Here is a 113,846-nt window from a genome sequence, read left to right as displayed (position 1 = left end):
ACGGCTCGGACTCGTACGGTCTGATGGTCGAACAGCTCCTGCCGCACGGGCTGCTGGGCCTGGTCGTGGTCGGCTTCTTCTCGCACACCATGGCCATGTGCTCCTCCGACGCGAACGCCATCGCCGCCGTCGTCACCCGCGACATCGCCCCGGCCTTCTCGAAGACCGCCCGCGAATGGTCGGCCCATGTCGGCCTGATCGCGGCCCGGTTGACCACGCTGACCTTCCTCGGCCTGTCCATGGCCGTGGCCACCCAGGTCAACTCCCCCACCTTCAAGGACATCATCACCGTCGTCATCAAGTGGGTGGCCGGTCTGATGGGGCCGATCGCGATCCCGTTCATGCTCGGACTGCTGCCGCGCTTCCGCACGTCCGGCCCGACCGCCGCCCTCACGAGCTGGGCACTCGGCCTGTTCGCCTTCTACCTGCTCAACTACCCCGTCAACGACGCCGTCTCGGGCGGCGTCAACCTCGAATACCAGATCTCGCTCCCGCTGGCCGTCTCGCTCGTCCTCTACATCGTCATCGGCTGGATCAAGCCGGAGGACACGCCGGAGCGGGACGCGCTCCTCGCGAAGATCAACTCCGATGACGGGGGCGGCCCCGGACCGGCCTCCGTCTCCCTCCCCGAGCCCTCCTCCGAACCGACCTCCACCAAGGTCTCGGACTAGGTCCTGTCCGGCGGCTCCCCTTCCCGGGGGGAGCCCCGGCGGGGGCGGTGGTGATCCGCCGGACAGGCCCTAGGCGGCCGGGTAGCGGTCGAGCCACGCCGGGCTGGCGCCCGAAGGCCCGTGCAGGGCCGGCGCCTGCGTCATCTCCATGGCGAAGTCGTCGGCGAGCTGGAGCAGCGTGGCGCGCCCTTCCACCTCGGCGATCCACGCGGGCGGCAGCGCCGTCTCCCCGTGCTGGACGCCGAGCAGATTGCCGCAGACGGAGCCGGTGGAGTCGCTGTCGCCCGAGTGGTTGACGGCGAGCAGCAGCCCGTGGCGCACGTCCTCGGCGACCAGGGCGCAGTAGACGCCGATCGCCAGCGCCTCCTCGGCCGTCCAGCCCTCCCCCAGCGCCTCCACGCGCTGCGGCGACGGCATCCCCTGCCGTACGGCGCCCAGGGCGCCCTGGAGCGCGTCGGTCGTCTCCTGGTGGCCGGGGCGGGCGCCGAGCAGGGCGAGGGCGTGCTGGACGGAGCCGTCGAGGGCCTCGCCGCGCGCCAGGCCGTGCACGATGACGGCGAAGGCTCCGGCGGCGAGCTGCCCGGTGGGGTGGCCGTGGGTCTGGGCGGCGCACTCCACGGCGAGCTGGAAGACGAGCTGCGGCTCCCAGCCGACCAGCAGCCCGAAGGGCGCGGAGCGCATCACGGTGCCGCACCCCTTGGAGCCGGGGTTCTTCGGCTCCTCCAAGGTGCCCATCCGGTCGTCGGACAGGCCGCTCAGGCACGCCTCGCCCGGCGCTCGCCGCGCGTAGAGCCACTCCTCGCGGGCCAGCCAGCCGGTGTCCTTGCGGCGCTCGTCGGGCCCCCACTCGGTCTGGGTGGCCGACCAGCGGCGGTAGGCGCGGTGGATGTCGGTGGGCGGGTGCCAGGCGCCGGTGTCCCGGCGCACCTGGGCTCTGATCAGGCCCTCGACCGTGAACATCGTCATCTGCGTGTCGTCGGTGACCGCGCCGCGTCTGCCGTACGCCGGAACGTAGTCGGTGACGCCGTCCGTGCCGTGATTGCGCTGGATCGCCTCGAACGACTCGAACTCGACGCCCGCGCCCAGCGCGTCCCCGATCGCCCCGCCCAGCAGGCAGCCCCGCACGCGGCTGCGGAAGTCCTGCTGCTGCGCGCGACCCCAGACAGCGGTCAAAGCGGTCCCCTTCGATCAACCCCGATCCGAACCCGTTCTGCGCCAGCACGATAGCCGACGTCACCAGGAGCGGAAGGGGGCCCTGGGGTTGGTGACGCCTGTCCGCGAACGGTGCCGGTCCGATCGGATACGACCGGACGCCGGAAATGCTCTGACGCGCGACTCAGGGTGTCGGACTCGGGCGCGGGAGCCGGGTCCGCGCGTCGGGCCGCGCGACTCGGGCGTTAGGCGCACATACGCGGCTCACGTGCGCGAGAAGACGCCGATGGCGTTGGCGACCGGGCGCTCGACGCCGCCCGACGGGTGGTTGCGTACGGTCACCGCCGCCGCGCCGGGGTCGCGGGCGACCAGCGTCGTGGAACCGCCGCCGTCGAGGTTCACCGCCGAATCTGCACCCAATTCCCTCATGACGGACGCAAGTTCCGCGATGGTCAGGCCCGCACCGGACTCGGCGGAGCCGTCCAGCGCCAGCAGGTACAGAGTGCTGCCCGACGCGTCGAAACCGGCGGCCGTACGCGTGGCCGCCGTCGTGGTGTCCAGGCCCGCGAGCGGCTGTCCGCCGCGCAGGACGGGGAAGCCGCCGACCGCGAAGACGTACGGCACGCGCGAGAGCGTCGGGGTGAGGCGGCTGTCGACCTCCGCGCGGTCGCCCACGCGCAGGGCGCGCAGTGTGTCGGCGCCCGCGTCCCGGCCGAGCAGTACGGTGCTGCCCGCGGGAATGGCTCCCGCGCCGGGCGCCTGCGCGACAGCCGCGACCCGCCCCTGACGTACCGTCACCTCGTAGGTGTCCGTGCTGCATCCGGCGCCGCGCGAGGTGTCCGTGCCGCAGACCGCCCGCTGCCGGGAGACCGTCCCCCAGTCCGCCGTGTACGCGCCGACGCCGCCGACGGGCAGCGCGTACTGGTTGTAGCCGCCCAGCGGGATGCTCCCCCGCGGGGTGCGCACCGACCCGCGCAGGTCCAGCCGGTCGAGCCGCAGCTTGCGGTCCTTGCCCATGCCGAGCACGTCGTGCGTGGTCTCCCCCGGCGGCATCGCGGGCCCGAAGCGCTGGCCGTCGGGCACGGCGGCCTTGAGATCCCGGCCGGAACCGATCTCCGGGCCCACCGAGGAGCCGGTCGGCGCCACGCCGGGGTGCTGGTCCTCGGTGATGTTGAAGAAGTCGCCGTTCACCGCGCCCACCGCCTGCCGGTCGTCGGCGAGCCCCGACACCGCCTGCCGCGCCGCCACCGCCCCCGGCGTCAACAGGTCGAGCCGCGTACGCGATTCGCGCAGATCCACCGCCAGCACATGCCCGTGCACGGTCCCCCGCGAGGCCGCCACCGAGAACTCCCGGTACTCCACGCCCGGCCCGAGCCGCTCCACCCGCTCGTACGGCAGCCCGCCGCCGGTGCCGCTGTCCGCCGCGACGGCCGACGCCCCCGCCAGTCCCCCGGCGAGCACCCCCGCCGCGACCGCCAGGGCCACGCCCGCCCGCCCGCTCCACGCCACTGCTCCCCCAAGGGTGTCTCAGGTCCCGTGTATCCCACAGGACTCCACCACCCCCGCACTCCCCGCACCGGAACACGGTGAAACGCGGCCATGACGGTGGTGCGAATTCACCCCTTAGGTGCGCGGCGGGCGTCAGTCGCCCAGGACCGGGAGGAGATCGGGGAGGTGGCCGTCGGAGGCGAGACCGGTGGTGATGCGCTCTTCGGGGACCTGACCGTAGAGGGTGGTGCGCTGGCGGGAGGGGCGGCCCGCGGCCTCGGCGATGGCGACGAGGTCGCGGATGGAGCGGTAGGAGCCGTAACTGGAGCCCGCCATACGGGAGATGGTCTCCTCCATCAGCGTGCCGCCGAGGTCGTTGGCACCGGAGCGGAGCATTTCGGCGGCGCCGTCCGCGCCGAGCTTGACCCAACTGGTCTGGATGTTGGTGATGTGCGGGTGGAGCAGCAGGCGGGCCATGGCGGTGACGGCCCGGTTGTCGCGGGCGGTCGGGCCGGGGCGGGCGATGCCCGCGAGGTAGACCGGGGCGTTGGTGTGGATGAAGGGGAGGGTGACGAATTCGGTGAAGCCGCCGGTCTCCTTCTGGATCTCCGCGAGCAGTCGGAGGTGGCCGAGCCAGTGGTGGGGCTGGTCGACGTGGCCGTACATCATGGTGGACGAGGACCGTATGCCCAGCGCGTGGGCGGCCTTGACGACCTCGATCCAGGTGGCGGTGGGCAGCTTGCCCTTGGTGAGGACCCAGCGGACCTCGTCGTCCAGGATCTCGGCGGCGGTGCCGGGGATGGAGTCCAGGCCCGCTTCCTTGGCGGCGGCCAGCCAGTCGCTGATCGACAGGCCGGTGCGCGTCGCGCCGTTGACGACCTCCATCGGCGAGAAGGCGTGCATGTGCATGCCGGGGACGCGGGCCTTGACCGCGCGCGCGATGTCGAAATAGGCGGTGCCGGGCAGGTCGGGGTGGATGCCGCCCTGCATGCACACCTCGGTGGCGCCGACCTGCCAGGCCTGCTCGGCGCGGTCGGCGACCTGGTCGAGGGAGAGGGTGTACGCGTCGGCGTCGGTGCGGCGCTGCGCGAAGGCGCAGAAACGGCAGCCGGTGTAGCAGACGTTGGTGAAGTTGATGTTGCGGGTGACGATGTACGTCACCTCGTCGCCGACGACCGCGCGCCGCAGGTCGTCCGCGATCCGGCACAGCGCGTCCAGGGCGGGGCCGTCCGCGTGCAGCAGGGCCAGCGCCTCGGCGTCGGTGAGCCGGGTCGGGTCGTCGGCGGCCACCGACAGGGCCTGCTTGACGTCGGCGTCCACCCGGTCGGGGACCATGCCGGGCGCGGCCTGCTCGCGCAGTTCGGCCCAGTCGCCGTACACCTCGTCGAAGTCGTCGCGGCGGTCGGCCGTACGTCCTTCGGTGTCGATCGTGCGGTGCAGGTCGGTACGGCCCGTGGCGGCCGAGGTGAAGCCCTCGTCCGGCTCCTGCCACGGGCGGCCCACGACCGGCGCGTCCTCGTCCGCCAGACCGGTGGCGGGGTCGGCGAGCGCCGTGACGTGCGGGATCAGGCGCGGGTCCAGCCAGGGCTCGCCGCGCTGGACGAACTCCGGGTAGATGGTGAGGCGTTCGCGCAGCGCGAAGCCCGACTCGGCCGTACGGGCGGCCAGTTCGTCGATCTGCGGCCACGGCCGCTCGGGGTTGACGTGGTCCGGGGTGAGCGGGGAGACGCCGCCCCAGTCGTCGATGCCGGCCTCGATGAAGCGCGCGTACTCGCCGTCCACCAGATTCGGCGGCGCCTGGATGCGGGCGGACGGGCCGAGCACGATCCTGGCCACCGCGATGGCCGCCGCCAGCTCCTCCAGCTCCGCGTCCGGCATGCCGCGCATGGCGGTGTCCGGCTTGGCGCGGAAGTTCTGGATGATCACTTCCTGGATGCCGTGGTAGCGGCGGGCGGTCCTGCGGATCGCGAAGAGCGACTCGGCGCGCTCCTCGTACGTCTCGCCGATGCCGATGAGGATGCCGGTGGTGAACGGCACGTTGGACCGGCCCGCGTCCTCCAGGACCCGCAGCCGTACGGCGGGCTCCTTGTCCGGCGAGCCGTAGTGCGGGGCGCCCGGCTCCGACCACAGGCGGGTGGCGGTCGTCTCCAGCATCATGCCCATGGACGGCGCGACCGGCTTGAGCCGCTGGAGGTCGGTCCAGCTCAGCACGCCCGGGTTGAGGTGCGGCAGCAGGCCCGTCTCCTCCAGCACCCGCACCGACATGGCCCGTACGTACGCCAGCGTGTCGTCGTAGCCGTGCGCGTCCAGCCACTCGCGCGCCTCGGGCCAGCGCTCCTCGGGGCGGTCGCCGAGGGTGAACAGCGCTTCTTTGCAGCCCATTTCGGCGCCGCGCCTGGCGATGTCCAGCACCTCGTCGGGCGACAAGTACATGCCGTGCCCTTCACGGCGCAGCTTGCCGGGCACGGTCACGAATGTGCAGTAATGACATTTGTCCCGGCACAGCCGGGTCAGCGGAATGAAGACCTTCCGCGAATACGTGATGACGCCCGGCCGTCCCACCGCTTCGAGGCCGGCGTCCCGCAGCCGGGCCGCGGTGCCCGCGAGTCCGGCCAGGTCCTGGCCACGGGCTTGCAGCAGGACGGCGGCCTCGCCCGTGTCCAGGGCGACACCTTCGTCCGCGCGGTGCAGGGCGCGGCGCATGGCATTGGCGGTGGGCGTCGGCGAAGTCATTCTCCGAGGATAGGCGGCCCCGCCGACAATTCGCTGGGGGCTCAGGCCGTCTTCGGCCCGATCCCCCTGTCGGCAATATCACCCGGAGATCGGACCGTCCGAGGAATACTCCGGCTACAAATACTGCGCGTAGTCGTCGAGCGCCCGCAGCACCTCGTCCGTCCCGGCCGGCGGGAGCTGGACGACGATCTCCTCGATGCCGAGGTCGCGGTAGTACGCGAGCTTGCCCGCGTCCGGGCGTACGGCCGTCGGCACCACCTCCGGGCCCTTCTCCCCGCGGCCCGCTTCCCGCCACGCTGCCCGGAGTCCGGGCAGCGACTCACCCAGACCGCCGCCTCCGATCGGCATCCACCCGTCCGCGTAATCCGTCACATGGCTGAAGAGCTTCGGGCCCGCCGCGCCGCCCACCAGGGTGCGCACCCGGCCGCCCGCCGGTTTCGGATACGCCTGGCTGGCCTGCACGGACGCGAATTCGCCCGCATAGGCGACGGGTTCGGCCGCCCACAGCGCGCGCATCGCCGCCATCCGGTCCCGTACCAGCTCGCGGCGGCGCCGCCAGTCCACCCCGTGGTCGGCGGCCTCCTCCACATTCCACCCGAAGCCCACCCCCAGCGTGAACCGCCCGCCCGACAGGTGGTCGAGCGTCGCGATCTCCTTCGCCAGCACCACCGGGTCGCGCTGCGCCACCAGCGTGATCGCCGTCCCCACCTCCAGCCGCTCGGTGACCGCCGCGACCGCGCTGAGCGCCACGAACGGGTCCAGCGTCCGCCCGTACTCCTCCGGCAGCGGCTCCCCCGCCGGATACGGCGTCGCCCGCGACACCGGAATGTGCGTGTGCTCCGGCAGATAGAGCCCGGCGAACCCGCGCTGCTCCAACTCCCGCGCGAGCCGCACCGGCCCGATGGTCTGATCGGTCAGGAAGATCGTGACGGCAATCCGCACGGGCACCTCCGGTGGATTGTCGACGGATACCGGGTGTGAACGTACATCTCAGCCGTCCGAGGTGGCGGCCCTGAGACCGCGCCGGTCGGTGAGGACTTTCTCCCAGGCCGCGAGTGACCGGTCCCGGTCCGTCCAGAACTCCCGCCGGGGAACGGCGGCGTCGAGGCCGCGTACCTCCAGCCAGCGCTGGGCGATCTCCCCGAGGCCGGGGTGACAGTCCTGTTCCTCCACATGGCTGATCAGCTCCTGCCCCGCGGCGAGGACCTCGGCGTCCGTGCCTTCGACGGCGGCGAGGAACAGCTTCACGGTCAGCACCATCCACCGGTCGGCGCCGCCACCGCTGCGCGCCAGCATCTCCTCACCGTTCGTCAGAAGTGTCAATACCTCCGCGGCCGGTTCGCGCCCGGTGCGTGCCGCCGCCCGCCAGATCAGCGTCTGCGCCACACCGACCGGCGTTCCGACGTCCTGGTTGACCTCATGGGCGTGCTCCAGCACCGTCTCGGCGTCCAGCGGACGGGCCAGCGACAGCACCATGCCCAGGTGGCGGTAGCTGGTGTCGCGGGACATGCCCGCGGCGGCCAGTTCGGCGTCGTCAGCCACCTTGCGGAGATATCTCTCGGCCGCCGCGAAGTCCCCCTGCAGAAAACTGAACTGGCCCAGGAGATCCTGGGACTGCGCGCGGCGGAAGCCCAGGGGGCTGTCGCAGTGGGGCAGCGCCCAGGTCTGGAGCCGCCGTCCGTCCCCCCGGAGCCATTGGATCCAGGCCAGGTCCTTCTCCGCGTTCTCCCGCAGGGGTCCGGGCTCGGCGGCGACCTCGGCGGTCAGCCGTTCCGCCTCGGCGTACCGGCCGAACTCCTCCAGGGTCTTGGCCAACCGGTGCGAGATGAAGAGGCGTGGGTACGGTCCGAGGCCCGGATGGGCCAGGGCCGCCTCGGTCAGCGACAGGGCGGCTGTGCGGTCGCCCGCGCTGCGCGCGGCCATCCCCTGGCAGGTGAGCGCCAACGCTCCGGCGGGGTGACTGCCGGACTGCACAGGCCAGTTCCGGGTCCCGGTGAGCACCGCCCCGAGGCCGCACAGGTCGACACCGTAGGCAAGGTCGTACAACCAGTCGGGGACACGGCTCGTGTTCAGTGTGAGGAGCCCGGCGGTGGTGAAGCCCTCGCCCAGTTCGCTCCTGTCGGTCGACGTCGGATTTCTGACCCCGCCGCGCAGCCGATCCCGGAGGTGTTCCAGGACTCGTTCGGCCGCGCCGCGCCACTCCTCCTCCGACCAGGCGTCGTCCGTGTTCCCGTCGTGGAGACGGACGGCGTTGCGGACGTACTCGTCCACGGTGTGTGTCAGCCATCTCGACGAATCGCTCTGTACCAGGGGGCGTTCGAGGAATCGCCGTACGACGGCGTCCGCCACGCTCGGGACCGCCGCCCTCAGCACGTCGGCGTCGAAGCGCTCGGCGAGAGAGGCGGCCCGCAGAAGCGCGCGCTCTTGCGCGGACAGATCACGCATCACACGGATCACCATCTCGGCGAAAGTCCCTCCGAATTGTTCCACCGCGGGGACGCGGCCTTCCGCGCTCAGTTGGTCGAAATACTCGGCCGACAACTCCAGATACAGCGGTACCCCGCCTGCCGCGTCGACAATCCGACGCCGCAACGGTGCCGGAATGGCGGGCTCCCCGTCCCTCGTCAGGCGAAGCCGGAGGTAGGTGTCGGCGTAGTCCTCCTCGAGCCCCGACAACCGGTGCTGCATGGCCGGAAGCGTGCCGGGGTCGGTGACCAGACTCGGCCAGTAGTTGGGCCCCGAGTAGTGGATGGCCGGGTGATGACCGTCGCCCCAGGTCAGCCGGTTCCGCCCCGTGATGAGGAACAGTACGTTCGGCATCAGGTAGACCAGCCGGGCCAACCGGTCCTCGAGCCCACCCGCTTCCCGGCGCCTCCCGTCGACCCGCTCGAACGTGTCGAAGAAGATGACGACGTCCAGGGATTTCCTACGGCGGTACTCGGCCAGATCCCAGGACAGGAGAGCCGGCAGGAACGGCAGCATGTCCGCAGGCGACTCGACATCCAGCAGTTCGGCGAATCCGGGACATTCCGCGAGCAGCCGGTCTTTGCGCAGATGCTCGCGGATCCTGCCCACCAGAATTCCCGCGGCCCGCCGGGCCACACCCGCGAGCGGTATCGGGCCGAGCAGCGCATCCAGTGTGCCGTCCAACTGTTCGGCCAGCGACAGGGATTCACCGAGCCTGCCGAGCGAGGAATTCCGCGCTATCGCGGCCTCAAGAGGGACACCCGGATGGCAGCGCCGCCAGTACACGGCGAAGGCCAAGTCGAATGCGGGGCAGGAACGCATCACCTCACCGAGCGTGCCCCGCACGGCGATCACCGCGGTCTCCAGATCGGCCAGGGAGCTGTCCTCCAGGTCGATCCGGCAGGTCACGCGCCGTTCAGGACCGTCCGCCGACGCCCCGTCCAATTCCCCTTCGCGTAATCGCCGTTCCAACTGCCGGGACAGCGTCGACTTCCCGATTCCGCCCAACCCGTAGAGGACGAGGACATTGTGCCGGGGCGGCGCCGACGAACCGGCAGCGGCGGGATGGTCTCGCAGCCCCCGCAACGCCTCCTCGAACGCCGTCACATAACGGACACGATCGACGAATACGTCACCCACGGTAACGGGTGATGTTCTCCGCTGATCGAAGATCCGGTCGAGTTCCATCGCGTCGGCCCGTCCCTCCCCGGCCGAGCACTGCCCGGCCAAACGGTCGCAGTTCCCCCTCCCGGCAGCCTAGCTTCAGTGAACGGCTCAAATCCAGAGCGTTATCGGCGCATCACTGAGCGCGTCCGGTACGCGGTACGCCCTTACTGGCCGTCGGCCTCCCGAAGCCCCACCGGCACCGTCACGTTCGGAGGACTACCAGGCGCCGTGGTGGGCGAGGCCCAGGGTCAGGGCGGCTGCCGCGGTGGCGAGGAAGACGATGCCGCCGAGGATGTCGCGGGAGCCGACGCGGAGGTGGGCGGTGACGGCGCCGATGAAGTAGAGGATGAGGCCGCAGGCGGCGAGGGTGCCGAGGACGGGGACGGCGAGCCCGGCCAGCAGGCCGACCGTGCCGGCGGCGAGCAACGCGCCGAGGACGGGCACCCACTTGCGGGGCAGGCCCTTCATGTCGGCCTGGGTCTTGGGGTATTCGTGGCCGATGAGGTAGGTGACGGCGGCGGCGCCGTTGAAGAGGGCGCCGAGGATGGTGACCGTCAGATAGGCGGCGAACACGGCAGCTCCGCTTCTGTGCGTGACACGTCGGGGTGACACCTCGTACGGGAAGGCTAAGGCGCCCCCGCCGAGCGGGAGTTGACCGTGAGTCGCACGCGCTTGGCACGGCGTGAACCGCGCGGGCGGCTACGCGGCGTTGACCGTCAGCACGATCTTGCCCCGTACGTGGCCCTCCTCGCTGAGGCGGTGCGCCTGTGCGATGTCGGCGAGGGGGAACGTCCGGGCGACGGGCAGCGAGAAGCGGCCCGCCTCGATCAGCGGGCCGATCTCGGTGAGGACGTAGAGGGCCCGGCCGCTGTCACCGCGGCTGAAGGTGACGCCGTGCTCGCGGGCGCCGAGGAAGTCCGCGAGGGTGACGACGTGGCCGGGGCCGCCCGCGAGGGCGATGAGCTCGGGGAGGGCGCCGCTCCCGGCGACGTCGAGGGCGGTGTCCACGCCGTCGGGGGCGAGCGCGCGGACGCGGTCGGAGAGACCGTCGCCGTACGAGACGGGTTCGGCGCCGAGCGAGCGGAGGAAGTCGTGGTTGGCCGGGCTCGCGGTGCCGATGACGCGGGCGCCGCGCGCCACGGCGAGCTGCACGGCGGCGGCGCCGACGCTCCCGGAGGCGCCGTTGATCAGGACGGTGCCGCCGCGGACGCCGAGCTGGTCCAGGCCGCGCGCCGCCGTCTCGACGGCGGACGGCAGCGCGGCGGCCCCGGCGAAGTCGAGCGACGCCGGGATCGGCGCGTAGAAGGAGAGCACCGCCAGCTCGGCCTGCGCGGCGCCCTCGGCGCAGAGGCCGAACACGCGGTCGCCGACGGCCACATCGGTCACCCCTTCGCCGACCTCGTCGACGACGCCCGCCGCCTCGTACCCCAGGGTCTGCGGAAGCTCCTCGTCCATGAGGCCCTTCCGCTTCTTCCAGTCGCTCGCGTTGAGTCCCGCCGCGCGTACCGCGATACGGATCCGGCCGGGGCCCGGGTGCGGATCGGGAAGGTCCACGACCTCCAGGACCTCGGGTCCCCCGAACCGGCTGAAACGGGCCGCCTTCATCACTTCGCTCCGATCTCGGCGCACGGGGGCAGGAGGGCGGGAGCCAGGGGTGCCGCGAATGCCGCGCGTACGCGCCAGTCTGTCAGTCCCGCCGGGCCCGGGGCCCAGAACCGGAGTCCGACGCGAAGACGGATGCGGCGGCCGACGCGAAGACCGATGGGACGACCAACGCGACGACCGACGCGGACCGGCAGCCGTACCTCATCGTCCGCCTCCAGCGGGGTGAGCGCGACGCCCCGCCCGCGCACCGCCCAGCACGGCAGCGCCCAGCACGGCACCGGCCCCGCGGCCCTCCGCCGCTCAGGGGGTGGTTCGGACGGTTGCCGTGTCGCGGCCGGATCTCAGGACGGTGCCGGGGATGGCACCGGTGACGGTGTCGTCGCGGATCGTCTCGACGCCGTTGACGCGGACGCTGAGGATGCCGGTGGCGCGGGAGTCGAGGCGGGGGCTGTCGCCGGGGAGGTCGTGGAGGAGGGTGGCGGGGCCCGCGTCGATGCGTTCGGGGTCGAAGAGGACGAGGTCGGCGGCGTTGCCCGGGGCGATCACGCCTCGGCCGCGCAGGCCGAAGAGGCGGGCGGGGTCGGCGGTGAGCATGCGGACGGCGCGTTCCAGCGGCAGGAGTTGGCGTCCGCGCAGGCAGTCGCCGAGGAAGCGGGTGGTGTACGGGGCGCCGCACATCCGGTCGAGGTGGGCGCCCGCGTCGGAGCCGCCGAGCATGACGTCCTCGTGGTCCCAGGTGCGGCGGCGCAGCGCCCAGGAGTCGGGGTCGTTGTCGGTGGGCATCGGCCAGAGCACCGTGCGCATGCGGTCGTTGGCGCAGATCTCGACGATCGTCTCGAAGGGTTCCTGCCCGCGTTCGGCCGCGATGTCGCGGACGACCCGCCCCGAGACCCCCTGATTCGCGTCGCTGTACGTGTCGCCGATCACGTAGCGGCCGAAGTCGGCGAGGCGGCGGAAGACCCCGGCCTCGGGGCTGGCGGCGCGGCGCAGCATCTCGGCGCGTACGGCGGGCTGCCGCAGCCGCGCGATGCGTTCGGGGACGGGCAGGGCGAGGATGTCGCCCCAGCCGGGGATGAGGTTGAGGGCGCAGAAGGTGCCGAGCGACATGTTCATGGGGGTGAGGATCGGCATGGTGAGGGCGACGATCCGGCCGCCCGCCTTGCGGGCCCGCTCCGAGGCGAGGAGTTGGCGCGGGACGCGTTCGGGGACGGCGGCGTCGATGGTGAGGACGTTCCAGTTGAGCGGGCGCCCGGCGACGGCGCTCATCTCCACGAGCAGGTCGATCTCCTCGTCCGCGAACTGGTCGAGGCAGCCCGCCACGATGGCCTCGATCTGGGTGCCCTCGTGTTCGCCCACCGCCCGTGACAGGGCCAGGAGTTCGTCCGGCCGGGCGTGCCGGGACGCGACCGGCCGTCCGTCGCCGTCGGAGTGCGTACTGGACTGCGTGGTGGAAAGGCCCCAGCCGCCGGCTTCCATGGATTCGTGGAAGAGCCGCAGCATGGCGTCGAGTTGGTCCCGCGTGGGCTGTCCGCCGACCGCGTCGGCGCCCATCACGTGGCGGCGCAGGGCGCAGTGGCCCACCATGAAACCGGCGTTGACGGCGATCCGCCCCTCCAGGGCGTCGAGGTAGTCGCCGAAGGACGACCACGTCCAGTCGACGCCCTCTTCGAGCGCCGCCAGCGACATGCCCTCGACCTTGGACATCATCCGCCGGGTGTAGTCGGCGTCTTCGGGCCGGTCGGGGTGGAGCGGCGCGAGCGTGAAGCCGCAGTTGCCGCCCGCGACGGTGGTCACGCCGTGGCTCATCGAGGGCGTGGCGAAGGGGTCCCAGAAGAGCTGGGCGTCGTAGTGGGTGTGCGGGTCGACGAAGCCGGGGGTCAGGACGAGGCCGGTGGCGTCCTCCTGGGAGCGCCCGCTCTCGCCGAGGCCGCCGGGTTCGGCGACGGCCGCGATCCGGCCGCCGCGCAGCGCCACGTCGGCGGTACGGGAGGGCGCGCCCGTGCCGTCCACCACGGTGGCGCCCTTGATCACATGGTCGAACACGGGTGTGCTCCTCTCGTACGTCGCGCTGGCGCGTGCCGCCCGGTCGCGTTACGCCGCCGCCTGCCGGAACCGGGTCGTGCGGTGCACCGGATCGGTGTCGATGACGGGTATGACGTGCTCGCCGATCAGCTTGATCGTGTTCATCGTGTCCTCGTAGCCGATGCCGATCGGCAGCCCGAAGGTCAACTGGTCGGCGCCCGCCTGCTCCCAGCGCTTGCACTGCGCCAGCACCTCGTCGGGGTTGCCGCAGATCATCAGCTCCTCGGAGATGAGCAGATCGATCAACTCCTCGGTGTAGTCCGGCAGAAGCTCGGGCCAGACCGGGATGCCGTCGGGGCGCGGGAAGGTGTCGTGGTAGCGGAAGAGCAGCGACTGGAGGTAGTTGAGGCCGCCGCCCACGGCGATCTGCCGCGCCTTCTCGGTGGTCTCTGCGCAGATCGCGGTCGAGGTCACCATCACGTTGTCGTTGACGAAGTCGCCGACCGGCTCGGCCTGCCCGATCGCCGACTTGTACGACTCGACGACCCACTCCATGTCGGAGACCTTCTGCACGCTGAAGCCGAGCACGCCCAGGCCCTTGCGGGCGGCCATCGCGTACGAGGGCGGCGAGCCGGCCGCGTACCACATCGCCGGGTGGGAGCGGCCGTACGGCTTGGGCAGGATCTTGCGCGGCGGCAGCGACCAGTGCTTGCCGCTGAAGCCGGGGTACTCGTCCTGGAGCCACATCTTGGGGAACTCCGCGATGGTCTCCTCCCAGATCTCCTTCGTGTGGTTCATGTCGGTGATGCCCGGCATGAACCCGAGGATCTCGTGGCTGCCCGCGCCGCGCCCCGAGCCGAACTCAAAGCGTCCGCCGGAGAGATGGTCGAGCATGGCGACCTTCTCGGCGACCTTCACCGGGTGGTTGACCGGCGCGAGCGGGTTGAAGATGCCGGAGCCGAGGTGGATGCGCTCGGTGGCGTGGGCGAGATAGCCGAGGAAGACGTCGTTGGCCGACAGGTGCGAGTACTCCTCCAGGAAGTGGTGCTCGGAGGCCCAGGCGTACTTGAAGCCGGAGCGGTCCGCCTGGATGACGTACTCGGTCTCCTCGATCAGCGCGTGGTGCTCGGCCTCGGGGTCGGCCTTGGCCCGCGCGGCGGGCACATATCCCTGTACAAAGAGCCCGAATTCCAAGGGGTCACCATCCTCCGGTTTCTGACGCTCCGTCAGATCTGATCCGACTCTTCCACCGGCACGGTGGGGCGTCAATAGCTGATGGACCGTCAGATACGCTCGACGGCGGACTCAGAGCGCCGCGACTCCCGCCAGCCAGCCGCCGTCGATGACGAACGGCTGCCCGGTGACGTACGAGGAGTCCTCACTGGTCAAGAAGAGCGCGAGCCTGGCGATCTCGTCGGCCCGGCCCATCCGGCCCAGCGGCAGCAGCTTGCGGTAGAAGCGGGCGGTGGCCGCCGCCATCGCCTCCTGGTCGGCGGCCGGGTCGAGCACCGCGGGATTGGCCATCGGGGTGTCGACTGCGCCGGGGCACATTGCGTTCACCCTGATCCCGTGCGGCGCCAGCTCCAGCGCCGCCACCCGCGTCATGGCGACGATCGCCGCCTTCGTCGCCGCGTACGAGGTGAGCAGCGCCATGCCGCTGAGCGCCGTGTACGAGGCGGTGTTGACGATCGTGCCGCCGCCCGCGACGGTCAGCGCGGGCGCGCAGGCCCGCATGCCGAGGAAGGCGCCCACCTGGTTGACCCGGACGACTTGGAGGTACTCCTCCAGCGGGGTGTCCGCCAACGCGTTGAAGCGCAGGATCCCGGCGTTGTTGACCAGTCCGTCGAGGCCGCCGAACTGCTCGTCGGCGTACGCCAGCGCCGCCGTCCAGTCGTCCTCGCTGCCGACGTCGAGCCGGGTGTAGCGGGCCGCGTCGCCGATCTCCTCGGCCAGCGCCGCGCCCTGGTCGTCCAGCACGTCCGCGAGCAGCACGCGCGCGCCCTCCGCGGCGAAGAGCCGGGCCTCCTGCTCGCCCTGGCCGCGCGCGGCGCCGGTGATCAGGACGGTACGGCCGTCGAGCTTGCCCATCCGGGCCTCCGGGGGTGGTGGGACAACGGGGGGGTCAACGGGGGGGTCAACGGGACTCACGTGTCGAGGTGCGGTGCCACATCGGCGGCGAACGCCGCCATCTGGTCGAGGAGTTCGGCCACGCCCCGGCTGCGTAAGCGCACCTGGATCTGGTCGACGCCCATGGCCCGGTAGGCGCGCAGGCTCTCCGCGAGCGCGTCCGGCTTGCCGTGCAGGGTGTACCGGCCGACGTGCCAGCCGGGCTCGCCGACGTAGAGCGGTTCCGTGATCGCGCCGATCTCGATCGGGTCGGCGATCCCGGCCTCGGCGCGCAGCCGCCGGACGCGGTCGATCTGGCCCGGCAGCCGGTCGCGCGGGTCGCCCTGCGGCAGCCAGCCGTCACCCCTGAGGGCGGCCCTGCGGACGGCGGCCGGTGACGAACCGCCGACCCAGACCGGCGGCCGGGGCGTCTGCACCGGGCGTGGCCGCTGCCCGAGACCGGCGAAGTCGTAGCGCTCGCCGTGGTGTTCGGGGAACTCGTCCTCGCCGAGCGCCGCCTTCAGCGCGTCGATGGTCTCGTCGAGTACACCGCCGCGCCCGGCGAAGTCCGCGCCGACCGCGTCGAATTCCTCGACCACGTGCCCGGCCCCGACACCGAGGATCAGCCGCCCGCCGGAGAGCCGGTCGAGCGTCGCGTACTGCTTGGCGGTGGCCAGCGGGTGCCGCAGTCCGACGACCGCGACATGGCTGAGCAGCCGTACGCGTTCGGTGACGGCGGCGAGATAGCCGAGGGTGGCCACCGGGTCGTACCAGGTGGTGGACATCGCGGCGGCCAGCCTGCGCGGCACCGCGATGTGGTCGCAGACGGCCACGTACGCGAAGCCGTGCCGGTCGGCGGCGCGGGCGACGGCGGCGAGTTCGGCCGGGCCCGCGTCGGCCTCCCAGCCCTCGGCGTACATCGTGCTCTGCGACTGGACGGGGAGTTGCATGCCGTAGGAGAGCCGCCCTGGCGGCAGCACGCGCGGGACGCCCATGGCCTACGCCCCCGCGCCGGGTCCCGGGACCGGCCCGGCGCTCGAACCGGGCCCGGGCCACAGGCCGTCGGGGGTCAGGCCGAGCAGGTCGATGGCGTTGCCGCGCACGATCCGCTCCACTACGTCCTGGGAGAGGTGGCCCATCTGCGCCTCGCCGACCTCGCGCGACGTGGGCCACGTGGAGTCGGAGTGCGGGTAGTCCGTCTCGTAGAGGACGTTGCTGACGCCGACCGCGTCGAGATTGCGCAGGCCGACCGCGTCGTCGAAGAAGCAGCCGTAGACGTGCGAGGCGAAGGTCTCGGACGGCGGGCGCCGCACCTTGTCGGCGACCCCGCCCCAGCCGCGGTTCTCCTCCCAGACGACGTCGGCGCGCTCCAGGATGTACGGGATCCAGCCGATCTGCCCCTCGGCGTACATGATCTTGAGGTTCGGGAAGCGTTCGAGGGCGCCGGACATCAGCCAGTCGACCATCGAGAAGCAGCAGTTGGCGAAGGTGATGGTGGAGCCGACCGCGGGCGGCGCGTCGGCGGAGGTGGACGGCATCCGGCTGGAGGAGCCGATGTGCATGGCGATGACGGTGCCGGTCTCGTCGCAGGCACGGAAGAAGGGGTCCCAGTAGTCGGTGTGCACCGACGGCAGTCCGAGGTGCGGCGGGATCTCGGAGAAGCAGACAGCGCGTACGCCGCGCGCCGCGTTGCGCCGTACCTCGGCGGCGGCCAACTCGGCGTCCCACAGCGGTATCAGGGTCAGCGGTATCAGCCGCCCGCCCGCCTGCGGGCCGCACCACTCCTCGACCATCCAGTCGTTGTACGCGCGCACGCACAGCAGCCCGAGGTCGTGGTCCTCGGCCTCGGTGAAGGTCTGGCCGCAAAAGCGCGGGAAGGTGGGGAAGCAGAGCGCGGACTGCACATGGTTGACGTCCATGTCGGCCAGCCGCTCGGGCACCGAGTACGAGCCCGGCCGCATCTGCTCGTACGTGATCGCTTCGAGCCTGATCTCGTCGCGCGAGTAGCCGACGGCGGTGTCGAGCCGGGTCAGCGGGCGGCGCAGGCCCTCGTACAGCCACCAGTCGGCGAGCGGTCCCTCGTCCCCCGGCTCGCCCATCGTGGGCGCGAACCGGCCGCCGAGGAAGGTCATTTCCTTCAGGGGCGCGCGCACGATGCGCGGCGCGGTGTCGTGGTGTTTCGACGGGAGCCGGTCCCGCCAGACGTTGCCGGGCTCCACGGTGTGGTCATCCACCGAGATGATCTTCGGGAAGGTCTCCATGGGCACAACGGTAGCGCCGATCTGACGATCCGTCAGCTAACGTGTCGTCACATCGTCGGCACTACGGGCCTCCGGGGCTCCCCGGCTGCGGCGGCCGTCAGTCGGTCACCCGCACCGGCAGCAGAATCCGCCACACCGCGTCCTCCACGCCGTGCACGGCCGCGATCCAGCCGACGTTCTCCTCGTCGGTGCCCAGCCGTACCGCCTGCGCCAGCTCCCCCATCACCTCGGTGAGATCGGCGTGCGCCATCGCGGGCTCCAGCCGCCCGCCGACCACGCCGTCGTCGTAGTAGCGGTGGTACGCGGGCGCGCTGCGCAGGACGCCGACCGGCCGCCAGTTCTGCGCCAGCCGCCACACGGGCTCGCCCGCGACGCGGACGCCGTCCGCCTCCATCACCTGGGTACGGGTGCGGTCGACGGCCAGCGCGGACCAGCCGTCGGAGCCGGTCAGCACCAGGTCGGGGTCGCAGCGGCGGACCGCGCGGGAGACCGCGTCGTTGGCGCCCGGTCCCGGCAGCACCAGCGGCACCGCGGCCATCCCCGCGTACAGGCAGCCGAAGAAGGCGCCCGCGAGGTCCGGGCCCTGCGGATAGGCGAGCAGCACGCGCGCGCCGGGAGCCAGCAGGCTGCCGAGCCGGGCGGCCACCGCGCGGGCCCGCCGGTCGAGTTCGGCGAAGCTGCACCCCGCGGTGCCGCTGACGGTCGTCCGCGGATACGGCAGCGCGGGCACGGCCTGCGGGGCGCGCTCGGCGCGGCGGCGCAGCAGTTCGCCGGGCAGCCGTCCGGCGTCCCCGAGCCGCCGCGTGCCGCCGTTGCCGCCGCCCCCGCCGCCGGGCCGCTCCCGGCCCTCGCCGCTCATCGCGGGCCCCGCGGCCGGGGCCGGCATCCGTCGTACGGATCCGGCCGGGCGCACCGGGCGCACCTCGCGTACCGGAGCCCGGAACAGCTCGGACCCGGCGGCCGACGGCAGGTGCCTCGGCCTGACAGGCAGTGACCCGATCGGCCCGTCCGGCTCACCGGCACCTGCCGCATGACTCGTGCACTCAGCACACATGAAACGCCCGCTACCTGTTCTTTCGCAGGACACACACCGGCATGGACCAGTCCCACACAGCACAACCTCCGCGCACGCACAGACGGAACCTCAAATTCCAGCCCAACTTTTGCTGCAAGTCCGGTTCGGGTCCTTGCACGGGGTGACCCCGGCGGCCCGACACGGCAAACTGGCACGGACGGTGCCGAACCCTCGGTCCCGTGCGCCATGCGGACAACTGTTCCGTCCGGCGATGAACGATTGATATACGTGCGGGCGACGGGCCGCGGGGGCGCCCGGCTTCGCGAATAATCGGGTCACGCACCATTCAGCGCCCGGCGGCCGACCACCGCCGGAGGCTGGCACAAGCAGTGCGCCGCTCCAGGCGCGGGTACACAATGAGCAGGTCCACGTTCAGGGGGCAGAGATGGAAAGCAGGACGGAACCGGGCAACAGCCTGCGGTTCGCGGTCCTCGGTCCGGTGCGCGCCTGGCGAGACGACGAGCCGATCGTCACCGGCGCACCACAGCAGCGCGCCTTGCTGGCCGCGCTGCTGCTGCGCGGCGGGCGCACGGCGACCGCGTCGGAACTGCTCGACGCCGTCTGGGGAGAGTCACCGCCCAACACCGCGCTCGCCGCGCTGCGTTCGTACGCCTTCCGGCTGCGCAAGGCGCTCGGCCCCGAGGCCCTGGTCACCGACTCCGGCGGCTACTCGTTGCGGGTCGCCGACGACGCGCTGGACTGCGCCGTCGTGGAGCGGCTGGCCGCCGAGGCCGACAAGCAGCGCGCCGTCGACCCGGTCCGCGCCCGCGAACTGCTGGGCACCGCGCTGGAGATGTGGCACGGCGAGCCGCTGGCCGGCCTTCCGGGGCCGCACGCCGAGACGCAGCGCAACCGGCTCGCCGAATGGCACCTCGGCCTGATCGAGACCCGTCTCGAACTGGACCTGGAGCTGGGCGCGCACGCCGAGGCCGTCTCCGAACTCACCGCGGTCTCGGCCGAACACCCGCTGCGCGAGCGGCTGCGCGCCCTGCTGATGCTGGCCCTCTACCGCAGCGGCCGGCAGGCCGAGGCGCTCGGCGTCTACGCCGACACCCGCCGCCTGCTCGCCGAAGAGCTGGGCATCGACCCGTCGGCCGAGCTGAAGGACCTGCACCAGAAGATCCTGGAGGCCGACCCCTCGCTCGCCGCCCCGGCCGGTTCCGCCGCCGGACCGGCCGAGATCGTACGGCCCGCGCAACTGCCCGCGACCGTCGCGGACTTCACCGGCCGCCGCAATGTGGTCAGGGAACTGAGCGAGCAACTGGCCCAGGCGTCGCAGGGCAGCGGGGTGATGGCGGTCTCCGCCGTCGCGGGCATCGGCGGCGTCGGCAAGACCACGCTCGCCGTCCATGTCGCCCACGCGGCCCGCGACTCCTTCCCCGACGGGCAGTTGTACGTCGACCTCCAGGGCACCGACCCACGCCCGGCCGAACCCGAGGCCGTACTCGGCTCGTTCCTGCGCGCGCTCGGCACCCCGGACTCCGCGATCCCCGAGTCGCTGGCCGACCGCGCCGCGCTCTACCGCTCCACCCTCGACGGCCGCCGCGTGCTCGCGCTGCTCGACAACGCCTACGACGCCGCGCAGATCCGCCAGTTGCTGCCGGGCACCCCCGGCTGCGCCGCCCTGGTCACCAGCCGGGTGCGGATGGTCGACCTGGCGGGCGCGCATCTGGTCGACCTCGACGTGATGTCGCCGGAGGAGGCGCTCCAGCTCTTCACCCGGATCGTCGGCGAGGAGCGCGTCACCAGCGAACGCCAGGCCGCCCTCGACGTCGTGGCGGCCTGCGGCTTCCTGCCGCTGGCCATCCGGATCGCCGCGTCCCGGCTGGCCGCCCGCCGCACCTGGACCGTCTCCGTACTCGCCCACAAACTGGCCGACCAGCGGCGCAGGCTGGACGAACTGCGGGCCGGGGACCTCGCGGTGAAGGCCACCTTCGCCCTCGGCTACGGCCACCTGTCGGCGCCGCAGGCCCGCGCCTTCCGGCTGCTCTCGCTCGCCGACGGCCCGGACATCTCGCTGCACGCGGCGGCGGCCACCCTCGACCTGGACCCGTACGAGGCCGAGGAGTTGCTGGAGGCACTGGTCGACATCAGCCTCATCGAGTCCGCCGCGCCCGCCCGTTACCGCTTCCACGACCTGCTGCGCCTGTACGCCCGCGAGTGCGCGGAGCGCGACGAGACACCGCGGGAGCGCTGCGCGGCGCTGTCGCGGGTGCTGGACTTCTACCTCGCCTCGGCCTCCTGCGCCTACGAGTTGGAGAACCCCGGCGACCGCGTCCTGGACCACCTCGCCCTCACCGCGCACTCCGGCCTGACCTTCGGCGCCCCGGACGAGGCCCTGGAATGGCTCTTCTCCGAGGCGCAGAATCTGCTGGCGGCCGTCCAGCAGGCCGCGGACGGCGGCTGCGAGGGCCCGATGCGCCGCGCCGTCGACCTGCTGCTGGTCGCCCAGGACCTGATGGAGTCCGGTGTCTACGCGCGGCAATACGAGCAGGCGACGCGGACACTGGTGACGACGGCGCACGACTGCGGGGACACGCTGGTGGAGGGGCGCGGGCGGATCTGGCTCGGCCAACTCCTGCGGATGTCGGGCCGGTTCGAGGAGGCCGAGACCGAGGCCAAGCGCGCCCTGGTGCTCGGCCTGGCCGCCGAGGACCCGATGACGTCGAGCTACGCGCCCAATCTGCGCGGCAGCATCGCCCATCAGGGCCAGCGCTTCGAGGCGTGCGCGGAGTACCACACCACCGCCCTTGAGGCTTTCCGCGCCGACGGCAACAAGCACGGCGAGGCGGCGGCGCTCAGCAATCTCTCCCGCGCGCAGATCGAACTGGGCGACATCGCCGCCGCGGTGGCGGCGACCGAACGGGTCGTCGCGATCTACCGCGAACTGGGCGCCGGCTTCCGGCTCGGCAACGGCCTGTACGCGATGGGCATCGCGCTCACCGCGGAGGGCCGCCTCGACGACGCGTTGAGCTGCCTCACCGAGGCACTGGGCATCTTCCGGGAGGCGCGGCAGCAGTTCTGGGAGGGCATGACGCTCTTCCGGCTCTCCAAGGTTCACCTCGCGGGCGGCAGTTGGCGGCAGGCCGCCGCCCACACCGAGCAGTCGCTCGTCATCCTCCGCGAGGTCGGCGGCGAGTGGCGCACCGCCAACGCCCTGACCGTACTCGGCAGCGCGCTCGACGGCATGGGCCAGCCGGTCCGTGCCCACGCCTGCTGGCACGACGCCCTGGCCGTCTTCACCGCGCTCGGTTCACCCGAAGCGGCCGATGTACGGCGCCTGTTGGGGGACGAATCATCCCCCTCTGTCGCGGTATAAGCCCAGGTCGATTCGCTCAACGCGCCCGTTTATCAGTTGATTATCGGTGGATGCCACGATTCCATCACTGCACGAGCTGCCCGCTCGGTGGTGTACGGGGGTCGCCACCGGGCGGGCTTTCACGACAGCACGTCCCCAAGCACACAGGGAGAGCACCATGAGCACCGAAGTTCCGAAGCTTCCGAAGACGGACCCGCCGGTCGACCCGGACAACTTCCACACCGACGGCACCGAGCAGACGGCTCCGGACGGGCTCCTCACGCCGAAGAAGCCCGTCGTCAAGCCGGACAACTTCCACACGGACGGCACCACCAAGTAGCTTCCGTACCCCGCTCTGGGGAGGGCGGGGCCGCGGAGGACCCCAAGGGGACCGCAGGGGGACCCACGGGGTTGATCAGGGGAAAACAGCACGGGGCAACAGGGGAACACGGGGGATCGGGGGACCGGGGAACCTCGGTGGGGGCCGAGGGGGACCGGTGAAAGCCGCCCAAGGGGGGGCCGGGTGACTGCGGGGGGTTCCACAGCACGCACCCGGGGGCGCACCAAAGACTGACCGCGGCGCGGAGGGGGCGCCGCGGTCAGTCCGCGTCCGGGTCCGGTGCCGGGCGCGGGTCAGTCCGCTTCCGCGGGCCGGGGCCGCTCGCAAATCAAGCCTCGTCAGGGGCCGGGCCGGGCGCGGGTCAGTCCGCGGCCGTACGCAGCTCGTTCTTCTTGACCTTCCCGCCCGCGTTGCGCGGGAGTTCGGGGACGAAGCGGACGCCGCGCGGGACCTTGTAGTTGGCCATTTCGCGGCGCGACCACGCGATGAGGTCGTCGGCGGTGAGGGTGGAGCCGGGGCGGCGGACAACATAGGCGCGGCCGACCTCGCCGAGGCGGGGGTCGGGGACACCGATGACGGCGGCGTCGCGGATGTCGGGGTGGCGCAGCAGCAGTCGCTCGATCTCCGCCGGGTAGGCGTTGAAGCCGCCGACGATGTACATGTCCTTGAGGCGGTCGGTGATCCGCAGATTCCCCTCGGGGTCCAGGACGCCGATGTCGCCGGTGTGCAGCCAGCCGTCGGGGTCGACGGCGCGGGCGGTGCCCTCGGGGTCCTCGAAGTAGCAGGACATGACGTGGTAGCCGCGGACCAGGACTTCGCCGGGCGCGCCGGGCGCGGCGTCGACCCGTACCTCCGTGTCGGGGATGGCGCGCCCCGAGGTGACGGCGACGGTCGCGGCCGGGTCGCCCCTGCGGCACATGGTGACGGTGCCGGACGCCTCGGTGAGTCCGTACGCGGTCAGAACGGTGGCGATCCGCAGTTCGGCGCGCAGCCGTTCGACGAGTTCCAGCGGGATGACGGCGGCCCCGGTGACGACGAGCCGCAGCGCGGACAGGTCGTGGGCGGCGCGCGCCGGATGGTCGAGCAGCGACTGGTGCAGGGTGGGCGGGCCCGGCAGTACGGAGATCCGCTCGGCGGCGATGTTGGCGAGGACGGTGTCCACGTCGAAGACGGGCTGCGGCACGATCACGGCGCCGCGCATCAGGCAGGCGATGACGCCCGCCTTGTAGCCGAAGGTGTGGAAGAAGGGGTTGACCACCAAGTAGCGGTCCCCCGCGGTCAGTCCGGCCAGCGCGCTCCAGACGCCGTATACGCGCAGCGTCTGGGCGTGCGTGATGACGGCGCCCTTGGGGTGTCCGGTCGTGCCCGAGGTGAAGATGATGTCGGAGGGGTCGCCGGGCGCCACGGCGTCGGCGCGGGCGCGTACGGTCGCGGCGGGTACGTCGGCGCCGGCCGCCACGTAGCCGTGCCAGGACAGGAATCCGGTGGGCGGCGCGTCGTCCCCGAGGACGACGACGTCACGCAGGTGCGGCAGGCCGGGCAACGGTCCCTCGCCGTCGCCCTCTCCCGCGGCGCGGCGCAGCGCGGCCACGTACGACGTGCCGAGGAAGGTGCCGGTGACGAACAGCAGCCTGGCGCGGGTGCGTTGGAGTATCCAGGCCGCTTCGGCGCCTTTGAAGCGGGTGTTGAGCGGGACGAGGACGCCGCCCGCGCTGACCGCGCCGAGCGCGGCGACGATCCAGTTCAGCGAGTTGGGCGCCCAGATCGCGACCCGGTCGCCGGGGCGCAGTCCCGAGGCGACGGCCGCGGCGGCGGCACTTTCGACGCGGGCGCCGAGTTCGGCGTAGCTGACGCGGGTGCGGCCGTCCACGACGGCCTCGTGCTCGCCGTGGGCGCGGGCGGCGGCGCGCACCAGGCGGGGCAGGGTGCCCCAGCGGAGATCGGCGCGGGGGTCGTCGGCGGGTGAACCGGCCGTGGATGAACCGTCGTTGAAGGCACCGCCCTCGGATGAGGCGTCGCCGTACGAGGTGTCGCCGTGCGAGGTGTCGCCGTACGAGGTGTCGCCGTACGAGGTGTCGCCGTACGAGGTGTCGCGCGGATCGTCGTCCCGCAGGTCCACATCCATGACGTCCTCTCCCGTAGCTGACTACCCGTCAGATTAACGGTAGCCTGACGACCTGTCAGCAGTTCGTCAGTGCATCCGGGGACCCGCGGAGGTGTGTGCCCATGGGCGGCGCTGCCCTGAAAGACGCGACGGCCATCGTCGGGATAGGCCAGACACCGTTCGCCAAGTCGCTCCCGGAGTCGGAGAAGACGCTCGCGTGCCGGGCGGTGCTCGCCGCGCTCGACGACGCGGGCATCGACCCCGGCGAGGTCGACGGCTTCGCCTCGTACACGATGGAGGACACCGACGAGGTCGAGCTGGCCAAGGCGATCGGCGCGGGTGATGTGACCTTCTTCGCCAAGTCCGGTTACGGCGGCGGCGGTTCGTGCGCGACCGTCGCGCACCTCGCGGCGGCCGTCGCCACCGGTCAGGCGTCGGTCGGCGTCGCCTGGCGGTCGCGCAAACGCGGCTCGGGACCGCGCCCGTGGAGCAGCACCACCGTCCAGCTCCCCATCCCGGCGCAGTGGTCCCGGCCGTACGGTCTGCTCCGCCCGGCCGACGAGATCGGCATGCTCGCCCGCCGCTACATGCACGAATACGGCGCCACCCGCGACCACTTGTTCAATGTGGCGCTCGCCTGCCGCAACCGCGCCAACCAGAATCCGGCCGCCCTGATGTACGAGCGCCCGCTGACCCGCGAGATGTACATGACCGCGCGCTGGATCAGCGAACCGCTCTGCCTGTTCGACAACTGCATGGAGACCGACGGGGCCCTGGCCTGCGTCGTGGTCTCCGCCGAACGCGCCCGCGACTGCCGCCGCAAGCCCGTCTACGTGCACTCCGCCGCGCAGGGCCTGCCCGCCCAGCACCACGGCATGGTCAACTACTGGACCGACGACCCGCTCACCGGACCGTCCTGGACCGCCGCCCGACACCTGTGGAAACAGGCCGACTTCGGGCCGCAGGACGTCGATGTCGCCCAGATATACGACGCCTTCACCCCGCTGATCCCGCTCTCCCTCGAGGGCTACGGCTTCTGCGGACGCGGCGAGGGCGCCGCCTTCACCGAGGGCGGCGCCCTGGAGACCGGCGGACGGCTGCCGATCAACACCGGTGGCGGCGGCCTGTCCGAGGCGTACGTCCACGGCTTCAACCTCATCACCGAGGGCGTCAGGCAACTGCGCGGCACCTCCACCGCCCAAGTCCCCGACGCCGCCACCTGCCTGGTCACGGCGGGCGAGTGCGTCCCCACATCCGCTCTGCTGCTGAGGAGTTGACAGCCGCGATGCTGCTGCCGGTCATCGACGAGGACGGCGCGCCCTTCTGGGAGTACGCGCGCCAGGGCGAGTTGCGCGTCCAGGCGTGCGCCGACTGCGGACGGCTCCGCTTCCCGCCGCGCCCCTGCTGCCCGTACTGCCGGTCCTTCGGGTCCCGCTGGGAGCGGATGAGCGGACGCGGCCGGATCTGGTCCTACATCGTCGCCCACCCCCCGCTGCTGCCCGACTACGCCGAGCAGGCCCCGTACAACGTGATCGTGGTGGAACTGGCCGAAGAGGCCACCCCCGAGGGCGGCCGGATCCGGCTGGTCGGCAACCTCGTCGCCCGCGCCGACGCGCGCCTTGACTCCGTGGACCCGGCGCGACTGCGGATCGGCGCCGCCGTGAAGGTGGCCTTCCCCGACCCGGCCGCCACGGACGGCGTCGTCGTACCGCGCTGGCTGCTGGAGCGGCCATGAGCGTCCGGCGCACGGAGGCCGGTGACGGGGTCGCGCTCGTCACCCTCGACCGGCCCGAGCGGCACAACGCCCTGGACGGCGCGACCGTGGACGGGCTGCGCGAGGTGTGGCGCGACCTGCGCTTCGACGACGCGGTACGGGCGGTGGTCCTCACCGGCGCGGGCGACCGGGCATTCTGCACCGGCGTCGACCGCGGCCTCGACGTGCCGCAGCCGTCGTCCCCGTACTGCGTCGACGACCCCCTGCTCACCGCGGGCCCCAAGGCCAACGACCTGTGGAAGCCGGTCGTCGCCGCCGTCAACGGCATGGCCTGCGGCGGCGCCTTCTACCTCCTGGGCGAGGCCGAATTTCTCATCGCCGCGGAAGACGCCACCTTCTTCGACCCGCACACCGCATACGGCATGGTCAGCGCCTACGAGTCCGTCCTCATGGCGCAGCGCATGCCCTACGGCGAGGCCATGCGCATGTCCCTCATGGGCACCGCCGAACGGGTGAGCGCGCGACGGGCCTACGAGACCGGTCTCGTCTCCGAGGTCGTACCAGGCCCCGACCTCCTCGCCACCGCTCTGCGCGCCGCCGCCGTCCTCTCCTCCTACCCGACCGAGGCCGTCCAGGGCACCGTGCGCGCCGTGTGGTCGGCCCGGGAGGCGGCCCGCGCGCACGCCACCGCGCTCGCGCCGCACCTCATCGCCCTCGGCAATCTGCCGCCGGAGCGGCAGGCGGAGCTGTTCACCGGGCGCGCCCGGGGGCCCGCCGCCTTCCGGTTGAGGTGAGCGCGGCTCACGTGGCGGGTGCGACGGTCGCGGCGTAGCGTCGGCCCCGAGGGGGCTGAGCGAGCGAAGCGAGGCGACCACGAGATGTTCCGCACCGTCGTCGGGTCGCTTCTCGCCCTCATCGGAGCGGCGGGCGCCGTCTGGAGCCCCTTCCGTGCCTGGTACGGCGGCCGCCACGGCTCCGGGATCCGGGTCGACGACCTCTTCACCGGGGTCGGCGTGACGCCTGACAAGGCGGCCCTCCTCGGCTCCCTCTTCCTCCCCATGGCCTTCGCCGCCCTCCTCACCCTCCTGGGCGTCCTCCTCCGCTCCCGCCTCACCCTCGCCCTCGCCGCCCTCCTCGTTCTCGGCATCACCATCCTCTGGATGGTCCGCCAGGGCCAAGCCTCCGGCTCCCTCACCGCCGGCGGCAACGGCCTCGACTACGGCGTCGCCACCGCCTTCGCCTCCGGCCTCCTGCTCCTCCTCGCCGCCGCCGTCCTCCCCGGCCGCCACCGGCCGCGCCGCGCCACGCCGGTTTTCGAGGAGCCGCGGTACGACGAGCCGACGTACGACACGTCGGCGGACGGCCGGTATGACGAACCGCCGTATGACGAACCGCCGTATGACGAACCCCGCTACGAGGAGGAGGAGGAGACGGGGCGGGGTGCCCCAACAGAAACCAGCGGGCCACTCCCACCCATCAGCCCGCCCGGCGTTTGAGGGCAAAGAGGCGGGCGGGCGGGCGGGGAAGAACCCACTACGCCCGACGCGAAGTCGCCCCGGTCCCCTTCGTCGCGTCGAGCGCGTACACGCACCGGTCCTTCGAGCACGCGTACACCACCCCCTCCGACGTCACCGGCGACCCGGTGATCTCCCCGCCGGTCTCAAGCCGCCACCGCAACTGCCCCCCGGCCGCGTCGACCGTGTACAGACAGTGGTCCTTGGACCCGAAGTGCACCCGCCCGGCCGCCACGGCGGGCGAGCCGACAATCTCGTTCTGCGCCGCGAAGCGCCACCGCGGCGCGCCACTGACGGCGTCCAGCGTGTAGAGCGCGCTCCCCGCGCCGAGGTGCAGCGCACCATTGGCGACGATGACGGGCTCCAGCGACTGCCGCGGCTCGGTGGCGACGCGCCAGCGCGCGTGCCCGTCGGCGGGATCGAGGGCGTAGACGGTGCCGAGGTGGTCGGCGACGTACACGCCGCCGCCCGAGACGCCGGGCCCCGGCACGTGCGCGGGCGGCGAGAACATGACGGCGGGGGCGTCGAAATGCCAGCGCTCGGCGCCACTGCGGGCGTCGAGCGCGACGACCCGCGTCCCGGCGGTGAGGTGCACGATGCCGTCCGCGACGACCGGCCGGGTGGGCACGGAGCCCGCGACGCCGGGTTCGCCGACCGGGTACGACCACATCTCGGCACCGGTGAGGGAGTCAACGGCGTGCAGGTGGCCGCCGCCCTGGTAGTAGACGGCGCGGCCGAGGACGGTGGGCCCGGAGTCCGGGGACTCGAATTCGGTCTGGGCGCCCGACCGCTCCCAGCGCAGTCCGCGGCGCGCCGCGTCCCACGCCTGGATGCCGCCGCCGCGGGTGGCGGTCACGACCGTGCCGGAGTCAGCGCGCAGCGCGTACACCCAGCCGTCGATCGCCGTACGCCAGCGCTCGCCGCCGTCGACCGCGTCGAGCGCGAAGAGGCTGGGGCCGTCGGAGGCGTGGATACGGCCGCCGTCGACGGCCATCGTCCAGGCGACGTCGCGGGTCTTGAACTGGCGGCGCCCGCTGGCCACATCGAGCGCGTGCACCTCGAAGGAGGTGACGTAGAGGAGTCCGCCGGAGACGACGGGGGTGCCCCACACGTCGTTCGACATGCGGAAACGCCACGGCCGCCACTCGCCGGGAGCGGCGGCCTGGGACTGGAGGCCCGACTGGGCGCCGTGCTGGGCCTGCTGCGACTGCGGCTGTGATTGCTGCTGCTGTGACTGCTGCTGTGACTGCGGAGCCTGCTGCGCTTGCTGGCCCTGCTGCGCCGGGAGGGCGGCGGGGGCCTGGGCCGCGCCGCCGTTCGCCACGGCACCCGCGTTGGCGCCCGCGTTGGCGTTCGCACGGTGCGCGCCCGCGCGGCGGCGTACCCAGTCCGTACCGGGCGCGGCCCCCGCCTTGTGGTCCGCCGCGTCCGCGACCCGCATCCCGGGACCGATCGGCGCGGAACCGGCGAGCTGGACCGGAACGGCGGAGGCGGGACCCGAGGTGGGACCGGAGCCGGGGCCCGCCGCGGGTCCCGCCGCGGGGCCGGATACGGGTACGGGCGCGCGGTGGTTGCCGCGGCCGTCGGGCGCGCCCGCGTGCGCCGGTGCGTTGTTCGGCGGCTGCTGCGGCCGGGGCGGGGAGTTCGGCGGGAGCGGCGGCGCGTTGCCGGGCAGTTGCGGGCCCGCGGCGTGCGCGCCCCGGCTGCCGCCCGCGGCGACGGCGGGCCGTCCGCTGCGGCGCTGCTCTATCAACGCGACCGCGCCGGGCGGCAGCCAGGCCGACGCCGTACCCGTGTCGTCGCCGCCGGTGGAGTACAGATGCGGTGCGAGCTGCGCCTGGAGGTCGGCGGGGGTGGGCCGCCGGTCCGCCTCCATCCGCATGCAGGACTCGATGAGCGGGCGCAGCTCGGGCGGCAGGCCGTGGAGATTGGGGCCCTCGCGCAGCAGCATGAAGACGGTCTCGACGGGGTTGGCGCCGTGGAAGGGCGCGTGGCCGGTCGCGGCGAAGACCAGGGTGGAGCCGAGCGAGAAGATGTCGCTCGCGCCGCGCACGCTGCGGGAGTCGCGGGCCTGCTCGGGCGACATGTAGGCGGGCGTGCCGACGGCCACGTTCGTCATGGTCAGGCGGGTGTTGGAGACGCCGGACGCGATGCCGAAGTCGATGACGCGCGGCCCGTCCTCCACGACGAGAACGTTCGACGGCTTCATGTCGCGGTGCACGAGACCGGCGGCGTGGATCGACTGCAACGCCTCCGCGATTCCGGCGGCCAGCCACCGTACGGCCTGCGCGGGCATCGGGCCCGCCTCGTTGACGATCTCCTCCAGCGACGGGGCCGGGACGTAGGCGGTGGCGAGCCACGGGACGGCGGCGCGGGGGTCGGCGTCGACGACGGCCGCGGTGTAGAAGCCGGAGACCGCGCGGGCGGCCTCCACCTCACGCGTGAAGCGGACCCGGAAGAGCTGGTCCTCGGCCAGTTCGGCGCGCACGGTTTTGATCGCCACGCGGCGGCCGGAAGCCGAGCGGGCGAGATAGACCAGCCCCATGCCGCCGGCGCCGAGCCGCGCCAGCACCTCGAAAGGGCCGATCCGTCTCGGGTCGTGCTGCGTAAGCTGCTCCACCACTGCCCTGCCACCTCCCCGTGCCCGCGTTGCCCGCGCTGTCGCGGCCTTACCCCGTGCTGCGCGCCGTACCGTCGTTCCGTTGTCGCTCTGCCGTCGTGCTCTGGTGCTGTGGTGCTGTGGTGCTGTCGTGCTGTGGTCGCTCTGCCGTTGTCGCCGTGCTCGTGCCGTGCTGTCGTGATCGAGCGCTTGCGCCCGCCTGTACTGCTTTGCCCGCTCTGCGCGCTCCGTACCCCGTTCGACCGGCCCAAGCGCCAGGGTACGGGCCTGATTCTTCCTGGGATGGGCGCCGGTTGCGAACCCGGGGCCGCCGCGACACGCCCGGAGAGCGAACTCGTTATCATCCGCCATTCGCACCGTCTCCGGCGCGCGGCGCGCCGAACGAGGCGTCCGGGAGGGAGGCATGGGACGCACGTGGCGCACCGGCGGCGTCCAAGTGCCTTACGGGGCGGGCGAGTCGGGACCGGCCCCCGTGGACGGGGGGCCGCGCGGGTCGGTCGCGGGGCGGTGGGGTTCAGCGCGGCGGGGAGGACGGGGACGGGCCGCCCGGCGCGAAGAGGTCGGCCGCCACGGCGGCGCGATGCCGGGTGGAATCGCCCCACGCGGCGGAGAGCGCCCACACCCGGCGCAGCCAGAGCGAGAGGTCGTACTCGTCGGTATAACCGATCGCGCCGTGCACCTGGAGGCACCCGCGCGCCGCTTTCCCCGCCGCCTCGTTAGCGAAGACCTTCGCCATGGCTGCGTCCCGCGCCGCACTGGGCAGCCCGTGGTCGTACGCGTACGCCGCCCGCGCCACCACAGGCCGCGCGAATTCCACGGCCAGCAGGACGTCCGCCAGCCGGTGCTTCACCGCCTGCCGCTCGCCGATCGGCGACCCGAACTGCACGCGGCCCTTGGCGTAATCCACCGTCCGCTCCAGCATCGCCGCCGCCGCGCCCACCAGGTCGGCCGCCGCCCCGATCGCCCCGATCCGCGCCGCCATCCCGGCCGCCTCCCCCCACTCCCGCGCGAGCACCCGCCCGCCACCTTCCGCCACACGCGCCAGCCCCCGATTCGGGTCGACCCCGGCAACGGGCGTACGCGGCCCGGCCCCCGCCTCCCGCAGCTCACCGTCTTCCGTGACCACCAGCACGTGATCAGCGTGGGCGGCGTGCGCGACAACGGGCTGACCTGCTGGTTCGGATACGGATACGGATGCGGACGTGCGTACGGATGCGGACGCGGGTACGGGTCCCGGCGCCGGAACCCGGGCGGGAAGGGACACGGCGACGGTCACCGCGCCCTCCGCCAGCCCGCGCAGCAGATCCGCCCCTTCCGGCAGCCCCCCGAGCAGTTCCGCCGCGACCGCCGCCTCCAGCAAAGGCTCGGGCAGGCACGCGCGGCCCGCCTCCTCGGTGAGCGCGACGAGCGCCTGCGCGCCCAGGGGCGGCTCGTCGAGGTGCTGCCCTCCGAGGTGCTGCCTGCCGGAACCGCGGCCGCCGGGACCGTAGCTGCCGGAACCGCGGCCGCCGGAACCGTGGCCGCCGGAACCGTAGCTGTCGGGACCGTAGTCGTCGGCACCGGGACCGGAACCGAGACCGAGGCCGCCGTACTCCTCCGGGACCAGCAGCCCGGTCGCCCCGACCTCGGCGAGCGCCCGCCAGCGGTCCCGCGAGAACCCGGCGCGCACGTCGGCCGGTGTGCAGCGCGCCGCCAGCAGCTCGCGGGCGGTGCGGGCGAAGAGCTGTTCGTCGGGCGTGGGCGCGAGTCTCATCGGCGGGGCTCCCGGGGGAGGCCGAGCAGCCGCTCGGCGATCACATTGCGCTGGATCTCGTTGGTGCCCGCGTAGATGGGTCCGGCGAGCGCGAAGAGGTAGCCGTCCAGCCACGGCCCGCACCGCTCCGCCTCCGCGCCGAGGACGCGCAGCGCGATGTCGTGCAGGTCGAGGTCCAGTTCCGACCAGAAGACCTTGTTCAGCGAGGACTCCGGCCCGCTCTCCTTGCCCTCCCGCATCCGCGTCACCGTCCGGTAGGTGTACAGCCGGTACGCCTCCGCCCGCATCCACACGTCCGCCACCGCGTCCCGGTGCGGCGCCGCCTGTTCCGGGCGCAGACGGCACAGGTCGAGCAACCGGTCGGCCGCCGCCAGGAACCGTCCGGGGCTCCGCAGACTCAGCCCCCGCTCGCTCCCGGTGGTGGACATCGCGATGCGCCACCCCTCCCCCGCCTCCCCCAGGACGTCCCGGTCGGCCACGAACACGTCGTCCAGGAACACCTCAGCGAATCCGGCCTCCCCGTCGAGCTGCCGGATCGGCCGTACCGTCACGCCCGGCGCCGCCAGGTCGACCATGAAGTACGTCAGGCCGTGGTGCCGCCGCGAGTCGGGGTCGCTCCGGAAGAGGCCGAAGAGCCGGTGCGCGTAGGCCGCCCGCGAACTCCACGTCTTCTGCCCGCTCAGCCGCCACCCGCCGCGCGCCTCGTCCCGTACCGCCCGCGCCCGCAGATTCGCCAGGTCTGAACCCGCCTCCGGCTCCGACCAGCCCTGCGCCCACACCTCCTCCCCGCTGGCCATCGGCGGCAGCACCCGCGCCCGCTGCTCCTCCGTACCGAAGGCGAAGACGGTGGGCGCGAACAGGAAGATGCCGTTCTGCCCGACGCGCCCCGGCGCGCCCGCCCGCCAGTACTCCTCCTCGAAGATCAGCCACTCGTCCAGGCCGAGGCCCCTTCCCCCGTACTCCTCCGGCCATCCGACGACCGCCCACCCGGCCTCGTACAGCGTCCGCTCCCACTCCTGGTGCGCGCGGAAACCGTCCGCCGTGTCCATCGACGGCAGCGGCTCACGCGGCACCCGACGGGCGAGCCAGTCCCGTATCTCCCGCCGGAACGCGTCCTGTTGAGCACTGAAGGAAAGGTCCGTCACCGCGCTAGGATAACCGACTATCTGACGGATCGTCAGATCCCGGTACGGCCAGGACGCACCTCATCGCACGCCACCGCGCCCTCACCTCAAGGCACGTCACCTCACATCGCCTCACCTCTCTCATCACCCTCTCGTCACCTCTCGTCACCTCCCAGTCCTGCGAGAACGGAGCCCCCGATGCCCGAGGCCTACATCGTCGAAGCGGTACGCACCCCCGTCGGCCGCAAGAACGGCGCGCTCGCCCCCGTCCACCCCGCCGACCTCGGCGCCCATGTGCTGACCGCCCTGGTCGAACGCGGCGGCTTCGACCCCGGCGCCGTCGAGGACGTCGTCTTCGGCTGCGTGGACGCCATCGGCGGCCAGGCCGGTGACATCGCCCGCACCTGCTGGCTGGCGGCCGGACTGCCCGAGCACGTACCGGGCGTGACCGTCGACCGGCAGTGCGGCTCCTCCCAGCAGGCCGTGCACTTCGCGGCGCAGGCCGTGCTGTCCGGCACCAGCGACCTGGTCGTGGCGGGCGGCGTCCAGAGCATGTCCCGGATACCGATCGGCGCGGCCATGGTGGTGGGCCGCGAGTACGGCTTCACCGATCCGTTCTCCGGGTCCACCGGCTGGCGCGCCCGCTACGGCGACCAGCCCGTCAGCCAGTTCGGCGGGGCCGAACTCATCGCCCGCGACTGGGACATCAGCCGCGAGGACATGGAGCGCTTCGCCCTGGAGAGCCACCGTCGCGCCCTGCACGCGCTCGACAGCGGCTGGTTCGCCCGCGAAACGGCCGCCCTCCCCGAACTCGCCACCGACGAGGGCCCCCGCCGCGACACCTCGGCGGAGCGGATGGCCGCCCTGCCGTCGATCGTGCCCGGCGGCCGGCTCACCGCGGCCCTGTCCTCGCAGATCTCCGACGGCGCCGCCGCGCTGCTCGTCGCGAGCGAACAGGCGGTGCGCGACCACGGCCTGACCCCCCGCGCGCGGATCCACCATCTGTCCGCCCGCGGCTCCGACCCGATCCGCATGCTGACCGGGCCGATCCCCGCCACCGAACACGCCCTGGCCAGGACGGGCATGTCCATCGGCGACTTCGACGCGGTGGAGATCAACGAGGCGTTCGCGTCCGTGGTGCTGGCCTGGCTGAAGGAGACCGGCGCCGACCCCGACGTGGTCAACCCGTGCGGCGGCGCCATCGCCCTCGGCCACCCGCTGGGCGCGACCGGCGCCCGGCTGATGACCACCCTGCTGCACCACCTGGAGCGCACCGGTGGCCGCTACGGCCTCCAGACCATGTGCGAGGGCGGCGGCCAGGCCAACGTCACCGTCATCGAACGGCTCTGATCCGGCTCACGCGCCGGGTATCGAGCCGCTCCTGCGCGTCACGTCGATGATCGCGAACCTCGCGCCCTGGTCGTCGGCGACGACGGCCATCCGTCCGAACGGCGAGTCCTCCGGTCCCATGACGACCCGTCCGCCGAGCCGTCCCACGGTGTCGGCGGCGGCGTCGCAGTCCGCGACCACGAAGTAGACCTGGAAGGCGGGCGGCTCGTCCCCGCCGCCGGACGCGCTGTTCATCCGGCCGGCGAGCTGGCCCTCGGGGTCGCCGGGGCGGGACCACACCTTGTAGTCGAAGTGGACGCCGTCACCGACCTGCACGCCGTCGTAGCCGAACACCGTCTCGTAGAAGGCGTCGACCGCCGCCGCGTCCCGCGTGTGGTTCTCGGTCCAGCAGTAGGCACCGGGCACGTTGACCACGTCGAAGCCGGGGTGGCCGCGGAGCTGGAAGGCGCCGAAGAAGGAGCCGCCCGGGTCGACGGCGCCGACCAGCACACCGGTGTCGCCGATCTCGTCGGGGCCGAAGACGACGTGCCCGCCCGCCTCGGTGATCTTGGCCGCGGTCTTCGCGGCGTCCGCGGTGGCCAGGTGTATGCCCCAGGCCGTGGGCATCGACTCGTCCATCTTGCCCATCAGGGCCGCCGCGTTCTTCCCGTCGAGCTTGGCCAGCGTGTAGTGCCCGAACTGCTCGCCCTGGTCCTCGAACGTCCAGCCGAACAGCTCGCCGTAGAAACGCCGCCCGGCCGCGAGGTCGGGAAGCGAGACGTCGGCCCAACAGGGAGCGCCTTCACCGAATGCGGACATGAGCTGGTTCCTCTCGCGAATGTCTGGAATGCCACCGTAACCAGTGATCTTCCCGCCCGCACGAGAGAGAATTCGAACATATGGTCAATTCTTGAGACGGCCCAGGACTCCCTCGGTTTCGGCCATGATCCGGTCCACCAGCTCCGCGCACGAGGGCAGGTCGGCGATCACTCCCGCCACCTGCCCCGAGGCCATGACGCCCAGGTCAGCGCGCCCTTCGACCATCGCGGCGCGGAGCAGCACCGGGGTGTTCGCGGCCATCAGGACCTGCGGCCAGCTCAGCTCGCGGGCGCCGCGCATCGCCCGTCCCTCCCGGAGCATCGCGCGCAGCGGCGTCCCGGACAGCCGGGAGAAGCGGACGGCGTTGCGCAGCGCGCGCGGGTAGCGGACGAGGGGGCCGCCGCGTTCCAGCGAGCGGACGAAGTCGGTGGCGAGGACCCGGTGCGGCACCCCGTCGACCTCGGTGGTGACGAGGGTGCCGGTGACGTCGGCGGCCAGGTAGCGGTCCTGGACGGCGCGCGGCACGGGCGCGTCGGAGGTCAGCAGGAAGCGGGTGCCCATCGCGATGCCGTCCGCGCCGTAGGCGAGGGCCGCGACGAGGCCGCGCCCGTCGAAGAAGCCGCCCGCGCCGACCACGGCCACCCCGCTGCCCCGCAGCGCGTCCACCACCTGCGGCAGTAGCAGCGTGGTCGGCACCCGGCCGGTGTGCCCGCCGCCCTCGCCGCCCTGCACGATCACCGCGTCCGCGCCCCACTCGGCGACCTTCTCCGCGTGCCGCCGCGCCCCGACCGACGGCACCGCGACCATCCCCTCGTCGTGTGCGGCGCGGATCAGCTCCCTGGTCGGCGCCTGGGCGAAGGACGCCACCCGTACGCCCTCGCGGCCCATCAGCGCGATCCGCCGTGCCGCGTCCGGCGCGTCGGCCCTGAGGTTGACCCCGAAGGGCCGTCCGGGGGCCGCCGCCTTGACCTCGGCGACGGCCGCGGTCAGTTCGTCGTACGACAAGGTGGCGGCGGCCAGTACGCCGAGGGCCCCGGCGTTGGCCGCGGCGGCGACGAGGCGGGGGCGGGCGACGTATCCCATACCGGTCTGCACGATGGGGTGGCGGATGCCGGTGAGGTCGGTGAGGCGGGTGCTCAGCGGACCGTCGGCGGTCATGCGGGGACCTCGCGGTCGCGGGCGGAGCGCGGGTCGAGGACGTCGCGCAGGACGCGCAGTTCGGCGTCGGTGGGCTGTCGGGTGGTGGGGACGCGGGCCGGGACGGTGAGGCGGAAGCCGGTCGCCGCTACGACCTGCTCCAGGGTGACGCCGGGGTGCAGCGAGGCGAGCCGCATGTGGTGGCCGGGTCCGCCGAAGTCCAGGACGCACAGATTGGTGACGACCGTGCGCAGACCGTGGAAGCGCGCGGCGCGGCCGACGGCGGCGGCGCGGCCGTAGCCGATGCCGCAGACGACGTCGACGCGCTCGACGAAGGCGCGCGGGGCGTGCCGGGGCACCCAGTAGCTGGTGGTGTGGTTGACGGTGTTGCCGGGGGCGCCGCGCGCGCCGAGGAGCTGCCGGGTGGGGCGGGCCCAGGGGCCGATGCAGGAGATGTTGGCGTTGCCGTACGCGTCGATCTGGCTGGGGCCCATCATGACGTGGCGCCGCCCGCGCGCGGCCAGGTCGAGGACCGCGCGGTAGGGCAGCCAGCCCTCGACGGTGAGCGCGTCGGGTGCCGCCCCGAGGGGGATGTCACCGGCCAGCAGATAGGCCAGACCGTCGCTGAGCACCAGGTCGGGGGCGAAGGTGGCGCGGGCGAGGCGGGCGCCGAGGGTGGGCACGACGCCCATGGGGCTGGCCAGGATCTCGCCGTCGCCGCGCCAGGCGTCGGCGCAGGCGGTGACGCAGATCTCGGCCCTGGTGGCGGGGCCGGTCGCCGCGGCGGTCGAGTCGTTCGGGGGCGCGGTCGGGCCGTTCGGGGGCGCGGTCGGGCCGTTCGGGGGCGCGGTCATCGGGCCGCCTCCTCGTGGAAGTTATCCACAGCCTGTTGATAAGACGATTCATCCATATGGCTGAGGAAGCGTTCGGCGAAGGCGGCCCAGGCCGCCGGGTCGGCCGCGGCGGTCGCGTAGGCGCGCTGGAACGGCTCGTCGCGGCCGTATTCGGGTGGGCACTCGGTGAAGTGCGCGCCGCGCGGTGCCTCGATCACGCCATGGGTGAGGTAGCGGTGCAGGACGAGGGCGTGCACGCACCCCGCCTCCTTGAGCAGGTCCGCGGTGGGCACGACGCGTTCGGCCGACACATAGGCGGCGTCCGCGGCCTGGCAGAACAGGTCGTCGAAGAACTGGTCGGGCCCGGTGAGTGCGGCGCTGCCCGCGGGGTCGGCGAGGTTGGCGTGCACCAGGGCGGCGTCCAGCCGCAGCGGCGGTACGGCGACCACCTCGTCCCCGGTGCCGTAGGGGTCGGGGAGCACCCGCAGCTCGGGCGCGTACCGCAGCACGTCGGCGCCGAGCCCGGCGCGTACCGGCATGAAGGGCAGCCGGAGGGCGGCGGCGCGCAGCCCGGCCAGGAACATGCCCTCGTCCATTTCGAGCGCCTTGACGGTGCCGTTCTCGCGGGCGGCGCGGAAATGCGGCTCCAGGGGGACGGAATCGAGGGTGACGAAGCCGTAGACGACCTTGCGGACCTTGCCCGCCGCGCACAGCAGGCCGACATCGGGGCCGCCGTAGGAGACCAGGGTGAGGTCGGTGAGCGGGGAGCGGAGGATCGCGCGCACCAGGGCCATCGGTTTGCGGCGCGAGCCCCAGCCGCCGATGCCGACGGTCATGCCGTCGGCGAGGTGCGCTATCGCCTCGTCGGCGGTCATGCGCTTGTCCGTCATCCGGCGCCTCCCTCGGTGAAGGCGTCGCGCAGCCGGTCGCCGACGCCCGCCAGGTTGAGTTCGAAGGTGAAGCCCTGTTCGTAGCGGTAGGAGCGCTTGACGTCGACCGGGTCGATGCCGTTGAGCGACTGTTTCGCGGCCCTGACCACCTGCGGGTCCTTGGCGGCGACCGCGGTGGCGATCTCGACGGCTGCGTCGCGCAGACGATCCCTGGGGGTGAGCGCGAGGACCGTGCCGTAGCCGTGCAGCTCGGCGGCCGTGGCGTTCTGCGACGTGTAGACCATGTGCCGCATGCGCTGCTGCGGTACGAGCCTGGCCAGGTGCGTGGCGGCGCCGAGCGCGCCCCTGTCGACCTCGGGCAGGCCGAAGTACGCGTCATGGGAGGCGATGACCAGATCGGCGTTCCCGGCCAGGCCGACGCCGCCGCCGAGGCAGAAGCCGTGCACGGCGGCGATCACGGGGACCGGACAGTCGTAGACGGCGGAGAAGGCGGCGGCGCATCCGGCGTTGGCGCCGAGCAACGCGTCGAATCCGGCGGTGCTCTGCATCTCCTTGAGGTCGACCCCCGCGCAGAATCCGCGGCCCTCCGCGCGCAGGACCACCGCCCGCACCTCGGGGTCCGCGCCCTGCGCGGTGAGCGCGTCGGCGAGTGCGAACCAGCCCTTCACGTCGATCGCGTTGACCGGCGGCGCGTCGATCACCACTTCCGCGACGCCGGTCCCGGGGCGTGCCACCTGTATCGCCATGCGCCGTCCTCCGCCCGCTCGTTGGCCTTTTACGGATGTACGGATCGGGATCCCGACCGATGTCCGGCACAGATCTGACGGATCGTCAGTTCCTCTGGCACGATAGCCCACGTGACGGACGACCTGGAAGGGCGAGTGGCGGTCGTGACCGGCGGCACCCGCGGCATCGGCCGGGGCATCGCCGAGGCGCTGGCGGCGGCCGGCGCCCGGGTGCTGGTGTGCGGGCGCACACCGCCCGCGGACCTGCCGCCCGGTGTCGCCTTCCGGGCCGTGGACGTCCGCGACCCCGAGGCGGTGCGGGCGCTCTTCGCGCACGTCGCCGAGGCGTACGGGCGGCTCGACCTGCTGGTGAACAACGCGGGCGGCTCCCCCGCCGCCGACGCCGCCACCGCCTCGCCGCGCTTCTCGCGGGCGGTCGTCGAGCTGAATCTGCTGGCGCCGCTGTACTGCGCACAGGCCGCGTACGCCCTGATGGCCCGCCAGCCGGACGGCGGCTCCATCGTCAACATCGGCAGCGTCAGCGGCAGCCGCCCCTCGCCGGGAACCGCCGCATATGGCGCCGCCAAAGCGGGCCTGGCCTCTCTCACCCGCTCGCTGGCCGCCGAGTGGGGCCCCGCGATCCGGGTGAACTGCCTGGTCGTGGGCCTGGTGCTGACGGACCGCTCGGCGGCGCACTACGGGGAGGGCGACCCCGCCGTACAGCGCGCGGTGGCCGCCGCCATACCGCTGGGGAGATTCGCGGAACCGGCCGACATCGCCGGTCCCGTCCTCTTTCTGGCCTCCCCGTCAGCACGCTATGTAACCGGCGCTGAGCTGCATGTTCATGGTGGCGGTGAGCTGCCTCCCCATTTGCAGGCGGCCGAATCGCGCGCTGATCACCCGTCGGTAAACTGACGGCATGACAGGACAAGTTCGCACCGTCGACGGCCGTGTTGCCGGTCGCCGCGGGCAGGCGACGCGGCAGAAGCTGCTCGACTGCCTGGGCGAGATGCTCAGCACGTCGCCGTACCGGGACGTCAAGGTCATCGACGTCGCCCGGATGGCGGGCACCTCCCCCGCAACGTTCTACCAGTACTTCCCCGACGTCGAAGGCGCCGTTCTCGAACTCGCCGACGAGATGGCCAAGGAGGGGGCGGGCCTGACCGAATTGGTCGCGGGCCGCTCCTGGGTCGGCAAATCAGGCGCCCAGGCGGCCGAGGAACTCGTCGACGGTTTCCTCTCCTTCTGGCGGAAGCACGACGCCATTTTGCGCGTCGTCGACCTCGGAGCAGCGGAAGGGGACAAGCGGTTCTACAAGATCCGCATGAAGATCCTCAACGCCGTCACCAATTCCCTGACCGACTCCATCAAGGACCTTCAGAGCAAGGGCAAGGTCGACAAGGAGGTCAGCCCGGCGGCCGTCGCCGGATCGCTGGTCGCCATGCTGGCCGCTGTCGCCGCTCACCAGAAGGGCTTCACGAGCTGGGGCGTCAAGCAGGCCGAGCTGAAGCCGAATCTCGCGCTGCTGGTCCACCTCGGTGTGACCGGAAAGAAGCCCGCCAAGTAGCGGACGCGGCACGCACCGCTTTTCGCGTTGACGTTTCGCCGTCCTGCCAGAAAGTCACGCCCTGACGCGGGCGCCGCACAGTCCTCGGGGGAGGTACGCGGCGCCCGCGTCTTCGTGTGGGTGACGGCACGGATCCCCGGCTTCGTGTGGGTGACCCTTCACCCCCGCCTCACTCGCGCGGCGTCAGCCGGAACACCCGGATCTCGCGCGTCACGCGGGAGGCGTAGACCGCGTAGGGCGGCCAGAAGGCGACCAGCGCCTTCCAGGCGGCGGCGCGGTCGTCGCCGGTCAGCAGGTTCGCGGTGACCTGGAGGTCGCGGCCCCGGCCGCTGACCACGGCGTCGGGATGCGCCAGCAGATTGGCCGACCAGGCCGGATGCCCCGGACGGCCGAAGTTGCTGCCCACGAGAACGAGGGTGCCGCCGTCCTCGGGCATGCACGCCAGCGGCGTACGCCGCGGCAGTCCGCTGCGTGCGCCGGTCGCGGTGAGGACGACGCCGGGCAGCAAGCTCGCGCTGACCAGGAACCTTCCGCCGGTCAGCCGGTGGACCGCGCTGTCCATGACCGGCACGACATGCGGCGCGACCTTGGCGAAGGCCCGGGTGGCCGACACCTTCTGCACGGACCTGCCCAGAACGCCGGTCCTGCTGACCACACCGCGCCCGCTGACGGCGCCCTTCACGGCGGCGTCGGCCGCGCCGCTCACGCCGCGCTCCTGACCAGCGCGGGCGCGAAGAGCCCCGCCCGGTCCGCGGCGTGCGCGCGCAGGGCGTCGACCGGTCCGAAGAGCAGTTCGTCGGCGGTGGCCCGCTTGAAGTACAGATGCGCGTGGTGCTCCCAGGTGAAGCCGAGGCCGCCGTGCAACTGGATCGCCGCGCCCGCCACCATGCGCAGCGTTTCCAGCGCCTGGGCGAGGGCTACGGGCGCGGCCAGCTCGAATTCGGCGCTCGCCTCGGTGTCGTCCGCCCCGGAGGAGCCCCCGGCCGCCCAGGCAGCGTAATAGGCGGCGGACCGCGCCGCCTGAAGCTGTACGTACAGGTCGGCGAGCCGGTGCTTGACCGCCTGGAAGGAGCCGATCGGGCGCCCGAACTGCTCCCTGACCTTCACGTACTCCACCGTCGAGGTGAGCGCGTGATCGGCGGCGCCCACGGCTTCCGCGGCCAGCGCGGCGGCGGCGAGGCGGCCGGCGTCGGCCAGGGCGGCGGCGGGGGCGCCGCCGAGCGCTTCGGCGGGAGTGTCGCGCAGCTCGACGCGGGCCAGGGGCCGGGTCTCGTCGAGCGCGGTCAGGCGGGTGCGTACGAGCCCCGGTGCGGTGGATTCGACGAGGAAGAGGCGGGTACGGGTGGCCGCGTATCCGCCGGTGTGGGCCGCCACGATCAGCAGGTCCGCGCTGTGCGCGCCGAGCGCGCGGTCCGCCTGCCCGTAGAGCAGGTGCCGTCCTGGCGGCCCGTCGGCCGCCGCGCGGGCCTGGACGCCGCCCGCCCGGCCGCCACCCGCCCAGTCGCCGTCATTGGGCCCGGTGAGGGCCAGCGCGGTGGCCGGCGGGCCAGCGGTGACCAGCGCGGCGGTCAGGGTGCCGTCGGCGATCCGCGGCAGCAGGCGAGCCCGCTGCTCCTGATTGCCGAGGGCCGCGATCAGGGGCGCGGCCAGGACGGAGGTGCCGAGCAGTGGGGACGGCAGCAGCGCCCGGCCGGTCTCCTCGCAGGCGAGGACCAGTTCGGTGGGGCCGCAGCCGACGCCGCCGACCGCTGCGGGCAGCGCGAGCCCCGGCAGGCCGAGCGTCTGCGCGAGATGGCGCCACAGCGCCTCGTCGTGCCCCGCCGCCGTGGCGACGGCGGCCCGCACATCGTCGGGACCACAGCGTTTGTGCAGCAGGTCCCGCAAAGTGCGCCGGATTTCGGCCTGCTCGTCGGTGAACGCGGCGTCCATCGGCCGCTCCTCCCTGCCGCGACTGCGATCTGACGGGCCGTCATCTTAGGTGCCCCCCGCCACGATGCCCAGGCCCGTGCACCGCCGATACGCGAGCCAGCGCCAAGGCCGCACCTGGTGGCGGGCGCCACACCAGCGCCCGGGCGGATACGCCAACCCGCGGCACACCACGGCCGCCACCCGTGCGCGGCCCCACAAGAGCGCCCGCCTGGGACCGTAAAGCCGACCCACCCCGGACCCCGCGCACCGACGCACACGCCCCGGCGGGGCATCATGTCCCGCATGACCAGCAGCAGCCAGCCGCCGGGGGCGCCGCGGCGCAGCGCCCTCCGCCGCTTCCTCTCCCCCGGCCCCGACTCCTCGACGACCCAGCTCAGGGCATACGCGTGGACGTGGGCGATCTTGCTGGTGGTGTGGATCAGCGCGCAGTTCTGGGCGCATCCGGACGGGCTGCGCAGGGCGCTGTACATCCTGCTGTCGCTGGTCTCGATCACGCAGGCGCTGAGCGCGCTCGCACTGCTGAGCAAGCGGTCGGACAGGCGGCGCTGAACCCGTACCGGGACCGTATCGCCGCCACCCGAATCTGATGTACCGTCAGATTCATGGCTCAACGCCCCCGTGGACAACGTGCTGTGGCGGTCGTCGGTGTCGCCCTGTCGGACTGCGGACGGGTGGACGACGCCACCGCGTACGCGCTGCACGCGCAGGCGGCCAGGCGCGCGCTCGCCGACTCCGGGCTCGACCGGGCCGTGGTGGACGGCCTGGCCTCCGCCGGGCTCGGCACGCTGGCGCCGGTCGAGGTGGCCGAGTATCTGGGGCTGCGGCCGACCTGGGTGGACTCCACGGCCGTGGGCGGCTCGACGTGGGAGGTGATGGCCGCGCACGCGGCGGACGCCATAGCCGCGGGCCACGCCAACGCCGTGCTGCTCGTCTACGGCTCCACCGCCCGCGCCGATCTCAAGGCGGGCCGCCGTACCGCCAATCTGTCCTTCGGCGCGGGCGGCCCGCTCCAGTTCGAGGTCCCGTACGGCCACACGCTGATCTCCAAGTACGCGATGGCCGCGCGGCGCCACATGCACGAGTACGGCACCACCTTGGAGCAGCTCGCCGAAGTCGCCGTCCAGGCGCGGTCGAACGCGGCCCGCAATCCCGACGCCATGTACCGCGCGCCCATCACCGTGGACGAGGTGCTGTCGGGGCCGATGATCGCGGACCCGTTCACCAAGCTGCACTGCTGCCTGCGCTCCGACGGCGGCGGCGCCGTATTGCTGGCGGCCGAGGAATATGTGCCGGATTGCGCCAAGCCGCCGGTATGGGTGCTGGGCAGCGGCACGTCGGTGTCGCACACGTCGATGGCCCAGTGGCCGGACTTCACCGTCTCCCCCGCCGCGACCTCGGGACGGCTGGCCTTCGAGCGCGCGGGGGTGACGCCCGCGGAGATCGACCTGGCGGAGATCTACGACGCCTTCACCTATATGACGCTGGTAACGCTGGAGGATCTGGGTTTCTGCGCCAAGGGCGAGGGCGGCGCCTTTGTGGCGGACGGGCGGCTGACGGTGGACGGCGCGCTGCCGGTGAACACCGACGGCGGCGGCCTGTCCGCCTGCCACCCCGGTATGCGCGGTCTCTTCCTGCTCGTCGAGGCCGTACGGCAGTTGCGCGGCGAGGCGGGTGAGCGGCAGGTGCGCAAGGCGGGCGGGCGGCTGCCGGAGCTGGCCGTCGCCTCGGGGACGGGCGGCTGGTTCTGCTCCTCCGGCACGATGGTGCTCGGCCGGGGCTGAGGCCGGGCAATCCGCACCGGTCAGCGCCGGTGTCCCGGCCGTACACGGCCGGGTGCGCCCGATACCCTTCCCGCGTGCTGCGACGTCTCCTGCTGCCCGCCGCGTGCACCGCCGCGCTGGTCCTGGTGTCGGTGCTGCTGCCCGGTGCCGGACGCCCGCGTACGGCGCCGCACTGGACGAACAGGGCCGCCGCGCGCTTCTGGACCCCCGAGCGGATGGCCGACTCCATGCCGTCGTCGGTCCGGCAGCTCGGCCCGGCAGCGGAACCGGGCACCGTGCCGGGACCGTTCACCCGCTCCGAGACCGCGACGCACTTCGGGGGCGTCCCGACCGTCGGCATGCTCTTCTCGGTCGACAGCGACATGACCGCGCACTTCTGCACCGCGAGCGTCGTGCACAGCCCCGGCCGCGACCTGATCCTGACCGCCGCGCACTGCCGACCGGGCGCGAACATCGGCTTCGTACCGCAGTTCCGCGCGGGTGCGGCCCGGCAGCCGTACGGGATCTGGGCCGTCTCGCAGGTCTTCACCGACGCGCGCTGGGCACCCGCGGACGACGCCGAGTCCGCCTACGACTTCGCCTTCGCCCGGGTCGCGCCGGACGCGGACGGGCGGCGGATCGAGGAGGTGACGGGCGGCAACCGCCTGATCCGTACGCCCGGCTTCCACAACCGCGTCACCGTCATCGGCTACCCGCGCACCTCCGACGACCCGTCCGACGAGGCGATCACCTGCACGACGACCACCTCGCGGCTCGAAGGGCTGCGCCAATTGCAGCTGGTGTGCGCGGGGTACTTCGCCGGCACCTCCGGCAGCCCGTGGCTGCTCGACTACAACACCCGCACCAAGAGCGGCAGCGTCATCGGTCTGATCGGCGGCGAGGACGAGGGTGGGCTGTCCGACCGGATCTCGTACAGCCCGTTCTTCGACGACGCGATCCAGGCGCTGTACCGGAAGGCGGTACGGGCCCGGTCGCGTACGCCGCACATGGTGACGGCCAAGCGCTGACGCCCGCCTCACGCGGGCGGCAGGGGTTCAGGCCGGGCGGAAGACGGGGATCGCGGGCTCGTCCTCGGGCGGGGTTCCCGCGTCCGCGCCACGGCGGAAATCCACCCTCAGCGGCATCCCGATCCGTAATCCCTGCGCCGCGCAGCCGATGACTTCCGTCATCATGCGCGGCCCTTCGGCGAGATCGACGACGGCCGCCGCGTAGGGGAGCCGGTCGCGGAACGGCGGCAGGTCGTTGAGGTGGACGACCGACCAGGTGTAGAGGGTGGCGAGGCCGGAGGCGGTCTCCCAGACCACGTCCTCGCTCCAGCAGTGCGGGCAGAATTCGCGCGGGTAGTGGTGCGCGGCGCCGCATCCGTCGGCCCGGCAGCGCCGGATGAGCAGCCGCCCCTCGGCCGCCGCGTCCCAATAGGTGCGGGTGAAGGCGTCGGTTCGCGGCAGGTCGAACCGCGCCGCGCCGCTCACCGGAACAGCCCGAAGGCGTCGTCCAGCGACCATGTCTGCCAGCTCACGGCGAAGAACGCCACGACCGAGATCAGCGCCATCATCGTGTTCTGTCCCTGCTCGGCCCAGTCGTGGATCATCAGGACGAGGTAGAGCAGGTTCAGCAGCAGGCCGCCGACGAGGGCGACGGGGGTGAGCAGGCCGGTGATCAGCCCGAGCCCGAGGGCGAGTTCGGCGTAGACGACGACGTACGCCATCAGGCGAGGGCGCGGGGCGACGACCGCCGCGAAGCCGGTGCGCACGAAGGGCCAGCGGTGCCGCTCGGCCACGTCGGCGGCCCAGGCGATGCCCGTACCGCGCGCGAACCACGCCTTTTTGTCCTTGTGCCGCCAACTCTCCAGCCACCACAGCCCCAGCCCTATGCGCAGTACGGCCAGCCATTCCGGGCCGCTGAGCCAGATCGCGCGCATGCCGGACCTCCTCCAAATCTGACGGTACGTCAGTTCAGCGGACGGCGGGCGGTATGCGCAAGAGGCCGGACCGAACCTCGCCGACCGATCCGTTCCGGGCTACGCTCACACGCGCGCGAGCAGTTACCTTCCGGTACCGCCGCAACTCGTTTCTCGTACGACTTTCAGGCCCCGGGAGTTCTCCATGTCCCACCCCAGCAACGCCGGTTCGGGCACGCCCGCGAGCAGCGCGACCGCCGAGCCGGACGCCATCGTCATCGGCGCGGGACCCGGCGGCCTGGCCGCCGCTGCCGCGCTCAGAGCGCGAGGGGTGCGCCCCCTGGTACTGGAGCGCTCGGAGCACCTCGGCGCCTCCTGGCGCGCCCACTACGACCGGCTGCGCCTGCACACCACGCGCCGGCTGTCCGCGCTGCCCGGCCTGCAGATCCCGCGCGCGTACGGCCGTTGGGTCGCCCGCGACGACGTGGTGCGCTACCTGGAGCAGTACGCCGAGCACCACGACCTGGACATCACCACCGGCATAGCGGTGGAGCGCGTCGACCGCGCGGCGTCGGGCGCGGGCTGGGAACTGCCCGCCAACGGCGGCCGGGTACTCACCTCCCCCGTGGTCGTCGTCGCCACCGGCCACAACCACGCGCCGCACATACCGGACTGGGAGGGCCGCGACACCTTCCCCGGCGAACTCCTGCACTCCGCCGCCTACCGCAACGCCGCCCCCTACGCCGGGCGCGACGTGCTCGTCGTCGGCGTCGGCAACAGCGGCGCCGAGATCGCCGTCGACCTCGTCGAAGGCGGCGCCGCCCGGGTACGGCTCGCCGTCCGCACCCCGCCGCACATCATGCGCCGGTCCACGGCGGGCTGGCCCGCGCAGGCCAGCGGCATCCTGTGCCGACGGCTGCCGACCCGCGTCGTCGACCGCGTCGCCCCGTACATCGAGCGGGCCAGCGTGCCCGACCTGTCGGCGTACGGCCTGCCCCGCCCGGAGACCGGCCTGTACGCGCGCGTGCTCGACGGCTCCATCCCCGTCCAGGACGTGGGCCTGATCGACGCCGTACGCGCCCGGCGGGTCGAACCCGTCGCCGCCGTCGAGCGCTTCGACGGGGACAAGGTGCACCTGGCCGACGGCTCGCAGATCAGCCCCGAGGTCGTCATCGCCGCCACCGGGTACCGGCGCGGCCTCGAACCGCTCGTCGGCCACCTCGGCGTACTCGACGGGCGCGGGCGCCCGGTCGTGCACGGCGCCCGCTCGCCCAAGGGCGCCCCCGGTCTGTACTTCACCGGCTTCACCAACCCCATCAGCGGCATGTTCCGCGAAATGGCCATCGACGCCCGCCGGATCGCCCGGAAGGTGTCCCACACCCGCTGACCCGTACGCGCCCGCTTCGTACGTACCGCCGCGGCACCCGGCCGTGCGCGCGCTGACGCACGCCCGCTCCCACACCCCCGCTCCCACATCCCTCTCTCTCCATACGCAGGCCGCCGACCCGCTCGGGACGCCGGAACCCCGCGTCCCCGCGTCCCCGCGAGCGAACCGGACGCCGCGCGTCCGCACCCCGCACAGGGCCGCACATTTCTTTTCCGTGACCCGACTGTTCCTGACAGGTCGTCAGTTCAGTAATCTGACTATGCGTCAGTTCTGTAGACCCAGCAGCAGGAGGGGGCGAGACCGATGCTCGGATCCACGTTCAGCACCCGCAGTCCCGGCCCGGGGCCCGTCGCGCGCGGCGGGTCGGACACCGATGTCGGCGGCCGTCCGCTGCACGCCCCCGTACCCGACCTCGACAGGTTCTTCCGGCCCCGGACGGTGGCGGTGGTCGGCGCGTCCGACACCGAGGGGCGGCCCAACACCGGCATCACGCGACAGCTCCTGACCTGGTCGCAGCGGGTCGGCGCCCAGTTGCTGCCGGTCAACCCCGGCCGGGAGACCGTCTTCGGCCTGCCCTGCCACGCCTCGGTTGCCGATCTCCCGGAGGACGTGGACCTGGCGGTGCTGCTGGTCGCCGACCCACTGCCCGTGATCGAGCAACTGGGCGAGGCGAAGGTCTCCTTCGCCGTGGCCTTCGCCTCCGGCTTCGCCGAGACCGGCGCCGAGGGCGCGGCGGCCCAGACCCGGCTGGCCGAGGTCGTCGCCCGCTCCGGCCTGCGGCTGCTCGGGCCGAACACCAACCTCAACGCCTTCGAGGAGTTCCGCGAGGACCTCACGGGACCCGCCATCGCGCTGATCACCCAGTCCGGCCACCAGGGCCGCCCCCTGCACTCCCTCCAGCAACTCGGCATCCGGCTCAGCCACTGGGCGCCCACCGGCAACGAAGCGGACCTGGAGACCGCCGACTTCATCTCCTACTTCGCCGGGCAGCCCGAGGTCGGCGCCATCGCCGCATATGTGGAAGGGCTCAAGGACGGCAGGTCGTTCTGCCTCGCCGCCGACCGCGCGGCCCGGCGCAAGGTGCCGGTGGTAATGGTCAAGGTGGGCCGCACCGACGCCGGGGCCAGGACCGCCGCCTCGCACACCGGCAAGCTCACCGGCACCGATTCCGTGATCGACGCCGCCCTGCGGCAGTTCGGCGTGATCCGCGTCGACGGGCTCGACGAACTCCAGGACACCGCGGCCCTGCTGGCCCGCGCCCGGCCGCCCGCCGCGGACGGGGTCGTCGTCTACTCCATATCCGGCGGCACCGGCGCGCACTTCGCCGACCTGGCCACCTCGGCCGGGCTGCGGCTGCCCGCGCTGTCGGAGGCCAAGCGCACCGAACTCCACCAGTGGATCCCGGACTACCTGAACGTCGCCAACCCGGTCGACAACGGCGGCCACCCGGTGGGCGACTGGCGCGGCCGGAAGATCATCGACGCGATCCTGGCCGATCCGGCCGTCGGCGTACTGATCTGTCCCATCACCGGCCCCTTCCCGCCGATGAGCGACAAGCTGGCGCGCGACCTGGCGGACGCGGCGGAGGAGACGGACAAGCTGATCTGCGTGGTGTGGGGCTCCCCGGTCGGCACCGAGGACGCCTACCGCACCACCCTGCTCGGCTCCTCCCGGCTGGCGACCTTCCGCACCTTCGGCAACTGCGTCACCGCCGTGAAGTCCTACCTCGACCACCACCGTTTCACCGCCGCCTACCGCTCGCCCTTCGACGAGGCGCCGCGCACACCGTCGTCCTCGGCGCGCAAGGCACGTGGCCTGCTGCGCGCGGGCCACCAGCTCAGCGAGCACGCGGCCAAGCAACTGCTGCGGGCGTACGGGATCCGGGTGCCCCGCGAGCAGTTGGTGACCAGCGCGGCGGGCGCCGTCCGGGCCGCGGGCCTGGTCGGCTACCCGGTGGTGATGAAGGCTTCCGCGGCGCAGCTCGGGCACAAGACGGAGCTGGGCCTGGTCAGGCTCGGCCTCACCTCGGCCAGCCAGGTCAGGGACGCCTACCGCGAACTCACCGACACCGCCCGCGCCGCCGACATCGACCTGGACGGCATCCTGGTCTGCCAGCTGGTCGAGCGCGGCGTGGAGATGGTGGTCGGCATCTCGCCCGACCCGCTCTTCGGCCCGACTGTCACCGTGGGACTCGGCGGAATCCTGGTCGAGGTCCTCGCCGACACCGCCGTACGCGTGCCGCCCTTCGGGCCGGACACCGCGCGCGGCATGCTGGACGACCTGCGGGGCCGCAGAATCCTCGACGGGGTCAGGGGGGCGCCGCCCGCCGATACCGACGCGCTCATCGACGTGGTCATGCGCGTGCAGCGTATGGCGATGGAACTGGGCGACTCGCTCGCCGAACTCGACATCAACCCGCTGATGGTGCTGCCGCGCGGGCAGGGCGCGGTCGCGCTCGACGCACTGGCCGTCTGCTACTGACCGCGCCGACCCGTACGCCGACGATTCGCCCCCCACCGGTCCGTGCCGGAACGGTCCGCGCCGGAAGAGCGCACGCCGACACGTCCCGCGCCCGGACGCCGCGCACCCCCATGCCCAGCCCTCGAACACCCCGTGCCCGCGTGCCCCGTGCCCGCATACCCCGTTCCCGCTCTTCCCGCTCCGACCGAGGATTCCCATGGCCGACTCCCCCTCCACCGACTCCGACAACACCGCCGCCGACTCCGTTGAGTCACCGGACGATTCCGCTGAGTCAGTTGTACGTCACGCCACTGACAACGGGGTCTCGTGGATCACGCTCGACCGCCCGCACGCCATGAACGCCCTGACCTGGGACCAGCGCGAACGCCTGATCGGCCTGCTCGAAGCGGCCTCGGCGGAACCGGACGTGCGGGCCGTCGTACTGACCGCGACCGGCCGGGCGTTCTGCGCGGGCGCGGATCTGAGCGGAGGCGCGAGCGCACCGGCCGAGCGGGTGCCGGGCGATGTGGCGCGGACGATCAGGCGCGGCGCGCAGCGGCTGATCGCGGCCGTGCTCGACTGCGAGAAGCCGGTCGTCGCGGCGGTCAACGGCACCGCCGCCGGGATCGGCGCCCACCTCGCCCTCGCCTGCGACCTCGTCCTCGCCTCGGAACGGGCCACGTTCATCGAGGTGTTCGTCCGGCGCGGCCTGGCCCCCGACGGCGGGGGCGCGTATCTGCTGCCGCGGCTGATCGGCCCGCAGCGCGCGAAGGAACTGCTCTTCTTCGGCGACGCGCTGCCCGCCGCCGAGGCGGAACGCCTCGGACTGGTCAACCGCGTCGTACCGGCCGCCGAGTTGGACAAGACCGCGCGCGCCTGGGCGGACCGCCTGGCCGCCGGGCCCACGCGCGCGACGGCGCTGGCCAAACAGCTCGTCAACGCCTCCCTCGACACCGACCGCGCCACCGCGTTCGCCGCCGAGGCGGCGGCGCAGGAGATCGTCATGACCACCGCCGACGCGCTGGAGGGCGTCCGCAGCTTCACCGAGCGGCGGCAGCCGCACTTCCGGGGCCGGTGACCCGATTCCCGCCGTCCGCCACTCGCCGCCCGCCACCGGCCACCGGCCACCGGCCGACGAGCACGCCCCCGCCGAGAAACCCGGTTCCCGCCGATCGACAGCGCCCCGACCTCACCCCGACCTCACCCCGGCCTCACCTCACCCTTCCTATCTGACGGTCCGTCAGATTCAATGGAGGGGTGATGGGACACGCGGGAATGGCGGAGACCGCCGTGCGGTATCTGAGGTCGGTCGGGGCGGCGACGGCCACGGCGCCGGGCGCCGGAGGTCCGACGACGGCGCCCACGGCGCTGCCGGGCGCCGCACCACTGGCCGGGGCGCGCGCCGCGCTGCGGGCGGTGGGCCCGGACGAGCGGGCACCGGTGGACCAGGGTGAATTCCGCGGGGTGCTCGGCCGTTTCGCGACCGGCGTGACACTGGTGACGGCGGCCTGCCCCGACGGGCCGGCCGGCTTCGCCTGCCAGTCGTTCGTGTCGCTGTCGCTGGATCCGCCGCTGGTGGCGTTCATGGTCGGGCGTACGTCAACGACCTGGCCGCGCATCGCCCGTGCGGGCGTTTTCTGCGCCAACGTACTGACGGCGGGGCAGGCTTCGCTGTGCAGGCAGTTCGCGGTGAGTGGCTCGGACAAGTTCGCGGGCGTGGACTGGACGCCCGCGCCCGTTTCGGGGTCGCCCCGGATCGGCGGCGCGTCCGCGTGGATCGACTGCGCGATCCACGCGGTGCACACCGGGGGCGACCACCTCGTGGTGGTGGGCCGGGTGGTCGCGCTGGGCGCGACGGACGGCGCCAACGGCCCGGACGCCCCGGCCGGCCCCGAGGACCCTTCCGGACCTTTGCTGTTCTACCGGGGCGGATTCGGAACTTTCGCTCCTTTTGGCCCGTTCACCCCGTAACCGCCAACGCCGGTACCGCGGCGACCGGTCGGCGGCGGATGACGAGGGACATCAGCGCGGCCACCGCGCACAGGGCACCGGAGGAGTACCAGACGACGTCGTACGAGCCGAACGCGTCACGCGCGACACCTCCCAGATAGGCGACGAGGGCGGCTCCGATCTGGTGGGAGGCGAGGACCCAGCCGAAGACGATCGCGCTGTTCTCGCCGTAGTGCTCGCGGCACAGGGCGATGGTCGGCGGGACCGTGGCGACCCAGTCGAGGCCGTAGAAGACGATGAACAGCACCATCGGCGGATGGACGCTGTCCGCGAGCAGGATGGGGAGGAACATCAGGGAGAGTCCGCGCAGGCCGTAGTAGATCGCGAGCAGGCGGCGCGGTGATACGCGGTCGGTGAACCAGCCGGAGGCCACCGTGCCCGCGATGTCGAAGACGCCGATCACGGCCAGCAGGGAGGCGGCGGCGGTGACGGGCATGCCGTGGTCGTGGGCGGCGGGCACGAAGTGGGTCTTGACCAGGCCGTTGGTGGACGCGCCGCAGATCGCGAAGGTGCCCGCGAGCAGCCAGAACGGTCCGGTACGCGCCGCGTCGCGCAGGGCCCGCAGCGCCCGGCCCGCGGCGCCCGCGACCGGTGCGGGCTTGGGGGTGAACTCGGCGGCGCCGTAGGCCGCGAGGCCCACGTCGGCGGGGTGATCGCGCAGCAGGAACCAGACGAAGGGGACGACGGCGAGCGCGGCGCAGGCCACCACCGCGGCGGCCGGGCGCCAGCCGTGGTGTTCGGTGATCCAGGACAGCACGGGCAGGAAGACCAGTTGTCCGGCCGCGCCGCCCGCGGTGAGGATGCCGGTGACCAGGCCGCGGCGGGCGACGAACCACCGGTTGGTGACGGTGGCGGCGAAGGCCAGCGCCATCGAGCCGCTGCCGAGGCCGACGAGCACGCCCCAGCACAGCACGAGTTGCCACACCTGCGTCATGTAGACGGTCAGTCCCGCGCCGAGCGCGATGGTGACCAGCGCGCACGCCACCACGCGCCGGATGCCGAAGCGGTCCATCAGCGCGGCGGCGAAGGGCGCGGTGAGCCCGTACAGCGCGAGGTTCACCGAGACCGCGAAGCCGATCATGCCGCGCGACCAGCCGAATTCGGTGTGCAGCGGGTCGATCAGCAGTCCGGGGAGCGAGGCGAAGGCGGCGGCGCCGACGAGGGTCACGAAGGTGACGACGGCGACGGCCCAGGCGCGGTGCGGTCGCACGCGGGCGCCGGGGCGGGGACCGAGGTCAGGAGCAACGCCGGATACGGCACCAGTGTCAGGGACCTGACCGGCGGAGTGCGATGTCTGCGTCACTCGAACAGTCTCCGGAGATCGGTACCACCGGAAGAGTGGCCCGATGGCCATGATGTGAAAGGATCGGGCCATGGCCGTTTTCCAGCACCCCGACCGGCACAAGGTCGCCGTCTTCGCGCTCGACGGCGTGATCCCGTTCGAACTGGGCATCCCGCTGCGGATCTTCGGCGCCGCACAGGGCGTCGAGGACGGCAGGAAGCTGTACGAGGTCGTGACGTGCAGCGTCGCCCCCGGCAGCGTCCGTACCGACGCCGATTTCAGCGTCGTCGTCGAGCACGGGCTCGAAGCGCTGGCCGAGGCGGACACGGTGGTCGTGCCCGCCTCGCACGAGTTGGGGACCGTCTACACCGAGGGGGTGCTGACGCCCGCGCTGGCCGCCGCCTTCCGCCGGATGCGGACCGGCACGCGTACGGTCTCGATCTGCACCGGCTCCTTCCTGCTCGCCGCCGCGGGCCTGCTCGACGGCCGCCCCGCGACCACCCACTGGAGCAGCGCGGACCACTTCCAGTGGCTCTTCCCGCAGGTCAAGGTGGACCCCGACGTCCTCTACGTGGACGACGGCGACGTCCTGACCTCGGCCGGGGTCGCCGCAGGCATCGACTTGTGCCTGCACATCGTGCGCCGCGACTTCGGTACGGCGGTGGCGAACGGGGTCGCGCGCCGCACCGTCGTCCCGCCGCACCGGGAGGGCGGCCAGGCGCAGTACATCCGCAGGCCGCTGCCGGAGCCGCAGTTGGCCAGTACGGAGCGGGCGCGCTCCTGGGCGCTGGACCGGCTGCACGCGCCGCTCACACTGCGGCAGCTCGCCGAGCGCGAGTCGATGAGCGTACGCACCTTCACCCGGCGGTTCCGCGAGGAGGTGGGGATGAGCCCGGGACAGTGGCTGACGCAGCAGCGCGTCGAACACGCCCGCCACCTGCTGGAGTCCACCGATCTCGGGGTCGACCAGATCGCCGGGCAGGCGGGTTTCGGCACGTCGGCGTCGATGCGTCAGCACCTCCAGGCCGCGCTCGGGGTGTCACCGACGGCGTACCGCCGCACGTTCCACAGCGCGGCCGGACGGTAGGCCCCGAGGGTCCGGAAGGCGCGGAGGGCCCGTAGGACTCGGGCGGCCGGGAGAGAGGGCTCAGAAGGTGAGCACGCCGCGCGCCACCCGCCCGTGCGCGGCGTCGTCCACCGCCTTGGCGAAGTCCTCCACCGGGTAGGTCTCTGTGACGAGTTCGTCCAGCAGCAGCCGCCCCTGCCGGTAGAGGTCGGCGTAGAGCGCTATGTCGCGCTGCGGGCGCGAGGAACCGTATCGGCAGCCGAGGATCGCCTTGTCCAGGAACATCGAGGAGACGCGGAACGACGCCTCTGCGTCGGCCGGCGGCACTCCGAGCAGCAGCGCCTGGCCGTGCCGGTCGAGCAGGTCGATCGCCTGCCGGATCAGGGCGGTGCGGCCCACGCACTCGAAGACGTGGTCGGCGCCGTGCGGCAGCAGGTCGCGTACGGAAGCGGCGTCGGCGACGAAGTCCGTGGCGCCGAACCGCCGGGCCGGCGCTTCCTTGGCCGGGTTGTTGTCGACGGCGACGATGCGGGAGGCGCCCGCGATCCGCGCGCCCTGGAGGACGTTGAGGCCGATGCCGCCGGTGCCGATGACGACGACGCTCTCACCGAGGCCGACGCGCGCCCGGTTCAGGACGGCGCCGACGCCGGTCAGCACACCGCAGCCGATCAGGGCGGCCGAGGTGAGCGGGATCTCCGGTGCGATTTTCACCGCCTGGACGGCCTTGACCACGGTCAGCTCCGCGAAGGCGGAATTCGAGGCGAAGTTGAAGAGCGGCTTCCCCTGCCGCGTGAAGGGCTTTCCCGGGCGGCCGATGGCCTGACGGCACATCGTGGGGCGGCCGCGGTCGCACTCGGGGCAGGTCCCGCAGTTGGCGAGCGTCGAGAGCGACACATGGTCGCCGACCACCACGTGGGTCACCCCCGCGCCGACCGCCTCGACCACTCCCGCGCCCTCGTGGCCGAGCACGACCGGCACCGGGAACGGGATCGTCCCGTCGATCACCGACAGGTCGCTGTGGCACAGCCCGGCCGCCGCGATCCGTACCCGCACCTCACCGGGCCCCGGCGCGCGGACCTCCAGGTCGTCCACGACCTGTGCCTGCTTGCCGTCGAAGACGACGCCCCGCACACGTACCCGGACGTCACCATAAGTGCTGTCCAGCGCGGCGCCCCCCTTGGTGCCGTCCGCGTGCGCGTCACCATTAGTGCTGCCTACCGTGCCGCCGTGCCCGCTCATGTGCGCCCCCTCAAGGGTGTCAAGGGTGTTGGGACGAGACGGAGACCACCTCGCCCGTCAGATAGGAGCTGTAGCCGCTGGCCAGGAAGACGATCGCGTTGGCGACCTCCCAGGGCCGCGCGGCCCGCCCGAACGCCTCGCGCGCGGTCAGTTCCGCCAGCAATTCGTCACTGGTGACCTTCGCGAGGTTGGCGTGCATCGCCAGCGACGGCGCGACCGCGTTGACCCGTACGCCGAACTCGGCCGCCTCCACCGCCGCGCACCTGGTCAGCGCCATCACGCCCGCCTTGGCCGCCGCGTAGTGCGCCTGTCCGGCCTGGGCGCGCCAGCCCAGCACGGACGCGTTGTTGACGATCACCCCTGTGCCGCGTTCCTGCATGTGGCGCAGGGCGGCGCGGGTGCAGCGGAAGGTGCCGTTCAAGGTGACGTCGAGGACGGTCGACCACTGCGCGTCCGTCATGTCGACGAGCGCGGCGGTACCGCCGAGGCCCGCGTTGTTGACCAGGACGTCCAGGCCGCCGAACCGCTCGGTGACGTCCGCGAAGAGCCGCCGCACATCGTCCTCGACCGTCACGTCGCACGGCACGGCAAGCGGCGCCTGGCCGGTCAGCTTCTCCAACTCCGCGGCCGCGTCGGCCAGCCGCCGCTCGTGCCGGTCGCTGATCGCCACGACCGCGCCCTCCTCGGCGCAGCGCCGCGCGGTCGCGAAGCCGATGCCGCTGCCCGCGGCGGCCGTGACCAGGACCGTACGGCCGCGCAGGAGGCCGTGCGCGGGCTCGTAGGGCGGCTCGCGCCCAGGGCCGTGCGGCGGGTGCGAAGTGTGCTTGGGATGCGGGGCGTGCTGGGGAGACGCGCTCACCCTGATGGCCTCTTCCTCCTCGGACGCGCTCACCCTTTCGGCTCCCTCGGCAGCCCCAGCGCCCGCTCCGCGATGATCGTGCGCTGCACCTCGTCCGAGCCGCCGTAGATGGTGTCCGCGCGGGAGAAGAGGAACAGGTGCTGGGCGGCGTCGAGTTCGTACGGCGCGGCCGGTGTCCAGTCGCGCGGGCCGGTGGCGGCAGACGGGCCGCGTACGGTCATCGCCAGCTCGCCGAGCCGCTGGTGCCAGGCCGACCAGAGGAGTTTGGCAGCGCTGGGCGCGGCGAGGTCGGCGGTGCCGAGGGTGCGCAGCGCGTTCCAGCGCATCGTCCGCAACTCCGCCCACAGCCGTATCAGCCGCTGCCTGATCATCGGATCGGTGTCGGCCCCTGTGCGCCGCGCCGCCTCCGTGACCTCCGCCAACTCCCGCCCGAAGCCGATCTGCTGGACCAGTGTGGACACACCGCGCTCGTGGCCGAGGAGCGCCATGGCGACCTGCCAGCCGCCGCCTTCCGCGCCGACGACCCCGACGGCGCGGGCGCCGTCGAAGAACACCTCGTTGAAGTCGGCCGCGCCGGACATCTGCCGGATCGGGCGCACGTCGATCCCCGGCTGGTCCATCGGCAGCAGCAGGAAGCTCAGGCCGTGATGGCGGCGCGAGCCGGGCTCGGTGCGCGCGAGCAGAAAGCACCAGTCGGCGTCACGCGCCAGTGACGTCCAGATCTTCTGCCCCGACACCCGGTACGAGCCGTCCGCCGGATCGCGTACGGCCGCCGTCCGCACGCCCGCCAGGTCGGAGCCCGCGCCCGGTTCGCTGTACCCCTGGCACCACAGCTCCTCGCCGCGCGCGATCGGCGGCAGGAAGCGCTCGCACTGCTCGGGTGTGCCGTGCGCCTCCAGGGTGGGCGCGAGCAGCTTCTCGCCGATGTGTCCTGTGCGTACGGGGGCGCCCGCGCGGGCGTACTCCTCGCCCCACGCGACCTGTTGCGCGAGTGTCGCGCGCCGGTTGCCGCCGTATGTTCCGGACCAGCCGAGGCCGATCCAGCCCGCCGCGCCGAGGGTACGTTCCCAGGCCCGGCGGTCGGGCGCGGCGCGCAGGTCGGTGGCGGCCGGAGTGTCGGCGAGGGCGTTGGCGGGGGCGTTTGCGGCGAGCCACTGGCGGGCCTCCGCGCGGAAGGCGTCGACCTCGGGTCCGAAGGTGAAGTCCATGGCGCTCCCTAGGCGTTGGGGCGGTCCTTGGCCGCGGCGGCCCTGCGCATGGCGTCGAGCTGTTCCAGCAGGGGCATGGGGTCGGTGCCGATGGTCGCCGGGATGACGTCGGCCAGCCGTTCCGGGGTCCAGGGCCCGTCCTGCGACCAGGCGGAACGTATCTCCCTGGGCTGCGCCCACAGCGCGATCTTGGGGCCCGCGACCGTGTAGACCTGCCCGGTGGTGTCGGCGGCGCGGTCGGAGAGCAGGTAGACGACGAGCGCGGCGACGTCCTCCGGCTCACCGATCTCCTTCAGCTCCATGGGCACGCCCGCGGACATCCGAGTACGGGCCACGGGGGCCACGCAGTTGGCGGTGACGCCGTATTTGTTCAGGCCGAGGGCGGCGCTGCGGACGAGCGAGATGATGCCGCCCTTGGCGGCGGAGTAGTTGGCCTGCGAGACGCTGCCCTGGTGGTTGCCGCTGGTGAAGCCGATCAGCGTGCCGTGGCCCTGGCGGCGCATGACCGCGCTGGCGGCCCTGAAGACGGTGAAGGTGCCCTTGAGGTGGGTGGCGATGACGGGGTCCCACTCGTCCTCCGCCATGTTGAAGAGCATGCGTTCGCGCAGGATGCCGGCGACGCAGACGACGCCGTCGAGCCGTCCCCAGCGGTCCGTCGCGGCCGACACGATCCTTTCGCCCGCCGCCATCGTGGACACGTCGTCGGCCACGGCGACCGCCTCGCCGCCCGCCGCCTCGATCTCCTTCACCACCGACTCGGCGACCTCGCCTGCCGGTTGGCCCGCGCCGTCCATGGCGACGCCGTAGTCGTTGACGACGACTTTCGATCCCTGCGCGGCGCAGGCGATGGCGACCGCGCGTCCGATGCCGCGCCCGGCGCCGGTGACGGCCACGACTTTTCCGGCCAGGAAGTTGCCCACGTCCCGCCCCTTCTCATCGTTTCTGACGGACCGTTAGATTTGACGGGTCGTTAGATATTACGAGTGCGGACCCCGTCCAGCACAAGACCCGTACACGACCGCGTACGCGACCCCTCACACGATCTGGAGATTCCGGTGGCCCTCCCCGACGCGTTCCTCGACATCGCCCGCCGGGTCAACAACTGGGGCCGCTGGGGCGCCGACGACGAGATCGGCACCCTCAACCTGATCACCGACGAGGTGGTGCGCGCCGCCGCCGCGACCGTACGCGGTGGCCGCCGCGTGCCGCTCGCGCTGCCGCTGCGGCAGGACGGCGTACAGACCGGGCTGATCCCCGGCCGGGTCAATCCGCTGCGCACGATGGTCGCGCTCAACCAGGAGATCTTCGGACCCGGCACCATCGCGACCAGCGACGACGTGGTGACCCTCGGCCTTCAGGCCGGGACGCACTGGGACGGCCTCCCCCACGTCTCGCACTCGGGCCTGATCTACAACGGGCGCCCGGCCGACTCGGTGACCGCGCACGCGGGCGCCGCCTTCAGCGGCATCGAGAAGGTCACCTCCGTGGTGTCGCGCGGCGTGCTGCTGGACGTGGCGCGCGCGCTCGGCGTCGACCGGCTGCCCGGCGACCACGCCGTGACCCCGGAAGACCTCTGCGCGGCGGAGGAGTTGGCGGGCACGGCGGTACGGGCCGGGGATGTGGTGCTGGTGCGGACCGGCCAGATGCGGGCGTATCTCGGCGGCGACAAGGAGGCGTACGCGTATCCGTCGCCCGGCCTGTCGATCCGCGCACCGGAGTGGTTCCACGCGCGGGATGTGGCGGCGGTCGCCAACGACACGCTGACCTTCGAGATCTTCCCGCCGGAGGTCGAGAATCTGTGGCTGGCGGTGCACGGGCTCGACCTGGTCGAGATGGGCATGCTCCAGGGCCAGAACTGGAATCTGGAGGGCCTGTCGGCGGCCTGCGCCGAGGAGGGGCGTTACGCGTTCTGGCTCGATGCCACGCCGGAGCCCTTCGTGGGCGGGGCGGGCGCGCCGGTGGCTCCGGTGGCGGTGCTGTGAGCGGTGCGGTGGCCCTGACCCTGGTCCTGGCCCCTGGGATGGCACGGGGCAGACGGGGGTGCTGACGCTGGTGCTGGTCCTACGAGTCGGGCGCGCGGTGCGGTGGCTGTACGGCGGGGCGTGCGGTCCGACGCCCCCGCGTCCTAGGTGAGGACCGTGGCCTGACGGCGGTCGACCTCGCACCAGATCTGCTTGCCCGCGCCTTCCGGCTGCCAGCCCCAGCGGTCGGCGAGGCCGTCGACCAGCTCCAGGCCGCGACCGCCGGTCTCGTCGCGGTGCGCGTGCCGGGGGGCGGGCGGGGCCTCGCTGCTGTCGGACACCTCGACCCGCACCGGAGAGGCGGGCGCCGAGGGGAACAGCATCCGCAGGACGGCGGGGCAGCCGGTGTGCACCACCGCGTTCGTCACCAGCTCGGAGATGAGCAGGATCAGCGTCTCCGCGACCGGCTCGTCGGCTCCTATACCCGAACCCACGAGCCGGGACCGCGCCCAGCGACGCGCCCGCCCCACCTCCGCGGGGTCCACACCGACCTCAAGCTGCACCTGAAGCACCTGCACCGCTCACACCATCCGAACCGGCGGACACAACGCCTCGCTTCTGCCCGAGATCACCGTGCGTGACCCCGGCACAACACAGCATGATTGACCTACAGTCACGCCAACAAGCGCTTCGGGCATATTCCAGCGCAACGGAGTACGTGTGCTGCATACTGTGCGGCACTTCCGACGGGGATTCGAACGCCCAGCCGTGACGCCCGTCCGACTCAGCCGGACGGCGCCTCTGGGCAGCCTGGAACCAACACGCACCCGATGGAGCGTACCCGAGGTGTTCGCCGACTCCACTGCGTGGCAAGTCACGCATCGGACACAACACCGTGCGGACACTCCGTAATCGGAGGGTCAGCGAACGGCCACGGTGTGTGCGCAGCGTCATCACAGCAGCCATTCGGCGAGCATGTCCTCGTCAGCCGCCGACTCCTGGCCGCACACGGAGGGTATCCAGGAGCGCTTGATGTGCAGCTGCACATCCGCCTCCCAGGTGAAGCCCATGCCGCCGAAGACCTGCAGGCAGTCGCGTGCGTTACGGGTCGCCGCCTCGTCGGCGAGCAGGCGCGCGGCGGCGGTCTCGTACGGGTCGGCGGTGACGGCCGCCGCGTAGAGCGCGGTACGGGCCAGCTCGGCGCGGACCAGCATCTCGGCGCAGAGGTGCTTGACCGCCTGGAAGGAGCCGATCGGCCGTCCGAACTGCTCGCGCTCCCGGGCGTGTTGCACTGCCATACGCACCATCCGCCCCGCATTCCCCACCCGTTGCGCGGCCTCCAGCACGGCCGCCTCACGCCGTAACGCGACGGCTCGCACGGGCACGATCCCGCTCACCGTTATTTCCGATATGTCCGCCGCGGTGAGCAGATGCAGCGGGGTCAACGGGTCCACCGACCGCAGCGGCTCGGCGTGCCGCCGTACGGCGGACGCCTCGGCGACCGTGACCGCGGCCTCGGCCACGGCTTGGGCTGTAGCGCTGCCGGTGCCGGTGTCGGTGAGGACGAGGACGGCGTCTGCCGCGTCGAGGTGGGCGACGGAGTGCGGGCCCGCTCCCCTCGCGTCGAGCAGGGTGACCACGGCCTCGCCGGTCGCGGCCCCCGGTACCACTCCCGCCGCGAGGTGGGTGGCGGTCAGCGGGCCGGGCACCAGCGCGCCGCCCGCCTCCTCGAAGAGCAGCGCGGCCTCCGGCAGCCCGAGCCCGACGCCGCCGTCCGCCTCGGGCAGGCGCAGCCCGAAGAAGCCGGTCTCGCCGAGGGCTCGCCAGATGTCCCGTGGCGGGATGGCGGTACCGCCTTCCGCCTCGGCCGCGTCCACGGCGGCGCGCAGGGCGGTCCGGTCGAAGCGGGCGGCCAGCAGGTCCCGCAACGCGCCGACCAGGGCGCGCTGGTCGTCGGTCAGCCGGAAGTCCATGGCGGTGCGCTCCTCTCCGGTAACCCTCTCGGCTCCTTGGGCAGGCCAAGGACGCGTTCGGCGACGATGTTGCGCTGGATCTGCGAGGTGCCCGCGGCGATCGTGTAGGACAGCGAGCTGAGGCGTTCGGCCGTCCACGGGTGGTCGGCGTCGGGGGCGAGGGGGCCGAGGACGGTGGCGGCGGTGTCGTAGAGGAGTTGCCTCGCCTGCGAGTAGCGCAGCTTGAAGACGGAGGCGCCGGTGCCGGGGACGGCGCTTCCGCCGGTGTGCAGAGCGTGCTGGGAGGCGCTGACGTTCCACTGGGTGAGGCGCCACAGGACGGAGAATTCGGCGGCGAGCCGGCCGAGCGCTCGGCGGACGGCGGGGTCGTCCCATGTGCCGTTGGCGCGGGCCGCGCGGGCGACCTCGCCGAGGGTGCGGCGACAGGCGACGACTTCGCCGACGAACGCGGTGCCACGCTCGAAGGACAGCGTCACCATGGTGACCCGCCAGCCGTCGTCCTGTGCCCCCAATCGGTTGCCGACCGGCACCCGGACCTCGTCCAGGAACATCTCCGCGAATTCCGTCGACCCGGCGAGTGTCCGCAGCGGCCGTACCCGTACTCCCGGCGCGTCCATCGGCATCGCCAGCCAGCTGATGCCGTGGTGCTTGGGCGTGCCGTCGACGCGCGGGGTGGTGCGCACCAACAGCTCGCACCAGTCGGCGACTTCGGCGTGCGAGGTCCAGATCTTGGAGCCGGTGACGACGTACGCGTCGCCGTCGCGGACCGCGCGGGTGCGCAGGGACGCGAGGTCGGAACCGGCGTCCGGCTCGCTGAACCCCTGGCACCACAGCTCCTCGCCCCGCAGGATCGGCGGCAGCCAGCGGCGGCGCTGCCGCTCGGTGCCCTCGGCCGCGATGGTGGGCCCGGCGTGCAGCAGCCCGACGAAATTCGCGCCCACGTACGGCGCTCCGGCCCGCTCGGTCTCCTCCAGGTAGATCAGGTGCTGGGTGGGGGTGGCGCCGCGGCCCCCGGCGTCCTCGGGCCAGTGCAGTCCCGCGTATCCGGCGTCGTACAGCAGCCGCTGCCAGCCCGTGTCGTACGCGCGCCGTCCCGGCCAGTCGCGGGGGTCGGGTGGTGGCGGCAGGGTGGGCAGCGCTTTGCCGAGCCAGGCGCGCAGTCGGGCGCGGAACTCCTCTTCCTCGTCGGTGTATGCGAGGTCCACGGTCCGCTCACCCCGTTCCGTAGACGGGCTCCGGCGGGGTCGCCTCGGCGAGCAACGCGCCGACCACGGGACCGAGTTCGACCGGCCGCCAACGGCGTCCCACGTCGGTCCGCGGGCCGTGCCGCCAGCCGTCGGCGACCGATACGGCGCCGCCCTCGACCTCGAAGACCCGCCCGGTGACCTCGCGTGCCTCGGGTCCCGCGAGCCAGACGACCAGCGGGGAGACGTTGGCCGGGTGGTAGACGTCGAAGCCGGTGGCGGGCCGGGCGACCAGGTCCGGCATCGCCTGCTCGGTCATCCGCGTCCTGGCGGCGGGCGCGATGGCGTTGACGGTGACGCCGTAGCGCGCCAGCTCCACCGCCGCGACCTGGGTGAGCGCGGTGATCGCGGCTTTGGCGGCGGCGTAGTTGGCCTGGCCGACGCTGCCGAGCAGCCCCGCGCCCGAGGTCGTGTTGATCACGCTCGCGTTCACTTTCTCACCCGCCTTGCTCCGCTCCCGCCAGTGCGCCGCCGCGTGCCGCAGCGTCGCGAAGTGCCCCTTGAGATGGACCTGTACGACCGTGTCCCACTCCTCCTCCGTCATCGAGACCAGCATGCGGTCCCGCAGCACCCCCGCGTTGTTGACCAGCACGTCCAGCCGGCCCCAGTGCTCCACCGCCGCGTCCACCAGTGACCGCGCGCCCGCCCACTCCCCGACCGACCGCTCGTGCGCGACCGCCTCACCGCCCGCCGCCCGGATCTCGGCCACCACCTCGGCCGCCGACTCCACGTCGTTGACGACGACCCGGGCGCCCTCGGCGGCGAAGGCCAGTGCGTGCTCCCTGCCGATCCCGCGCGCGGCCCCGGTGACGGCGACCACCAGGCCGTGGGCGATCCCGGCACCGCCGGCGGCTTCGCCAACTGCCTCACCGGTCAAGGTCGAGGCCCAGCATCCGGATGGCGTTGCCGCGCAGCAGCTTGTACGTGACCTCGTCGGACAGCCCCGCCATGTGGTCGGCGGCGACCTGCTTGGTGTGGGGCCAGGTCGAGTCGACGTGCGGGTAGTCGGTCTCAAACATCGCGTTGTCCTCGCCGATGGTGTCCAGCGAGGCGACCCCGTGCATGTCGCGGAAAAAGCAGCAGTAGATCTGCCTGCGGTAGTACGTGGACGGCGGCTCGGGTATCAGGTCCTTGACCCCGCCCCAGGCCCGGTGCTCGCGCCACACGTCGTCGGCCCGCTCCAGCGCGTAGGGCACCCAGCCCATCTGGCCCTCGCTGTAGGCCAGCGTCAGGCGCGGGAACTTCACCAGCACCCCGGAGAACAGGAAGTCCATCATCGACGCCATCGCGTTGTTGAAGCTCAGACTCGCCTGCACCGCCGGAGGCGCGTCCGGCGACGCGGCGGGCATCTGCGACGACGACCCGATGTGCATGTTCACCACCGTGCCGGTCTCCTCGCAGGCAGCGAAGAACGGGTCCCAGTAGCCCGAGTGGATCGACGGCAGCCCCAGATACGTCGGGATCTCGCTGAAGGTGACCGCCCGCACCCCCCGCGCGGCGTTCCGGCGGATCTCCACCACCGCCAACTCCACGTCCCACAAGGGGATCAGGCACAACGGGATCAGCCGGCCCCCGCTGTCACCGCACCACTCCTCCACCATCCAGTCGTTGTAGGCCCGCACACACGCCAGGGCCACCTCCTTGTCGTGCGCCTCCGCGAACGTCTGCCCGCAAAAGCGCGGGAACGTCGGGAAGCACAGCGACCCCTCCACATGGTTGAGGTCCATGTCCTTCAGCCGCTCGACCGGGTCCCAGCACCCGCGCCGCATCTCCTCCCGCGTGATCCCGTCGAGCGTCATCTCGTCCCGCGAGAAACCCACCGCCGCGATGTTCCGCTTGTACGGGAACTTCAGGTCCTCGTAGATCCACCAGTCGGCGGGCGGTCCATCCGGATCCATCGTGATCCGGTACTTCCCGCCGATGTAGGCCAGTTCGCCGATCCCCGCCGTCAGCGGCTGCGGTCCCCGCTCGCGGAACTTCTCCGGCAGCCAGGTCGAGAAGAGATGCGCGGGCTCGATGACATGGTCGTCGACGCTGATGATCCTGGGCAGTTCCATCGGCCACTCCCTCACTGCATCCGGATGACGCTTCCGATCGCCGATCTGACGAGGCATCCAATCTGATGGACCGTCAGATCTACCGTATCGACCCACCTCTGGACCGACAAGCGGCGGCGACTTACCCTTCTGAGAAATCTGACGCTTCGTCAGCTACGGTGCGGGGAGGCGATCGGCATGGATCCGACCATCGCGACACTCAGCGACTCCCGGACCCTGTGGGAGCTACTGGACCGCCGCGCCGCCCTCAGCCCCGACGCCCCCGTGCTGTTCGACACCGAGGACCGCCGCGTCACCTTCGGCGAACTGCGCGCACGGGCGCTGCGCGTGGCCGCCGGCCTGTACGGACTCGGGGTGCGGCCCGGCAGCCGCTTCGCCTGGCAACTGCCCACCCGCGTCGAGACCGTCGTCCTCTCCCTGGCCCTGGCCCGGCTCGGGGCGGTGCAGATCCCGGTCATCCCCATCTACCGCGACCGCGAGGTCGGTTACGCCCTCAGCCGCACACGGGCCGAGTTCTTCGCCGTACCCGGCACCTGGCGCGGCTTCGACTACACCGCCATGGCAGACCGCCTCGATCTCACCGACCGCCCGTCCGTCCTGGTCGCCTACGACTCCCTTCCCGAAGGCGATCCCGGCGCCCTGCCCCCGCCGCCGTCCGACGGAACCACCGTCCGCTGGATCTACTGGACCTCGGGCACCACCTCGGACCCCAAGGGTGTGCTGCACTGCGACCGCGGTCTGATCGCGGGCGGTTCCTGTCTCGCCCACGCACTGGAGATGCGGCCCGAGGACATCGGTTCCATCGCCTTCCCCTTCGCTCACATCGGTGGACCCGACTATCTGGTGATGCTGCTGCTGTACGGCTTTCCGGCCCTGCTCCTCGAACAGTTCGCCCTCCCCGCCTCTCTGGACGCCTACCGGTCCCACGGCGTCACCATGGCCGGCGGCTCCACCGCCTTCTACTCGCTCTTCCTCACCGAGCAGCGCAAGCGGCCCGGCCGCACACTCATCCCCACCCTGCGGTTGCTCTCCGGAGGGGGCGCCCCCAAGCCGCCGGAGCTCTACCACGAGATCGTCCGGGAACTCGGCTGCGATCTCGCCCACGGTTACGGCATGACCGAGGCACCGATGATCACCATGGGCTCCCCCCGTGACACCGTCGACCAAAGGGCCACCACCGAGGGCCGCCCGCCCGCCGCGATGGAGATCCGGATCGCCGACGACGGCGAGGTGCTGCTGCGCGGTGAGGCCGTGTGCCTCGGCTACACCGATCCCGCCTTGACCGCCGAAGCCTTCGACACCCAGGGCTACTTCCACACCGGTGACCTCGGCCGCCTCACCGAGACCGGTCATCTCGTCCTGACCGGGCGCCTGAAGGACGTCATCATCCGCAAGGGCGAGAACATCTCCGCCAAGGAGATCGAGGAACTCCTCTACCAGCACCCGGCGGTGGGCGACGTCGCCGTCATCGGCCTGCCGGATCCCGACCGTGGTGAACGCGTCTGCGCCGTGGTCGAACAGCCGCCGGGCGCCGATCCCCTCACCCTGGCCACCATTACCGACCACCTCCGCCGTTCGGGGCTCGCCGTCCACAAACTCCCCGAGCAACTGGAGATCGTGGACGCCCTGCCCCGCAACGAGACCCTGCGCAAGGTCCTCAAGTTCAAGCTCCGCGAGCGCTTCGCCGACACTCACGAGCGGCCGAACTGAGCGGACCGGCCGGCCAGGCCCCGACCGGCGGCGCGCGTCCCGCGCTCCTTCCTCCCCGCACCGCCCGTCACTCCTTGATTCCGGCGAAGAGATCGGTCTCCGGAAGCTTGGCCGGGATGTAGGAGCGGGCGAGAACGTAGTCCTCGGTGGGCCACAGGGCCCGTTCGAGGTCCCGGGGGTGGGAGAAGAAGGGGTTGTCCGGAGCGGCCTGGCTGGCGTGCGCGCGAAAGGCGCGGTCGCGGGTGGCGAAGTGGTCCTCGCAGCGGATCCGGGTCGTCGGGTGCAGCTCGACCGCCCAGTCGGGCCACTCGTCCAGCACCTGGCCCATCGAGGAGGAGAGCCCTCGGGCCGTCATGCCGTGGTGCAGGGTCTCGAACCAGGCGCGCGAGAAGGCCACTTGGTAGTACAGCTTCAGCGGTTGCCAGACCGGACCCGCCAGCGGGAAGCGTGCCGAGTCCCCCGCCGCGTCGAACGCCTCGGCGGCGACGCGATGGGTCTGGACATGGTCCGGATGCGGATAGCCGCCGGATTCGTCGTAGGTGACGAGGACATGGGGCCGGAACTCCCGGACCACCGCGACCAGCCGCTCGGCCGCGACCAGCGGATCCTCGCGGGCGAAGCAGCCCTCCGGCAGCGCCTCGCCCTGCCCGGGCAGTCCCGAGTCGGAGAAACCGAGGAACCGTTGGCGCACCCCGAGGACGGCCGCCGCGGCGGCCATCTCCCGTCGTCGCACCTCCGGCAGCCGGGCCCTGACCTCCGGTGTGTCCAGCAGCGGGTTGAGCACGTCACCGCGCTCCCCGCCCGTGCAGGTCACGACCAGGACATCGACCCCATGGGCCGCGTAGTGCGCGAGCGTGGCGGCGCCCTTGCTGGACTCGTCGTCGGGGTGGGCGTGGACGGCCATCAGTCGGAGTGTCATCACGGTCTCCTCTTCCTCAATTTCTTGTGTTGGACCTAAAGTTAGGACGAACCCACTCAACCCGTCAAGACTTTTTTTAGGTCCGACCTACTAAAGTGGGAACCATGGCCCAGCTCCGCGAGTTCAAGAAGCAACAGACCCGGCAGACCATCACCCACGCCGCCACCGCCCTCTTCGTCGAGCGGGGCTTCGAGGGGACGACGATCGCCGACGTCGCCGAGGCGGCCGGGGTCTCGAAGATGACCGTCACGAACTACTTCCCGCGGAAGGAGGACCTGTTCTTCGACATGCACGAAGAGGTGATCACCGGCCCCGCCCGCGCCTTCGCCGGCCGCCCCGTCGGCGAGTCCGCACTGGACGCGGTGCGCCGGGACTACCTCGAAGCGGTCGAGCGGCACGACGCGCTGCTCGGCTGGACCCAGCCCGGATTCACGCGGCTGATCGACGAGAGTCCGGTGCTGCGCGCCCGCCTCCGCGAGATGTACGACCACCAGGAGCAGGCACTGTCCGTCACGCTCGCCGAGGCCGTGGGCGACGAGCCGGACGCCTTCGAGCCGCGGCATGCCGCCGCCCAACTCAGCACGGTGCTCAGGCTGTTGTTCGGTGAGGCGCAGCGCCGGGTGCGACAGGGCACGACCGAAAGGGAGTTGTTCGACGCGCTGGGGCGGATTGCGCGGGAGGCGTTCACGCGGCTGGAGCCGTCATTGGGCGCGTACGCGGTGCGGGAGTCCCCGCACGAGTGAAGACGGACGGGAAGGAAAGAGGAAAGGAGAGGAATGGTGAAGGCGAGCGAAGTCGAGCGAGATTGGCCGAAAGGGGCCGTCGGCAGAGGCCGGTTCAGGCCGAGAGCGGCCTGGCGGTGTCGTCCGTCGCGGCTTCCAGATCCGGATAGACCTCGAAGAGCCGTCGTACGCCGAGGGCGGCCAGCACCCGGTTGACGTGCGCGCCGCCGCCGTAGCCCTCGGTGGGCGCCGTCACCGTGGGAACGTCCTCGGGCAGCACGATGCGCAGGCGGCCCGCACAGGAGCGCATCAGCCGCCGGGCACCGATCAGGACACCGACTCCGCTGGAATCGCAGAAGCGCACGTCAACGAGGTCGAGTACCACCCGGCGCCGCCCTGCGGCGACCGCGTCGTGAACCTTCTGCCGGACCGCGGGAGACGAGATCAGGTCCATCTCACCCGCGACCGTCACCACCACCCAGCCGTCTCGCTCGGCCTGGGTCACCAGCACCGGTTCCCACCTCGCCTCGCCGTCGACTTCAGGAACATCATCACCATGACCCTATGCCCGTTCTCCGTCGTAACTCTGCAATGTTCCGGTCACACCCGGATAACAGACCGCCAAAATCGATCACAGTCAGCAGCAGGTTGGTGCAAAGCGACGCACGTCGCAGGAGGTGCCCGTTACATTCGACCTGAGCGCATTCGGGCACGCTGAACACACTCGGCTACGGTCGGTGGCCGGGCAAGGGGCGACAGGGCAGGCGACGAGGCAAGGGGGCGGCAGATGGCGACACCCGCACCACCGCGCTGGGACCGCAAGATGCAGCAGCGGCTGGCGCGCGGTGAGGAAGCCGCACTCGGCGAGCTGTACGACCGGTACGCCTCACTTGTGCACGGCCTGGCCTATCGCGTGATGGACGACGACGACGCGGCCGACCTCATCACCCGCGAGGTGTTCGGCTACATCTGGGAAAATCCGGACGCCTACGACCCGAAGCACGGCTCGCTGCGGTCGTGGATCGCTACACTCACCCAGCGGCAGGCCGTGCACCGGCTGCGACAGCAGTCGAACCGGGGCCGTTCCACGCCGGACGAGGTGGAGGCCCGGGTACGCGAGGCCAACACGGCGGCCCGCGCCGACTTCATCGTCACCTCGATGCCCGCCCCGCTGCGCGCCGCCCTCGAACTGGCCTACCGGGAAAGGGTCGACTACCGCACCGCGGCGGCCGGGCTCGGGGTGAGCGAGGACGAGGCGCGCCGTCGGCTCCGGCTCGGGCTGCAACTGCTGTCCACGGCCATGGAACCGGGCGAGCAGGGCGACGACCACCCGCTGGATCCCCGGGGACAGCGAGGGCGACGATGAGCGGTCCCGCGTTCCACAACGGCGACGGCCCGCACGGCGGGGACGACGGCGAGCCGCGCGTCCCGTACCAGCGCGAGCAGCCCGAGACGCGGGAGACCGCGCACCGGCAGCCGCCCGCGGAGTCGCACCAGCCGATGCCCCAACTGCCGCACTACGACCACCGCACCCTCAAGTCGCTGCTCGGCGCGTGGGCGTTGTCGGTGTGCTCGCAGGACGAGGCGCTGGCGGTCGAAGTGCATCTGACGGACTGCGCCACCTGTGCGGATGAGGCGCTGCGACTGCGGGACGCGGTGGGTCTGCTGCACCAGGAGGATTCGCTCGACCTCGATCCGCTGCTGCGGGCACGGGTGTTGGAAGGCTGCCTCGGCCGTCGGCCGGCGCGTATCCCGGTGCCCGAGTGGGCCGGACCGTTCGACGCGGAGGCCGCCCGGCTGGACGCGCTGCTGCGCGACCTCGGCGACGGCTACTGGAAGGCACCGGTCGAGCTGAAGTGGCACGACGGCGAGCAGCGGTCGACGGAGTTCACGGTCGCGCAGGTCATCGGTCATCTCACCGCCGTGGACAGCCTGATCGCCAGGTCGCTCGGGCTGCCGCCGGACGGCGGCGACCCGTCGGCGGACCCGCCGCGTTCCGGGCTCGGCGGGCTGGGCCTGGGCATCGGAATGGGCATCGCCTCCCGCGCCCGGCTGCGCAACGCCCGCACTATGGGCGACTTCCCGCTCACCCCGGTCGAGCGCACCGCCGCGCACTGGGCGACGCACAGCATGCTGCCCGGAGCGACCGTGCGCTCCCTGTGGCGCGAGCAGAGCCACAGCCTGGTGCGTACGGTCTCCTTCGCGGGCGGCGGCGCGGGCGGGCTCGATGTCGACTACGGCTCGTTCGCGCTGCCGCTGGAAGACGCCTTCCTGGACCGGGCCTTCGAGTGCTGGATCCACGCGTCGGACATCGCCGAGGCCGTGGACTATCCGTACGATCCCCCGGCGCCGCGCAATCTCAACCGCATCATCGACCTCGCCGCGCGGCTGCTGCCCGAGGCGCTGGCGGACCGGCGCAGGGCCGGTCTGACCACCTCGCCGACGCATCTGGTGACGGCCGGTACGCCGGGCCGTTCGCTGCTGCTCGAAGTCGAGGGCAAGGGCGGCGGCCAGTGGTATCTGCCGCTGGACTCGCCCGGCGCCGTCGCGTCGCCGGAGGAGATGGTCGCCCATGTGGCGATGGACTGCGTCGAGTTCTGCCAGTTGGCGGCGGGTCACATCGAGCCGGAGCGGATCGCGGTCGGCCAGATCGGCGACCGCGACGTCATCCGTGACGTGCTCTTCGCCACGGCGTCCCTGTCCCGCCTCTGAGACGGACGCCTCTGCCCTGACGAGGGCCGGCCGACGAGCCCGCTCGGACAGAGAGCTCAAGCGAAGAGCCCGGACAGAAGACTCAGGCGAAGAGCTCGGACAGAAGACTCAAGCAAAGAGCCCGCTCAGGCGAAGACGACCGTGCGGTGGCCGTTGAGCAGCACCCGGTGCTCGCTGTGCCACTTCACCGCGCGGGCCAGCGCCTGGCACTCCACATCGCGCCCGATGGCGACGAGCTGTTCCGGCGTGACCTCGTGGCCGACCCGCTCGACCTCCTGCTCGATGATCGGCCCCTCGTCGAGGTCGGCCGTCACATAGTGCGCGGTGGCGCCGATGAGCTTCACACCGCGGGCGTGCGCCTGGTGGTAGGGCTTGGCGCCCTTGAAGCTCGGCAGGAAGGAGTGGTGGATGTTGATGATCTGACCGGACAGCTCACGGCACAGGTTGTCGGAGATCACCTGCATGTAGCGCGCGAGCACGACGAGTTCGACGCCCTCCTTGCGCACGATCTCCAGCAGCCGCGCCTCGGCCTCGGCCTTGGTGTCCCTGGTGACCGGCACATGGTGGAAGGGAACGCCGTAGGAACCCACAAGTTCCTGGAAGTCGGTGTGGTTGGAAACCACGGCGGCGATCTCGACCGGCAGCGCGCCGATGCTGGTGCGGAAGAGCAGGTCGTTGAGGCAGTGCCCGAACTTGCTGACCATGAGCACGACCCGCATGCGCTCGTCTGACGGGTGGATCCGCCAGTCCATGTGGTACGCCTCGGCGATCGCCGCGAAGCTGGCGCGCAGCTTGTCCACGGTCACCGCCTGCTCGGCCGAGAAGTGCACCCGCATGAAGAACAGGCCGGTGTCCTGGTCGCCGAACTGCTGACTGTCGACGATGTTGCAACCGGTCATGAAGAGATAGCTGGAGACCGCGTGCACGATGCCCTGTTTGTCCGGGCAGGACAGGGTGAGGACGTACTGCGGGTCTGGCTGCGGCGGCTGCTGTTCGGTCACGCCGTCAGCCTCGCACAAACCGACCCCCTCAGGTCGGACTGTCCGTCAAGCGGAACCCACGGATATCGCGCGCCAGGTGGCGCGGGGAAAAACAGGTGCCACCGGAAAACACGCACCAGGTGCGGCCCGGGGACGTATGAACATCCAACGGTCAGGCCGACCGTATGTAGATCGCCAGCACCTCCAGCGAGCGCGGCGGCGTGTCTGGGTCGTCGCCGTCGGCGGCGGACATCCGTATATGGGCGTCGCGGGCGGCGCGGACCGCCTCCGGCCAGGCGTGGTGGTCGAGATAGGCGGCGACAGGTGCGTCGGCGCCCACCTGGTGCAGGATTTTGAGGACGCGCAGCACGGCGACGTCGACGAGCGCGGCCTCCTGCGAGTCGCGGAAGATCGTGCCCACGTACTTCTCGGCGGACCAGTTGTCGAGCCAGGTGTCCTCGACGAGCCGGTACACGGCGTCCGTGACGTCCCCGTATCCCTCGCGGCCGGTCTGCCAGACCTCCCGCTGGAACACCGGGTCGCTGATCATGTGCAGCGCGGAGCGCACATTGCTGCGCCAGCGCCACCAGGGCATGTCATTGAGCGGCATGCCCCCCATCGTGGAGGAGTGACGGCCGCGACGGGAAGACTTCTCCGAACCTTGCACAATGGCGCATCGTACGTTCTCCACCGACGCCACCCGTAATTCACCTGATAGTGACCGTCCGTTCGCTTGTGGTCACCCCGGCGTTGGGCGCGGGCCGGAATCTTCGCATGACATGAGGGAACGGCGTATCCGCAGGGTCCGCACGGCTGCCGTCGCGCTGCTGGCCACAAGTGCGCTGCTCAGCGGGTGCGGTGTGCTTCCCGGAGGTTCGGGCGGCTCCACTGGACCGCTCGTCGTGATGACGTGGGCGCCGGTCGACACGAAATCGACCAATATGCCGGGAATGCTCGCCATGGCGCAGGCATTCGAGAAGTACACCAACGAGCAGGGCGGTCTCAACGGCCGCAAGTTGAAGGTGCTGACCTGCAACGAACGCCATGACGCGGTCGCCGTCACGGACTGCGCGCAGCAGGCGGCGAAGGCGGGCGCGGTCGCGGTTGTCGGTTCCTACAGCGAAGAGGGCGGCAGTTTCACCACCGCCCTGGAGTCGAACGGCATCCCGTACATCGGCGGCTACGGCATCACCGCCGACGAGTTCCAGAGCCTGCTGTCGTACCCGGTCAACGGCGGTCTGCCCGCGCTGCTGGCGGGCAGCGGACGGCAGTTGGCGGACCTGTGCAAGAAGGTCAACCTGGTGCGGCCCGACACGATCACCGGTGACCAATTCCCGATCTTCCTCGACCAGGGGCTCAAGAGCGGCGGCCGGCCGCCCGCGCGCGACTTACTCACGGCCGACGACGCGAACGACTACACCGACATCGCCACCGCCGCGGTCGGCAACAACAAGCCCTCCACCTGCGTCTCCGCGGTGCTCGGCGACCGCACCAGCACCTTCTTCGACTCCCTGCGCCGAGTCGGCGAGGAGCAGCCGAAAGTGCGGCTGTCCTCGGTGCTCGGCAGCGTGCAGCAGTCGGTGGTGGACTCGACCGGCGGCGCGGGCAGCCCGCTGGAGAACGCGTACGTGACCGGCTGGTACCCGCCCGCGTCCGACGCCAAGTGGGCCGAGATGAAGTCGGTGGTGAAGAAGTACGCGTTCGGCGACGACCGGATCGACGTCGCCGACCCCGGGGTGCAGACCACCTGGGTCGCGTACACCGTCTTCGCCAAGGTGGTGCGGGCGATGGACGAGAAGGTCAGCGTGAACGCGGACAATCTGCACCGCGCGATGGACACCACGACCCACCTGTCGACCGGCGGCCTCACCCCGGATCTCGGCTGGACGCAGGCCGATCTGCTGGGCATCCCGAGCCACTCCCGGATGGTGAACTCCAAGGTCACTTATCAGGTGGTACGCGACGGGCGGCTCGTGCTCGCGCGGCCGGGCTTCGTGGACCTGACCAAGACGCTCCGGCAGAACTCGTCCGCGCAGAACTGAGCGCCCCCGAGCGGCCCGTACGACCCCTAGGGCGTGTCCAGGACGCGCCCTCACACCCCCGCCGCGTACCGCCAGAAGTCCCGCATCACCTGGGGCGGCGTCGGGCCGGTCATCGAGCGCTGCGTGAAGAGAATGCTGACAGCGCCGGTCGACGGCGTGATGTGCGCCGTGGTGCCGCTGCCGCCGACCCAGCCGTAGCGGCCGAGGACGTTCCAGGGGGCGGTCTCCGCGACGTCCACCGAGCCGCCGAAGCCCCACCCCTGGCCTTCGAGGAACAGCGCGCTCGCGTCGCGCTGGGACCGCGTCAGGTGGTCGGTGGCCATCATCCGTACCGACCGCGCGGACAGCAGCCTGCGGCCGTCCACGGTCCCCTCGGCGAGCAGCATGCGGGCGAAGGCGAACCAGTCGTCGACGGTCGAGACGAGGCCGCCCGCGCCCGAGGTGAAACCGGGCGCCTTGGTCCACTCCTCGCCCGGCGGGTCCGACAGTTCGATACCGCCGTCCGCGCCCGTCCCGTAGGCGCTGGTCAGCCGGTCGAGCGCGGTCGCGGCCACGGTGAAGCCGGTGTCGGCCATGCCGAGCGGTTCGAAGATCCGCTCGGCGAGGAACTCGGCGAAGGAGCGGCCCGAGACCCGGGCGATCAACGCGCCCTGGATGTCCGAGCCGGTGTTGTACAGCCAGGCGTCTCCCGGCTGGTGGAGCATCGGGATACGGGCCAGCGCCGCCAGCCAGTCGTCGGGGCCCGCGAAGCCCGACAGCCGCGCCGGGCCCTGCTTCAGCTCGGTGAACAGCGGTTGCAGGGCGGGGAGTGAGAAGTCGCTGGGCATGCCGTACCCGGCCCTGAAGGTGAGCACGTCGGCAACGGTGACCGGCCGGGCGGCCGGGACCACGTCGTCGACCGGGGCGTCCGGGGTGCGGACGACGACCGGCGCGGCCAGTTCCGGCAGCCAGGTGGCGATGGGGTCGTCCAGCGCGATCCGGCCGTCGTCGACGAGCATCATCACGGCGGCGGCGGTGATCGGTTTGCTGACGGAGGCGATCCGGAAGATCGCGTCCCTGGCCATCGGCACGGCGCCCTCAAGGTGCGCGGAACCGACCGCTGCGACCTCCACCCGGTCGCCGCGCGCCACCAGACCCACCGCACCCGGAATCGTGCCGTTGTCGATGTACGGCTCCAGGACGCCGCGCAGGCCCGCCGCCGGATCGGTCGTGGAACTGTTCGTGGAATGCGTCATCGGTCCACCTCTCGCATGGTGCGGTCGAGAGGAAGACTGCCGCGTCGGCGCGGATTCATCGGTCGGGCGCGGACGTGTCGGGTCCGTCACCGTCCGTCCGCGTACGCACGCATATAAGCGCACGGGAGCGCACAGGCGCGCACAGGCGCGCAAGGAAACGCGCGGTGACGCGTATACGCGCGTGGCCCCGTCCACCAACGGCCCCGCGGCTCAGAGCTGGCTGTACTGCCGCTCGGTGAGCCCGTACTGCTTCGCTATGGCGTTCCACAACCGGACCGCGCGCTTCTTCTGCTCGGTGGCGGTGCCGCTCTCGCGGTTGCCGTCCTGGGCCTCGCCGGTGCTGCGGGCGTGGCCGCCCTTGCAGACGCTGTGGTTGTGCGCGGCCTGGTCGGCCCAGTTCGCGTAGTGGCCGTCCGCGGCGGCCGACGCCTGCCACGCCTTGGTGAGGGCTTCGGTCAGGTCGGCGTGGTTGGGCAGCTTGTCCACCGACAGGCCGCCGAGCTGGGTGACCAGGCCGGTGCGCTGGGTGGCGGCGGACCGCAGGTCGGCGGCGGCGGGGCCGAGATTCTTGCAGTTCTTGATCGACTCGACCGCGCTCACCACGGAGCTGCGGCTGTTGCCGCTGGTCTTCAGCAGCGCGTCGAGGCCCTGCGCCTGCTGCTTGACGGCGTCGTCGGCCGCGGAGTCGGTGCTGCCGCTCGCGGACGTGCTCGGCGCGGAGGACGCCGGGGTGCCGCTCTTCGACGCGGTGTTGTCCGTCTTGGCGTCGCCGCCCTTGTTCAACAGCCCGCCGACCACGAGGCCCGCGACGACGCACCCGGCGACGACGATGCCGATCACCATGAGGGGCGACAGCCTGCGGCGCGGACCGTCGTCCTGACCGTGCCCGCCGTCGTAGCCGTAACCGGGGTCGTACGGCTGCTGCGGGGGCTGGCCCATGCCGCCCTGCTGCTGCCCGTACTGCTTCTGTTGCTGTTGCTGGGACGGCGGCTGGATGATCCGCTGGCGCAGCGGTTCCGGGCCCGGCACGTCGCTGCGGAACAGGTGGTCGTAGTCGCTGTCGTGCTGCGGCCCCGTCTGGGGCTGCTCCTCGTACCCGCCGCCCTGGCCCTGGCCCTGACCCTGACCTTGGCCCTGTCCTTGGTCGTACGACTGCTGGCCGTACTGCTGCTGGCCGCCGTACGACTGCTGCTGGTCGTACCCCTGCTGCCCGTAGCCGTCGTAAGGCTGCTCGAAGGACTGCTGCGCGGGCGGGGACTGCGGGCCGCCGTACTGCGGCTGCTGTTCCTGCTGGTCGCGGTCCTGGAAGATCGACAGCGGCAGCGCCTGGGTGGCGTCGGCGGCCTGCTGCTGCGGCGCCGTGGGCGGTGCCTGCGGCGGGACGGGCGGCAGCGGCGGTACAGGGCCCGGCCCCTGGCTCGCGGCGGCCATCGGCATGCCGGGGTCGCCGCCGGGGTACGGGGGCAGCATTTGCGTGGCGTCGGCCACCGGGACGGCGGGCGGCGGCATGCTCCCGGGATACGGCGGCAGCATCTGGGTGGCGTCGGCGGGCTCGGGCAGCGGGGCGGGCTCGCCCCAGGGGGAGCCGCCGGCCGGCTGCACATGTTCCCCGTAGGGCGGCTGCTGCCGCCCCGCGGGCACCACGACGCCCCGGTACGCCTCAGGCGTCTCCTCGCCGCGTCCGTCGGTGTGCATCGCCGCTGACTCCCGCCTATGCCCTGTCGTCCGTTGCCGGATCCTTCCGAACCATCCGCCAACGCTACCGGGTTAACCGGACCATCAACCACGTACCCGAACGAGTGAACGTCATGACACACCGAGAGGGCGGAAGTACCGGGCGTACCGGGCCCGTTCCCGCAAGGTCTCTCCAGCGCTTTGGCCACCGCGCGGGGACGCGGTGTCGGTCGCGTAACGATTCGGTGATGGTCCGCTATGCGGCGTCCTGTTCCTCCAGACGGGCGCCGAACTCGCGGACCACGGGCTCCGCCGCGTAGGGCTCCAGGCGGCGGCGGAAGTCGTCCAGGTACTCCGCGCCGCGGTTGGAGCGCAGACCGGACAGAAGGGTGACGGCGCGGGTGCCCGTGTTGCAGGCCTCTTCCAGTTCGCGCTGCTGCACCTGGGCGTCGGCGAGCAGCAGCATGTCGATGGCACGGCGCCTGGTGCGCGATTCGGGGTGCGCGGCGAGCGCTTCCTCCGCGCGGCGCGCGGCGGGCGCGGCCTGGCCGAGGTCGCGGTGACAGTGCGCCAGTTCGTCGGCGAGGTAGGCGTGGTCGAAGTGGGCGATCCAGGGCGGGTCGTCGTCGGGCCGGGAGTGTTCCATGGACTCGACCGCGAGGTTGGCCACGGTCGCGAAGGTGCGGGCGTCGCCGAGCAGCGCGTGGCCGCGTGCCTCCGCGGCGTAGAACATCGCCTCCGCCGTGGGTGTCACCTGGCCGCGGGCGCCTTCCTGTGCCGCGCGGGCGAGTTGGGCGATCTCGCGCGGGTTGCCGAGCGAGGCGGCGAGGTGGCTCATGCTGGCCGCGAGGATGTAGCCGCCGTAGCCGCGGTCGCCCGCCGCCTGGGCCAGGCGCAGCGCCTGGATGTAGTAGCGCTGGGCGAGTCCGGGCTGTCCGGTGTCGACGGCCATGTAGCCCGCCAGTTCGGTCAACCGCGCGACGGCGCCGAAGAGTTCCCTGCCGACCTGGTCGCGGTAGGTGCCCGCGAGTAACCCGGACACCACGCTGTTGAGGTAATGGACGACGACCGGGCGGACGTGTCCGCTGCCGAAGCGGTGGTCCAGGTCGGTGAGCGCCTGCGTCGTCGCCTTGACGGCCTCGACGTCCGACATGCCCACCCTGGCACCGCCGTTGCGGGCGACGCCCTGGTCGGGGCGGGTGATCAGCCAGTCGCGGCTGGGCTCGACGAGGGCGGAGGCGGCGACCGTGGAGCCGGTGAGGAAGTCGCGGCGGCCGACGTCGCTGCGCCACAGCTCGCAGACCTGCTCGATCGCGCCGAGGACGGTCGGCGCGAAGTGCAGACCTATGCCGGTGGCCAGGTTCTTGCCGTTGGCCATGCCGATCTCGTCGATGGACACGGCGCGTCCCAGCTTGCGGCCGATCGCCTCGGCGATGATGGCCGGGGCCCGGCCGCGCGGCTGCTGACCCCGCAGCCAGCGGGCCACGGACGTCTTGTCGTACCGCAGGTCGAGGCCGTGTTCGGCGCCACACATGTTGACCCTGCGAGCGAGCCCGGCGTTGGAGCAGCCGGCCTCCTGGATAAGTGCCTGAAGCCGTTCGTTCGGTTGCCGAGCCACGAGCGGTCGTGCGGCCATCAATTCCCCCACTTCGACGATGCGTACCTCGTCCTGGTGACAGGTGCCCATCTCATCACCGAAAAATGCCCTGTTAGAGCGGCATTTCATGTCGTTTTCGCCTTTAGCGGAACGAGCGGAACGACACGCGGACCCCAAGTGACTACCCGAATACGGGCCCGGATCGCGCACGCGCCCCCGGGCGTGCACCAGTGCGCCCGCCATGAGCCGAGGGGCCGGCCCCCGTAACTCACGCTGACGAGGGAAGTTGTGCAGCGCGTGGAAGACACCATCGGAGCACCGCGGCAGCTCACCGCCCAACTTCTCGACACGGCCGTCCGATACGCGCAGGAGCGGCACTGGGACGTGCTCCCCGGCTCCTGGATCGAGGACGACACGGGCGGCCCCGCGCTGTGCTCCTGCGCGTCTCCCACCTGCCCTGCTCCCGGCGCCCACCCGACCCGGCCCGACTGGGCGGCGCACGCCAGCGGCAGCGCCGACGCGGTACGGCGCATGTGGGGCAAGCAGCCGCGCGCCTCGGTCCTGTTGCCGACGGGCCGTACGTTCGACGCGGTCGACGTGCCGGAGGTGGCGGGGTGCCTGGCGCTGGCCAGGATGGAGCGGATGGATCTGCCGCTGGGCCCGGTGATCTGCACGCCCGACCGCAGGCTGGTCTTCTTCGTCCTGCCCGGCGCCACCGTCAAGGTGCCCGATCTGCTGCGGAAGCTGGGCTGGGCACCCGGCTCGCTCGACCTGCGGGTGCGCGGCGAGGGCGACTGGATCGCCGCGCCGCCGACGCGGACGGGGCCGGGCGCCTCGGTGCAGTGGGCGCGGCAGCCGACCGCCCTGAACCGGTGGCTGCCGGACGTCGAGGAGCTGCTGAGTCCGCTGGCGTACGCGTGCGGGCGGGAGTTGGCGGCGGCGAGGGGCCGCTGACCCCTGCGCGCGGGGCTCACGCTCCCGAGTCATTCGGTCACTGTCAGTGGTCGCGTCTAGGGTTGTCGGACGTAGACCTTCGCGCGTCGTCCGACCAGCGGCGCGCCGGGGGCAGGGGCGCGAGACGGGGAGAGGTGCCGCCATGTCGGAGCCGCAGAGGTCGCAGGGGGAGCAGGAGTCGCAGCGGAAGCTGACGCCGTACCGGCCGGTGCCGTACGGGAGGACCGCCGAGGAGGTGTCCGAGGCGGCCGGAGACACCGATCCGGTCGCTGTGCGTGTGCGCGGGCTGTGGAAGCGGTTCGGTGAGCAAGTGGCCGTGGCCGGGATCGATCTGGAGCTGCCCGCGGGCCGCTTCATCGGCCTGGTGGGGCCGAACGGGGCGGGGAAGACGACCTCGCTCTCCATGATCACCGGCCTGCTGCGGCCGGACGACGGCAGTGTGCGGATCGTGGGCCACGACGTGTGGACGGACCCGGTCGGCGTGAAGTCCAGGATCGGCGTGCTGCCGGAGGGTCTGCGGCTGTTCGAGCGGCTGTCGGGACGTGAACTGCTCGGCTACACGGGCCGGTTGCGCGGTCTGCCGGGCGCCGAGGTCGACAAACGCGCCGGTCAGCTCCTCGACGTCCTGGACCTGTCGGCCGCGCAGAACAAGCTGGTCGTCGACTACTCCACCGGTATGCGGAAGAAGATCGGCCTGGCCGCCGCCCTGCTGCACAATCCCGAAGTCCTCTTCCTCGACGAGCCGTTCGAGGGCGTCGACCCGGTGTCCGCGCAGGTCATCCGCGGTGTGCTGGAGCGCTATACGGAGTCGGGCGGCACGGTCGTCTTCTCCTCGCACGTGATGGAACTGGTGGAGAGCCTGTGCGACTGGGTCGCGGTCATGGCCGCGGGCAAGATCGTGGCGCGCGGCCCGCTCGCGGAGGTGCGCGGCACCGCTCCCTCGCTCCAGGACGCCTTCTTGTCGCTGGTGGGCGCCGACCGGCGCGACGGGCAGGCGCTCGACTGGCTGAGCGGCGGCAAGTGATGACCACCTCGGCCACCGCCCCGCTCGCCGCTCCCGCGCCGCCGCCCCCGCCCGGTCGCGGTTCCTCGCTCACGCCGGTCTTCGTACGGCTCAAGCTCACCCTCTTCCGCAACGGCCTGCGCCGGTCCACCGGCCGCACGGTCGGCTGGTCCCTCGGCGTCGCCTTCGCGATGCTGTACGCGCTCGGCATGGGCGCCGGAATGGTCGCGCTGCGGAACAACCACTACGCACCGTCCGCCGCCGTCACCGTGACCGTCGTCCTGGTCGTGGGCTGGGCGATCATGCCGCTGTTCTTCTTCGGCGGCGACGACACGCTCGACCCGACCCGGCTGGCGATGCTGCCGCTACGGCCGCGCCCGCTGATAACGGCGCTGTTGGTGTCGTCGCTGATCGGCGTCGGTCCGCTCTTCACACTGCTGGTGTCGACCGGTGCGGTCGTCGCGGTCGCGCACGGCGGGGCCGCGTGGGTCGTCGCGGTCGTGGCCGTGGCCCTGACGCTGCTGCTGTGCGTGGCGCTGTCGCGGGCGGTGGCCGCCGCCAACACCCGGCTGCTGACCAGCCGCAAGGGCCGCGACCTGGCCCTGCTCAGCGGTCTGTTCGTGGCGGTGGGTGCCCAGCTCGTCAACCTCGGCGTCAACTCGTTGTCGTCCGACGGCGGTCTGCACCGGGCGACCTCGGTGGCGTCCGTACTGCGCTGGATTCCGCCCGCGCCCGCCGTGGACGCGGTGCGTTCGACGGCGCGCGGGTCGTACGGCCTGGCCGTCGTGCAACTGGCCCTCACCGTCGCCGTGCTGGCGCTGGTCCTGCGCTGGTGGCACGCCAGCCTGCACCGGCTGATGGTCTCGCCCGACGCGTCCACGCTCCAGGCGGCGCCGGAGCGCGAGGGGTCGAAGGCGCGGGGCGGGGCGGCGGCGGGCCCTTCGCTGCCGGCCCGGCTGCTGCCCGGACGGCTGGTGGGCGGCCGGACGGCCACGGTGATGGAGCGGCAGTTCCGGTACCTGTGGCGCGACCCGAGGTCGAAGGCGGCGTGGGCGACCGGGCTGGCCGTCGGGCTGCTGCTGCCGCTGGTCGCGGTGGTGCAGCACGGCACCGTCTACCAGTGCCTGTGGGCGGCGGGGCTGCTCGGCATGCAGATGTACAACCAGTTCGGCATGGACGGCTCCGCCTTCTGGACGGTGTCGGCGACGATCACCACCCGCAGGGACGCGACGCTCGAACTGCGCGGCCGGGCGCTGACGTTGGCCGCCATCGCCGTGCCGTACGTCACCGTCGTCACCACCGGCGCGGCGCTGCTGCTCCACCGGGTGTCGGCGCTGCCCGAGACGCTGGGGCTGTCCTTCGCCTTCCTGGGCGCGCTCATCGCGACCGGCAGTTACGCGAGCGTCCGCTACCCGTACGCGCTCCCGCAGGACAACCCGTTCGCCAACGCGGCGCCCGGCCAGGGCGGTCTCGTCGCGCTGAACGTCGTCGGCGGCACCTTCAGCGGCGCGGCCCTGTCGCTACCGGTGATCGCGCTGACCCTCGCCCTCCACTTCAACGATCTCCATTCGCTGCTGTGGGTGGTGCTCCCGGTGGGCGCGCTGTACGGGCTCGCGGTCGCGGCGGTCTCGCTGCGGTTCACCGCTCCGCGGCTGCTCGATCGTCTTCCGGAGATCCTGGGGGTGGTGGCGAAGGCGTGACGGACGGGGCCGGTGGCAGGTGGTCGTTGAGGGCGGTGCCGTCCTTGCCTGCCCGGCGTGTGCTGCCGTCCTTGCCTGCACGGCGTGTGCTGCCGTCCTTGCCTGTCCGGCCTGTGCTGCTTTTCCTGTCGGCGGTGCCGGCCGTGTCGATGCCGTCCGCTCGGTCGGCGCGGCGCCGCGGGCCGCGCCATTCCGCGATCCAGTAGAGCAGCGCGAGGGCGGGCAGGGCGGCGCCGAGCAGGGCCACCGAGGTCCAGCCACCGGCGTGGTAGGCGTAGGAACCGGCCTGTGAGCCAACCGCGCCGCCGACGAAGAAGGTGGCCATGAAGGCGCTGTTGAGCCGGGACCTGGCCTGGCCGTCGAGCCGGTAGATCACCTGCTGGCCGAGGATCAGGGTGGTCTGCACGGCCATGTCGAGGAGCACCGCGGCGGCGCCGAGCGCGATGACGCTGTGCCGTTCCACCCCGGCGAGGCCGAAGGCCAGGGCCGCGGTGACGAAGGCGACGGCCGTCATCGGCCGGACCAGGCCGCGGTCGGCCCAGCGTCCGGCGAGCGGTGCCACCAGTGCGCCGCCCGCGCCCGCGAGCGCGAAGAGGCCGACCTGCCACTGGCTGTAGTTGAAGGGATCGCTGGTCAGAACGAAGGAGATGGTGGTCCAGAAGACGCTGAAGGCGCCGAACATCGCGGCCTGGTACAGCGCCCTGCGCCGCAGCGCCGGATGGACGCGCAGCAGGCGGGCGGTGGAGCGCAGCAGCAGCCCGTACGACAGCGTGGCGGCGTCGGCTCCGGGAGCGCGGCGCGGCAGGGACCTGCGCAGTACCAGGGTCAGTACGGTCATCAGCCCGGCCGAGGTCAGGTAGACGACCCGCCAACTGGTCGCGTCCGCCAGCAGGCTGCCGAAGGTACGGGACAGCAGGATGCCGGTCAGCAGGCCGCTCATCACCTGCCCGACGACCTTGCCGCGGCTCTCGTCCGGCGCGAGGTCGGCGGCGAAGGGCACGAGGATCTGGGCGACGACGAGCGTCGTGCCGACGATCAGCAGCGCGGCGAGCAGGACGGCGAAGCCCGGTGCGAGACCGGCCAGCACCAGACCGGCGATGGTGAGGGCGAGCAGGACGGTGGCCAGGCGGCGCTTCTCGATGACGTCGCCGAGCGGGACGATGAGCAGCAGGCCGGCGGCGTAACCGAGTTGGGAGACGGTGACGAGGCTGCCCGCGGCGACCGCGCCGATCCCGAACGCCTGGCGCAGCTCGCTGAGCAGCGGCTGCGCGTAGTAGAGGTTGGCGACGGTCAGACCGCAGGCCACGGCGAGCAGGACGATGAGGCGGCGGGGCGGGCCCGACGCGGGGACCGGTGTGGCGCCGACTGCGTGTCCGGGCCCTGCGGCGGCGGGTCCGGACGCGGGTATGTGCACGGGTTCGGGCCCTGGGGACGGTGCGTCGGACGACGGCTGGGACATCGATACCTCGTCGAAGTGGAAACCGGTTTAACCAGTTCCGAAGGTACCAGTTAAACCGGTTCCCCGGTAGAGTGGCCCGTATGACCGCGAACGGCATCGACGCCTACGCCCCGGCCCTGGACGGCGGCCGTACTCAGCCGCGCTTCCGCGAGGGCGCCGGGCGGCTGTGCCTCGACTACCTGCGGACACTGCGCTACCGGGGCACGCCCGCGGTCACCGAGGAGCTGGCCGATCCGGAGGCGCTGATCGCCTGGGTACGGCAGTGCGGCCCCTGCTCCGACGTACCCGCCACCCCGCCCACACCCGCCCGGCTGCGCGAGGCCCGCGCCTTGCGCGAGGCGGTCCACGCGCTGGTCAGCGCCGCCATGGCCCCCGGCAGGGAACCCGGCGCGGCCCCCGGCTCCGGCCTCGGCGACACCGCCCGCGCCCGGCTCAACCGCGCCGCCGCCCACGTCGTCCCCGCCCCCCGCCTCGGCCCCTCCGGCGACCTCCAGTGGCACGCGGACGACCCCCTCACCGCGACCCTCGCCCTGATCGCCCGCGACGCCCTCGACCTCGCCGCCACCCCCGAACTGCTGCCGCGCCTGCGTCCCTGCGCCTCCCCGACCTGCGGCGCCGTCTTCCTCGACCAGTCCCGTCCGGGGACGCGGCGCTGGTGCTCCATGGACGTGTGCGGCAACCAGGCCAAGAAGACGGCGCTACGGGCGCGGAGCGCGTAACCGGTGACGTCAGGGGCCGAAGTGCAGGGCCCGCGCGAAGGCGTCGATGTCGTCCATCGCCCGGAGCACCCGCCCCGGATCGGGCGCCGCCGTCATCACCAGCACGTCCGCACCGTGCTCGGGCACGCGCCACGCGTAACGGAGGCCGATGGTGATGCCGTTGTCGTCCGGGTCGACGAAGTAGCGCATCACGCGGATGCCGGTGCCCAGGTGCTCACTGCCGAAGTCCTCGACGATCGGCGGCTCCACGGCGTACTCCGCGTCCGCGTGGGTGAGCTCCCGCAATTCGCCGGGCAGTTCGCCCTCGATGTCGAACTCCGCCCAGTACACGGCCAGCGGATTCCCGCGCGGGCCGTCCAGGTGGAAGTGCAGCCCGTACCCCGGATAGACGCGCGGATACCGCTCCATCCCGTACGTCAGCGCCTCGGCCAACTCCCGTACCTCGCCGGGGCCCGGCGTCAAGGCGCTGTCCTCCCAGTGCGCCTCGGCCATCACCCGCGCGTACGCGGCGGCGTCCGGGAACTCCCCCTCGCTCCCCGGCACCGGCCACCGCGGCGGGACCCACACCCACCGCGAACCGTCCACCCGCCGGGCGTCCAGCCGGCTCCCGCTCACGCGTAGCTCCAACGGAACGTCGTCATCAGCGCGTCGAACAACTCGGCCAGCGCCCTGGTGAATTCGCTGCCCGGATCCCCGTCCCCCACCGTCGAGAACGCCACCGCGAGCCACCGCCCCGCGCCCTGCCTCGGCACGGGGACGACGTAGTCGACATGCCGTGCATACGTCTCCACCGGTTCGCTCTCACGGAGGGCCGACGGCTCCACGTACTCCCACCGCACGCCCAACGTCCCCGCGACCTCCCGCACTTCCCCCGGCGCCCCGCCCCGCTCCTCCCCCACCAGCCGCCCCAACACGGCCTCTGCCCCCGTCTCCTCCCCCGCCCACTCCCCCGCCACCTCGGCGACCACGAACGACGCCCCCACCACCAGCCCCGCCCGCGCCTTCACCGGCACATACAGATCCAGCCCACCCCCCGCCCTCGCCTCCCGCGCCATCCCCTCCACCCTCCGGCGCACCTCCGCCCGAAACGCCATCCCCTCATCCCTCGGCACCCCCGCCGGAATCCGCTCGATCCCCCGAAACACCTTCTCGTCCAACGCCGTCGCGGTGCCCGCGCGCAGAGGGATCCGGGCCCAGCCCGGGGGCAGCACGAGGGTGTACCCGACGGGGGTGGTCGCGGCCGTCACCGGGCCGCCTCCGCCGGGGGTTTGCGGCGCAGCCGCACTTTGGCAAGCCAGGCGGTGGCTGGAGCCAGCAAGGGGATGGGCGCGAGGTAGACGATTCCCGTGGAGGCCAAGGAGATTGCGGTGAAGATACCGCCGACCCAAAGGTAGAACTGCACGCCTGAGGCCCACGCACGTGTGCGGTGAAGTCCGTATATCCCCCACCAGACAAGCGTCTGACCTACTGCCGCCAGAGCGACCATTTCGAAGATGAACGTGTCCCTGCCCGGGGTCAAAAGCCGTCCGGTGAGGGCGATCAAGCAGAACCCCAGAGGCGGAACCACAGCGCCCCATCGGATGCGCTTGTCACTCCGCGCGAGGAGCAGATCGCTGGTCACGTCGCTGGTAAAGAACATGCGGGCTCCCATGGATTCGGTGCGGCCAAGCAGAGGTACACAGTCACCAGGCAGTGCCCACTTCTTTCGTGTACTGGTCCTTGAAGTCGCCGTAGGCCGCGATCGAGGGCTTTCCCGGAACGAAGTCGCTACTCCCAACGCCCTTGTCCACAAGATCGACCGACGTCGCAGCCGCCCACGAGCCTTGGAACGCGTTCCGGTGCCGCTCGGCACCCTGGCTCGCCCGCTGCACAGCGCCACTCTCCGGATACGCGGCCCGCATCCGGACCACGTCCTTGTAAAGATTCGCCGTCTCGCGGTCGCCGCCAAGAAGCACCGCTTCGCGCTGGGTGGCCTCGGCCACGGGGGTAGCGGCCTCGCCCGCAGCGGCGGCGCGGCCCGCGCGCTTGGCCGCCGCCTTCGCGATGTTGCGCTCGTGGCGGGCCGTGGCCCGGGCTGCGCTGGTGGTACCGCGACGGTTGACGGTGGCGGAGGTCCGGTCAAGGACCGACCGGGAGGCGCGGGTGGCGGTGGCGGCGGCCCGCTCCTCGGCTGCGGCCTCGGCGGCGAGCTTCGTGGCGATCTGGACGCCTCGGAGATTGTTGAGGGCGATCGTGCCAACGCCCATGGTGAGGAGGCCGAAGATGTCCATGCCGACGTCCAGCCAGGAACAGTCACCGGCGGAGGCGAGCAGCAGGTGCGCGGCGAAAACGCCGATCGCGAGCCACATCGCGAGTGCCGCGACCCAGCCCGCTGGAGTCATCACGATCGCGACCAGGGCAATAGCGGTGGCGACCCAGCTCATCACATCCGCGACAAGCGAAATCGCCCCCTTCACCCCGTCGATCTCGTTCTTGCGCCGCTCCCACCAACTGTCCTTGATCTTGTCGTTGATCTCGTGCCGGATACGCGCCGCGTAGTGCGACGCCCGCTCGTCGCGGTGGGCCTCGACCCTGGTCAGGGAGCGGCGGTACTTGGCGAGCGGGTCGTCGCCCGAGGCAGATTCGGTGTCCTCAGGGGGAGCCGTCTCGGCGTCGGCGCGTGCGCCTCGCAGGATGCGGTCGGCGTCGGACTGGATGGACTCCAATTCGGCGGCCCAGGCAGTGAGATGGCCGTGGACGCGTTCGTAGCGGCCGGCGGTCTCGCGGAGGTGGACTTCCAGTTCGCGGGCTTCGTCGCGGAGTTTGGTGGCGTAGCGGCCTTTGAGGCCGTCGCCGGTGCCGATGACCTTGAGGTCGGCGGCCTCGGCTCTGAGCATGCCCGCGAGGTGCTTCATGTGGGCGACCTCGTCGCGGATAGACTCGGGGTCGCCGGGGGTGGGATCGGTGTCGGTGAGAGGGTGCCAGTCGCGCGGGCGCGGCCTGGTGGTCGTCGCCACGGGGGTCAGCCGCTCTTGGCGAGGTGTTCGTCGGTCTGCTTGAACGTCTCGCGGGCCGCACCGACGAGTCCGCCGACGGACTCGATGCCGCCGATGAGCTTCTTGCGGTACCAGGCCCAGTTGTTGACGAACGCGTCCATCGCGCCCGCCACCGCGCCCGACCCCCAGATGTGGGGCAGGTCGTCCCGATGGACCTTGATGCTCTTGAACTCGAAGTGCAGCTTCGTCAACAGCCGCTCCGAATCGGCGAGCACCTGATCCGTCACCTTGAGGTCCGCCATCCTCGTACCCCGACCACCCTCGTTGTCGCCGTCATATGCCGTTACTTACGGACTGACAACGACCCCGATCCGCCTCGGGGTTACGGGTGAATCGGATTTGACGGCGCGCGGCGCGTAAGGGAGTGCCTTCCGAGGGTCAGTTGGCGATGCTGCCGCGCCAATCGGGGAGCAGTTCGTCCAGGAGGGCTTCGACGCGGGGTGGGAGGCCGCGGCTGGGGCCGCTGAGGGAGTCGCTGCGGGCGATGAGGGAGTTGGCGGCGGCCTGGAGGCGGGCGGGGTCGCCGGTGGCCTGGGTGGCGCGGAGGAGTTCGAGCCAGAGGCGCTCGTCGTTGGGGGAGACGACCAGGGCAGCCTCGATGGCCGCGACGGCCGCCTTCGGCTTGGCCGCGTCGAGGTGGAGGGCGGAGAGCGCGAGGGCGATCTCGGCGACGAGGACGGGGTGTTGGGCGTCGACTATCTCGTGGGAGAGCCAGCCGTAGCGGCCCGCGGTGCGGTCCTGGAGGAGCGGGCCGCGGGCCAGCGAGAGGGCCTGGGTGAGCAGGCGGCGGCGGGCGGTGGGGTCGGAGGCGGCGCTGCCCTCGGTGGCCTCGTGGTGGAGGGTCTGGAGGACGTCCCAGTCGGAGACGACGGAGGACGCGAGGACGATCCGGCCGGTGTCGTCGATGGTGAGCCGGGCGATGCCGCCGGGGTCGGTGCCGAGCCAGTCGCGGAGGCGCTCGACGAGGGCGTCGCGTACGTCCTCGGTGACGCCGCGCGGCCAGAGCGCGGAGGCCAGGACGCGGGGGTGGACGCCTTCGCGGTGCAGGAGGAGCAGGGCCAGGGCCTCGTGGAGGAGCTGGCTGCGCTCGGCGGACGGCTCGTCGACGCCGACGAGTTCGAAGGAGCCGAGCAGGCGCGCGTACACGCCGGGCCGTCCCTGGTCGGAGAGGTCCACCATGAACGGCGGGGCGTCGGGGCCCGATCCGGGGCCGTCCTCGCCGCCCGCCTCGGCGAACAGCCGCAGCACGGCCTGGTACTGATCGGCGGGCAGCACCTGCGCTTCGAGGTCGAGGCCGAGCAGCGGGGCGAGCAGCCGTCCCGCGGAGGTGATCTCCAGCTCCCAGGCGGCGCCCGGCATGTCGGGACGGCTGGAGGCGACGAGGTAGCCGATGCCGAGCCGGCCCGCGTCGGAGGCGAGTTCGGCCAGCCGGTTCGCCTCCTCCTCGGTGGGCTCGGCGGCGAGCAGGACGAGGTGCGGTGCCCATTGGGTGTGCTGGGCGCGGCCGGTGCGGCCGGTGAGGACGCTGTCCTGGCCCGCCGTACGCAGGGCGCCCGCCCGCTGCGCGGTCTCCGCGGACATCGTCTCGATGACCTCGGGCACGTCGGCGAGGTGCCGGACGCGGGCGGGGGCGAGGGCCGTGAGGTCCTCGGCGAAGCCGACAAGGGTGACGGTCATCCGGTCCGACCAGCCGTTGGTGGCCAACTCCGAGGCGACGGAGGCCAGTACGGCCTCGCGGTCGGCGGCGGCTCCGGACAGCGAGACGATGCCGGGCACCGCTTCGAGGTTGAGCAGCAGCCGCGCGCCGTCGAGCGTGCCGAGCGCGACCAGGCCGGGGTACGGGGCCGCCGCGGACACGTCCGCGTCCTCGGTGAGGTCGGCGCGGTCGAGCCGCCAGAAGGTCTGGTCCTGGCCGAGCTGCCAGGGGGCCGGCGGCTGGCCCTCGGGCCAGGCCAGTTGCAGGTGCAGGGCCTCGTCGGTGAGCCACGCGGCGTAGACGGTCGGGAGCTTGAGGCCCTCGGCGTCCAGGCGGCCGGACAGCGCGCGCAGCGCGCGGTCGAGGAAGGCGACGGTGTCCTGGTCGGCGCCCACGCGCAGCGCGTCGGCGGCGTCGGCCTGCGGCCCGGTGGGGGTGCGCGGCGTGCGCAGGCCGCCCGCGGTGACCGACTGCCACAGGGCCGTACGACGGCGGCGGCCGAGCGCGGCGAGCAGGCCCGCGGCCAGCAGCGGGGCGGCGATCAGGGCTTCGGACAGGTCGAAGCCGTGCGAGTGGGAGGAGGAGTTCGCGGTGAAGGCGGCGGTGGGCCCGTGCTCGGGGGCCGTCTCGGCGTGGGCCGGGGTGGTGACGGCCGCGTGGCGACCGCCGGACCCGCCCGTACCGCCCGTGCCCGTACCGCCGGGGCCGCCCGTACCGCCGGGGCCGGTCTCGGCGGACGCGCTGTCGGTGGAGCCGGAACCGCCCGATCCGCCGCCCTGGGCGCCGGTCCCGCCGCCGCCCTGCTCGGCCGCCGCGTGCTGGGCGGAGGCGTGCGCGCCCTCGGCCGTGGTGTCCTTGGCGCCGCCGTGCTCGGCGTAATGCTGCACGTCGGGCGCGACGTGCGTGGCCGCGACGGGCATCTCCACGAGGTCGCCGCCGTGCGCGTCGGAGGGCATCTCCATCACCCAGCCGGGCCGGATGAGGCTGGCCTGCGACAGCTTGGAGCCGTCCGGCTGCACGCGGTCCTTGTTGAGCTGGTAGATCTCGTTGTACCTGCGGCCGTCGCCGAGGTGGCGCTGCGCGATCTCCCACAGCGAGTCGTGGTGCCGGCCCTCGGGCGGCTGGATCCGGTAGAACTTGGTGTCCTTGTGCGCCGACTGACCCGCGCTCTGGTGCGATCCCGCGGCGTGCTGGGCGGCCTGCTGATGCGGCACGGCGGCGCTGACGGTACGTGCCTGGTGCTGCTGGCCGGGGGTCTGCTGCGCGGTGGCGGCCACGCCCGGCCGCGCCTGGCTCTCGTGCTGGTTGCCCTGGCCGAGCTGGGACAGACCGGGGACGAGGCCCGCGGTGCTCACGCCGACGAGCAGCAGCGCCGCGATCAACTGCCGTGCCAGCAACTGGCTCGGGCCCGCGCCCGGCACCCGGCTCGGCATGCCCACGCCGGAGACCGCCGCCTTGGTCTCGACCAGCACGCACGCCGTGAACTGCGCCCAGGCCAGCCATACGATCACGGCCAGTGTGTTGACGAACGTCTCGCTGGTGATGGGCTGTTGCACCAGGTCGGAGTCGAAGTGGTGCGGGAACGGCGACCCGATGAAGTACAGGAGCGCGCCCGGCACCCCCACCACGAGCACGGCGAGCGCCAGGAACGCGCCGAGCGCGCGCACGAAGTCGCCGAACGTACGGTGCCTGCGCGGCGGGCGCGCCGCCGCCCCACCCTGCTGCGTACGGTTACGTCCCGTGGCGGTCGTGCGTGCCATGGCTGCTTCCTCTGCCTTCGGTTGGAGCGGCTGGTGCTTCGGCTGAACGACTGGTGCTGAACGACTGGTGCTATACGACTGGTGCTGTACGGCTGGTGCTGTACGAATGCTGCTAAGGGCTGCTTGTCACGGACTAGTTGGCCGGTCCCGTGACGGACTCGGCCGCCGCCGTACCGTGGACGACGATGTTGTGGTCGTAGAAGAAACCGGTGAGCATCGGCTCATACGTGAGCTGGACGGTCACCTCCACCCGGTTGGGCAGGGCGGAGGTGCAGTAGGAGGCCATGACGTCGGCCGGGCTCAGCCCCGACTGCTCGGCGAAATTCCTGACCCTGCCGGTGCAGGCCCCGGTGTTGATCACGGGCTGGGTGCCCGCGGGAGCGTTGCGCAGCGCCTCGACGTCGATGTCCTGGGCCGCGTAACGGGCCGCCTGCTCGGCTATGTCGGCGGCGCGCTCGCGCTTGGAGATCGACAGTCCGCCGTCGACGACGAAGGCGGCGAGCGCCATGAACACCACGGCGAAGATAAGCATCGCGGCGGTGCCGGAGCCGCGGTCGGGGCGGCGTACCACCCTCCGCGCCACCCTTCCTACGAGGCGCCGTACGACGTGCCGTGTCGCGTGCATCGGTCACTCCGCCCGTCGGTACGGGTCGAGCGGTGAGGCCGCCGTCGACGTGATCGTCTTGTTGATCTTGAGGCCGAGCGAGGCGAGGCCGCGGATGGTGCAGCTCACCTCGACCCTGAAGAGGGTGTCGGCCTCGAAGCCCTCGCTGGTCTTCTTCACCGACAAGGTGCCGGCCACGCAGGTGTCACCGAGGTCCGCCCGGGCCGCCGCGATCGCCTCGGACATGGCGACGCCCTGACTGCGCTGGATCGACCCCGCACGGGCGGCGTCCCTGGCGGCGCCGTCCACCGCGCCCCGGCCGTCGACGAGTTGGCCGAAGGCGACCAGGATCAGGATGAACAGGATCATGATCGGGGCGAGGATCACCACCTCGATGGTGGACAGCCCTCCGTCGGCCCGCTCCCCCACCCGTCTGGTGCGCAGTGCGGTTCGCAGTCGGGTACGCATCGGATCAGCCCCCGTTGTCCGGTACGAAGCGCTCCACCGGCCCCTGGGAACTCTCGTTCACCTTGAAGTGGAAGCCGGGGAAGATGGTCGGTACGTCGGCCGTGACGCGCACGCCGACCGTGGCCGCGTCCGGCTGCAAGGACGTCACCTTGCGGCCGTCCAGCAGATTCGGTCCGAGCTGGTCGATACGGTCCTCGGCCGCGCTGGTCGCCTTACCCGACCAGCCGCCGGGATCGGCGTCGGCCTCCGCCCGCGCCTTGCGGGCACCGGCGTGCGCGGCCGCCTGCGCGACATGGTCGGCGAAGGAGTACAGACCGAACTGCACCGTCGCGAAGATCATGAAGAACAGGACCGGGGTGAGGAAGACGAACTCGATCGCGGTCATCCCGCGGTCATCGCCGGTAGGCGCCCCCGCGCCGTTTACCGCTCTCGTGCTCGTACGGCTGCCCACGCCGCTGTCGCCGCGGGCGGCGTCCAGCCTGCGGCGTACGGCGTGGTGCAGCGCGTCGATTCGTCGTTCCATCACGGATATCGGTCCCGGCCTCAGCAGGTCTTGCTGTCCGTGGTGTTCGAGATGCAGTTGCCGACGTCCGATGCCTTGCCCTTGAGGGCGCCGTTGATGATGACGGCGACCACGCCGACGACGGTGACGACCACCGCGGAGATGATCACCCACTCGACGGCGGAGGCACCGCGGGACAGGCCCTCGGAACGGGCGCGCTCGACGCGCCCCTTGAGGAAGGTGAGAAGGAAGTCGACAGCCGGATGGCTGACCTTGGACAAGCGGTTCATGGTTCAAGTCCTCTCGACTCGACGCTCGGCGTTTCGATGACAGTGGTGCTCAGGAGGGACGGTGACGATCGGAGACAGTGGTGCTCAGAGACGTTGGCGGTCAGACCTGGAACACGCGCATCGCGGCGGGAAAGATCAGGAAGACCAGGAAGCCCGCGCACAGCAGGAGTTGCGCGACGAGCATGGACTGGGACTTCTCGCCCGCGGATCCCTCGATCTCGGCGAGTTCCCGGTGCCGCATCGTCTCGGCGCGCGAGGCGAGCGACTCGCGGACCTTCGCGCCGTCGTCGGCCACCAGGCCGAGTGTGACGGACAGGTCCCTCAACTCCTCGACGCCCAGCTCGTCGCCGAGTCTGCCGAGGGCCACCCACTGGCTGGTGCCGGTGATCCGGGCATCGGCCAAGCAGTTGCGGATACGGGTCAGGGCCCAGCCGTCGCTGATCTCGGCGGCGGCCATCAGGGCCTCGGGCAGACCGCGGCCGCCCGCGAGGTTCATCGACACCAGGTCGAGGTAGGCGCCGATGACCCGGCGCAGGTCCTTGCGCTTGTCGGCGGCGTCGCGGCGCACTTCGAAGTCCGGCAGGAGGAAGAAGACGCCGCCGCAGATCAGGGCCATCCAGACCGGGATCACGGGGTTGCTGCCCATGCCGAGCTGCCAGATCACGGCGAAGAGGAACGGCCCGAAGATCACACCGGCCGCGGCCAGGATGATCTTCGTGGCCAGGAAGTTCTCCCAGCTCCGGTCGAGCACGGCGAGGTCGGCGCGGAGCGAGCGCTGCTCCCAGCCCTGTTGGAGGTAGAAGGTGGCGACCCGCTGGCCCACGCGGCCCTTGAAGTCGGTCGGTGCGGTGTGCGCCGGTCCGCTGCTGACCGGGCCCGCGGCGCGCATCGCGTCGATCTGCGCCACCGTGTGCACGGCGCTGCGCTTGCCGGGCATGAGCGCCCGGATGAGGACGAAGACGCCGAGGCCGACGGCCGCGCCGACCAGACAGGTGAAGAGGATGTTGTTCATCGTGCCGCCCCCTGACCCGGGATGGCCTGGCCCGGTACGCCGCCGTGGCCGGGCACACCGCCGCGGCCCGGTGCCGCCGCGTGGCCGGGTGCGGCGTGCCCCGGCGCTCCGTGACCCGGCAGCGGCTGGCCGGGGGTCGCCTGTGCGTGGGCGCCGTGGCCGGGCGGCACTCCGATGCGGTCGGCGGCCGAAACGCGCTCCGGCTCATGGACCAGGAACCGGTCCGGCGTCTCGATGTTGGACAGCTTCCGCAGCCACCAGAATCCGGCCGCGAACAGCGCGCACACCAAGGTGAGTACGGCCTGGCCGATCGCCGTGCCGTACGGCTCGACGAAGCTGCGGTTGAAGATGGCCAGGCCCAGCACGAAGGCCACGGACACCACGACGACGATCTGCACACTGCGCCGGGTGCTCGCGCGCTGCGCCATTACGCGCTGCCGCATGTCCACTTCCTCGCGGGCCGACTTGGCGAGCGCGCCGAGCACTTCGCGCAGACCGGGTCCGCGCAGGCGGGCGTTGAGGATGAGCGCGGCGATGATGATGTCGGCCGACGCGTCGTTGATCTCGTCGGCGAGGTGCTGGAGCGCTTCCGGCAGCGGGGTGCGCGACCTGAGGCGGTCGACGAGCGACGACAGGTGGCCGCGCAGTGCGGGTGCGGCGGCGCGGGCCGAGGCGGGTATGGCCTGTTCGAGGCCGACGGCACCCGCGATGGTGTCGCGCAGCGACTCGGTCCAGGCCGCCAGGGCTTCGACACGCTTCATCGCGGCGCGTTCCTCCGCCGCGCCGCCGAAGAGCTTGTCCCAGGTGAAGACCAGCACGGCGGTGGAGACACCGAGGACGGCCCAGCGGGTCAGGCCGAGGACGACAAGTCCCGCGACGATGGCGAGCGAGCCGCGCTGCGACAGGAAGCGCATGAACTCCGCCGCTTTGTCGCCGGACGACTCACCCGGCGCTGTCGCACCGGGCTTGGGCGCCCAGCCGCGCATCGCGAGGACGAACAGCGCGATACCGCCGCCGACGGCGGCTCCGGCGAGCAGTCCGTAGAGCACGGACAGGGAGAAGATCCCGGTCATTACCGCCACACCCCCGTGGGCTGGTAGCCGTTGGCGAGGAGTTCCTCGAGGCAGGAGATCGGGGCGTGGGGCAGTGCCACGCCCTCCCGCCCCTCGGCGAACACCTCGCTGGACAGTACGCGGCCGTCCACGCCGTTCACCTCACGGACGGAGGTGACCATACGGCGCAGGGTGCCGCCGCGCTGGAAGTCGTTGCGTCGCTGCACGAAGACGACGAAGTCGATGGCGCCCGCCACCAGCATCTGCGACGCCTCGACCGGCAGCCGCTCGCGCGCCTGGAGTGCGTAGGTGGAGATGCGGTTGAAGACCTCGGCGGAGCTGTTGGCGTGAATGGTGGACAGGGAGCCGTCGTTGCCCTGTGACATCGCGTTGAGCATGGTGACGATCTCGTCGCCGAGCACCTCACCGACGATGACGCGCGAGGGGTTCATGCGCAGCGAGCGGCGGACCAGCTCGGCCATCGAAATGGCGCCCTGGCCTTCGGAGTTGGGCAGCCGCTCCTCGAACGCCACGACGTTGGGGTGGATCTCGGGGAACTGGTCGAGGCCGAGTTCCAGCGCGCGCTCGACGGTGATCAGGCGCTCGTGCGGCGGGATGACGTTGGCCAGCGCGCGCAGCAGCGTCGTCTTTCCGGCGTTGGTGGCGCCGGCGATCATCACGTTCTTACGGGCGAGGACGGCGGCCGACAGGAAGGAGCCCAACTCCGGGGTGAGCGTGTAGTTGCCGACCAGGTCGGAGAGGAAGACCTTGCCGAGGCGGGCGCGGCGGATGGACAGCGCGGGGCGGCGCGTGACGTCCATGACGGCGGAGAGCCGGGAGCCGTCCGGGAGCCGCAGGTCGAGTTGCGGGTTCGCGGAGTCGAAGGGGCGCGAGGACAGGCCGGAGTACGCGCCGAGCACCTGGATCAGCTCGATGAGTTCCTCGTCGGACTCGGCGACCGGCTCGACCTGGAGCTCGCGGCCGTCGGAGTAGCCGACGAAGACCTGGTCGCAGCCGTTGATGTCGATGTTCTCGACCTCGGTGTCGTCGAGCAGCGGCTGAAGCCTGCCGACGCCGAAGAGCGCGGCGTGCACGGCTGCCGCGTACGCCTCCTCGGCCTGCGCGTCGGGCGGGGTGCGGCCGAGGTTGATCTCGGCGCGGGCGTAGTCCTCCAGGATCTGCGCGATGATCGCCCGCGCGAACTGCCGCTCGTCCTCGGGTGACATGGCGGGTTCGCCGGTCACCTGGTCCAGTCGGCGCTGTTCCGAGATGCGGTCGCCCGCCTCCTGCCGGAACCGCTTGACCAACTGGTGGTCGACGGTGCTCATCGGAGCACTCCGTACCGGTGCGGTACGTCGGCGGTGATCTGCCGGGCCGAGCGGATCAGCAGGGACTTGTCCAGGCGGCCCCGGCGGCGGCCGTTGAGGGTGTCGGCGCCCGCCGTGTCGTGGGCGAGGGTGCCGACGACCCGTGCGGAGATCTGCGAGGCCACCAGCATCTCGTTGACCTGGCTGGCCTGTCGGGCGCTGTGGCTGGGGTCGGTGATGAGCACGATGCCGATCGGCGGGTAGCCGAGCGCGGCGGCGGCGCCGCGCTGCGAGCCGTGCAGTTTGGCCGACAGCGCACCGGCCCTGTCCCGTACCCGCGCGAGGTGTTCGGGTTCGGTGCGGGCCACCAGGAGGACGAGGGCGGCGTGCGAGAAGAGGTCGAGGGTGGGCGAGTCGGCGCCGATCCGGCCGCAGTCGGCGATCACGTCGGCGGCGCCGTTGGGCGACTCGGCGAGCGTGGCGAAGGCCTGGCCGAGCATCGGCCACAGTCCGGACAGACCGGCGGCCTGTTCGGCGCTGCCGATGCCGACGAGGACGTCGAGTCCGCCGGCCAGCGGCTGGGCGTGGTCCCACAATTGCTCGGCGGCCAGGCCGCGTCGGGCGGTGGCGGCCAGCGAGAGCAGGCCGGTGTTGGGGTCGAGCATGCCGCCGTGCGCGGCGGGTGAGCGGTAGACGAGGTCGCCGCCCGCCGGGTCGGCCTCCGCCAGCAGGACACGGCGCGGCCAGACGGCGGCGAGCGCGACGGCGCTGGTGGTGACGCCTGGTGAGCCCTTGTCCGCGGCGATTGCGATCAGTGCCATGACGTATTCGCCCGCTCGCTCAGTTCTTGCTGTCGGGCATGAGCACGAGCGCCACTTCGTTCGCCGCGGCGGCGAGGGTGAGTTTGCCCGCGACGGAGGAGTCCGCGATCACGGTGACCAGGGTGTCGCCGCCACCGAGCCCGGAGGAGTCGGACTTCACGGACTTGATGATCAGGCTGTCGCTGATCAGCGTGTTGGCGCTCGCTCCGCCGCTGTCGCCCGAGGAGCCGTTCTGCCCCTTGGCCGCGTCGTTCCCCACCAGATACGCGGCGACGGTGTGGCCGTTGGCGAGACCGTCGGGGAACACGCCCTGCTTGAGGGAGAGTCCGACCAGCGACTTCCCGGCCGGGAGGGCGCTGCTGTTCGTCACCATCTCCTTGACCAGGACGGAGCCTTTGACGATGTTCGTGGACGCCCGATAGTTCTTCTCCAGGTCGCCGCGCTGCTTCCACAGCACGAAGTTGACCCCGGAGTCGTCGGAGACCATGACCTCGCGGAGCGCGGAGGCGGGAATCCGGTCCCCGACCGGGATGTCCTGGTCGATCTTCACGACCGAGATCTTGTTCCCCGCGCGCATGACCATCACGGTGGCGCCGAGCGCGCCGACGAGAATGAGCAGCACGGCCAGTGCGGCCAACGCGGGTTTGCGCTCCCGCGACACCGTCGGCAGCCGCTCTCCGCCCATCGGCGCCCCATGCATGGGCGCGGATCCGGACTGACGGCTGTTACTGCCGCCGCCCGCAGCGGAACGTTCTCTGGTCCTCACGTCACTGCCCCCGTCGAGCCGGCGTGCTTCTTCGAAATCGGTTGCGTGGGGAGAGACTGCCGCGCTCCTGTCCGGCGACAGCCCGCAGGCCGATGTCAAGTCACCGCACGCTATCAGCGCCTTACAAACACCCTCAAGGCGCATCCCGTGACAAGCGACTCACAGCCTTGCAACAGAACGGAACGGCTTCCGTGACATGCCCACGCTCGGGCCGCACGCTACCCCACCCGCCCCGTCCACCCCTCTTCCCTCCGGCCTGAGGACCACTGTCCCACCCGCGACGGGGGCCGTGTCCAGCCCTGTTCCCGGCCTGTGGATAAACCGGTGCAGGTTATCCACAGGCCCGGCACCTGAGGCCCCACGACCGGCCTCCAGCGGATATCGTCCTGAGAAACCAAGTCGAATCCGGGGGAACGAGGAACGTCGTGCGTCTGTCGTTGACCGTGGTCGACCCGCTCGGCGGGGACCGCGCCGATGTTGTGGTGGAGACCGAGTCCGCGTCGACCGTCGCGGATGTCGCGCGCGAGCTCGGACGGAAAGTCGGCGCAGGCGGCGCGGAGATCATCTCGATCTCCGGCGGCCCCTCGCGCGCGCCCGGCTCGCCCGCGGTGTACGTGGACGGGTACGCGGTGGACCCGAGTTGGTCGGTGGCCCAGTCACCGCTGCGCGAGGGCGCGGTGGTCAGCCTCTACGACCCGGCGGGCTGCCTGCCGGGCGAGCCCGCCGGTGTGGTCGAACTGCGGGTCGCGGGCGGCCCGGACGCGGGCGCGGTCCACCGTCTGGGCATCGGCAAGGTGGAGATCGGGCGCGGTGCCTCGTCCCGGATCCGCATCGACGACTCGGAGTTGGCGGAGCGCGCCGCGGTGCTGACCGTGGGCATGGGCGGCACGTGCCAAGTCACGGTCGGCGGCGACACGAAGGAATGGCCGCTCGGCGACCAGCTCTCCCTCGGCAACAGCCTTCTGGAGCTTGGCCCCTATATCCCGCCGAACGCGGCGCTGCATCCCGGCGAGGACGGGGCGACCTACGACTACAACCGTCCGCCGCGGCTGTCACCGCCCGAGCGGACCACCGTCTTCCGGCTGCCGACCCCGCCGAAAGAGCCGGCCGGACGGCCGCTGCCGTGGCTGATGGCGGTCATGCCGCTGCTCATGGCCGTGATGATGGCCTTCATGATGCACCGCATGATGTACCTGTTCATGGCGGTCGTCAGCCCGATGGTCATGGTCGGCAACCACTTCATGGACAAGAAGAACGGCCGCAAGTCGTACGCGAAGACGGTCACCGAGTTCCGCGAGCGCAAGGAACGCATCGAGCAGGACGCCAACAAGGCGCTCGACCTCGAACGCAAGGACCGGGCCGCGGCCTCGCCCGACCCGGCGACCGTGCTCAACACCGCGACGGGGCCGCGCACCCGGCTGTGGGAGCGGCGGCGCGGCGACGCCGACCACCTGCTGATCAGGGTCGGCACGGCGAAGCTGCCGTCCGAGGTGATCCTGGACGACCCGGAGCAGGAGGAGCACCGCCGCAAGGTCAACTGGGAGATCGACGACGCCCCGGTCGCGGTGGAGTTGCGCAGGCTCGGCGTGATCGGTTTCGCGGCGCCCGGCGACGACGCGCGGGCGATGGGCCGTTGGGCGGTGGCGCAGATGGCGACGCTGAGCAGCCCGATGGATGTGCAGTTCTATGTGCTCACCGAGCAGTCGGGGCAGCAGAGTTGGGACTGGGTGCGGTGGCTGCCGCACTCGCGGCCGACCGACGGGCAGGACGCCAGCGCGCTGCTGGGCACGGACGCCGAGACGGTCGCGGCGCGGGTCGCTGAGTTGACCTCCATTCTGGACGGACGGCAGAAGGCGAAGCAGAAGGCGGGCAGCGCGGCCAATCACGCGGCCTTCTTCAAGGACCCGGACATCGTGGTCATCCTCGACGGGTCGCGGCGGATGCGGTCGCTGCCCGGCGTGGTGCAACTGCTGCGCGAGGGCCCCGGTGTCGGGATGTTCGCCATCTGTCTGGACTCCGAGGAGCGCTTCCTGCCCGGCGAGTGCCAGGCCGTGGTGATTGCGGAGTTCGAGGCGCCCGCCGTGGACGCGACCGTCGCTTCCGTTCCGGAGACCGCCGCGGCGGCCGCGCCCCGGCAGGGCGGCTTTCCCTCGGTGAACGCCTGGTACGCGGGCGCGCAGCAGGCCCAGGCGGTGGCGGCGGAACCGGCCTCCGGCGCCTTCCGGTTGCGCGTCGAGCAGGCGGGGGTGGCACGCATCCGCAAGGTGCGGCCCGACCTCGTCTCGCCCGCCTGGTGCTCCCGGCTGGCCCGCTGCCTGTCGCCGATCCGGGACATCAGCGGCGACGCCGAGGACTCCGCGATCCCGTCCGCCAGCCGCCTGTTGGACGTCCTGGAGATCGAGCCGCCGACGGCCGACGCCATCGCCTCGCGCTGGCGGCTGAGCCCGATCTCCACCCAGGCGGTGGTCGGCGAGTCCTACGACGGTCCGTTCGCTATCGACATCCGCAAGGACGGGCCGCACGGCCTGATCGCGGGTACGACCGGTTCGGGTAAGTCGGAGCTGTTGCAGACCATCGTGGCCTCGCTCGCGGTGGCGAACACCCCCGAGGCGATGACGTTCGTGCTCATCGACTACAAGGGCGGCTCGGCGTTCAAGGACTGTGTGCAACTCCCGCACACCGTCGGCATGGTGACCGACCTCGACGCCCACCTGGTGGAGCGCGCGCTGGAGTCGCTCGGCGCGGAGCTGAAGCGGCGCGAGCACATCCTGGCCGAGGCCGGGGCCAAGGACATCGAGGACTACACCGACCTGATGCGGCGCCAGCCCGAGCTGAAGCCGATGCCGCGGCTGCTGATCGTGATCGACGAGTTCGCCTCGATGGTCCGTGAGCTGCCCGACTTCGTCACCGGTCTGGTCAACATCGCCCAGCGAGGCCGTTCGCTGGGCATCCACCTCATCCTCGCCACGCAGCGGCCGAGCGGTGTCGTCTCGCCGGAGATCCGGGCCAACACCAACCTGCGGATAGCGCTGCGCGTCACCGACGGCAGCGAGTCCTCCGACGTCATCGACGCCCCGGACGCGGGCAACATCTCCAAGTCCACTCCGGGCCGCGCCTATGTGCGGCTCGGCGCGACCTCGCTGGTCCCCTTCCAGTCCGGCCGGGTCGGCGGACGGCGGCCGGGCGCGGTCGAGAACGTGACGGTGGCGCCCTGGGTGGGCATCGTCGACTGGTCGCAGCTCGGCCGTTCGGCCCCCCGCCGCCCCGCGGGCGCCAAGGGCGAGGAGGACGAGATCACCGACCTGAAGGTGCTCGTCGAGGCGATCTGCGAGGCCAACGAGCGGATGGCGATCCCGCCGCAGCACAGCCCGTGGCTGCCCGCGCTGCCCGACAGTCTGCTGCTGGACGAGTTGCCGACGCCGGTCGCCGCGGGGGCGCTGCCGCCCGCTGCGTACGGCATCGAGGACCTGCCCGCGCTCCAGGCCCGGCGCCCGGTGGCCATCGACTTCCACACCTTCGGCCACCTGTTGGCGGCGGGCGCCCCGCGCTCCGGCCGCTCCCAGCTCCTGCGGACGATCGCGGGCTCGCTGGCCCGTACGCACTCCACCGCGGATCTGCACCTGTACGGCATCGACTGCGGCAACGGCGCGCTGAACGCGCTGACGAAGCTTCCGCACTGCGGCGCGGTCGTGGGCCGTGCGCAGTCGGAGCGGGCGATCCGGCTGATCGGGCGGCTCAAGGCGGAGATGACGCGCCGTCAGGAGCTACTGGCCGGTGACGGGTTCGCGGACATCGGCGAGCAGCGCGCGGCGGTGACCACCGAGGAGGAGCGGCTGCCGCACATCGTGATCCTGCTCGACCGCTGGGAGGGCTGGACGCCCTCGCTCGGCGAGCTGGACCACGGGGCGCTCAGCGACGAGCTGTTCATGTTCCTGCGGGAGGGCGCCTCGGTCGGCATCCACCTGATCATCACCGGTGACCGCACGTTGATGGCGGGCCGGATCTCCACGCTCACCGAGGACAAGATCGCCTTCCGGCTCGCGGACCGCTCGGACTTCTCGCTGATCTCGGTCAATCCGCGCAAGGTGCCGGACGAGATCCAGCCGGGCCGCGCGTACCGGGCGGAGTCCGGTATCGAGACGCAGGTCGCGCTGCTCACCGACGACTCCACCGGTCAGGGCCAGGCCGCGGCGCTGGCCGCGATCGGCGCCGCCGCCATCGAGCGGGACGCGGCGCTGCCCAGGGCGCGGCGGCCGTTCCGGGTGGACGTGCTGCCCTCGCGGCTGTCGTTCGCCGACGCGTGGGAGATGCGCGACACCGACGCGGCGCGCAATCCGCTGTGGGCGCTCGTCGGCGTCGGCGGCGACGAACTCACCGGCTACGGGCCGAACCTGTCCGACGGCCTGCCCGCGTTCGTCATCGGCGGCCCCGGCAAGTCGGGCCGCTCGACGCTGCTGCTCACCCTCGCGCGCAGCTACCAGCAACAGGGCGTGAAGCTGGTCGTCGCGGCTCCCCGCCCGTCTCCGCTGCGTGAACTGGCGGGCGCCGAAGGGGTGTTGCGGATGTACACCGACAGCGACATACCCGCCGACGACCTGGGCAAGGCGCTGGAGGAGGCCGAGGGCGGCCCGGTGGTCGTCATGGCCGACGACGCGGAGCTGCTGCGCGACTGCGACGCCAAGGATGTGCTGAAGGAGATCATCGCCCGCGGTTCCGACCACGGCCGGGCCGTGGTCATCGCGGGCGGCGAGGAGGATATCTGCTCGGGCTTCTCCGGCTGGCAGGTCGACGCCAAGAAGGCGCGCCGCGGTGTGCTGCTCTCGCCGCAGCAGACCATGAGCGGTGAACTGATCGGTACTCGGCTGAGCCGCAGCAGCGTCGGCGGGCAGGTCACGCCGGGCCGGGCTCTGCTCCACCTCGGCGACGGTGAGCCGCTGACGGTGACGGTGCCGCTGACCACCTGAGCGACCGCCGTGGGGACCGGCGGCCTGACGGGCCGCCGGTCAGCTGCTCGGCAGTCCCGTGCGGGAGAAGGTGTCGGTCGGGCCACCGGTCCAGCGCACGGTGAGGGTCTTGCCGTCACCGGTCAGTTCGCCGCGGCCGGAGGTGCGTTCCTTGTCGCCGTCCATGCAGGTCAGCGTCAGGCCGAGGCCGTCGCGGTCGGTGTAGGTGCCGCCGCACAGGTGGCTGCTGGTCAGCCCGGCCTTGCCCTTGCCGAGGACGAGTTGGACCTTCGTCGAGCCCTGCGTCGCCAGCCAGACGCCCTCGACGCCCTGCGTCGAGTCGCCGCCGACGACGGAGGAGGCGGTGGGACTGCCCGACGCGCCCGGCTCGGCCGACATGCTCGCCGCCGTGCCCGGAGTGCCGGTCGCGGACGCGCTCGCGCTCGCGGGCGGCGCCTTCTTCGCCTCGTTCCCGCCGCCACTGCCGCACCCGCTCACAGCGAGTGCGGTGACGACCGCCACCGCGGCGATTCCCGCTCCCGTGGACGTACGACGAAGCACCTGAACTCCCCCATGTCGCTGTCTGGACCCGGCGTCGGCAAGCTACCAGCAGGTCCCCGAAGCAGGCGTGGGTGAATCGGCGCACACACGCGACTGCCACAGGACCGTGACCAGTGGGCCATCGACGGCCCGCATACGCCTAATAGAGTAGGGGCCCTGAGATCCGCACGCGGCCCGCGGAATCTTACGTAATGCCGAGAAAGGGTTGATTTTCCATGGGGGACTTGCAGATCAACGGGACGGTGATGGGGGACTTGCGAAAGACGTTCTCCACCATTGCGGACCGAATGGACACGGTGAGCCGGGCGATGGGCAATGCCAACGGCGAGTCGGTCGGCGCGCCCAAGCTGATAGACGACGTCCACGACTTCGCCGACGACTGGCACTACGGCATCAAGCAGATCGGCCAGCACGCCGACACCGCGGTCCACATGATCGACCAGATCGGCAAGACCTTCGACGACGCCGACCTGCAACTCGCCAACTCCCTCAAGACCGGCGGGAAGTGACGGGCGTGACGCGCAGCTTTCCGCATCTGGGCTTCGACCCCACGCCCGGGGACGTTGAGCGCACCCGCTCACTGGCCCGGCAGATCGGTGATGTGCACACCGAGTTGAGCACCACGGTCTCCGAACTGGGCCGGCTCGACTGCGGTTACTGGAAGGGCGAGGCCGCCAGGGCCTTCATTTCTCACATCGACAGCGATGTCACCCCGTTGATCAAGAAGGCGCACGACTCCTTCGGCCGCGCGTCCAGCGCGCTGGGCCGCTGGGCCGAGCAGCTCCACGGCTTCCAGGCGGAGGCTGACACGCTGGAGCGGGAGGCCGCCACCAAGCAGGGCACGCTCGACCACGCGAAGACCGCGGCGGGCATCCCCACGGACAACAGCGTTCCGCACCCGCAGCCTCAGGCGTCCCCCGACCCGGACCCGGCTGCCGCGGCCGACGCGAAGAAGAAGCAGCAGGCCGTCACCGACGCGAACAACGCGCTGGACGGCGTGCGCCACCGCGCGGAAGAGCTGCACAACCGTTTCACCAGCGCCGCCAACGCGATCAGCCACGACCTGGACAAGGCCGGTGACATCGCCCCGGACAAGCCGGGCCTGTTCAGCCGCATGGTGCACGGCATCGAGGACGCCTGGAACGACACGATCCAGTGGGTCAAGGACCACGCCGACATGATCAAACTCATCGGCGACCTGCTCAGCGACCTCAGCGGCCTCCTCGGCGTGCTGGCCATCATCACCGCGCCCTTCGAGCCGCTGGGCGCGATCTTCGCCGCCGCGGCCGTCGTCACCAGCGCCGCCGCGCTGATCACCCACCTGATCGCCATGGCCGCGGGCGCCGACGTGAGCTGGATCAGCATCGGCTTCGACGCGCTGGGCGCGATACCCGGAATCGGCGCCTTCGCCAAGGGCGCCAAGGTCGCCGACGGAGCCATCGCCGCCACCCGCGCCGCCGAACTCGGCGAGGGATTCCGCGGAGTCACCACCATCAGCCGGAACTTCGTCGGCAAAGCGGGCGATTTCATCGCCGGCGGCAAGCAGATAAAGCTGTTCAAGAACGTGACGCTGGAGTTCGGCGGTCTCAAGACCGCCGGGCAGGTCATCTCCGACGGCAAGATCATCAATCGTATGCAGACGGTTTCCGAGCAGCTTTACCACGGTGGCCAGTTGATCGGTACGAAGGGCATCAAGATGGTCACCGGCGGCCGGGTGGCGATCGACGCGATGGGCAACGTGGGCCGCTCCATCGACGTGGGGCTCAAGCTCGCGCCGAAGCTCTACTCGATCCCGCAGCACATCGGCGAGGCCGTCCACCTCGGCGACCGCTTCGACCGGGCGGCCACCGCCAACTGACGACCGGGGCCGACCGGCGACCGCGTACGGTCGTATCCGCACGGCCGCCGCACGAGGACTCCACGGCGACGTCGACAGTGACTCCGCACAGTGACTCAGCACAGTGACTCAGCACAGCGACTCAGCACAGCGACTCCGCTCAGAGCCGACCGAAAGGCGCACGACGATGGACTGGTTCCCGGATCAGGACGAATCCACGCTGGTACGTACGCCGATCCGTTTCGCCACCGGGTACGCGCATCCGGTGGCGGGCTCGCGGTGGTTCCGGGACACCGAGCGGCGCGACATCCAGGCGGAGCTGCCGGGCTGGCCTGCCGGGCCGGAGTACACCCTGCACTCCAAGACCACGCAGAAGGTCGACCGGGTCGGCGGCGGGCTGCTCGGCGGCATCGTGACCGCGCTGCATGTCGCCGTCGAGGCGGTGACCGGCGGCAACTCGGTGCAGGTCGGCGGGGCGTCGCGGTCGGCGCCGCAGGACCCGGCGAACGAGTCCGAGGACTTCCCGGTGATGTGGGCCGCGCCGGGGACCGTCGCGCGTACCGTGCCGTGGCAGTTGGACCCCGCGCGCAGCGCGGAGCGCACCCGCGTGGACGCGGTCGTCACCGAACGCCGCTTCCTGCTGCTGGGCGTCGGGCCCGACCTCACGGCGTCCGCCACCGTCCTGTGGGAGACGCCCCGCGAGTCGGTGGGCGGCGCCGAGCAGTTGGCGTTCAGCGAGGGCGGGCACGATGTGCGCGTCACCTTCACCGACGGGTCGTGGGTACGGCTGTCCACCGGAGCGGCCGACAAATTCGCCGGGGTGCTGGCCGAGCGGCGCAAGCCGCTGCCCGAGTCCGAACTGACCGCGGGACAGCGCGAGCGGCTGGCCCGTTTCGTCGGCGAACTGCCCGCCACGGCGCAGCCGCCGCGCGCCTTCCGGCTGGCCAGCGGCGCCGTCCTCGTCGAGTCCCAGGTCCCGGCGAAAGTCGGCAAGGGGCTGTTCGAGACCCACTCCGTCATCATGGGCGAGTCCGGCGAACCGGCCCGCCCGCAGCCCGGCGACCTCTGACCCCGACGGTCCTCGGCCGCCGTCCGAAGCCCACCGCCCGAAGCCCACCGCCCGAAGCCCAGCCGTCCAACGCCCCGCTGTCCAAGGCCCCGACTCCCCTTGACGACCTCTGCCGTCCAGAACCTCTAGGCGAGACCACCATGACGACTCCCCCTCCGGACGCCACCACCCCGGAAACCCCCGCCGCGGCGGGCCCGACAGCCGCGGCGGACGACACCGGCCTCGAACTCCAGGCCGTCGAGATGTCGGACGTCCCCCCGCTGTCCTTCGTCGTCCCCGAGTCCTTCCACGGACTGCCGATCGCGGCCACCCCCGAGGAGCGCGCCGCGCTCGCCGAGGAGTTCGTACGGGAGATGTACCCGGAGGGCAACGACGACCTGTGGACGCCCGCCGCCCCGTACTACGCGGCGCTCGGCGAGGCGATGGGCGACCGGGGACTCGCGTACTCCGCGATGGGCCTGTTCTCCATCGACGAGGGCATAGCCCACTGCTCCTTCACGGTCGCCGCGATCGCCTCCGACCACCCCTCCCCCGAGGTCGCCGCGCTCGGCATCCGGGAGATCCTGGTCCGCGAGGAGACCAACGACGCCCGCTGGCTCGACCTGCCCTGCGGCCCCGCCGTCTCCTGCGTGACCCTGCGCGAATACGTCATCGGCGCCGAACTCACCGCCAGCGGCGAAGAGGTCAAGCTCCAGATGGGCCAGGTGCAGGTGTACGTGCCCTTCCCCACCGGCCCCTACACCGCGGTCTTCACCCTGGACACCGCGGCCGTCAACTACTGGGGCGAATTCAGCGAGCTGACGATGGCCATCCTGCGCAGCGTCAGCTTCGCGGACGACGACGGCACCGTCGGCGACGGCACCGCAACGGCATCCGCGGCCGAGGACGGACCCGCAAGCGGGAACAGAAACGGGAACGGCCAGACCGTGACGCCGACCGGCCCCGGCGCGAGCACGGGCGCCGACACGGGCACGGGCCCCGGCACCGGCACAGCCACCGGCACGACCTCACCGCAGGCCGACCGATGACGGCGCCGCTTCCCGGCACGCCCCAGGACCCGGAAGCGGCCGGACCCCCCACCGGACCCCCCACCGGACTCGCGGCCGGACCCCCCACCGGATTCGCCCGCGTGTGGGAAGCAGGCCGGATCGGCTCCCCGACCCGCGGCGCCGCCTGGGCACGCTGCGCCGTCACTCTGCTGTTCACCGTGCTCGCCACCGTCGCGGTCGCGGTCGGCTGGTCGCACGCCACCTACGCGGGCTCCTTCGCCGTGGCGGGCGTCGCCCTGATCGTGGTGACCGCCTCGGTCACCATGGTGCTGACGCTGTACTGGCTGCACGGCTCCATCGGTCAGGTCATGTGCGGTTTCCTCCTTCTGCTCTTCTGCATGTTCGTCGGTGGTTACGCCGTCTCCAGCGCGCTGTTCGCGGCGCGCGGTGAGGTGTCCACCGGTGTGATCACCGAGTACACGAACCGCACGACGCTGCGTACGTCCTGGGAGTCGTGCCGGGTCCGGCTGGACAGCGGCGCCATGGTCGACCGGGAGATCCGCTGCGACCGGGCGTCGGTCGGCAAGCACGTCACCGTGACGCAGGACCCCTCCGGCATCGCCGCCCCCGCGTTCGGCGATCGCACCGACGGCTCACCGGTCCTCTCCGGCTTCGTCGGCGGCGCCTTCCTCCTGCTCGTCCTCACGATCGTGCGCGCCACCGCCGTCGGGGAGCGCTACCGGCTGACCGGCGCCGCCAGCCCCGCCGAGGGCCCGAACCCCGGCTACTACCCGCGTCGGCTGGCCTCCCCCGACTACGGCTCCCGCGCCTCCGCCTGACCGACCGCCGACGCCTGCCCCACCGGCAGGGAGGCCGGGCGGCCACCACTGCCTCCCCACCGGCACCCGCGACCCGCCGCCGGACGAACGCCCCCCGTACGCCCCGGCCTCAGCGGCTCTCCGCAGTCTGCGGCTCCGCCAGCGCGCCCCGCAGGAAGCCCTCGACCGCCTCGCACCACGCGTCGGGCTGGTCCCACGGGACGAGGTGACCGGCGTCCGGGATCTCCGCGTAACTGCCCCGGGGCAGCACCCGGACCATCTCCTGGGCCTCCGCGCGGCCCAGCTCGCCGTCGAGACCGCGGACGACGAGGGCGGGGCAGCCGACCCGCGCCAGCTCGTCCCAGTGGGCGTCACGTATCCAGGGGTCGCGGGAGCGCAGCAGATGGCGGGGCGCGTAGAGCGGGCGCCAGCCGTCGCCCCGCTCCTCCATGACCTCGGCGAAGAAGTCGCCCCTGGCCGGATTCGGCGGATCGGCCCACGGGTCCTCCACGCCGAACCACCGGCGCGCGTCGGCGAGCGTGTCGAAGGGCAGCGGCCAGGACCGCGTCCAGTCCTCCCACTCGCGCTGCCCGGCCTCGCCGAGCGCCGCCGCGCGCATGTCGCAGATGACCACCGCGGCCACGAGGTCGGGACGGCTCGCGGCGACCTGCCAGGCGGTGAGCGCCCCCATGGAGTGGCCGACCAGGGTGACCGGGCCGAGGTCGAGCTGTTCGACGGCGGCGACGGCGTCCGCCACGTACGCCTCCGGGGTGTACGGGCCCTCCGGCTTCGCGCTGCGTCCGTGGCCGCGCTGGTCGAGGGCGACGGCCCGGTAGCGCGAGGAGAGACGGCGGGCGGTCGGCGCCCAGTGCGAGGCGCGGCCGAGCAGGCCGTGCAGGAGGAGCACGCCGGGACGCCGGGCACCGGATCCGGGCCCGGGACCGGCTCCGGAACGGGAAGGGGAGTCACCAGCGGAACGGGAAGCGGAACCGGCCCCGGAATCCACCTCGGCCGCGTAGTCCCAGGCTGCGAGCCGGGCCCCGTCAGCCCCGATCACCTCGGTGCGCCGGGTCGTATGCCGCGTCGTGTGCCGAGCCGCCTGCCGCGTCGCGTGGCCGGCCATGTGCCCCACCCCCTTCCGTCGATCTCGTCCGTCCGGCCGCACGCTCGCGGCCGGCTCGTCCAGAACCCCCACGCTATCGAACTTTTATTCGAACAAGCTCGTCCCGCGCCCAACACCGCTCTTTCGAGTGACAACGCTCAAGGATTGGCCGCTCAGGCCGAGGGGAGGACTTCTGCGGGGCGCGGCACGCAGGGGAAGCGGGCCGCGGGAGGCACTCGGGAGGCTCGGGGTCCCGGGTCCTTCGAGGGGGTCCCAAGGGGAGGGACAAGGGGAGGAAGGGCCCCGACGCCGTTCGGCGGCGCCGGGGCCCTCACCCTTCAGGAAGGCACGAAGCCGTGGGGCTACCGCTTGGCCACGAAGACGTGCGAGGCGATCTCGGCGTCCAGTTCGGCCGCCTCGCCGCCGCTGCCGACGAGCACTCCGCCCGCCGACGACGTGACGCTGACCACGGCGCCCGGCTGCACACCGGCCCGCCGCAGCGTGTACATCACCTGCGCGTCGGTCTGGATCGGCTCACCGATCCTGCGCACCACGACGCTCGCCCCGGCGGCGCCCGGCTGCAGCTCGTTGAGACTGACCATGCCGTCCTCCAGGAACGGATCGGCCTCGCCCTTCTCGCCCAGCTCCTCGAGTCCGGGAATCGGGTTCCCGTACGGCGACTCGGTCGGGTGGCGCAGCAGTTCGAGCACGCGCCGCTCCACCGCCTCGCTCATCACGTGCTCCCAGCGGCACGCCTCCGCGTGCACCTGCTCCCACTCCAGGCCGATCACATCGACCAGCAGGCACTCGGCGATGCGGTGCTTGCGCATCACGCGGGTGGCGGTGCGGCGCCCCTCGTCGGTCAGCTCCAGATGCCGGTCGTTGGCGACGTGCAGCAGCCCGTCGCGCTCCATCCGCGCCACCGTCTGGGAGACCGTCGGGCCGCTCTGGTCGAGCCGCTCGGCGATTCGGGCGCGCATGGGGACCACACCCTCCTCCTCCAGCTCCAGGATGGTGCGGAGATACATCTCCGTCGTGTCGATCAATCCGGACATGCGCGCCCCTCGTTTGTTCGTGCGTGGCCCTCAACCAATTCTGACCCATAGCGCCGACAACGGTCCCCGATCCGGTCGTCGCCCTTTCTTGACACCGGCTCGCGGGGGCCGCACGGTGATCCGCATGAGTGAGCCTCGCGAGTCCCTGGCCGACCGATACTTCGACGCCGCGATCACCCTTCTGCACCGGATCAGGGACGAGGAGGCCGCCGGGATCCAGGCCGCCGCGGACGCCGTCGCCGACGCCATCGCCGCGGACGGGCGGGTCTTCGTCTTCGGTGCCGGCCACTCCTCGCTGCCCGCCCAGGACGTGGTCTACCGGGCGGGCGGCCTCGCCCTCATCAATCTACTGGCTGTTCCCGGCGTCGTCGGCGTGGACGTGATGCCCGCCACCTTGGGCAGCGCCCTGGAGCGGGTCGACGGCCTCGCGGGCGCCGTCCTGGACACCAGCCCCGTACGGCCGGGCGACGTCCTGTTCGTGATCTCCTTGTCCGGGCGCAACGCGCTGCCGGTCGAGATGGCGCAGAACGCCCGCGCCCTGGGCCTCACCGTGATCGGCGTCACCTCGGTCGCGTACGCCAAGGAGACGCGTTCCCGGCACGCCTCGGGCACCTTCCTCAAGGACCACTGCGACATCGTCCTCGACTCCAAGATCGCGGTCGGCGACGCGGAGCTGACCGACGACGCCATCCCCGCGCCCTTCGCCCCCGCCTCCACGGTCGTCATCAGCGCCCTGATGCAGGCCGTCGTCGCGACCGCCGCCACCGGGCTCGCCGCCCGCGGCGTCACCCCGCCCATGCTGCGCTCGGGCAACGTGGACGGCGGCCACGACTGGAACGGCCGGATCTTCGAGGAGTACCGGGAGCGGATCTTCTTCCGGCACTGACCGGCGACGGGCCGCCCGCACCGGCCTTCCCGCATCACCGACCGGCAGCAGGCCGCCCGCACCGGCGCTCCGGCACCGACCGGCCGCAGGCCCGCCCGCACCGGCCTTCGTCCACCGGGCGCCGACGCCCCGCGCGGGGCGTCGGCGCTCAACGGTCCCCCGTCAGCCCCGCCAGGTCCAGCGCCATGGCGACCCGCGCCGCGACGTCCTCCGCGTACGCCGCGTCCGCCCGGTCGAAGAGCCTGCGGCCCGAGCCGCGCAGGAAGGTGAGCGCGCCGACCGTACGGCCCCTGCTGCGCAGCACCGTGGCCAGCCCGTGCACGGTCCCGGAGGGCCAGCGCCTGGCCGCCGCCCACTCGTCGATCCGTTCACCGGTCGCCGGTTCGTCCGCCGTCAGCGCGCCGAAGCTGGCGCGTACGGTGCCGATCCGCTCCAGCGCCTGGAGGACGGGGTGGGCGACGTCGTAGCCGACCGGGATGGAGTTGTCCTCGGTGGCGTCGGCGGGACCGGGCTCGCCCGCCGGGGTCGCCGCGATCCGGATCAGGCGGCCCGCGTCGTCGGTGATGTCGACCAGGGCGTGGTCGGCGAATCCGGCCAGTGCGAAGTCGAGCTGCAAGGTCGCGGCCTCAAGGGCGCTCTCGCACTCGGCGGCGGCGCGGTCGGCGCGGTGGAGCTGCTGGTAGCGGAACCGCACCTGGGCCCCGTCCTTCTCCAGCGCCTTCTGCCGGGTGATGTCCAGGAAGAGCCAGCCCACGCCCAGCGGTACGGGTTCCTCGCCCAGCGGCGAACCGAGGCGGACGAATCCGCTGCGCCAGCAGTAGCGCCCGCCGGTCTCGTCGCCGCGCACAGTCACCCACAGGTCGGTGGTGGCGGGCGGCGCGCCCTCGGAGAGCACGTGCTGGAGTACGTTCTCCAACTCCTCGACGCCCTGGGCCAGCAGGTCGCCCAGCGGCCTGCCGAGCAGCGAGTCGCGGCCGGTGCGCAGCAGGCGGGCGGCGTGCGCGTTGACCACGGCGGGGCGCAGATCGGCGTCGATCAGTACCACACCCCATGAGGCGTCGGTGAAGAGCACTTCGCTGAGAGCGATCGACCGTTCCAGGTCGATCTGCGCGTGCACCTCGGAGAAGGCGCAATAGACGCCGCTCGGCTGCCCGTCGGCGCCCTGCACGGCCGCCGACTGGGTGCGGACGAGCACCCGGCGGCCGTCCTTGGTGACGAGCGCGAATTCGTGCACCTGGCGGCCGGGGCCGTCCATGGCGCCGAGCAGGCGTTCCTCGGTCTCGCGGGCGTCGGCCGTACGCGCCGCCCAGCCGGCGAATCCGTGCCGCCCGATCGCGTCCTGCGCGGTCCAGCCCAGGATGCGGACGGCTTCGGAGTTCCAGTGGGTGATCACGCCATGGCGGTCGAAGGCGCACAGGCCCGCTTCCATGCCGTCGAGGAGCGCGGCGAGCAAGTGCTCGTCGCCCTCGTGCCCGTCATGGGCCCCGTCCGGGGCAATGCCGTCGCCACCCCCCTGGCTCCCGTGGACTTCGCCACCGCTGTTGTCGCCACTGCCGCCGTCATCGAGCGGCTTTGATTGCGCGTCGAAAGGCTGCACGTCGCAACATTGAACTCTGGTGTGGGCTGCGTCACACGAGATTTCCATAAATAGGTTGTGCGGTTCCGGCCGGCTTCTTACTGTTGCGGGACACACGAAGGGAGGTGGTCTGACGCATGAAGTGCACTCGGACACGTGAGGTGGCTGCGGGCTAGCTCCGCGCACTGGGCGTGCGCGAAGCGCGCCAATCCCACGCAGTTCACCCGACCCGCGGGCTCGTCGGACTTGTCCGGCCGGTGCCCGGAGCCTCCTGGCTCCGGGGAGCAGCCCGCGGGTCGTTCGCGTTCCAGCAGGACCAGCGCTCCAGGACCAGCGCTCCGGCACCCGCGTTTTACGGCGCCAGGCGCTCGATTCCCCATCCGCCGTCCGCACCGCGCGTATAGCGCAGCCGATCGTGCAGCCGGTTCTCCCGGCCCTGCCAGAATTCGACGGTGCGCGGCTCGACCCTGAAGCCGCCCCAGAACGGCGGTACGGGCACGTCCGTCCCTTCAGGCCAGCGCGCGCACAGCTCCGCGTAGCGCGCCTCCAGCACCTCGCGCGAGGCCACCACGGCCGACTGCTCGCTCGCCCAGGCGCCGATCCGCGAACCGTACGGGCGGCTGCGGAAATACGCCGCCGTCTCGTCCCGCGGCACGCGCGCCGCCGAGCCCCCGACGATCACCTGGCGGGCGATCGGATGCCAGGGGAAGAGCAGCGCCAGGTGCGGGTTGGCGGCCAGCTCGCGGCCCTTGCGCGACGCGTAATTGCTGAAGAAAACGAATCCGCGCTGGTCGTAGCCCTTGAGCAGGACCGTACGGGAGCTGGGTACGCCGTCGGCGTCGGCCGTGGACACCACCATGGCGTTGGGTTCGGCGAGCGCGCCGTCGTCCCGTGCCCGTACGGCGTCGGCGAACCAGCGGGCGAACTGCTCGTAGGGGTCGGCCGCCAGGTCCGGCTCGGTCAGTCCCGCGGCCCGGTACTGCTCGCGCATCGCCGCCGGGTCCGCGGCCGGGAGGGGCCGCACCTGGCGCTCTTCATGTGGTTGTCGCACGGGCACATCTTGCAGGACGGCGGGTCCCGGCGCCGACGTCCGCGAATGTGCCGGAACTCACGCTGTCCGGCGCGTCCGGCAGCAAGGAGAATGACCGGCCGGGGCCAGGTCCTGTCCGGCGGATCGTGGGACGGTCCAGGCTGATCCGGATGGAGCAGGGTGACAGCCCCTCGGGCGGGGCATGACCGTGGGGTCGGCCCGTCCGGCACACTCCCGCCCGCACACCCCCGGGCACCGTCGTCGTCTCATTCATCAGGCACTGCCGCACCACCGCACTGTCGTGATCATCAAGAGGAGCCGCCTCATGTCCGACTTCGTACCCGGACTCGAGGGAGTCATCGCGTTCGAAAC

At 72.1% G+C, this 113,846-nt stretch carries 100 protein-coding genes (2 of these 100 running past the window's edge); 36 read left to right on the top strand and 64 right to left on the bottom strand.

From position 1 onward, the window contains the following. A protein-coding gene (locus tag ACFZAM_RS06560) for a sodium:solute symporter family protein (protein ID WP_391043262.1) crosses the window boundary here: on the top strand, positions 1-671 show its 3' portion. Its footprint begins 901 nt before the window's first position; 671 of the gene's 1,572 nt are visible here — the last part of the coding sequence; its start codon lies beyond the left edge, outside the window; the stop codon is at positions 669-671. Between the two features lie 69 nt (positions 672-740). On the opposite strand, the gene ACFZAM_RS06555 is transcribed toward ACFZAM_RS06560, so the two are convergent. From ACFZAM_RS06555 to ACFZAM_RS06495, 13 genes are all read right to left on the bottom strand, one after another. Then, the gene (locus ACFZAM_RS06555; protein WP_355337713.1) at positions 741-1,844 is read right to left on the bottom strand and encodes an ADP-ribosylglycohydrolase family protein; all 1,104 of its coding nucleotides are present in this window, start codon (positions 1,842-1,844) and stop codon (positions 741-743) included. Positions 1,845-2,087: 243 nt separating this feature from the next. Beyond that, positions 2,088-3,332: a phosphodiester glycosidase family protein gene (locus ACFZAM_RS06550; protein ID WP_391043259.1), complete on the bottom strand. Its 1,245-nt coding sequence runs from the start codon at positions 3,330-3,332 to the stop codon at positions 2,088-2,090. A gap of 132 nt (positions 3,333-3,464) precedes the next feature. Beyond that, a complete protein-coding gene (locus ACFZAM_RS06545; RefSeq protein WP_391043257.1) occupies positions 3,465-6,044 on the bottom strand; it encodes a bifunctional FO biosynthesis protein CofGH in 2,580 nt (859 codons plus the stop codon). A gap of 114 nt (positions 6,045-6,158) precedes the next feature. Next, positions 6,159-6,986, bottom strand: coding sequence for a TIGR03619 family F420-dependent LLM class oxidoreductase (locus ACFZAM_RS06540; protein ID WP_355337704.1), 828 nt, complete (start codon positions 6,984-6,986; stop codon positions 6,159-6,161). A 48-nt stretch (positions 6,987-7,034) separates the two neighbouring features. Continuing rightward, the gene (locus ACFZAM_RS06535) at positions 7,035-9,617 is read right to left on the bottom strand and encodes a hypothetical protein (protein ID WP_391043254.1); all 2,583 of its coding nucleotides are present in this window, start codon (positions 9,615-9,617) and stop codon (positions 7,035-7,037) included. A 276-nt stretch (positions 9,618-9,893) separates the two neighbouring features. Continuing rightward, on the bottom strand, positions 9,894-10,250 hold the full coding sequence (locus ACFZAM_RS06530; RefSeq protein WP_391043251.1) for a DoxX family protein: 357 nt from the start codon (positions 10,248-10,250) through the stop codon (positions 9,894-9,896). A 126-nt stretch (positions 10,251-10,376) separates the two neighbouring features. Then, entirely contained in the window at positions 10,377-11,282 is a 906-nt protein-coding gene (locus tag ACFZAM_RS06525) for a zinc-binding dehydrogenase (RefSeq protein WP_391043249.1), read from the bottom strand. A gap of 300 nt (positions 11,283-11,582) precedes the next feature. Beyond that, positions 11,583-13,325 carry an amidohydrolase family protein gene (locus ACFZAM_RS06520; RefSeq protein ID WP_391043246.1) on the bottom strand — a complete coding sequence of 581 codons (1,743 nt, stop codon included), beginning with the start codon at positions 13,323-13,325 and terminating at the stop codon, positions 11,583-11,585. 48 nt (positions 13,326-13,373) lie between these two features. Then, positions 13,374-14,498, bottom strand: coding sequence for an LLM class flavin-dependent oxidoreductase (locus ACFZAM_RS06515; protein WP_391043245.1), 1,125 nt, complete (start codon positions 14,496-14,498; stop codon positions 13,374-13,376). Positions 14,499-14,609: 111 nt separating this feature from the next. Beyond that, on the bottom strand, positions 14,610-15,392 hold the full coding sequence (locus tag ACFZAM_RS06510) for a glucose 1-dehydrogenase (RefSeq protein ID WP_391043242.1): 783 nt from the start codon (positions 15,390-15,392) through the stop codon (positions 14,610-14,612). Positions 15,393-15,448: 56 nt separating this feature from the next. After that, entirely contained in the window at positions 15,449-16,405 is a 957-nt protein-coding gene (locus ACFZAM_RS06505; protein ID WP_391043239.1) for a TIGR03619 family F420-dependent LLM class oxidoreductase, read from the bottom strand. A 3-nt stretch (positions 16,406-16,408) separates the two neighbouring features. After that, positions 16,409-17,671 carry an amidohydrolase family protein gene (locus tag ACFZAM_RS06500; RefSeq protein ID WP_391043237.1) on the bottom strand — a complete coding sequence of 421 codons (1,263 nt, stop codon included), beginning with the start codon at positions 17,669-17,671 and terminating at the stop codon, positions 16,409-16,411. Between the two features lie 97 nt (positions 17,672-17,768). Beyond that, positions 17,769-18,530, bottom strand: coding sequence for an AMP-binding protein (locus tag ACFZAM_RS06495; RefSeq protein WP_355337678.1), 762 nt, complete (start codon positions 18,528-18,530; stop codon positions 17,769-17,771). A 601-nt stretch (positions 18,531-19,131) separates the two neighbouring features. Between ACFZAM_RS06495 and ACFZAM_RS06490 the strand changes: the two genes are divergently transcribed. Together ACFZAM_RS06490 and ACFZAM_RS06485 are read left to right on the top strand one after the other, a co-directional pair. Further along, complete coding sequence (locus ACFZAM_RS06490) at positions 19,132-22,065, top strand: BTAD domain-containing putative transcriptional regulator (RefSeq protein WP_355337675.1); 2,934 nt, start codon at positions 19,132-19,134, stop codon at positions 22,063-22,065. Between the two features lie 157 nt (positions 22,066-22,222). Beyond that, on the top strand, positions 22,223-22,384 hold the full coding sequence (locus ACFZAM_RS06485) for a hypothetical protein (RefSeq protein ID WP_355337672.1): 162 nt from the start codon (positions 22,223-22,225) through the stop codon (positions 22,382-22,384). Between the two features lie 361 nt (positions 22,385-22,745). Here the strand turns inward: ACFZAM_RS06485 and ACFZAM_RS06480 are convergent, their stop codons facing one another. Next, complete coding sequence (locus ACFZAM_RS06480) at positions 22,746-24,509, bottom strand: FadD3 family acyl-CoA ligase (protein ID WP_391043233.1); 1,764 nt, start codon at positions 24,507-24,509, stop codon at positions 22,746-22,748. A gap of 101 nt (positions 24,510-24,610) precedes the next feature. On the opposite strand from ACFZAM_RS06480, the gene ACFZAM_RS06475 reads away from it, so the two are divergent. The 4 genes from ACFZAM_RS06475 (at position 24,611) to ACFZAM_RS06460 (ending at position 27,698) form a co-directional block, all read left to right on the top strand. Then, positions 24,611-25,765, top strand: a complete 1,155-nt coding sequence (locus tag ACFZAM_RS06475; protein ID WP_391043232.1) for a lipid-transfer protein — start codon at positions 24,611-24,613, stop codon at positions 25,763-25,765. A gap of 8 nt (positions 25,766-25,773) precedes the next feature. Beyond that, complete coding sequence (locus ACFZAM_RS06470; protein WP_391043230.1) at positions 25,774-26,223, top strand: OB-fold domain-containing protein; 450 nt, start codon at positions 25,774-25,776, stop codon at positions 26,221-26,223. Continuing rightward, positions 26,220-26,996: an enoyl-CoA hydratase-related protein gene (locus ACFZAM_RS06465; protein WP_391043227.1), complete on the top strand. Its 777-nt coding sequence runs from the start codon at positions 26,220-26,222 to the stop codon at positions 26,994-26,996. Before ACFZAM_RS06470 ends, ACFZAM_RS06465 begins: the two co-directional genes overlap by 4 nt. A gap of 84 nt (positions 26,997-27,080) precedes the next feature. Then, positions 27,081-27,698, top strand: coding sequence for a hypothetical protein (locus tag ACFZAM_RS06460; protein WP_391043226.1), 618 nt, complete (start codon positions 27,081-27,083; stop codon positions 27,696-27,698). A gap of 37 nt (positions 27,699-27,735) precedes the next feature. Here ACFZAM_RS06460 and ACFZAM_RS06455 read toward each other — a convergent pair whose 3' ends face one another. The 3 genes from ACFZAM_RS06455 to ACFZAM_RS06445 form a co-directional block, all read right to left on the bottom strand. Continuing rightward, a complete protein-coding gene (locus ACFZAM_RS06455) occupies positions 27,736-30,339 on the bottom strand; it encodes a PQQ-binding-like beta-propeller repeat protein (protein ID WP_391043224.1) in 2,604 nt (867 codons plus the stop codon). Between the two features lie 511 nt (positions 30,340-30,850). Further along, the gene (locus ACFZAM_RS06450; protein ID WP_391043222.1) at positions 30,851-32,089 is read right to left on the bottom strand and encodes an acyl-CoA dehydrogenase family protein; all 1,239 of its coding nucleotides are present in this window, start codon (positions 32,087-32,089) and stop codon (positions 30,851-30,853) included. Next, positions 32,086-33,234: an acyl-CoA dehydrogenase family protein gene (locus ACFZAM_RS06445; RefSeq protein ID WP_355337648.1), complete on the bottom strand. Its 1,149-nt coding sequence runs from the start codon at positions 33,232-33,234 to the stop codon at positions 32,086-32,088. Before ACFZAM_RS06445 ends, ACFZAM_RS06450 begins: the two co-directional genes overlap by 4 nt. Positions 33,235-33,411: 177 nt before the next feature. On the opposite strand from ACFZAM_RS06445, the gene ACFZAM_RS06440 reads away from it, so the two are divergent. Continuing rightward, positions 33,412-34,563, top strand: coding sequence for an acetyl-CoA C-acetyltransferase (locus ACFZAM_RS06440; protein WP_391043218.1), 1,152 nt, complete (start codon positions 33,412-33,414; stop codon positions 34,561-34,563). Between the two features lie 6 nt (positions 34,564-34,569). On the opposite strand, the gene ACFZAM_RS06435 is transcribed toward ACFZAM_RS06440, so the two are convergent. From ACFZAM_RS06435 to ACFZAM_RS06415, 5 genes are all read right to left on the bottom strand, one after another. Next, the gene (locus tag ACFZAM_RS06435; protein ID WP_355337642.1) at positions 34,570-35,361 is read right to left on the bottom strand and encodes a VOC family protein; all 792 of its coding nucleotides are present in this window, start codon (positions 35,359-35,361) and stop codon (positions 34,570-34,572) included. Positions 35,362-35,445: 84 nt separating this feature from the next. Next, complete coding sequence (locus ACFZAM_RS06430) at positions 35,446-36,519, bottom strand: nitronate monooxygenase (RefSeq protein WP_391043216.1); 1,074 nt, start codon at positions 36,517-36,519, stop codon at positions 35,446-35,448. Then, a complete protein-coding gene (locus ACFZAM_RS06425; RefSeq protein ID WP_391043213.1) occupies positions 36,516-37,352 on the bottom strand; it encodes a CoA-transferase in 837 nt (278 codons plus the stop codon). Before ACFZAM_RS06425 ends, ACFZAM_RS06430 begins: the two co-directional genes overlap by 4 nt. Further along, positions 37,349-38,221 carry a CoA-transferase gene (locus ACFZAM_RS06420; RefSeq protein WP_391043211.1) on the bottom strand — a complete coding sequence of 291 codons (873 nt, stop codon included), beginning with the start codon at positions 38,219-38,221 and terminating at the stop codon, positions 37,349-37,351. The genes ACFZAM_RS06425 and ACFZAM_RS06420 overlap by 4 nt, the downstream gene beginning before the upstream one ends. Beyond that, positions 38,218-38,967: an enoyl-CoA hydratase family protein gene (locus ACFZAM_RS06415; RefSeq protein ID WP_391043208.1), complete on the bottom strand. Its 750-nt coding sequence runs from the start codon at positions 38,965-38,967 to the stop codon at positions 38,218-38,220. Before ACFZAM_RS06415 ends, ACFZAM_RS06420 begins: the two co-directional genes overlap by 4 nt. A gap of 111 nt (positions 38,968-39,078) precedes the next feature. Here ACFZAM_RS06415 and ACFZAM_RS06410 point away from each other — a divergent pair, with 111 nt between their 5' ends. Together ACFZAM_RS06410 and ACFZAM_RS06405 are read left to right on the top strand one after the other, a co-directional pair. Continuing rightward, positions 39,079-39,861, top strand: a complete 783-nt coding sequence (locus ACFZAM_RS06410; RefSeq protein WP_391043206.1) for an SDR family oxidoreductase — start codon at positions 39,079-39,081, stop codon at positions 39,859-39,861. A 4-nt stretch (positions 39,862-39,865) separates the two neighbouring features. Continuing rightward, a complete protein-coding gene (locus tag ACFZAM_RS06405; protein WP_355337624.1) occupies positions 39,866-40,513 on the top strand; it encodes a TetR/AcrR family transcriptional regulator in 648 nt (215 codons plus the stop codon). A 169-nt stretch (positions 40,514-40,682) separates the two neighbouring features. Here the strand turns inward: ACFZAM_RS06405 and ACFZAM_RS06400 are convergent, their stop codons facing one another. Continuing rightward, the gene (locus ACFZAM_RS06400) at positions 40,683-41,168 is read right to left on the bottom strand and encodes a nitroreductase/quinone reductase family protein (protein WP_391043582.1); all 486 of its coding nucleotides are present in this window, start codon (positions 41,166-41,168) and stop codon (positions 40,683-40,685) included. 47 nt (positions 41,169-41,215) lie between these two features. Next, positions 41,216-42,442: an acyl-CoA dehydrogenase family protein gene (locus ACFZAM_RS06395; RefSeq protein WP_391043203.1), complete on the bottom strand. Its 1,227-nt coding sequence runs from the start codon at positions 42,440-42,442 to the stop codon at positions 41,216-41,218. Positions 42,443-42,724: 282 nt separating this feature from the next. Here ACFZAM_RS06395 and ACFZAM_RS06390 point away from each other — a divergent pair, with 282 nt between their 5' ends. The 3 genes from ACFZAM_RS06390 to ACFZAM_RS06380 all read left to right on the top strand — a co-directional run bounded on the left by ACFZAM_RS06390 (position 42,725) and on the right by ACFZAM_RS06380 (position 45,230). Next, a complete protein-coding gene (locus ACFZAM_RS06390) occupies positions 42,725-42,991 on the top strand; it encodes a hypothetical protein (protein WP_355337618.1) in 267 nt (88 codons plus the stop codon). Positions 42,992-43,044: 53 nt separating this feature from the next. After that, positions 43,045-44,223 carry an acetyl-CoA acetyltransferase gene (locus ACFZAM_RS06385; RefSeq protein WP_391043199.1) on the top strand — a complete coding sequence of 393 codons (1,179 nt, stop codon included), beginning with the start codon at positions 43,045-43,047 and terminating at the stop codon, positions 44,221-44,223. Between the two features lie 74 nt (positions 44,224-44,297). Next, positions 44,298-45,230 (top strand): trypsin-like peptidase domain-containing protein, encoded by a 933-nt coding sequence (locus tag ACFZAM_RS06380; RefSeq protein ID WP_391043196.1) that lies wholly within the window; start codon positions 44,298-44,300, stop codon positions 45,228-45,230. Between the two features lie 27 nt (positions 45,231-45,257). Here ACFZAM_RS06380 and ACFZAM_RS06375 read toward each other — a convergent pair whose 3' ends face one another. Both ACFZAM_RS06375 and ACFZAM_RS06370 read right to left on the bottom strand, forming a co-directional pair. Beyond that, on the bottom strand, positions 45,258-45,728 hold the full coding sequence (locus tag ACFZAM_RS06375) for an OB-fold domain-containing protein (RefSeq protein ID WP_391043193.1): 471 nt from the start codon (positions 45,726-45,728) through the stop codon (positions 45,258-45,260). After that, complete coding sequence (locus tag ACFZAM_RS06370; RefSeq protein ID WP_391043190.1) at positions 45,692-46,144, bottom strand: DoxX family protein; 453 nt, start codon at positions 46,142-46,144, stop codon at positions 45,692-45,694. The genes ACFZAM_RS06375 and ACFZAM_RS06370 overlap by 37 nt, the downstream gene beginning before the upstream one ends. Positions 46,145-46,328: 184 nt before the next feature. Here ACFZAM_RS06370 and ACFZAM_RS06365 point away from each other — a divergent pair, with 184 nt between their 5' ends. The 4 genes from ACFZAM_RS06365 (at position 46,329) to ACFZAM_RS06350 (ending at position 51,941) form a co-directional block, all read left to right on the top strand. Further along, positions 46,329-47,510 carry an NAD(P)-binding domain-containing protein gene (locus tag ACFZAM_RS06365; protein ID WP_391043187.1) on the top strand — a complete coding sequence of 394 codons (1,182 nt, stop codon included), beginning with the start codon at positions 46,329-46,331 and terminating at the stop codon, positions 47,508-47,510. Between the two features lie 303 nt (positions 47,511-47,813). Beyond that, positions 47,814-49,991, top strand: coding sequence for an acetate--CoA ligase family protein (locus ACFZAM_RS06360; RefSeq protein WP_391043185.1), 2,178 nt, complete (start codon positions 47,814-47,816; stop codon positions 49,989-49,991). Between the two features lie 196 nt (positions 49,992-50,187). Beyond that, positions 50,188-51,048, top strand: coding sequence for an enoyl-CoA hydratase-related protein (locus tag ACFZAM_RS06355; RefSeq protein WP_391043183.1), 861 nt, complete (start codon positions 50,188-50,190; stop codon positions 51,046-51,048). Between the two features lie 197 nt (positions 51,049-51,245). After that, a complete protein-coding gene (locus tag ACFZAM_RS06350; RefSeq protein ID WP_391043580.1) occupies positions 51,246-51,941 on the top strand; it encodes a flavin reductase in 696 nt (231 codons plus the stop codon). On the opposite strand, the gene ACFZAM_RS06345 is transcribed toward ACFZAM_RS06350, so the two are convergent. Further along, complete coding sequence (locus ACFZAM_RS06345) at positions 51,931-53,283, bottom strand: MFS transporter (RefSeq protein WP_391043181.1); 1,353 nt, start codon at positions 53,281-53,283, stop codon at positions 51,931-51,933. The genes ACFZAM_RS06350 and ACFZAM_RS06345 overlap by 11 nt on opposite strands. 70 nt (positions 53,284-53,353) lie before the next feature. On the opposite strand from ACFZAM_RS06345, the gene ACFZAM_RS06340 reads away from it, so the two are divergent. After that, entirely contained in the window at positions 53,354-54,349 is a 996-nt protein-coding gene (locus ACFZAM_RS06340) for a helix-turn-helix domain-containing protein (protein WP_391043180.1), read from the top strand. 60 nt (positions 54,350-54,409) lie between these two features. Here ACFZAM_RS06340 and ACFZAM_RS06335 read toward each other — a convergent pair whose 3' ends face one another. From ACFZAM_RS06335 to ACFZAM_RS06320, 4 genes are all read right to left on the bottom strand, one after another. Continuing rightward, a complete protein-coding gene (locus tag ACFZAM_RS06335; protein WP_391043577.1) occupies positions 54,410-55,459 on the bottom strand; it encodes an alcohol dehydrogenase catalytic domain-containing protein in 1,050 nt (349 codons plus the stop codon). A gap of 127 nt (positions 55,460-55,586) precedes the next feature. Continuing rightward, the gene (locus ACFZAM_RS06330; protein ID WP_391043178.1) at positions 55,587-56,459 is read right to left on the bottom strand and encodes an SDR family oxidoreductase; all 873 of its coding nucleotides are present in this window, start codon (positions 56,457-56,459) and stop codon (positions 55,587-55,589) included. After that, entirely contained in the window at positions 56,456-57,634 is a 1,179-nt protein-coding gene (locus ACFZAM_RS06325; protein WP_391043176.1) for an acyl-CoA dehydrogenase family protein, read from the bottom strand. Before ACFZAM_RS06325 ends, ACFZAM_RS06330 begins: the two co-directional genes overlap by 4 nt. Positions 57,635-57,642: 8 nt before the next feature. Next, positions 57,643-58,554 carry an SDR family oxidoreductase gene (locus ACFZAM_RS06320; protein ID WP_391043173.1) on the bottom strand — a complete coding sequence of 304 codons (912 nt, stop codon included), beginning with the start codon at positions 58,552-58,554 and terminating at the stop codon, positions 57,643-57,645. Positions 58,555-58,689: 135 nt separating this feature from the next. On the opposite strand from ACFZAM_RS06320, the gene ACFZAM_RS06315 reads away from it, so the two are divergent. Beyond that, the gene (locus ACFZAM_RS06315) at positions 58,690-59,616 is read left to right on the top strand and encodes a cyclase family protein (protein WP_391043172.1); all 927 of its coding nucleotides are present in this window, start codon (positions 58,690-58,692) and stop codon (positions 59,614-59,616) included. A gap of 143 nt (positions 59,617-59,759) precedes the next feature. Here the strand turns inward: ACFZAM_RS06315 and ACFZAM_RS06310 are convergent, their stop codons facing one another. From ACFZAM_RS06310 to ACFZAM_RS06290, 5 genes are all read right to left on the bottom strand, one after another. Next, on the bottom strand, positions 59,760-60,173 hold the full coding sequence (locus ACFZAM_RS06310; RefSeq protein ID WP_355337579.1) for an ATP-binding protein: 414 nt from the start codon (positions 60,171-60,173) through the stop codon (positions 59,760-59,762). Between the two features lie 375 nt (positions 60,174-60,548). After that, positions 60,549-61,568 (bottom strand): acyl-CoA dehydrogenase family protein, encoded by a 1,020-nt coding sequence (locus ACFZAM_RS06305; protein WP_391043170.1) that lies wholly within the window; start codon positions 61,566-61,568, stop codon positions 60,549-60,551. Beyond that, positions 61,553-62,773, bottom strand: a complete 1,221-nt coding sequence (locus tag ACFZAM_RS06300) for an acyl-CoA dehydrogenase family protein (protein WP_391043168.1) — start codon at positions 62,771-62,773, stop codon at positions 61,553-61,555. The genes ACFZAM_RS06305 and ACFZAM_RS06300 overlap by 16 nt, the downstream gene beginning before the upstream one ends. Before the next feature lie 7 nt (positions 62,774-62,780). Beyond that, the gene (locus ACFZAM_RS06295; RefSeq protein WP_391043165.1) at positions 62,781-63,689 is read right to left on the bottom strand and encodes an SDR family oxidoreductase; all 909 of its coding nucleotides are present in this window, start codon (positions 63,687-63,689) and stop codon (positions 62,781-62,783) included. After that, positions 63,679-64,869 carry an amidohydrolase family protein gene (locus ACFZAM_RS06290; RefSeq protein WP_391043164.1) on the bottom strand — a complete coding sequence of 397 codons (1,191 nt, stop codon included), beginning with the start codon at positions 64,867-64,869 and terminating at the stop codon, positions 63,679-63,681. The genes ACFZAM_RS06295 and ACFZAM_RS06290 overlap by 11 nt, the downstream gene beginning before the upstream one ends. Positions 64,870-65,046: 177 nt before the next feature. Between ACFZAM_RS06290 and ACFZAM_RS06285 the strand changes: the two genes are divergently transcribed. Then, a complete protein-coding gene (locus ACFZAM_RS06285; RefSeq protein ID WP_391043163.1) occupies positions 65,047-66,579 on the top strand; it encodes an AMP-binding protein in 1,533 nt (510 codons plus the stop codon). Positions 66,580-66,646: 67 nt separating this feature from the next. Here ACFZAM_RS06285 and mca read toward each other — a convergent pair whose 3' ends face one another. Next, complete coding sequence (gene mca / locus ACFZAM_RS06280) at positions 66,647-67,498, bottom strand: mycothiol conjugate amidase Mca (RefSeq protein ID WP_355337561.1); 852 nt, start codon at positions 67,496-67,498, stop codon at positions 66,647-66,649. A gap of 104 nt (positions 67,499-67,602) precedes the next feature. On the opposite strand from mca, the gene ACFZAM_RS06275 reads away from it, so the two are divergent. After that, complete coding sequence (locus ACFZAM_RS06275) at positions 67,603-68,241, top strand: TetR family transcriptional regulator (RefSeq protein ID WP_391043161.1); 639 nt, start codon at positions 67,603-67,605, stop codon at positions 68,239-68,241. A gap of 94 nt (positions 68,242-68,335) precedes the next feature. Here the strand turns inward: ACFZAM_RS06275 and ACFZAM_RS06270 are convergent, their stop codons facing one another. Beyond that, a complete protein-coding gene (locus tag ACFZAM_RS06270) occupies positions 68,336-68,725 on the bottom strand; it encodes an anti-sigma factor antagonist (RefSeq protein ID WP_391043574.1) in 390 nt (129 codons plus the stop codon). A 282-nt stretch (positions 68,726-69,007) separates the two neighbouring features. On the opposite strand from ACFZAM_RS06270, the gene ACFZAM_RS06265 reads away from it, so the two are divergent. Both ACFZAM_RS06265 and ACFZAM_RS06260 read left to right on the top strand, forming a co-directional pair. Then, positions 69,008-69,586, top strand: a complete 579-nt coding sequence (locus tag ACFZAM_RS06265) for a sigma-70 family RNA polymerase sigma factor (protein WP_355337555.1) — start codon at positions 69,008-69,010, stop codon at positions 69,584-69,586. After that, positions 69,583-70,932, top strand: coding sequence for a maleylpyruvate isomerase N-terminal domain-containing protein (locus tag ACFZAM_RS06260; protein ID WP_355337552.1), 1,350 nt, complete (start codon positions 69,583-69,585; stop codon positions 70,930-70,932). The genes ACFZAM_RS06265 and ACFZAM_RS06260 overlap by 4 nt, the downstream gene beginning before the upstream one ends. A 125-nt stretch (positions 70,933-71,057) precedes the next feature. On the opposite strand, the gene purU is transcribed toward ACFZAM_RS06260, so the two are convergent. After that, positions 71,058-71,933 (bottom strand): formyltetrahydrofolate deformylase, encoded by an 876-nt coding sequence (gene purU / locus ACFZAM_RS06255; protein WP_188279924.1) that lies wholly within the window; start codon positions 71,931-71,933, stop codon positions 71,058-71,060. A gap of 151 nt (positions 71,934-72,084) precedes the next feature. After that, complete coding sequence (locus tag ACFZAM_RS06250) at positions 72,085-72,531, bottom strand: hypothetical protein (protein ID WP_391043159.1); 447 nt, start codon at positions 72,529-72,531, stop codon at positions 72,085-72,087. Positions 72,532-72,691: 160 nt separating this feature from the next. Here ACFZAM_RS06250 and ACFZAM_RS06245 point away from each other — a divergent pair, with 160 nt between their 5' ends. After that, a complete protein-coding gene (locus tag ACFZAM_RS06245; protein WP_391043156.1) occupies positions 72,692-73,954 on the top strand; it encodes an ABC transporter substrate-binding protein in 1,263 nt (420 codons plus the stop codon). Between the two features lie 50 nt (positions 73,955-74,004). On the opposite strand, the gene ACFZAM_RS06240 is transcribed toward ACFZAM_RS06245, so the two are convergent. From ACFZAM_RS06240 to ACFZAM_RS06230, 3 genes are all read right to left on the bottom strand, one after another. Further along, positions 74,005-75,189 carry a serine hydrolase gene (locus tag ACFZAM_RS06240; RefSeq protein WP_391043153.1) on the bottom strand — a complete coding sequence of 395 codons (1,185 nt, stop codon included), beginning with the start codon at positions 75,187-75,189 and terminating at the stop codon, positions 74,005-74,007. Between the two features lie 210 nt (positions 75,190-75,399). Next, on the bottom strand, positions 75,400-76,884 hold the full coding sequence (locus ACFZAM_RS06235) for a hypothetical protein (protein ID WP_391043151.1): 1,485 nt from the start codon (positions 76,882-76,884) through the stop codon (positions 75,400-75,402). A gap of 235 nt (positions 76,885-77,119) precedes the next feature. Next, positions 77,120-78,499 (bottom strand): transcriptional regulator, encoded by a 1,380-nt coding sequence (locus ACFZAM_RS06230; RefSeq protein WP_188279929.1) that lies wholly within the window; start codon positions 78,497-78,499, stop codon positions 77,120-77,122. Positions 78,500-78,757: 258 nt separating this feature from the next. Between ACFZAM_RS06230 and ACFZAM_RS06225 the strand changes: the two genes are divergently transcribed. From ACFZAM_RS06225 to ACFZAM_RS06215, 3 genes are all read left to right on the top strand, one after another. Next, complete coding sequence (locus ACFZAM_RS06225) at positions 78,758-79,414, top strand: bifunctional DNA primase/polymerase (protein ID WP_391043148.1); 657 nt, start codon at positions 78,758-78,760, stop codon at positions 79,412-79,414. A 142-nt stretch (positions 79,415-79,556) separates the two neighbouring features. After that, positions 79,557-80,438, top strand: coding sequence for an ATP-binding cassette domain-containing protein (locus ACFZAM_RS06220; protein ID WP_391043145.1), 882 nt, complete (start codon positions 79,557-79,559; stop codon positions 80,436-80,438). Then, positions 80,438-82,117 (top strand): transporter, encoded by a 1,680-nt coding sequence (locus tag ACFZAM_RS06215; protein WP_391043144.1) that lies wholly within the window; start codon positions 80,438-80,440, stop codon positions 82,115-82,117. Before ACFZAM_RS06220 ends, ACFZAM_RS06215 begins: the two co-directional genes overlap by 1 nt. Here ACFZAM_RS06215 and ACFZAM_RS06210 read toward each other — a convergent pair. Continuing rightward, a complete protein-coding gene (locus ACFZAM_RS06210) occupies positions 82,056-83,576 on the bottom strand; it encodes an MFS transporter (RefSeq protein ID WP_391043141.1) in 1,521 nt (506 codons plus the stop codon). The two genes, ACFZAM_RS06215 and ACFZAM_RS06210, sit on opposite strands and share 62 nt — an antisense overlap. A gap of 80 nt (positions 83,577-83,656) precedes the next feature. Between ACFZAM_RS06210 and ACFZAM_RS06205 the strand changes: the two genes are divergently transcribed. Then, positions 83,657-84,295 (top strand): ABATE domain-containing protein, encoded by a 639-nt coding sequence (locus ACFZAM_RS06205; protein WP_391043139.1) that lies wholly within the window; start codon positions 83,657-83,659, stop codon positions 84,293-84,295. Positions 84,296-84,304: 9 nt separating this feature from the next. Here the strand turns inward: ACFZAM_RS06205 and ACFZAM_RS06200 are convergent, their stop codons facing one another. From ACFZAM_RS06200 to ACFZAM_RS06130, 15 genes are all read right to left on the bottom strand, one after another. Continuing rightward, positions 84,305-84,910: a hypothetical protein gene (locus ACFZAM_RS06200; RefSeq protein ID WP_355337526.1), complete on the bottom strand. Its 606-nt coding sequence runs from the start codon at positions 84,908-84,910 to the stop codon at positions 84,305-84,307. Continuing rightward, positions 84,907-85,452 carry a hypothetical protein gene (locus ACFZAM_RS06195; RefSeq protein WP_391043138.1) on the bottom strand — a complete coding sequence of 182 codons (546 nt, stop codon included), beginning with the start codon at positions 85,450-85,452 and terminating at the stop codon, positions 84,907-84,909. Before ACFZAM_RS06195 ends, ACFZAM_RS06200 begins: the two co-directional genes overlap by 4 nt. 86 nt (positions 85,453-85,538) lie before the next feature. After that, positions 85,539-85,934 carry a hypothetical protein gene (locus tag ACFZAM_RS06190; protein WP_391043136.1) on the bottom strand — a complete coding sequence of 132 codons (396 nt, stop codon included), beginning with the start codon at positions 85,932-85,934 and terminating at the stop codon, positions 85,539-85,541. Positions 85,935-85,977: 43 nt separating this feature from the next. Beyond that, entirely contained in the window at positions 85,978-87,291 is a 1,314-nt protein-coding gene (locus ACFZAM_RS06185) for a hypothetical protein (RefSeq protein ID WP_391043134.1), read from the bottom strand. A 5-nt stretch (positions 87,292-87,296) separates the two neighbouring features. Then, on the bottom strand, positions 87,297-87,572 hold the full coding sequence (locus ACFZAM_RS06180; protein ID WP_391043133.1) for a hypothetical protein: 276 nt from the start codon (positions 87,570-87,572) through the stop codon (positions 87,297-87,299). A gap of 136 nt (positions 87,573-87,708) precedes the next feature. Next, positions 87,709-90,786, bottom strand: a complete 3,078-nt coding sequence (locus tag ACFZAM_RS06175; RefSeq protein WP_391043131.1) for a BTAD domain-containing putative transcriptional regulator — start codon at positions 90,784-90,786, stop codon at positions 87,709-87,711. A gap of 133 nt (positions 90,787-90,919) precedes the next feature. Further along, positions 90,920-91,411 carry a pilus assembly protein TadG-related protein gene (locus ACFZAM_RS06170; RefSeq protein ID WP_391043130.1) on the bottom strand — a complete coding sequence of 164 codons (492 nt, stop codon included), beginning with the start codon at positions 91,409-91,411 and terminating at the stop codon, positions 90,920-90,922. Between the two features lie 3 nt (positions 91,412-91,414). Continuing rightward, the gene (locus ACFZAM_RS06165; protein WP_355337501.1) at positions 91,415-91,858 is read right to left on the bottom strand and encodes a TadE/TadG family type IV pilus assembly protein; all 444 of its coding nucleotides are present in this window, start codon (positions 91,856-91,858) and stop codon (positions 91,415-91,417) included. A 4-nt stretch (positions 91,859-91,862) separates the two neighbouring features. Continuing rightward, entirely contained in the window at positions 91,863-92,381 is a 519-nt protein-coding gene (locus ACFZAM_RS06160; protein ID WP_391043128.1) for a TadE/TadG family type IV pilus assembly protein, read from the bottom strand. A gap of 20 nt (positions 92,382-92,401) precedes the next feature. Next, complete coding sequence (locus ACFZAM_RS06155) at positions 92,402-92,650, bottom strand: hypothetical protein (protein ID WP_391043127.1); 249 nt, start codon at positions 92,648-92,650, stop codon at positions 92,402-92,404. Between the two features lie 100 nt (positions 92,651-92,750). Beyond that, positions 92,751-93,662 (bottom strand): type II secretion system F family protein, encoded by a 912-nt coding sequence (locus ACFZAM_RS06150; protein WP_391043126.1) that lies wholly within the window; start codon positions 93,660-93,662, stop codon positions 92,751-92,753. Then, positions 93,659-94,735 carry a type II secretion system F family protein gene (locus ACFZAM_RS06145; protein ID WP_355337489.1) on the bottom strand — a complete coding sequence of 359 codons (1,077 nt, stop codon included), beginning with the start codon at positions 94,733-94,735 and terminating at the stop codon, positions 93,659-93,661. Before ACFZAM_RS06145 ends, ACFZAM_RS06150 begins: the two co-directional genes overlap by 4 nt. Next, positions 94,735-96,042 carry an ATPase, T2SS/T4P/T4SS family gene (locus ACFZAM_RS06140; protein WP_355337486.1) on the bottom strand — a complete coding sequence of 436 codons (1,308 nt, stop codon included), beginning with the start codon at positions 96,040-96,042 and terminating at the stop codon, positions 94,735-94,737. The genes ACFZAM_RS06145 and ACFZAM_RS06140 overlap by 1 nt, the downstream gene beginning before the upstream one ends. Further along, complete coding sequence (locus tag ACFZAM_RS06135; RefSeq protein ID WP_355337483.1) at positions 96,039-96,842, bottom strand: hypothetical protein; 804 nt, start codon at positions 96,840-96,842, stop codon at positions 96,039-96,041. Before ACFZAM_RS06135 ends, ACFZAM_RS06140 begins: the two co-directional genes overlap by 4 nt. Before the next feature lie 19 nt (positions 96,843-96,861). Beyond that, entirely contained in the window at positions 96,862-97,527 is a 666-nt protein-coding gene (locus ACFZAM_RS06130) for a hypothetical protein (protein WP_355337480.1), read from the bottom strand. 506 nt (positions 97,528-98,033) lie between these two features. Here ACFZAM_RS06130 and ACFZAM_RS06125 point away from each other — a divergent pair. Continuing rightward, positions 98,034-102,572 carry an FtsK/SpoIIIE domain-containing protein gene (locus ACFZAM_RS06125; RefSeq protein WP_391043123.1) on the top strand — a complete coding sequence of 1,513 codons (4,539 nt, stop codon included), beginning with the start codon at positions 98,034-98,036 and terminating at the stop codon, positions 102,570-102,572. A 39-nt stretch (positions 102,573-102,611) separates the two neighbouring features. Here the strand turns inward: ACFZAM_RS06125 and ACFZAM_RS06120 are convergent, their stop codons facing one another. Next, positions 102,612-103,112 carry a hypothetical protein gene (locus ACFZAM_RS06120; RefSeq protein ID WP_391043120.1) on the bottom strand — a complete coding sequence of 167 codons (501 nt, stop codon included), beginning with the start codon at positions 103,110-103,112 and terminating at the stop codon, positions 102,612-102,614. A 287-nt stretch (positions 103,113-103,399) separates the two neighbouring features. Here ACFZAM_RS06120 and ACFZAM_RS06115 point away from each other — a divergent pair, with 287 nt between their 5' ends. The 5 genes from ACFZAM_RS06115 to ACFZAM_RS06095 all read left to right on the top strand — a co-directional run bounded on the left by ACFZAM_RS06115 (position 103,400) and on the right by ACFZAM_RS06095 (position 107,846). Beyond that, positions 103,400-103,621, top strand: coding sequence for a hypothetical protein (locus ACFZAM_RS06115; protein ID WP_317452509.1), 222 nt, complete (start codon positions 103,400-103,402; stop codon positions 103,619-103,621). A gap of 5 nt (positions 103,622-103,626) precedes the next feature. Then, positions 103,627-104,970 (top strand): putative T7SS-secreted protein, encoded by a 1,344-nt coding sequence (locus ACFZAM_RS06110; RefSeq protein ID WP_355337470.1) that lies wholly within the window; start codon positions 103,627-103,629, stop codon positions 104,968-104,970. A gap of 166 nt (positions 104,971-105,136) precedes the next feature. Further along, complete coding sequence (locus ACFZAM_RS06105) at positions 105,137-106,018, top strand: hypothetical protein (RefSeq protein ID WP_391043117.1); 882 nt, start codon at positions 105,137-105,139, stop codon at positions 106,016-106,018. A gap of 140 nt (positions 106,019-106,158) precedes the next feature. After that, positions 106,159-107,046 carry a hypothetical protein gene (locus tag ACFZAM_RS06100; protein ID WP_391043114.1) on the top strand — a complete coding sequence of 296 codons (888 nt, stop codon included), beginning with the start codon at positions 106,159-106,161 and terminating at the stop codon, positions 107,044-107,046. Beyond that, on the top strand, positions 107,043-107,846 hold the full coding sequence (locus ACFZAM_RS06095) for a hypothetical protein (protein ID WP_391043113.1): 804 nt from the start codon (positions 107,043-107,045) through the stop codon (positions 107,844-107,846). The genes ACFZAM_RS06100 and ACFZAM_RS06095 overlap by 4 nt, the downstream gene beginning before the upstream one ends. 109 nt (positions 107,847-107,955) lie before the next feature. Here the strand turns inward: ACFZAM_RS06095 and ACFZAM_RS06090 are convergent, their stop codons facing one another. Then, the gene (locus ACFZAM_RS06090) at positions 107,956-108,948 is read right to left on the bottom strand and encodes an alpha/beta fold hydrolase (protein WP_391043111.1); all 993 of its coding nucleotides are present in this window, start codon (positions 108,946-108,948) and stop codon (positions 107,956-107,958) included. Positions 108,949-109,289: 341 nt separating this feature from the next. After that, the gene (locus ACFZAM_RS06085; RefSeq protein WP_188279958.1) at positions 109,290-109,982 is read right to left on the bottom strand and encodes a metal-dependent transcriptional regulator; all 693 of its coding nucleotides are present in this window, start codon (positions 109,980-109,982) and stop codon (positions 109,290-109,292) included. A gap of 124 nt (positions 109,983-110,106) precedes the next feature. Between ACFZAM_RS06085 and ACFZAM_RS06080 the strand changes: the two genes are divergently transcribed. Then, complete coding sequence (locus ACFZAM_RS06080) at positions 110,107-110,868, top strand: SIS domain-containing protein (protein WP_355337455.1); 762 nt, start codon at positions 110,107-110,109, stop codon at positions 110,866-110,868. 148 nt (positions 110,869-111,016) lie between these two features. Here ACFZAM_RS06080 and ACFZAM_RS06075 read toward each other — a convergent pair whose 3' ends face one another. Both ACFZAM_RS06075 and pdxH read right to left on the bottom strand, forming a co-directional pair. Further along, a complete protein-coding gene (locus ACFZAM_RS06075) occupies positions 111,017-112,513 on the bottom strand; it encodes a PAS domain-containing protein (RefSeq protein ID WP_391043110.1) in 1,497 nt (498 codons plus the stop codon). Positions 112,514-112,796: 283 nt separating this feature from the next. Continuing rightward, positions 112,797-113,435, bottom strand: coding sequence for a pyridoxamine 5'-phosphate oxidase (gene pdxH / locus ACFZAM_RS06070; protein ID WP_391043571.1), 639 nt, complete (start codon positions 113,433-113,435; stop codon positions 112,797-112,799). 364 nt (positions 113,436-113,799) lie between these two features. Between pdxH and ACFZAM_RS06065 the strand changes: the two genes are divergently transcribed. Further along, positions 113,800-113,846, top strand: the beginning of a protein-coding gene (locus tag ACFZAM_RS06065) for a citrate synthase 2 (RefSeq protein WP_355337452.1). It continues 1,054 nt past the right edge of the window; only the first 47 of its 1,101 coding nucleotides appear in the window; the start codon lies at positions 113,800-113,802; its stop codon lies off the right edge, out of view.

Source organism: Streptomyces sp. NPDC008079 (assembly GCF_042957385.1).
GTDB lineage: Bacteria > Actinomycetota > Actinomycetes > Streptomycetales > Streptomycetaceae > Actinacidiphila.
Note: the sequence above shows the minus strand (reverse complement) of the source record. Positions and strands in the feature narration are given on the sequence as shown.

Excerpts from the sequence above, each read along its gene's own strand:
- ACFZAM_RS06285 (WP_391043163.1), top strand. The coding sequence starts at position 65,047 with ATGGATCCGACCATCGCGACACTCAGCGACTCCCGGACCCTGTGGGAG.
- ACFZAM_RS06190 (WP_391043136.1), bottom strand. The coding sequence starts at position 85,934 with ATGTTCTTTACCAGCGACGTGACCAGCGATCTGCTCCTCGCGCGGAGT.
- ACFZAM_RS06130 (WP_355337480.1), bottom strand. The coding sequence starts at position 97,527 with ATGGGCGGAGAGCGGCTGCCGACGGTGTCGCGGGAGCGCAAACCCGCG.
- ACFZAM_RS06240 (WP_391043153.1), bottom strand. The coding sequence starts at position 75,189 with ATGACGCATTCCACGAACAGTTCCACGACCGATCCGGCGGCGGGCCTG.
- ACFZAM_RS06210 (WP_391043141.1), bottom strand. The coding sequence starts at position 83,576 with ATGTCCCAGCCGTCGTCCGACGCACCGTCCCCAGGGCCCGAACCCGTG.
- ACFZAM_RS06290 (WP_391043164.1), bottom strand. The coding sequence starts at position 64,869 with ATGGAACTGCCCAGGATCATCAGCGTCGACGACCATGTCATCGAGCCC.
- mca (WP_355337561.1), bottom strand. The coding sequence starts at position 67,498 with ATGACACTCCGACTGATGGCCGTCCACGCCCACCCCGACGACGAGTCC.
- ACFZAM_RS06350 (WP_391043580.1), top strand. The coding sequence starts at position 51,246 with ATGGCGGAGACCGCCGTGCGGTATCTGAGGTCGGTCGGGGCGGCGACG.
- ACFZAM_RS06220 (WP_391043145.1), top strand. The coding sequence starts at position 79,557 with ATGTCGGAGCCGCAGAGGTCGCAGGGGGAGCAGGAGTCGCAGCGGAAG.
- ACFZAM_RS06085 (WP_188279958.1), bottom strand. The coding sequence starts at position 109,982 with ATGTCCGGATTGATCGACACGACGGAGATGTATCTCCGCACCATCCTG.
- ACFZAM_RS06475 (WP_391043232.1), top strand. The coding sequence starts at position 24,611 with ATGGGCGGCGCTGCCCTGAAAGACGCGACGGCCATCGTCGGGATAGGC.
- ACFZAM_RS06450 (WP_391043222.1), bottom strand. The coding sequence starts at position 32,089 with ATGAGACTCGCGCCCACGCCCGACGAACAGCTCTTCGCCCGCACCGCC.
- ACFZAM_RS06105 (WP_391043117.1), top strand. The coding sequence starts at position 105,137 with ATGGACTGGTTCCCGGATCAGGACGAATCCACGCTGGTACGTACGCCG.
- ACFZAM_RS06365 (WP_391043187.1), top strand. The coding sequence starts at position 46,329 with ATGTCCCACCCCAGCAACGCCGGTTCGGGCACGCCCGCGAGCAGCGCG.
- ACFZAM_RS06405 (WP_355337624.1), top strand. The coding sequence starts at position 39,866 with ATGACAGGACAAGTTCGCACCGTCGACGGCCGTGTTGCCGGTCGCCGC.
- ACFZAM_RS06180 (WP_391043133.1), bottom strand. The coding sequence starts at position 87,572 with ATGGCGGACCTCAAGGTGACGGATCAGGTGCTCGCCGATTCGGAGCGG.
- ACFZAM_RS06390 (WP_355337618.1), top strand. The coding sequence starts at position 42,725 with ATGACCAGCAGCAGCCAGCCGCCGGGGGCGCCGCGGCGCAGCGCCCTC.
- ACFZAM_RS06305 (WP_391043170.1), bottom strand. The coding sequence starts at position 61,568 with ATGGACTTCCGGCTGACCGACGACCAGCGCGCCCTGGTCGGCGCGTTG.
- ACFZAM_RS06395 (WP_391043203.1), bottom strand. The coding sequence starts at position 42,442 with ATGGACGCCGCGTTCACCGACGAGCAGGCCGAAATCCGGCGCACTTTG.
- ACFZAM_RS06275 (WP_391043161.1), top strand. The coding sequence starts at position 67,603 with ATGGCCCAGCTCCGCGAGTTCAAGAAGCAACAGACCCGGCAGACCATC.
- ACFZAM_RS06525 (WP_391043249.1), bottom strand. The coding sequence starts at position 11,282 with ATGAAGGCGGCCCGTTTCAGCCGGTTCGGGGGACCCGAGGTCCTGGAG.
- ACFZAM_RS06460 (WP_391043226.1), top strand. The coding sequence starts at position 27,081 with ATGTTCCGCACCGTCGTCGGGTCGCTTCTCGCCCTCATCGGAGCGGCG.
- ACFZAM_RS06545 (WP_391043257.1), bottom strand. The coding sequence starts at position 6,044 with ATGACTTCGCCGACGCCCACCGCCAATGCCATGCGCCGCGCCCTGCAC.
- ACFZAM_RS06075 (WP_391043110.1), bottom strand. The coding sequence starts at position 112,513 with ATGGAAATCTCGTGTGACGCAGCCCACACCAGAGTTCAATGTTGCGAC.
- ACFZAM_RS06230 (WP_188279929.1), bottom strand. The coding sequence starts at position 78,499 with ATGGCCGCACGACCGCTCGTGGCTCGGCAACCGAACGAACGGCTTCAG.
- ACFZAM_RS06205 (WP_391043139.1), top strand. The coding sequence starts at position 83,657 with ATGACCGCGAACGGCATCGACGCCTACGCCCCGGCCCTGGACGGCGGC.
- ACFZAM_RS06100 (WP_391043114.1), top strand. The coding sequence starts at position 106,159 with ATGACGACTCCCCCTCCGGACGCCACCACCCCGGAAACCCCCGCCGCG.
- ACFZAM_RS06145 (WP_355337489.1), bottom strand. The coding sequence starts at position 94,735 with ATGACCGGGATCTTCTCCCTGTCCGTGCTCTACGGACTGCTCGCCGGA.
- ACFZAM_RS06340 (WP_391043180.1), top strand. The coding sequence starts at position 53,354 with ATGGCCGTTTTCCAGCACCCCGACCGGCACAAGGTCGCCGTCTTCGCG.
- ACFZAM_RS06115 (WP_317452509.1), top strand. The coding sequence starts at position 103,400 with ATGGACACGGTGAGCCGGGCGATGGGCAATGCCAACGGCGAGTCGGTC.
- ACFZAM_RS06155 (WP_391043127.1), bottom strand. The coding sequence starts at position 92,650 with ATGAACCGCTTGTCCAAGGTCAGCCATCCGGCTGTCGACTTCCTTCTC.
- ACFZAM_RS06355 (WP_391043183.1), top strand. The coding sequence starts at position 50,188 with ATGGCCGACTCCCCCTCCACCGACTCCGACAACACCGCCGCCGACTCC.
- ACFZAM_RS06080 (WP_355337455.1), top strand. The coding sequence starts at position 110,107 with ATGAGTGAGCCTCGCGAGTCCCTGGCCGACCGATACTTCGACGCCGCG.
- ACFZAM_RS06430 (WP_391043216.1), bottom strand. The coding sequence starts at position 36,519 with ATGACCGCCGACGGTCCGCTGAGCACCCGCCTCACCGACCTCACCGGC.
- ACFZAM_RS06435 (WP_355337642.1), bottom strand. The coding sequence starts at position 35,361 with ATGTCCGCATTCGGTGAAGGCGCTCCCTGTTGGGCCGACGTCTCGCTT.
- ACFZAM_RS06470 (WP_391043230.1), top strand. The coding sequence starts at position 25,774 with ATGCTGCTGCCGGTCATCGACGAGGACGGCGCGCCCTTCTGGGAGTAC.
- ACFZAM_RS06375 (WP_391043193.1), bottom strand. The coding sequence starts at position 45,728 with ATGGTCGCTGGACGACGCCTTCGGGCTGTTCCGGTGAGCGGCGCGGCG.
- ACFZAM_RS06385 (WP_391043199.1), top strand. The coding sequence starts at position 43,045 with ATGGCTCAACGCCCCCGTGGACAACGTGCTGTGGCGGTCGTCGGTGTC.
- ACFZAM_RS06160 (WP_391043128.1), bottom strand. The coding sequence starts at position 92,381 with ATGGAACGACGAATCGACGCGCTGCACCACGCCGTACGCCGCAGGCTG.
- ACFZAM_RS06495 (WP_355337678.1), bottom strand. The coding sequence starts at position 18,530 with ATGAGCGGCGAGGGCCGGGAGCGGCCCGGCGGCGGGGGCGGCGGCAAC.
- ACFZAM_RS06245 (WP_391043156.1), top strand. The coding sequence starts at position 72,692 with ATGAGGGAACGGCGTATCCGCAGGGTCCGCACGGCTGCCGTCGCGCTG.
- ACFZAM_RS06215 (WP_391043144.1), top strand. The coding sequence starts at position 80,438 with ATGACCACCTCGGCCACCGCCCCGCTCGCCGCTCCCGCGCCGCCGCCC.
- ACFZAM_RS06325 (WP_391043176.1), bottom strand. The coding sequence starts at position 57,634 with ATGGACTTCACCTTCGGACCCGAGGTCGACGCCTTCCGCGCGGAGGCC.
- ACFZAM_RS06135 (WP_355337483.1), bottom strand. The coding sequence starts at position 96,842 with ATGGCACTGATCGCAATCGCCGCGGACAAGGGCTCACCAGGCGTCACC.
- ACFZAM_RS06250 (WP_391043159.1), bottom strand. The coding sequence starts at position 72,531 with ATGGGGGGCATGCCGCTCAATGACATGCCCTGGTGGCGCTGGCGCAGC.
- ACFZAM_RS06175 (WP_391043131.1), bottom strand. The coding sequence starts at position 90,786 with ATGGCACGCACGACCGCCACGGGACGTAACCGTACGCAGCAGGGTGGG.
- ACFZAM_RS06150 (WP_391043126.1), bottom strand. The coding sequence starts at position 93,662 with ATGAACAACATCCTCTTCACCTGTCTGGTCGGCGCGGCCGTCGGCCTC.
- ACFZAM_RS06440 (WP_391043218.1), top strand. The coding sequence starts at position 33,412 with ATGCCCGAGGCCTACATCGTCGAAGCGGTACGCACCCCCGTCGGCCGC.
- ACFZAM_RS06165 (WP_355337501.1), bottom strand. The coding sequence starts at position 91,858 with ATGCGTACCCGACTGCGAACCGCACTGCGCACCAGACGGGTGGGGGAG.
- ACFZAM_RS06480 (WP_391043233.1), bottom strand. The coding sequence starts at position 24,509 with ATGGATGTGGACCTGCGGGACGACGATCCGCGCGACACCTCGTACGGC.
- ACFZAM_RS06485 (WP_355337672.1), top strand. The coding sequence starts at position 22,223 with ATGAGCACCGAAGTTCCGAAGCTTCCGAAGACGGACCCGCCGGTCGAC.
- ACFZAM_RS06510 (WP_391043242.1), bottom strand. The coding sequence starts at position 15,392 with ATGGGCAAGCTCGACGGCCGTACCGTCCTGATCACCGGCGCCGCGCGC.
- ACFZAM_RS06415 (WP_391043208.1), bottom strand. The coding sequence starts at position 38,967 with ATGGCGATACAGGTGGCACGCCCCGGGACCGGCGTCGCGGAAGTGGTG.
- ACFZAM_RS06260 (WP_355337552.1), top strand. The coding sequence starts at position 69,583 with ATGAGCGGTCCCGCGTTCCACAACGGCGACGGCCCGCACGGCGGGGAC.
- ACFZAM_RS06170 (WP_391043130.1), bottom strand. The coding sequence starts at position 91,411 with ATGCACGCGACACGGCACGTCGTACGGCGCCTCGTAGGAAGGGTGGCG.
- ACFZAM_RS06360 (WP_391043185.1), top strand. The coding sequence starts at position 47,814 with ATGCTCGGATCCACGTTCAGCACCCGCAGTCCCGGCCCGGGGCCCGTC.
- ACFZAM_RS06265 (WP_355337555.1), top strand. The coding sequence starts at position 69,008 with ATGGCGACACCCGCACCACCGCGCTGGGACCGCAAGATGCAGCAGCGG.
- ACFZAM_RS06090 (WP_391043111.1), bottom strand. The coding sequence starts at position 108,948 with ATGGCCGGCCACGCGACGCGGCAGGCGGCTCGGCACACGACGCGGCAT.
- ACFZAM_RS06490 (WP_355337675.1), top strand. The coding sequence starts at position 19,132 with ATGGAAAGCAGGACGGAACCGGGCAACAGCCTGCGGTTCGCGGTCCTC.
- ACFZAM_RS06140 (WP_355337486.1), bottom strand. The coding sequence starts at position 96,042 with ATGAGCACCGTCGACCACCAGTTGGTCAAGCGGTTCCGGCAGGAGGCG.
- ACFZAM_RS06370 (WP_391043190.1), bottom strand. The coding sequence starts at position 46,144 with ATGCGCGCGATCTGGCTCAGCGGCCCGGAATGGCTGGCCGTACTGCGC.
- ACFZAM_RS06235 (WP_391043151.1), bottom strand. The coding sequence starts at position 76,884 with ATGCACACCGACGGACGCGGCGAGGAGACGCCTGAGGCGTACCGGGGC.
- pdxH (WP_391043571.1), bottom strand. The coding sequence starts at position 113,435 with ATGCGCGAGCAGTACCGGGCCGCGGGACTGACCGAGCCGGACCTGGCG.
- ACFZAM_RS06465 (WP_391043227.1), top strand. The coding sequence starts at position 26,220 with ATGAGCGTCCGGCGCACGGAGGCCGGTGACGGGGTCGCGCTCGTCACC.
- ACFZAM_RS06425 (WP_391043213.1), bottom strand. The coding sequence starts at position 37,352 with ATGACCGCGCCCCCGAACGGCCCGACCGCGCCCCCGAACGGCCCGACC.
- ACFZAM_RS06095 (WP_391043113.1), top strand. The coding sequence starts at position 107,043 with ATGACGGCGCCGCTTCCCGGCACGCCCCAGGACCCGGAAGCGGCCGGA.
- ACFZAM_RS06420 (WP_391043211.1), bottom strand. The coding sequence starts at position 38,221 with ATGACGGACAAGCGCATGACCGCCGACGAGGCGATAGCGCACCTCGCC.
- ACFZAM_RS06500 (WP_391043237.1), bottom strand. The coding sequence starts at position 17,671 with ATGGAGACCTTCCCGAAGATCATCTCGGTGGATGACCACACCGTGGAG.
- ACFZAM_RS06505 (WP_391043239.1), bottom strand. The coding sequence starts at position 16,405 with ATGGGCGTCCCGCGCGTGCTGCCGCCAGGGCGGCTCTCCTACGGCATG.